General features: G+C 71.3%; 103 protein-coding genes, 9 pseudogenes and 1 riboswitch (1 of these 113 only partly in view). Of the genes and pseudogenes, 69 read left to right on the top strand and 43 right to left on the bottom strand.

What is annotated here, in order from left to right:
• Window positions 1–121: 121 nt before the first annotated feature.
• Window positions 122–544: a secondary thiamine-phosphate synthase enzyme YjbQ gene (locus ABZ079_RS16785; protein WP_356940182.1), complete on the bottom strand. Its 423-nt coding sequence runs from the start codon at window positions 542–544 to the stop codon at window positions 122–124.
• 215 nt (window positions 545–759) lie between these two features.
• On the opposite strand from ABZ079_RS16785, the pseudogene ABZ079_RS16790 reads away from it, so the two are divergent.
• From ABZ079_RS16790 to ABZ079_RS16800, 3 genes and pseudogenes are all read left to right on the top strand, one after another.
• Window positions 760–925: pseudogene (locus ABZ079_RS16790) on the top strand (alkanesulfonate monooxygenase); the annotation flags it as partial.
• A pseudogene (locus tag ABZ079_RS16795) lies at window positions 923–1,108 on the top strand (hypothetical protein); the annotation flags it as partial. The pseudogenes ABZ079_RS16790 and ABZ079_RS16795, both read left to right, overlap by 3 nt.
• Window positions 1,105–2,184 (top strand): NAD(P)-binding domain-containing protein, encoded by a 1,080-nt coding sequence (locus ABZ079_RS16800; RefSeq protein WP_356940183.1) that lies wholly within the window; start codon window positions 1,105–1,107, stop codon window positions 2,182–2,184. The pseudogene ABZ079_RS16795 and the gene ABZ079_RS16800, both read left to right, overlap by 4 nt.
• Before the next feature lie 12 nt (window positions 2,185–2,196).
• Here ABZ079_RS16800 and mltG read toward each other — a convergent pair whose 3' ends face one another.
• Together mltG and ABZ079_RS16810 are read right to left on the bottom strand one after the other, a co-directional pair.
• The gene (mltG, locus tag ABZ079_RS16805) at window positions 2,197–3,117 is read right to left on the bottom strand and encodes an endolytic transglycosylase MltG (RefSeq protein ID WP_356940184.1); all 921 of its coding nucleotides are present in this window, start codon (window positions 3,115–3,117) and stop codon (window positions 2,197–2,199) included.
• Window positions 3,118–3,180: 63 nt separating this feature from the next.
• Complete coding sequence (locus ABZ079_RS16810; RefSeq protein ID WP_356940185.1) at window positions 3,181–4,992, bottom strand: ABC transporter ATP-binding protein; 1,812 nt, start codon at window positions 4,990–4,992, stop codon at window positions 3,181–3,183.
• Window positions 4,993–5,107: 115 nt separating this feature from the next.
• Between ABZ079_RS16810 and ABZ079_RS16815 the strand changes: the two genes are divergently transcribed.
• Window positions 5,108–5,557, top strand: a complete 450-nt coding sequence (locus ABZ079_RS16815) for a MarR family transcriptional regulator (RefSeq protein ID WP_356940186.1) — start codon at window positions 5,108–5,110, stop codon at window positions 5,555–5,557.
• Window positions 5,558–5,703: 146 nt separating this feature from the next.
• Here the strand turns inward: ABZ079_RS16815 and ABZ079_RS16820 are convergent, their stop codons facing one another.
• On the bottom strand, window positions 5,704–7,314 hold the full coding sequence (locus ABZ079_RS16820) for a peptide-N4-asparagine amidase (protein ID WP_356940187.1): 1,611 nt from the start codon (window positions 7,312–7,314) through the stop codon (window positions 5,704–5,706).
• Window positions 7,315–7,475: 161 nt separating this feature from the next.
• Between ABZ079_RS16820 and ABZ079_RS16825 the strand changes: the two genes are divergently transcribed.
• The 6 genes and pseudogenes from ABZ079_RS16825 to ABZ079_RS16850 all read left to right on the top strand — a co-directional run bounded on the left by ABZ079_RS16825 (window position 7,476) and on the right by ABZ079_RS16850 (window position 16,526).
• Window positions 7,476–9,053 (top strand): M1 family metallopeptidase, encoded by a 1,578-nt coding sequence (locus ABZ079_RS16825; protein ID WP_356940188.1) that lies wholly within the window; start codon window positions 7,476–7,478, stop codon window positions 9,051–9,053.
• Between the two features lie 222 nt (window positions 9,054–9,275).
• Complete coding sequence (locus ABZ079_RS16830; protein ID WP_356940189.1) at window positions 9,276–11,228, top strand: peptidoglycan recognition family protein; 1,953 nt, start codon at window positions 9,276–9,278, stop codon at window positions 11,226–11,228.
• 363 nt (window positions 11,229–11,591) lie between these two features.
• Window positions 11,592–13,412 (top strand): ABC transporter ATP-binding protein, encoded by a 1,821-nt coding sequence (locus tag ABZ079_RS16835; RefSeq protein WP_356940190.1) that lies wholly within the window; start codon window positions 11,592–11,594, stop codon window positions 13,410–13,412.
• Window positions 13,409–15,190: an ABC transporter ATP-binding protein gene (locus ABZ079_RS16840; RefSeq protein WP_356940191.1), complete on the top strand. Its 1,782-nt coding sequence runs from the start codon at window positions 13,409–13,411 to the stop codon at window positions 15,188–15,190. The genes ABZ079_RS16835 and ABZ079_RS16840 overlap by 4 nt, the downstream gene beginning before the upstream one ends.
• 565 nt (window positions 15,191–15,755) lie before the next feature.
• Window positions 15,756–16,226, top strand: a complete 471-nt coding sequence (locus ABZ079_RS16845) for a DUF5709 domain-containing protein (protein WP_356940192.1) — start codon at window positions 15,756–15,758, stop codon at window positions 16,224–16,226.
• Window positions 16,227–16,261: 35 nt separating this feature from the next.
• Window positions 16,262–16,526: pseudogene (locus ABZ079_RS16850) on the top strand (type B 50S ribosomal protein L31).
• Between the two features lie 60 nt (window positions 16,527–16,586).
• Here the strand turns inward: ABZ079_RS16850 and ABZ079_RS16855 are convergent.
• Entirely contained in the window at window positions 16,587–17,381 is a 795-nt protein-coding gene (locus ABZ079_RS16855; RefSeq protein ID WP_356940193.1) for a metal-dependent hydrolase, read from the bottom strand.
• A 145-nt stretch (window positions 17,382–17,526) separates the two neighbouring features.
• On the opposite strand from ABZ079_RS16855, the gene ABZ079_RS16860 reads away from it, so the two are divergent.
• Window positions 17,527–20,040: a DUF3516 domain-containing protein gene (locus tag ABZ079_RS16860; RefSeq protein ID WP_356940194.1), complete on the top strand. Its 2,514-nt coding sequence runs from the start codon at window positions 17,527–17,529 to the stop codon at window positions 20,038–20,040.
• A 19-nt stretch (window positions 20,041–20,059) separates the two neighbouring features.
• Window positions 20,060–20,929 carry an acyl-CoA thioesterase II gene (locus tag ABZ079_RS16865; protein ID WP_356940195.1) on the top strand — a complete coding sequence of 290 codons (870 nt, stop codon included), beginning with the start codon at window positions 20,060–20,062 and terminating at the stop codon, window positions 20,927–20,929.
• 98 nt (window positions 20,930–21,027) lie between these two features.
• Here the strand turns inward: ABZ079_RS16865 and ABZ079_RS16870 are convergent, their stop codons facing one another.
• Together ABZ079_RS16870 and ABZ079_RS16875 are read right to left on the bottom strand one after the other, a co-directional pair.
• Window positions 21,028–22,020, bottom strand: coding sequence for a DUF6397 family protein (locus tag ABZ079_RS16870; protein ID WP_356940196.1), 993 nt, complete (start codon window positions 22,018–22,020; stop codon window positions 21,028–21,030).
• A 125-nt stretch (window positions 22,021–22,145) separates the two neighbouring features.
• Window positions 22,146–22,559, bottom strand: a complete 414-nt coding sequence (locus tag ABZ079_RS16875; protein WP_356940197.1) for a roadblock/LC7 domain-containing protein — start codon at window positions 22,557–22,559, stop codon at window positions 22,146–22,148.
• Between the two features lie 91 nt (window positions 22,560–22,650).
• Between ABZ079_RS16875 and ABZ079_RS16880 the strand changes: the two genes are divergently transcribed.
• Window positions 22,651–23,079, top strand: a complete 429-nt coding sequence (locus ABZ079_RS16880) for a PPOX class F420-dependent oxidoreductase (protein WP_356940198.1) — start codon at window positions 22,651–22,653, stop codon at window positions 23,077–23,079.
• Window positions 23,080–23,087: 8 nt separating this feature from the next.
• Here ABZ079_RS16880 and ABZ079_RS16885 read toward each other — a convergent pair whose 3' ends face one another.
• The 5 genes from ABZ079_RS16885 to ABZ079_RS16905 all read right to left on the bottom strand — a co-directional run bounded on the left by ABZ079_RS16885 (window position 23,088) and on the right by ABZ079_RS16905 (window position 28,257).
• Window positions 23,088–23,690, bottom strand: coding sequence for an ATP/GTP-binding protein (locus ABZ079_RS16885; protein WP_356940199.1), 603 nt, complete (start codon window positions 23,688–23,690; stop codon window positions 23,088–23,090).
• A 197-nt stretch (window positions 23,691–23,887) separates the two neighbouring features.
• Window positions 23,888–24,298: a DUF742 domain-containing protein gene (locus tag ABZ079_RS16890; RefSeq protein WP_356940200.1), complete on the bottom strand. Its 411-nt coding sequence runs from the start codon at window positions 24,296–24,298 to the stop codon at window positions 23,888–23,890.
• Between the two features lie 19 nt (window positions 24,299–24,317).
• Window positions 24,318–24,755, bottom strand: a complete 438-nt coding sequence (locus ABZ079_RS16895) for a roadblock/LC7 domain-containing protein (protein WP_356940201.1) — start codon at window positions 24,753–24,755, stop codon at window positions 24,318–24,320.
• Complete coding sequence (locus ABZ079_RS16900; protein WP_356940202.1) at window positions 24,752–27,436, bottom strand: nitrate- and nitrite sensing domain-containing protein; 2,685 nt, start codon at window positions 27,434–27,436, stop codon at window positions 24,752–24,754. Before ABZ079_RS16900 ends, ABZ079_RS16895 begins: the two co-directional genes overlap by 4 nt.
• A 47-nt stretch (window positions 27,437–27,483) precedes the next feature.
• A complete protein-coding gene (locus ABZ079_RS16905) occupies window positions 27,484–28,257 on the bottom strand; it encodes an MHYT domain-containing protein (protein WP_356940203.1) in 774 nt (257 codons plus the stop codon).
• Between the two features lie 151 nt (window positions 28,258–28,408).
• Between ABZ079_RS16905 and ABZ079_RS16910 the strand changes: the two are divergent.
• A pseudogene (locus tag ABZ079_RS16910) lies at window positions 28,409–29,004 on the top strand (class I SAM-dependent methyltransferase).
• Window positions 29,005–29,016: 12 nt separating this feature from the next.
• On the opposite strand, the gene ABZ079_RS16915 reads toward ABZ079_RS16910, so the two are convergent.
• A complete protein-coding gene (locus ABZ079_RS16915) occupies window positions 29,017–29,772 on the bottom strand; it encodes an alpha/beta hydrolase (protein ID WP_356940204.1) in 756 nt (251 codons plus the stop codon).
• Window positions 29,773–29,882: 110 nt separating this feature from the next.
• Between ABZ079_RS16915 and ABZ079_RS16920 the strand changes: the two genes are divergently transcribed.
• A complete protein-coding gene (locus ABZ079_RS16920) occupies window positions 29,883–30,416 on the top strand; it encodes a PadR family transcriptional regulator (RefSeq protein WP_356940205.1) in 534 nt (177 codons plus the stop codon).
• On the opposite strand, the gene ABZ079_RS16925 is transcribed toward ABZ079_RS16920, so the two are convergent.
• A complete protein-coding gene (locus ABZ079_RS16925; protein ID WP_356940206.1) occupies window positions 30,393–31,298 on the bottom strand; it encodes an oxygenase MpaB family protein in 906 nt (301 codons plus the stop codon). The genes ABZ079_RS16920 and ABZ079_RS16925 overlap by 24 nt on opposite strands.
• A 98-nt stretch (window positions 31,299–31,396) precedes the next feature.
• On the opposite strand from ABZ079_RS16925, the gene ABZ079_RS16930 reads away from it, so the two are divergent.
• Both ABZ079_RS16930 and ABZ079_RS16935 read left to right on the top strand, forming a co-directional pair.
• A complete protein-coding gene (locus tag ABZ079_RS16930) occupies window positions 31,397–31,693 on the top strand; it encodes a hypothetical protein (RefSeq protein WP_356940207.1) in 297 nt (98 codons plus the stop codon).
• A 141-nt stretch (window positions 31,694–31,834) separates the two neighbouring features.
• Window positions 31,835–32,686, top strand: a complete 852-nt coding sequence (locus tag ABZ079_RS16935; protein WP_356940208.1) for a hypothetical protein — start codon at window positions 31,835–31,837, stop codon at window positions 32,684–32,686.
• A 135-nt stretch (window positions 32,687–32,821) separates the two neighbouring features.
• Here ABZ079_RS16935 and ABZ079_RS16940 read toward each other — a convergent pair whose 3' ends face one another.
• Window positions 32,822–33,004 (bottom strand): hypothetical protein, encoded by a 183-nt coding sequence (locus ABZ079_RS16940; RefSeq protein ID WP_356940209.1) that lies wholly within the window; start codon window positions 33,002–33,004, stop codon window positions 32,822–32,824.
• 240 nt (window positions 33,005–33,244) lie between these two features.
• Here ABZ079_RS16940 and ABZ079_RS16945 point away from each other — a divergent pair, with 240 nt between their 5' ends.
• From ABZ079_RS16945 to ABZ079_RS16955, 3 genes are all read left to right on the top strand, one after another.
• A complete protein-coding gene (locus ABZ079_RS16945) occupies window positions 33,245–36,130 on the top strand; it encodes a DEAD/DEAH box helicase (protein ID WP_356940210.1) in 2,886 nt (961 codons plus the stop codon).
• Window positions 36,127–37,485 carry an SWF or SNF family helicase gene (locus tag ABZ079_RS16950; RefSeq protein ID WP_356940211.1) on the top strand — a complete coding sequence of 453 codons (1,359 nt, stop codon included), beginning with the start codon at window positions 36,127–36,129 and terminating at the stop codon, window positions 37,483–37,485. The genes ABZ079_RS16945 and ABZ079_RS16950 overlap by 4 nt, the downstream gene beginning before the upstream one ends.
• A 290-nt stretch (window positions 37,486–37,775) precedes the next feature.
• The gene (locus ABZ079_RS16955) at window positions 37,776–37,925 is read left to right on the top strand and encodes a hypothetical protein (RefSeq protein ID WP_356940212.1); all 150 of its coding nucleotides are present in this window, start codon (window positions 37,776–37,778) and stop codon (window positions 37,923–37,925) included.
• Between the two features lie 647 nt (window positions 37,926–38,572).
• Here the strand turns inward: ABZ079_RS16955 and xylA are convergent.
• A complete protein-coding gene (gene xylA, locus ABZ079_RS16960) occupies window positions 38,573–39,739 on the bottom strand; it encodes a xylose isomerase (RefSeq protein WP_356940213.1) in 1,167 nt (388 codons plus the stop codon).
• Window positions 39,740–39,894: 155 nt separating this feature from the next.
• Here xylA and xylB point away from each other — a divergent pair, with 155 nt between their 5' ends.
• The 8 genes and pseudogenes from xylB to ABZ079_RS17000 all read left to right on the top strand — a co-directional run.
• Entirely contained in the window at window positions 39,895–41,355 is a 1,461-nt protein-coding gene (gene xylB / locus ABZ079_RS16965) for a xylulokinase (protein ID WP_356940214.1), read from the top strand.
• A gap of 28 nt (window positions 41,356–41,383) precedes the next feature.
• Window positions 41,384–42,592 carry an ROK family transcriptional regulator gene (locus tag ABZ079_RS16970; protein WP_356940215.1) on the top strand — a complete coding sequence of 403 codons (1,209 nt, stop codon included), beginning with the start codon at window positions 41,384–41,386 and terminating at the stop codon, window positions 42,590–42,592.
• Between the two features lie 689 nt (window positions 42,593–43,281).
• Window positions 43,282–43,494: a hypothetical protein gene (locus ABZ079_RS16975; RefSeq protein WP_356940216.1), complete on the top strand. Its 213-nt coding sequence runs from the start codon at window positions 43,282–43,284 to the stop codon at window positions 43,492–43,494.
• Between the two features lie 84 nt (window positions 43,495–43,578).
• Window positions 43,579–43,927: pseudogene (locus tag ABZ079_RS16980) on the top strand (hypothetical protein); the annotation flags it as partial.
• A gap of 101 nt (window positions 43,928–44,028) precedes the next feature.
• Window positions 44,029–44,634, top strand: coding sequence for an N-acetylmuramoyl-L-alanine amidase (locus ABZ079_RS16985; protein WP_356940217.1), 606 nt, complete (start codon window positions 44,029–44,031; stop codon window positions 44,632–44,634).
• 157 nt (window positions 44,635–44,791) lie between these two features.
• Window positions 44,792–46,099 carry a GAF domain-containing protein gene (locus ABZ079_RS16990; protein ID WP_356940218.1) on the top strand — a complete coding sequence of 436 codons (1,308 nt, stop codon included), beginning with the start codon at window positions 44,792–44,794 and terminating at the stop codon, window positions 46,097–46,099.
• A gap of 56 nt (window positions 46,100–46,155) precedes the next feature.
• Window positions 46,156–47,679, top strand: a complete 1,524-nt coding sequence (locus ABZ079_RS16995) for an aldehyde dehydrogenase family protein (protein ID WP_356940219.1) — start codon at window positions 46,156–46,158, stop codon at window positions 47,677–47,679.
• 144 nt (window positions 47,680–47,823) lie between these two features.
• Window positions 47,824–48,099 (top strand): annotated as a pseudogene (locus tag ABZ079_RS17000) (transcriptional regulator); the annotation flags it as partial.
• A 169-nt stretch (window positions 48,100–48,268) separates the two neighbouring features.
• Here ABZ079_RS17000 and ABZ079_RS17005 read toward each other — a convergent pair.
• On the bottom strand, window positions 48,269–48,601 hold the full coding sequence (locus ABZ079_RS17005) for a hypothetical protein (RefSeq protein WP_356940220.1): 333 nt from the start codon (window positions 48,599–48,601) through the stop codon (window positions 48,269–48,271).
• Window positions 48,602–49,116: 515 nt separating this feature from the next.
• Between ABZ079_RS17005 and ABZ079_RS17010 the strand changes: the two genes are divergently transcribed.
• From ABZ079_RS17010 to ABZ079_RS17035, 6 genes are all read left to right on the top strand, one after another.
• Window positions 49,117–51,711: a Pls/PosA family non-ribosomal peptide synthetase gene (locus tag ABZ079_RS17010; protein WP_356940221.1), complete on the top strand. Its 2,595-nt coding sequence runs from the start codon at window positions 49,117–49,119 to the stop codon at window positions 51,709–51,711.
• A 13-nt stretch (window positions 51,712–51,724) separates the two neighbouring features.
• Window positions 51,725–54,985 carry an amino acid adenylation domain-containing protein gene (locus tag ABZ079_RS17015; protein WP_356940222.1) on the top strand — a complete coding sequence of 1,087 codons (3,261 nt, stop codon included), beginning with the start codon at window positions 51,725–51,727 and terminating at the stop codon, window positions 54,983–54,985.
• A gap of 42 nt (window positions 54,986–55,027) precedes the next feature.
• Window positions 55,028–56,032: a TauD/TfdA family dioxygenase gene (locus tag ABZ079_RS17020; protein WP_356940223.1), complete on the top strand. Its 1,005-nt coding sequence runs from the start codon at window positions 55,028–55,030 to the stop codon at window positions 56,030–56,032.
• Window positions 56,029–57,099, top strand: a complete 1,071-nt coding sequence (gene sbnB, locus ABZ079_RS17025) for a 2,3-diaminopropionate biosynthesis protein SbnB (protein ID WP_356940224.1) — start codon at window positions 56,029–56,031, stop codon at window positions 57,097–57,099. Before ABZ079_RS17020 ends, sbnB begins: the two co-directional genes overlap by 4 nt.
• A gap of 36 nt (window positions 57,100–57,135) precedes the next feature.
• Window positions 57,136–58,161, top strand: coding sequence for a 2,3-diaminopropionate biosynthesis protein SbnA (sbnA, locus tag ABZ079_RS17030; RefSeq protein ID WP_356940225.1), 1,026 nt, complete (start codon window positions 57,136–57,138; stop codon window positions 58,159–58,161).
• A 90-nt stretch (window positions 58,162–58,251) separates the two neighbouring features.
• Entirely contained in the window at window positions 58,252–58,890 is a 639-nt protein-coding gene (locus ABZ079_RS17035) for a DedA family protein (protein WP_356940226.1), read from the top strand.
• A gap of 44 nt (window positions 58,891–58,934) precedes the next feature.
• Here the strand turns inward: ABZ079_RS17035 and ABZ079_RS17040 are convergent, their stop codons facing one another.
• Window positions 58,935–59,429, bottom strand: coding sequence for a hypothetical protein (locus ABZ079_RS17040; RefSeq protein ID WP_356940227.1), 495 nt, complete (start codon window positions 59,427–59,429; stop codon window positions 58,935–58,937).
• Between the two features lie 264 nt (window positions 59,430–59,693).
• On the opposite strand from ABZ079_RS17040, the gene ABZ079_RS17045 reads away from it, so the two are divergent.
• Window positions 59,694–60,053 (top strand): DUF779 domain-containing protein, encoded by a 360-nt coding sequence (locus ABZ079_RS17045; RefSeq protein WP_356940228.1) that lies wholly within the window; start codon window positions 59,694–59,696, stop codon window positions 60,051–60,053.
• A gap of 141 nt (window positions 60,054–60,194) precedes the next feature.
• Window positions 60,195–61,367 carry a phosphodiester glycosidase family protein gene (locus ABZ079_RS17050; RefSeq protein WP_356940229.1) on the top strand — a complete coding sequence of 391 codons (1,173 nt, stop codon included), beginning with the start codon at window positions 60,195–60,197 and terminating at the stop codon, window positions 61,365–61,367.
• A 15-nt stretch (window positions 61,368–61,382) separates the two neighbouring features.
• Here ABZ079_RS17050 and ABZ079_RS17055 read toward each other — a convergent pair whose 3' ends face one another.
• The 6 genes from ABZ079_RS17055 to ABZ079_RS17080 all read right to left on the bottom strand — a co-directional run bounded on the left by ABZ079_RS17055 (window position 61,383) and on the right by ABZ079_RS17080 (window position 66,673).
• Window positions 61,383–61,577, bottom strand: coding sequence for a hypothetical protein (locus tag ABZ079_RS17055; protein ID WP_356940230.1), 195 nt, complete (start codon window positions 61,575–61,577; stop codon window positions 61,383–61,385).
• Window positions 61,578–61,678: 101 nt separating this feature from the next.
• Entirely contained in the window at window positions 61,679–62,542 is an 864-nt protein-coding gene (locus tag ABZ079_RS17060) for a phosphatidylinositol-specific phospholipase C/glycerophosphodiester phosphodiesterase family protein (protein ID WP_356940231.1), read from the bottom strand.
• A 171-nt stretch (window positions 62,543–62,713) separates the two neighbouring features.
• Window positions 62,714–63,796, bottom strand: a complete 1,083-nt coding sequence (locus tag ABZ079_RS17065) for an acyl-CoA dehydrogenase family protein (RefSeq protein ID WP_356940232.1) — start codon at window positions 63,794–63,796, stop codon at window positions 62,714–62,716.
• Entirely contained in the window at window positions 63,793–64,974 is a 1,182-nt protein-coding gene (locus ABZ079_RS17070; protein WP_356940233.1) for an acyl-CoA dehydrogenase family protein, read from the bottom strand. Before ABZ079_RS17070 ends, ABZ079_RS17065 begins: the two co-directional genes overlap by 4 nt.
• Complete coding sequence (locus ABZ079_RS17075; protein ID WP_356940234.1) at window positions 64,971–65,942, bottom strand: NADPH:quinone oxidoreductase family protein; 972 nt, start codon at window positions 65,940–65,942, stop codon at window positions 64,971–64,973. The genes ABZ079_RS17070 and ABZ079_RS17075 overlap by 4 nt, the downstream gene beginning before the upstream one ends.
• Before the next feature lie 146 nt (window positions 65,943–66,088).
• The gene (locus ABZ079_RS17080; protein WP_356940235.1) at window positions 66,089–66,673 is read right to left on the bottom strand and encodes an XRE family transcriptional regulator; all 585 of its coding nucleotides are present in this window, start codon (window positions 66,671–66,673) and stop codon (window positions 66,089–66,091) included.
• Window positions 66,674–66,751: 78 nt separating this feature from the next.
• Here ABZ079_RS17080 and ABZ079_RS17085 point away from each other — a divergent pair.
• From ABZ079_RS17085 to ABZ079_RS17120, 8 genes and pseudogenes are all read left to right on the top strand, one after another.
• A pseudogene (locus ABZ079_RS17085) lies at window positions 66,752–67,682 on the top strand (NAD(P)/FAD-dependent oxidoreductase).
• A gap of 29 nt (window positions 67,683–67,711) precedes the next feature.
• Window positions 67,712–69,250, top strand: a complete 1,539-nt coding sequence (locus ABZ079_RS17090; RefSeq protein ID WP_356940236.1) for an ATP-dependent DNA ligase — start codon at window positions 67,712–67,714, stop codon at window positions 69,248–69,250.
• A complete protein-coding gene (locus ABZ079_RS17095; RefSeq protein WP_356940237.1) occupies window positions 69,247–69,720 on the top strand; it encodes an NUDIX domain-containing protein in 474 nt (157 codons plus the stop codon). The genes ABZ079_RS17090 and ABZ079_RS17095 overlap by 4 nt, the downstream gene beginning before the upstream one ends.
• Window positions 69,721–69,795: 75 nt before the next feature.
• The gene (locus tag ABZ079_RS17100) at window positions 69,796–71,181 is read left to right on the top strand and encodes an NADP-dependent succinic semialdehyde dehydrogenase (RefSeq protein ID WP_356940238.1); all 1,386 of its coding nucleotides are present in this window, start codon (window positions 69,796–69,798) and stop codon (window positions 71,179–71,181) included.
• 26 nt (window positions 71,182–71,207) lie between these two features.
• Window positions 71,208–71,441: a DUF6213 family protein gene (locus ABZ079_RS17105; protein WP_039653834.1), complete on the top strand. Its 234-nt coding sequence runs from the start codon at window positions 71,208–71,210 to the stop codon at window positions 71,439–71,441.
• 324 nt (window positions 71,442–71,765) lie between these two features.
• Window positions 71,766–72,830, top strand: coding sequence for a type III polyketide synthase (locus tag ABZ079_RS17110; RefSeq protein ID WP_356940239.1), 1,065 nt, complete (start codon window positions 71,766–71,768; stop codon window positions 72,828–72,830).
• On the top strand, window positions 72,827–74,041 hold the full coding sequence (locus tag ABZ079_RS17115) for a cytochrome P450 (protein WP_356940240.1): 1,215 nt from the start codon (window positions 72,827–72,829) through the stop codon (window positions 74,039–74,041). Before ABZ079_RS17110 ends, ABZ079_RS17115 begins: the two co-directional genes overlap by 4 nt.
• Window positions 74,042–74,048: 7 nt before the next feature.
• Window positions 74,049–74,657 carry a cupin domain-containing protein gene (locus ABZ079_RS17120; protein ID WP_356940241.1) on the top strand — a complete coding sequence of 203 codons (609 nt, stop codon included), beginning with the start codon at window positions 74,049–74,051 and terminating at the stop codon, window positions 74,655–74,657.
• A 125-nt stretch (window positions 74,658–74,782) separates the two neighbouring features.
• Here ABZ079_RS17120 and ABZ079_RS17125 read toward each other — a convergent pair whose 3' ends face one another.
• A complete protein-coding gene (locus ABZ079_RS17125) occupies window positions 74,783–76,039 on the bottom strand; it encodes an acyl-CoA dehydrogenase family protein (RefSeq protein ID WP_356940242.1) in 1,257 nt (418 codons plus the stop codon).
• 168 nt (window positions 76,040–76,207) lie between these two features.
• On the opposite strand from ABZ079_RS17125, the gene ABZ079_RS17130 reads away from it, so the two are divergent.
• Complete coding sequence (locus ABZ079_RS17130; protein WP_356940243.1) at window positions 76,208–76,852, top strand: TetR family transcriptional regulator; 645 nt, start codon at window positions 76,208–76,210, stop codon at window positions 76,850–76,852.
• Between the two features lie 56 nt (window positions 76,853–76,908).
• Here the strand turns inward: ABZ079_RS17130 and def are convergent, their stop codons facing one another.
• Complete coding sequence (def, locus tag ABZ079_RS17135; RefSeq protein ID WP_356940244.1) at window positions 76,909–77,463, bottom strand: peptide deformylase; 555 nt, start codon at window positions 77,461–77,463, stop codon at window positions 76,909–76,911.
• Window positions 77,464–77,614: 151 nt separating this feature from the next.
• Between def and ABZ079_RS17140 the strand changes: the two genes are divergently transcribed.
• From ABZ079_RS17140 to rocD, 8 genes are all read left to right on the top strand, one after another.
• Window positions 77,615–78,853, top strand: a complete 1,239-nt coding sequence (locus ABZ079_RS17140; protein WP_356940245.1) for a MurT ligase domain-containing protein — start codon at window positions 77,615–77,617, stop codon at window positions 78,851–78,853.
• 20 nt (window positions 78,854–78,873) lie between these two features.
• Window positions 78,874–79,602: a glutamine amidotransferase gene (locus tag ABZ079_RS17145; protein ID WP_356940246.1), complete on the top strand. Its 729-nt coding sequence runs from the start codon at window positions 78,874–78,876 to the stop codon at window positions 79,600–79,602.
• Window positions 79,603–79,840: 238 nt separating this feature from the next.
• On the top strand, window positions 79,841–80,866 hold the full coding sequence (locus ABZ079_RS17150) for a 6-phosphofructokinase (RefSeq protein WP_356940247.1): 1,026 nt from the start codon (window positions 79,841–79,843) through the stop codon (window positions 80,864–80,866).
• A 174-nt stretch (window positions 80,867–81,040) separates the two neighbouring features.
• Entirely contained in the window at window positions 81,041–81,991 is a 951-nt protein-coding gene (locus ABZ079_RS17155; protein WP_356940248.1) for a cytochrome c oxidase assembly protein, read from the top strand.
• Between the two features lie 70 nt (window positions 81,992–82,061).
• Window positions 82,062–82,241, top strand: a complete 180-nt coding sequence (locus ABZ079_RS17160; RefSeq protein ID WP_356940249.1) for a hypothetical protein — start codon at window positions 82,062–82,064, stop codon at window positions 82,239–82,241.
• Window positions 82,242–82,276: 35 nt separating this feature from the next.
• A complete protein-coding gene (locus ABZ079_RS17165) occupies window positions 82,277–82,762 on the top strand; it encodes an Lrp/AsnC family transcriptional regulator (protein ID WP_356940250.1) in 486 nt (161 codons plus the stop codon).
• A gap of 153 nt (window positions 82,763–82,915) precedes the next feature.
• Entirely contained in the window at window positions 82,916–83,725 is an 810-nt protein-coding gene (gene ddaH / locus ABZ079_RS17170) for a dimethylargininase (RefSeq protein WP_356940251.1), read from the top strand.
• A complete protein-coding gene (gene rocD, locus ABZ079_RS17175; RefSeq protein ID WP_356940252.1) occupies window positions 83,725–84,942 on the top strand; it encodes an ornithine--oxo-acid transaminase in 1,218 nt (405 codons plus the stop codon). Before ddaH ends, rocD begins: the two co-directional genes overlap by 1 nt.
• A gap of 51 nt (window positions 84,943–84,993) precedes the next feature.
• Here the strand turns inward: rocD and ABZ079_RS17180 are convergent, their stop codons facing one another.
• The 3 genes and pseudogenes from ABZ079_RS17180 to ABZ079_RS17190 form a co-directional block, all read right to left on the bottom strand.
• Window positions 84,994–85,602, bottom strand: a complete 609-nt coding sequence (locus ABZ079_RS17180) for a DUF305 domain-containing protein (protein WP_356940253.1) — start codon at window positions 85,600–85,602, stop codon at window positions 84,994–84,996.
• A gap of 92 nt (window positions 85,603–85,694) precedes the next feature.
• Window positions 85,695–86,105, bottom strand: coding sequence for a DUF6153 family protein (locus ABZ079_RS17185; protein WP_356940254.1), 411 nt, complete (start codon window positions 86,103–86,105; stop codon window positions 85,695–85,697).
• Window positions 86,106–86,998: 893 nt separating this feature from the next.
• A pseudogene (locus ABZ079_RS17190) lies at window positions 86,999–87,146 on the bottom strand (IS5/IS1182 family transposase); the annotation flags it as partial.
• Between the two features lie 482 nt (window positions 87,147–87,628).
• Here ABZ079_RS17190 and ABZ079_RS17195 point away from each other — a divergent pair.
• Window positions 87,629–88,135, top strand: a complete 507-nt coding sequence (locus ABZ079_RS17195; RefSeq protein WP_356940255.1) for a polysaccharide biosynthesis/export family protein — start codon at window positions 87,629–87,631, stop codon at window positions 88,133–88,135.
• Between the two features lie 33 nt (window positions 88,136–88,168).
• Window positions 88,169–88,516, top strand: a complete 348-nt coding sequence (locus tag ABZ079_RS17200; RefSeq protein WP_356940256.1) for a UDP binding domain-containing protein — start codon at window positions 88,169–88,171, stop codon at window positions 88,514–88,516.
• A 184-nt stretch (window positions 88,517–88,700) separates the two neighbouring features.
• Here ABZ079_RS17200 and ABZ079_RS17205 read toward each other — a convergent pair.
• A pseudogene (locus ABZ079_RS17205) lies at window positions 88,701–88,898 on the bottom strand (transposase); the annotation flags it as partial.
• A gap of 458 nt (window positions 88,899–89,356) precedes the next feature.
• On the opposite strand from ABZ079_RS17205, the gene ABZ079_RS17210 reads away from it, so the two are divergent.
• From ABZ079_RS17210 to ABZ079_RS17225, 4 genes are all read left to right on the top strand, one after another.
• On the top strand, window positions 89,357–89,992 hold the full coding sequence (locus ABZ079_RS17210; protein WP_356940257.1) for a restriction endonuclease fold toxin-2 domain-containing protein: 636 nt from the start codon (window positions 89,357–89,359) through the stop codon (window positions 89,990–89,992).
• A gap of 32 nt (window positions 89,993–90,024) precedes the next feature.
• Window positions 90,025–90,510 carry a hypothetical protein gene (locus ABZ079_RS17215; protein ID WP_356940258.1) on the top strand — a complete coding sequence of 162 codons (486 nt, stop codon included), beginning with the start codon at window positions 90,025–90,027 and terminating at the stop codon, window positions 90,508–90,510.
• Window positions 90,511–90,931: 421 nt separating this feature from the next.
• Window positions 90,932–91,657, top strand: coding sequence for a lysophospholipid acyltransferase family protein (locus ABZ079_RS17220; RefSeq protein WP_356940259.1), 726 nt, complete (start codon window positions 90,932–90,934; stop codon window positions 91,655–91,657).
• Between the two features lie 61 nt (window positions 91,658–91,718).
• Window positions 91,719–92,744, top strand: a complete 1,026-nt coding sequence (locus tag ABZ079_RS17225) for an NAD(P)-dependent oxidoreductase (protein ID WP_356940260.1) — start codon at window positions 91,719–91,721, stop codon at window positions 92,742–92,744.
• Between the two features lie 52 nt (window positions 92,745–92,796).
• On the opposite strand, the gene ABZ079_RS17230 is transcribed toward ABZ079_RS17225, so the two are convergent.
• The 10 genes from ABZ079_RS17230 to ABZ079_RS17275 form a co-directional block, all read right to left on the bottom strand.
• On the bottom strand, window positions 92,797–94,392 hold the full coding sequence (locus ABZ079_RS17230; RefSeq protein ID WP_356940261.1) for an alpha/beta hydrolase: 1,596 nt from the start codon (window positions 94,390–94,392) through the stop codon (window positions 92,797–92,799).
• A gap of 164 nt (window positions 94,393–94,556) precedes the next feature.
• On the bottom strand, window positions 94,557–94,823 hold the full coding sequence (locus ABZ079_RS17235) for a hypothetical protein (RefSeq protein ID WP_356940262.1): 267 nt from the start codon (window positions 94,821–94,823) through the stop codon (window positions 94,557–94,559).
• Between the two features lie 53 nt (window positions 94,824–94,876).
• Complete coding sequence (locus ABZ079_RS17240) at window positions 94,877–95,260, bottom strand: hypothetical protein (protein ID WP_356940263.1); 384 nt, start codon at window positions 95,258–95,260, stop codon at window positions 94,877–94,879.
• A gap of 99 nt (window positions 95,261–95,359) precedes the next feature.
• Window positions 95,360–96,118, bottom strand: a complete 759-nt coding sequence (locus tag ABZ079_RS17245; RefSeq protein WP_356940264.1) for an urease accessory protein UreD — start codon at window positions 96,116–96,118, stop codon at window positions 95,360–95,362.
• Window positions 96,115–96,792 (bottom strand): urease accessory protein UreG, encoded by a 678-nt coding sequence (ureG, locus tag ABZ079_RS17250; RefSeq protein WP_356940265.1) that lies wholly within the window; start codon window positions 96,790–96,792, stop codon window positions 96,115–96,117. Before ureG ends, ABZ079_RS17245 begins: the two co-directional genes overlap by 4 nt.
• A gap of 79 nt (window positions 96,793–96,871) precedes the next feature.
• Complete coding sequence (locus ABZ079_RS17255; RefSeq protein ID WP_356940266.1) at window positions 96,872–97,546, bottom strand: urease accessory UreF family protein; 675 nt, start codon at window positions 97,544–97,546, stop codon at window positions 96,872–96,874.
• Complete coding sequence (locus ABZ079_RS17260) at window positions 97,546–99,267, bottom strand: urease subunit alpha (RefSeq protein ID WP_356940267.1); 1,722 nt, start codon at window positions 99,265–99,267, stop codon at window positions 97,546–97,548. The genes ABZ079_RS17255 and ABZ079_RS17260 overlap by 1 nt, the downstream gene beginning before the upstream one ends.
• Window positions 99,260–99,571 (bottom strand): urease subunit beta, encoded by a 312-nt coding sequence (locus ABZ079_RS17265; protein ID WP_356940268.1) that lies wholly within the window; start codon window positions 99,569–99,571, stop codon window positions 99,260–99,262. The genes ABZ079_RS17260 and ABZ079_RS17265 overlap by 8 nt, the downstream gene beginning before the upstream one ends.
• 10 nt (window positions 99,572–99,581) lie before the next feature.
• The gene (locus tag ABZ079_RS17270) at window positions 99,582–99,884 is read right to left on the bottom strand and encodes an urease subunit gamma (RefSeq protein ID WP_356940269.1); all 303 of its coding nucleotides are present in this window, start codon (window positions 99,882–99,884) and stop codon (window positions 99,582–99,584) included.
• 226 nt (window positions 99,885–100,110) lie between these two features.
• Entirely contained in the window at window positions 100,111–100,389 is a 279-nt protein-coding gene (locus ABZ079_RS17275; protein ID WP_356940270.1) for a type II toxin-antitoxin system Phd/YefM family antitoxin, read from the bottom strand.
• A gap of 87 nt (window positions 100,390–100,476) precedes the next feature.
• Between ABZ079_RS17275 and ABZ079_RS17280 the strand changes: the two genes are divergently transcribed.
• From ABZ079_RS17280 to ABZ079_RS17290, 3 genes are all read left to right on the top strand, one after another.
• Complete coding sequence (locus tag ABZ079_RS17280; RefSeq protein WP_356940271.1) at window positions 100,477–101,112, top strand: ATP-dependent Clp protease proteolytic subunit; 636 nt, start codon at window positions 100,477–100,479, stop codon at window positions 101,110–101,112.
• 6 nt (window positions 101,113–101,118) lie between these two features.
• Complete coding sequence (locus ABZ079_RS17285; RefSeq protein ID WP_356940272.1) at window positions 101,119–101,424, top strand: hypothetical protein; 306 nt, start codon at window positions 101,119–101,121, stop codon at window positions 101,422–101,424.
• Between the two features lie 339 nt (window positions 101,425–101,763).
• Window positions 101,764–101,995, top strand: a riboswitch (cyclic di-AMP (ydaO/yuaA leader).
• 3 nt (window positions 101,996–101,998) lie between these two features.
• A complete protein-coding gene (locus tag ABZ079_RS17290; protein ID WP_356940273.1) occupies window positions 101,999–102,472 on the top strand; it encodes a C40 family peptidase in 474 nt (157 codons plus the stop codon).
• A gap of 7 nt (window positions 102,473–102,479) precedes the next feature.
• Here ABZ079_RS17290 and ABZ079_RS17295 read toward each other — a convergent pair whose 3' ends face one another.
• Window positions 102,480–103,097 carry a LysE family translocator gene (locus ABZ079_RS17295; protein WP_356940274.1) on the bottom strand — a complete coding sequence of 206 codons (618 nt, stop codon included), beginning with the start codon at window positions 103,095–103,097 and terminating at the stop codon, window positions 102,480–102,482.
• 83 nt (window positions 103,098–103,180) lie between these two features.
• On the opposite strand from ABZ079_RS17295, the gene ABZ079_RS17300 reads away from it, so the two are divergent.
• Window positions 103,181–104,104, top strand: a complete 924-nt coding sequence (locus ABZ079_RS17300; RefSeq protein WP_356940275.1) for a LysR family transcriptional regulator — start codon at window positions 103,181–103,183, stop codon at window positions 104,102–104,104.
• 29 nt (window positions 104,105–104,133) lie between these two features.
• On the opposite strand, the gene ABZ079_RS17305 is transcribed toward ABZ079_RS17300, so the two are convergent.
• Window positions 104,134–104,592 carry an ATP-binding protein gene (locus tag ABZ079_RS17305; RefSeq protein WP_356940276.1) on the bottom strand — a complete coding sequence of 153 codons (459 nt, stop codon included), beginning with the start codon at window positions 104,590–104,592 and terminating at the stop codon, window positions 104,134–104,136.
• A 212-nt stretch (window positions 104,593–104,804) separates the two neighbouring features.
• Here ABZ079_RS17305 and ABZ079_RS17310 point away from each other — a divergent pair, with 212 nt between their 5' ends.
• Window positions 104,805–105,665: a helix-turn-helix transcriptional regulator gene (locus ABZ079_RS17310; RefSeq protein WP_356940277.1), complete on the top strand. Its 861-nt coding sequence runs from the start codon at window positions 104,805–104,807 to the stop codon at window positions 105,663–105,665.
• 9 nt (window positions 105,666–105,674) lie between these two features.
• Complete coding sequence (locus ABZ079_RS17315; protein ID WP_356940278.1) at window positions 105,675–105,899, top strand: DUF397 domain-containing protein; 225 nt, start codon at window positions 105,675–105,677, stop codon at window positions 105,897–105,899.
• Between the two features lie 138 nt (window positions 105,900–106,037).
• Here ABZ079_RS17315 and ABZ079_RS17320 read toward each other — a convergent pair whose 3' ends face one another.
• Window positions 106,038–107,165, bottom strand: coding sequence for an 8-amino-7-oxononanoate synthase (locus tag ABZ079_RS17320; RefSeq protein ID WP_356940279.1), 1,128 nt, complete (start codon window positions 107,163–107,165; stop codon window positions 106,038–106,040).
• Window positions 107,166–107,312: 147 nt separating this feature from the next.
• Here ABZ079_RS17320 and bioB point away from each other — a divergent pair, with 147 nt between their 5' ends.
• From bioB to ABZ079_RS17340, 4 genes are all read left to right on the top strand, one after another.
• Window positions 107,313–108,527 carry a biotin synthase BioB gene (gene bioB, locus ABZ079_RS17325; protein WP_356940280.1) on the top strand — a complete coding sequence of 405 codons (1,215 nt, stop codon included), beginning with the start codon at window positions 107,313–107,315 and terminating at the stop codon, window positions 108,525–108,527.
• Window positions 108,520–109,809: an adenosylmethionine--8-amino-7-oxononanoate transaminase gene (locus tag ABZ079_RS17330; protein WP_356940281.1), complete on the top strand. Its 1,290-nt coding sequence runs from the start codon at window positions 108,520–108,522 to the stop codon at window positions 109,807–109,809. The genes bioB and ABZ079_RS17330 overlap by 8 nt, the downstream gene beginning before the upstream one ends.
• Window position 109,810: 1 nt before the next feature.
• On the top strand, window positions 109,811–110,527 hold the full coding sequence (bioD, locus tag ABZ079_RS17335; RefSeq protein WP_356940282.1) for a dethiobiotin synthase: 717 nt from the start codon (window positions 109,811–109,813) through the stop codon (window positions 110,525–110,527).
• Window positions 110,528–110,758: 231 nt separating this feature from the next.
• A protein-coding gene (locus ABZ079_RS17340; RefSeq protein ID WP_356940283.1) for a class I SAM-dependent methyltransferase crosses the window boundary here: on the top strand, window positions 110,759–111,239 show its 5' portion. The gene runs 212 nt beyond the window's last position; the window shows 481 of its 693 coding nt (coding positions 1–481); its start codon is at window positions 110,759–110,761; its stop codon lies beyond the right edge, outside the window.

A 111,239-nucleotide genomic window follows, 5' to 3' on the forward strand; every position in this document is an offset into this window, starting at 1 on the left:
GATAATGGATCTACCCCCGAAGCCAGAGCCGGATCGCTACGACAGTCACGGTGCCCTGGAAGACATAGGCACACTTGTCGAACGGGCCCGGACGCGCGCGGCCGCACGAACGGCTGTCCAGTCAGCCCAGGAAGCTCAGCCGCACCCGGCGGTCGGGGTTGTCCTTGTTGGTGTCCACCAGGCACACGGACTGCCAGGTTCCCAGCTCCAGGTGGCCGGCGATCACCGGAAGGGTCGCGTGCGGGGGGACGAAGGCCGGCAGGACGTGGTCGCGGCCGTGGCCGGGGCTGCCGTGCCGGTGCTGCCAGCGGTCGTCGGCGGGGAGGAGGGTGTGCAGGGCGGCGAGGAGGTCGTCGTCGCTGCCGGCGCCCGTCTCGATGACGGCGATCCCGGCGGTGGCGTGCGGGACGAAGATGTTGAGGAGGCCGTCGCGGCCGCCTGCCGCGTCCCGCAGGAATTCCTCGCATTCCCCGGTGAGGTCGACGACGCGTTCCCGGGAGCCGGTGGAGACGTTCAGCGTTCGGGTGGTGAAGGCATCTGACATGCCCCCATCCTGACCCATACGCGGGGTTTCACACCCCCTGGCACGATCGCTCACTGATACCAGGGGTCCACAAGACGAGACGCCCGTTGACCCGCCTGCTGCTGCAGTGGCGACCGACGTTCACCGGCCGGTGAGGCCCACGGTGACCCAGGCCGTTCACGTCAAGTGGCTGACCCGCGCCTTCGACGGCCGTGCCGGAGGAAGGAGACTCCGGCATGAGCGTACGACTGCACTGGTTCCTGCCGACGGGCGGAGACGGCCGCACCCCTGGTGGACCGGCACGCCTACGGCCCGAACGACGGGCGCAGGGCCGACGGAGTCCGTGCTCCGGACATCGAATACCTGGCGCAGATCGCCAAGGCGGCCGAGCAGGCTGGCTTCGTGTGCTCCGGCTATCCGCACCTGCAGGAGGCGTACTGGTTCGGGGAGGGCGCGATCCCCGGGCTGGCCGCGCGCGGGCTGCTGGAGCATACGGTCGCCTCCGGTGAGCGCCGCTGCTCGTGGCGGGCGGGCGCTGAGCAGCCGGGAAGATCCACGCGCGGCTCCCTGTTGGGAGAGGCGTGAACGGAACACGCGAGGTCGAGGTAGTCGTCATAGGCGCTGGTCAGGCCGGACTGGCCGGCGCCTATCACCTGCGGCGCGCCGGCTTCGAGCCGGACCGTGACTTCGTGGTGCTGGACCACTCCCCCGGGCCGGGGGGCGCCTGGCAGTTCCGCTGGCCGTCGCTGACGTACGGCAAGGTGCACGGGATGCACTCGCTGCCCGGCATGGAGCTGACGGACGCCGACCCGGCGCGGCCCTCGGCCGAGGTCGTCCGGGAGTACTTCGACCGGTACGAACGCACCTTCGATCTGCGGGTACGGCGGCCCGTGGATGTGCGGGCGGTGGGCGGGGGTGAACGCGGGCGGCTGCTGGTGGAGGCCTCGGACGGCGTCTGGTCGACGCGGGCGCTGATCAACGCGACGGGTACCTGGGACCGGCCGTTCTGGCCGCGCTATCCGGGCCAGGAGACCTTCCGCGGGCGGCAGTTGCACACCGCGCAGTACGCCGGCCCCGAGGATTTCGCCGGGCTGCGGGTCGTGGTCGTCGGCGGCGGCGCCTCGGGCACCCAGCATCTGCTGGAGTTGGCCCCGTACGCGGCCGCGACCACCTGGGTGACCCGGCGGCCTCCGGTGTTCCGCGAAGGGCCGTTCGACCAGGAGGCGGGCCGGGCCGCGGTCGCGCTGGTGGAGGAGCGGGTGCGGCAGGGTCTGCCGCCGCGCAGTGTGGTCTCGGTCACCGGGCTGCCCCTCAACGACGCCATCCGGAAGGGGCTGGCGGACGGCGTCCTGGACCGGCAGCCGATGTTCGACCGGATCACTCCGGACGGAGTGGCGTGGAACGACGGCCGGCACGTGGCTGCCGATGTCATCCTGTGGGCGACCGGCTTCCGGGCCGCGCTCGACCATCTCAGTCCGCTGCGGCTGCGTGAGCCGGGCGGCGGCATCCGGGTCGAGGGCACCCGCGCGGTGGCCGATCCGCGCGTCCACCTCGTGGGTTACGGACCCTCGGCCAGCACCATCGGCGCGAACCGGGCCGGTCGTGCGGCCGTCCGGGACATCAGGCGCTTGCTGGCCGAGGGACAGCCGGTCGCCGCGTGACGCCCCGGCGGCTCAGCGGACCGCAGGCGCCGAGGAGGCCGGGGACTGCGGCGGGCTCTGGCTCGGGGAGTGCGGCGGGCTCTGGCTCGGGGTCTGCGCCTGTCCCGTGCCCTGGTGCAGCGCGTTGAATTCCGCCACATTGCGCATATGCGTCGCGTAGTCGTCGGTGAAACGGGTGTCCCCGGGCTTGACCGTGACGAAGTACAGCCAGTTGCCCGGCGGCGGGTTGAGCGCGGCGTGCATCGCCTCCTCGCCGGGGTTGTCGATCGGTGTCGGCGGCAGGCCCATGCGCTGGTAGGAGTTGTACGGGTTCTCGATGCGGGTGTCGTCCTGGCTGGTGCGGACGGTGCTGCGGTTCAGTGCGTAGTTGATGGTCGAGTCCATCTGCAGCGGCATCCCGCGCTCCAGCCGGTTGAAGACGACCCGGGCGACCTTGCCCATGTCCGCCTTCGTCGCGGCCTCGGCCTGGATGATGCTGGCGATGGTGACGGCCTGGTAGATGTTCATCGCGTTCCGCTGTGCTCCGGCCGCGATCGGCGCCGCGTTGAACTTCTTGTCGGCGGTGTCGACCATGACACGCAGCAGGGACTCGGGCGTCGCCCCCTTCTCCACCGGATACGTCGCCGGGAAGAGATAGCCCTCGGGGTTGCCCTCGGCGTCGCCCGGCAGTTTCAGACCGGCTCTGCCGATGGATCTGCGGGTGCTGCCCGGGGGCAGTCTCAGGGCCTTGTCGATCGCGTCGTACACCTGGCTCGCGCGCCAGCCCTCCGGGATGACCAGGGTGGACGGCTTCGCCTCCTCGTGACCTCTCTCCAGCGTCAGCATCGGCACCGCCACGGCGGCGCCGGCCACGACGGCGCCGGCCACGACGAGGGCGAAGCGGCCTCGGCGCGTCAGTCGGATCGTGCTCCGTGGCGGAATCTTCATCTGCATGCGGGCACGGTAGTACGCATATCGTCATAAACCCGGCATATGTTCAGTTTGTCGATCGCTGCGTCAGCTTGTCGGTTCCAGTTGGGCGTCCCGGCGCACCAGGGCCGCGTAGCGCCCGTCCAGCTCCAGCAGTTCCTCGTGTGTGCCGCGTTCGGCGACCCGCCCCGAGTCCAGCACCATGATCTGGTCGGCATCGCGGACCGTGGACAGGCGGTGGGCGATGGTGACCGTCGTACGGTCGGCCGACAGGGCGTCGATGGCTTCCTGGACGGCGGCTTCCGTGCGGGTGTCGAGCGCGCTGGTCGCCTCGTCGAGGATGAGGACCGGCGGGTCGCGCAGGATGGTACGGGCTATGGCGAGGCGTTGCTTCTCGCCTCCGGAGAAGCGGTGGCCGCGTTCGCCGACGATCGTGTCGTAGCCGTCGGGCAGTGCCGCTATGTGGTCGTGGATCTGCGCCGCCTTGGCCGCCGCGTGCAGCTCCTCGTCGGTGGCGTCCGGCTTGGCGAAGCGCAGGTTGTCGGCGACCGAGGCGTGGAAGAGGTACGTCTCCTGCGAGACGACGCCGACCGCGCGGGCCAGGGTGTCGAAGTCGAGATCGCGGACGTCGATGCCGTCCAGGGTGACGCGGCCGCCGGTGACGTCGTAGAGGCGGGGCACCAGATAGCCGAGTGTGGACTTGCCGGCGCCGGTAGGGCCGACGACGGCGAGACTGCCCCCCGCGGGCACGGTGACGTCGATGCCGTCGAGGACCGGGCCGACCGCGTCGTTGTCGGCGTCGTAGCGGAACTGGACGTCCTCGAAGCGGACTTCGCCCTTGATCCGGTCGAGACGGACGGGCCGGTCGCGCTCGGTGATGTCGACGGGCAGGTCCAGGTACTCGAAGATGCGCTGGAAGAGCGCGAGCGAGGTCTGGATCTGGACGCCGGTCGCGAGCAGGCTGACGGCCGGGCGGAAGAGGCCCTGCTGGAGCGAGACGAAGGCGACGATGGTGCCGAGGGAGACCTCGGGTCCGCCGAACCGGAGGGCCAGGCCGGCGGTCCAGTAGATGACGGCGGGCATCGCGGCCATGACGATCGTGATCACGGCCATGCGCCAGCGCCCGGCCATGTTCGACTTCACTTCCAGGTCGACCAGGCGCTCGGACTCCTCGGCGAAGGACGCGGTGAGCGAGTCGGAGCGGCCCATCGTGCGGCCGAGCAGGATGCCGCTGACGGAGAGCGACTCGGTGACCGTGGCGGCCATCGTGGCCATCTGCTTCTGCCGCTGGGTGGTGATCTTCTTGCGTTCGTTGCCCACGCGGCGGCTGATCCACACGAACACCGGCAGCAGGAGCAGCGAGACGATCGTGAGCCGCCAGTCGAGGGCGACCATGGCGATGATCGTGGCGATCACGCTGGTGGCGTTGGAGACGAGGGAGGTGGCCGTGGAGGTGACGGTGGCCTGCATGCCGCCGATGTCGTTGGCGATGCGGGACTGCACCTCGCCGGTGCGGGTGCGGGTGAAGAAGGCGAGCGACATGCGCTGCAGCCGGCCGTAGACGGCGGTGCGCAGGTCGTGCATGACGCGCTGGCCGACGGTGGTCGAGATCAGCGTCTGGAGGACGCCGAAGACACTGGAGAGGACGGCGCTGAGGATCATGCCGAGCGCGAGCAGGCTCAGCAGGCCGGTGCGGCCCTGGGGGATGGCGACGTCCAGGGTCTCCTTCAGCAGGAACGGTGTGGCCACCGAGACCAGCGAGGAGGCGCCGACCAGCAGGCCGACGATCGCGAGCCGGCCGCGGTAGGGGTGGAAGAGCTTCAGGATGCGGCGCACCTGCCGGGGCTGTTCTCCGGCGTCGGCAGGCGGGGTCCAGGAGGGTTCACGGTCGGGATGCATGGGCTCCTACGGAGGGGAAGGGCGCCGGCCGGGGACGGGCCGCGCGAGGACGGAACGGATCGTAGCTCATTGTTACCTATACTCACAATGAACGGCGTCCTGATATTGTTCCCGCATGACCACCCCCGATCCCGACGGCCTGCTCGCCGAGCAGCTGCTGCGGCTGACCCGCCGGGTGCACCGCATCCAGAAGCGCCATCTGGAACAGCGTGGCCTGGGCGTCACCCCGGCCCAGTCCCGGCTGCTGCGCACCCTCGCACACTACGGCTCGCCCCCGCGCATGGCCGACCTCGCGGAGCGCCTGGAGGTGGTGCCCCGCGCGGTGACGACTCTGGTCGACGGGCTGGAGGCGAGCGGCAAGGTGCGGCGGGCGCCTGATCCGGTGAACCGGCGCGTGACCCGGATCGAGCTGACGGACGAGGGCCGCTCGACCCTGCGCGAGCTGCGCGGCGCCCGCCGCTCGGCGGCCGAGGAGATACTCGCTCCGCTGACGGGGAAGGAGCGCCAGGTGCTCGGCGTGCTGCTGGACACGCTCATCGACGGAGACGCGGCCAAGCAGTGCTGAACGGCCGCGCCTCCCGCTCCGGACGGCCAGAGCGGGAGGCGCGGGCGCCCCTGGAGGCGTCGTCGTCTCTCCGAGACCCGCGTGCCGCTGCCGCGTACCTCATCGTGCGAGGGGCGCGCCCCACACGGGTGGCCGCATCGCCGGGGTCAGCAACGGCTGCGGTCCTCTGTCAGCACTCCCTGAACCGTGGTCAGCGAGCGGTCGTAGCAGCCGTCGGAGCCGTACAGCCGATACCGCTCGGCCGACGTGCCCACCGCGTGCCGCTGGTCGCGCGGGACGTTGACCGTGTACGTGGCATCGCCCGTGTAGGTGTCGTCGAGCCGGGACCACACCGCGCGCCGGCCGTCCCGCCGCTCCACGACCGAGGCGCGGTCGCCGAGAGTCAGCGCGGTGCGCAGCCGGTTGTCCGAGCCGACGTTCGTGGCGCCGTTCATCGTGTACGTCCGGTGCGTGTGCGTCGTCCGCGTGGGGCCGTGTCCGCCGACGGTGACGGTCTCGTCGTCGGTCCAGGTCGCGTCGAGTCCGTCCGTGCTCTCGTCGTCGGTCCAGCGGTGGACGGAGGTGTGGGCGAGCGTCCGGCTGACGGTGGTGGTCACCCGGCCGTGCGAGGTGTCGAGGTACCCGGAGACGGTGAGCCGGTGCCCGGCGTCGGTGTCCACACGGTTCTCCGAGCCGGGCGTGTGGACGGATGAGTTGGTGAGGTCCGTCGCCCTGTAGCCGGTGAGCGCGCCGGTGATGTGCGCGCGGTGCGCATCCCGCCAGACCAGTACGTTCACCGGGGTGCTCCAGCCGGACCGTCCCGCGGGCACGCCGACGACGGAGACCTCGACGCGGTGCGGACGGCCGTCGTTGAGCAGGCCGGCGAACGGCGTCAGGTCGTATTCGACGGGCCGGACGTCGAAGGCGCGGGGGGCCGGGAGGACGTACCAGAGGAAGGGGTTGGACCAGCCGCCGGTCCATACGTTCGGGAACGGCGCGGCGATGCCGGCGAGTCGGCCGTCGACCTTGATCTGCACCTCGCGGTAGGGCCCGTGGTCGGCCTTGCAGGAGTAGGACGCCGGGTCGGCCACGGTCAGGTACCAGAACTCCTCGCAGCCGCCCCCCGATCCGGTCGCGTAGACCTCGGCGACGATCCGCTCGCTGTTGCGCGGGGTGGTGAGGGTCGTGCCGTCGGACGTGCCGGCGAGGGTGAGGACGCGGTCGGGCGCGGGGGTCCGGGGGCGGCCCGCGTAGAAGGTCAGGGTGACGTGCACATCGATGACCCCGGTGTATGTGTCGTCCACGACGTTGCCGATGAGCATCTCGACGTCCTGCGCGCCGCGGAAGGTGTCGCTGTAGCGGGTGACGTCCTTCTCGACATGCCACTCGATGCCGTCCGGCGAGGGCTCCGGTGTGGAGGTGCGCAGGATCTCGACCCCGCCGACGCTCAGATGGCCGAGCCGGTCGTACTGACGGCCCCTCACCTTGCCGTCGAGGCGCAGGACGATCTCGCTCCAGCTGTCGCCGCAGCCCTTGGGCGGGGTGTACGCGCCCCGGTAGGGGGTGAAGTCACGGAACTGGGCGTCGGCGAGCATGACCTGGCACGACCTGGTGTGCGGCCGGTCGAGCGGCGGTGACGCGGTCATCGGGTCGTGCCAGTCGGTGCCGAACTCCGCGGGTACGTCCACCCCTTGGGCGGCGGCGGTTCCGGTGCCGAAGAACGTGCTCACCAGGAGGGTCGCTCCGGCGAGCATGGACATGACTATCCGTCTTCTCATGGCCGTGTTCTACGGGGAGTTGACCGCCGACCGCAACGGGCAGACCGGACGAAGGCCACCGCGACCACCGCCGCGGGGCCGGCCGGTCACATGACCCCTCACGGGCGCGCACCGGGGGGACATTCAGTACTATAAGCACATCTTGCTGACATAGTGCGGTCATGGAGATCACCAAGGGGTCACTCCCGGGATCCGCGCACCAGGAGCCCCGGCAGGGGCGCCCCCGTCCTGTCCTCCGCAGCCGTCGCGCGGCCCTCGTCCTCGCCCTCGCCGGTACCGGCGCGTTCACGGGTGCCGCCGTTCTCGCCGGCATGCTCCCGCAGGGAACCGACGGCTCGCCCGCCCCCGGTCCGGCCGCCTCGTCGGGGCCGGCCCCCGCCCCTGGTGCACCGGGCATCGGCGACCCGCTGATGCCACTCGCCGGCAACGGCGGCTACACGGTCCGCCGCTACACCCTCGACTTCGACTGGCGGGCACCCCGGACACCCTTCGCCGCCGGCGCCGCCATCCGCGCCACCGCCACACAGTCCCTGTCCCGCTTCGACCTCGACTTCGCGGGCAACACCCTGCGCAAGGTCACGGTCGACGGCGCGCCGGCCGCCGCCGTACGCGACGGCGACGAACTCGTCGTCACCCCCGCGAAGCCGATCCCTCGTGGGAGTACGTTCACCGTCCGGGTGGCCTACACCGCCGACCCGACGCAGCGCCGGCACCGCGACGACGCCATCCAGGACTACGGCTGGGTCCCCACGTCCGACGGCACCGTGGTCTGCGCACAGCCCGACGGCGCGAAGATGATCTTCCCGGCGAACGACCACCCGAGCCTCCGGGCGCCCGTCACCTTCCGCATCAGCACCCCGCCGGGGCTCGACGCGGTGGCCAACGGCCGGCTCGTCGAGAGCGTCCGGCGCCCCGACGGGCGCGTCAGGTGGACATACGACTCCGAACAGCCGATCGCCCCGCAGCTCGTCCAGATGGCGATCGGGAAGTTCACGTTCGTCCACAGCACGGGCCCGCGCGGGCTGCCCCTGCGGGACGTGGTCCCGGACGGCCTGGTCGGCGACACCGAGACCTACCGCTCGCTCACCACGGAACACCTTGCCTGGCTGGAACGCCGGCTCGGCCCGTACCCGTTCCGCCGCTACGGCGTGCTGGTCGGGGACACCGACCTGCCCGTGGCGCTCGAGACGCAGTCGCTGTCCGTCGTGCCGAAGGACGATCTGCTGGGCGAGCGGGTCGACGCCGAACGCAATCTCGTTCACGAGCTGACCCACCACTGGATGGGTGACAGCGTCGCCATCCGGCGCTGGTCCGACCTGTGGCTGAGCGAGGGCCATGCCCGGTTCTACGAACGTCTGTACTCCGGCGAGCACGGCGGTGCCGGCTTGGAGGACGCGATGCGGGCGGCGTACGAGCAGCACGACCAGTGGCGGCGCGACGAGGGGGCACCTGCCGCGCCCACGGAGCCGACGCTGTTCAAGGTGATGCGCTACGACGGCTCGGCGCTGGTGCTGTTCGCCCTGCGGGAGAAGGTCGGCGCGGAGACCTTCGACAGGATCGAGCGGTCCTGGGTGACGAAGTACCGGGGCCGGGCGGCCGGGACCCGGGAGTTCATCGCACTCGCGTCCCAGGTCGCGGGCGAGGATCTGAACACCTTCCTGAACCCGTGGCTGTACGGTCCGCACACCCCGCCCATGCCGGGCCACCCCGACTGGCAGGTGGACCCGGTCGAGGACTGAGCCGCACGCCGCCGACCGAGTGGCCTCTGCCCGGCCGCTCGGCCACCCCGGTGACGCTTGGCGCGACGTGGCGGGCCAAGCACGGAAACGTACCAGGGGTGGCGTTCAGGACAACTCCCTTTGTCCTGATGGTGACGAGCATGTCTGGAGAACCGTGCAATGAGAAGACCGGCCACCCCACGTGTTCCCGACGCCCTCCGCGGGTACCGCCGAACAGCTTGCGTGATCGCGTCGGCGGCGGTGCTCGCGCCGCTGCTGCTCCTCCCCGTGTCCGGCGACGACGGGTCACCGGACCGGCGGCTGCAGGACGCCTTCGAGGATGCCGCGCGCGAGTACCACGTGCCGCGCAGCGTGCTCATGAGCGTGTCCTACGCGCAGTCGCGATGGGACTCCCATCCGGGCGCCCCCAGCGTCGCCGGCGGCTACGGACCGATGCACCTGCTCGACACCGGCCGGCTCCAGGACCCGGCAGGGGCGGCGGGCCCGCAGACGCCGCACGACACCGTCACCCGGCCGCGCCCGGGAAAGGCCGGGACGACCGCAGCACCTGAGGCCGACACCTCGGGCGGCCACGTCGTGCAGCCGGCGGACCTGGAGCGCGCCGCACGCCTGATCGAGGTCCCGGCCGAGCGCCTGCGGACGGACGCCGTCGCCAACGTACGCGGCGGCGCGGCCCTTCTGGCCGCCACGCAACGCCTGCTCGGCAAGCCCCTCAGCGACGATCCGGCGGACTGGTGGGAGGCGGTGGAGCACTACCCGGGCACCCGTGACATCACGTCAGCGGCGAACTACGCCAACGACGTCTTCGAGGTGATCCGCAAGGGAGCGCACCGCACCACCGCCGAGGGACAGGAGGTCACCCTCGCCGCCAGCCCCGGCGTACGCCCCCGCATCGCCCGCCCCCAGAGTCCACGGCCCAAGGAGGTCGAGTGCCCCGCGGAGCTGTCCTGCGACTGGCTCAGCGCACCGTACGAGCAGATCGACGACGACGGCACATACGGCAACCACGACCTCGCCGACCGCCCCAGGGACCAGAAGATCGAGTACATCGTCATCCATGACACCGAGGCGAAGCTGCCCAGGATGTTCGAGACGGTGCAGGATCCGACGGAGTCGTCGTGGCACTACTCGATCCGCTCCAGCGACGGCCACATCACCCAGCACGTCAAGACCAAGGACGAGGCCTGGCACTCCGGCAGCCAGTTCGTGAACGCCCGCTCGATCGGCATCGAGCACGAGGGTTTCCTCACCCAGCCCGGCACCTGGTACACGGAACGGATGTACCAGGCCTCGGCGCGCCTGGCACGTTACCTGGCGAAACGTTACGGCATTCCGCTCGACCGGCAGCACATCATCGGCCATGACAACGTGCCGTCGCCGACCGCCGACACCATCCCCGACATGCACGACGACCCCGGCCCCTTCTGGGACTGGCGGCACTACTTCGACCTGCTGGGAGCGCCGCTCCGGGCCACGGCCGGACCGAACAGCGACATGGTGACGATCCTGCCCGACTTCGCCACCCACAAGCCGCCGTTCACGGGGTGCGCCGGCAGCGGTGAGCCGTGTCCGGCGCACGGTTCCAGCGCCGTCCGCCTCCACACCGAACCGAACGAGAACGCTCCGCTGATCCAGGACCCCGGCCGCAAGCCGGACGGCGACGCTTCCACGGAGGACGTCAACGATCTGGGGTCGCGCGTCTCCGCCGGCCAGACCTTCGCCGTCGCCGGGCGCAGCGGCGAGTGGACGGCGATCTGGTTCCAGGGCCGCAGGGCGTGGTTCAAGAACCCGAGGAAGCACCCGACGGCCGTCGGCGCGACCGGCCGGATGGTGACGCCGAAGGAAGGTCTGGACGAGATCCCGGTGTACGGGCGTGCCCTCCCGGAGGCGGACGCCTACCCCGAGGGAGTGGAAGAGCAGCCCCAGTCGCCGCTGCCCTATCACTTCGCGGCGGGCCAGCGGTACGTGACGCAGGCCCGCGTCGGAAGTTCGTACGTCGACAGGTCGTCCTTCGCCGACACACCCGAGCCGGTGGTGAAGGGCCAGGAGGGCTACTACCAGATCCAGCTCGGCCACCGGCTCGCCTACGTCCGGGTGAGCGACGTGGACGTACTGGCCACACCCGCCACGGCAGGACCGCCGTCGGCGCACAAGGACCGCCCGGCCGGGCGCTAGGCGGCCGGGAACCGCCCAGTGCCGCTCCGGTGGTCCCCGCGAACCGGACACCACCGCCCTCGTTCGCCCCAGGGGCAGGCGGCCTCGTACGGCGGGGTGCCCGGGAGACGGGCTGAGTCGACGGCGATGACGTAGCCGAGGTCCTACCGGTGCGCCCCGTCCCCGCGGCACCCACCGTGCCGGATGATCGGTCGCCCGGACTGCCGACGTGTCGGGCGGCGGATCCCTTGGCCGGAAGTGGGCCGTCAGCACGGCCGTCCAGGAAAACCGTTTGAACTTCACCACTCTGCGACGCGAACCTTTCACGGCTTGTTGCCGCGCATTGCCGCTGCCCCCTCCCCTGACACGAGCCACTGGGACGCCATGCAGATTCAAGACCTTCCGTATTCCGATCCGGGCGTCCCCGACGCTCGCTCGGGTCCTCGCTTCCTGTGGTGGCTCTGGCGCAACCAGACGGGCGGGCAGCTGAAGTCACTCGGCTGGGGCCTGCTGCACTTCGTCTCCGTCTCCGCCCTGCCCTTCTGCGTCGGCCTCGCCGTCCAGGCGGTCGTCGACCGCTCCGGCACCGGGCTCGCGCTGACGGGTGGTCTGATGCTGCTGTGCGGCGCGGGCATCGCCGTCGGCGACACCTTCCTGCACCGGGCCGCCGTCACCAACTGGATCACCGCCGCCGCCCGCGTCCAGCAACTGCTCGCGCGCAAGGCCGCCCAGTTGGGCTCCGCACTGACCCGGCGGGTCGCGGCCGGTGAGGTGGTGGCCGTCTCCACCGGTGACGTGGAGAAGATCGGCTGGTTCGTCGAAGCGGTCTCACGGTTCACCGCGGCCGCGCTGACGGTCGTCGTGAGCTGTGTCGGCCTCCTCGTCTACCAGCCCGCCCTGGGCGTGGTGGTCGCCGTCGGCCTGCCCGTCGTGGCGCTCGCCGTGCTGCCGCTGCTGCCCCGCGCGACCCGCCGCGCCGATGTGCAGCGCGAGAAGGCGGGCCGGGCCACCGAACTGGCGTCGGACACGGTCGCCGGCCTGCGCGTGCTGCGCGGCATCGGCGGCGAGGAGCTGTTCCTCGACCGCTACCGCCGGGCCTCGCAGGAGGTACGGCACGCCGCGGTGCGCAGCGCCCGGATGTGGTCGCTGATCTCCGCCATCCAGGTGCTGCTCCCCGGGGTACTGCTGATCGCGGTCGTCTGGCACGGCGTCCACCTGGCCCGACAGGGCCGGATCACGGTCGGCGAACTCGTCACCGTGTACAGCGCGGTGATGATCCTGAACTATCCCTTGCGCCACTTCGAAGAGATCGCGATGGCCTACTCCTTCTCCCGCCCCTCGGCCAAACGGGCCGCGCGCGTGCTGTCGCTGGAACGGGCCACCGCCACCGACGGCATCCGCGCTGCCGAGGTGCCGGGCGGTGACCTGTACGACCCCGACACCGGTCTGCTCGCTCCCGCCGGCCGGCTCACCGCCGTGGTCTGCGGCGACCCGGACGCGGCGGGCAGGCTCGCGGAGCGGCTGGGCGGCCACTCCGCCGAGCCGGGCCGCTCGGTGCTGCTCGGCGGGGTGCCCCTGGACGAGCTCCCCCTGGACAGCGCCCGTACCGCTGTCCTCGTCCAGGACAAGGACCCGGTCCTGCTCTCCGGCACCCTGCGCGAACTGCTCGACGTGCCCGCCTCCGGTGCCGTGCGGGCCGCGGACGCGCTGGCGGCGGCACAGTGCGAGGACGTCCTGGACGCGCTCGTCCAGGGTTCGGTGGACGCCGCCGACCCGATGGACGCCCGCATCACCGAGCGCGGCCGCTCCCTCTCCGGTGGCCAGCGCCAGCGGCTCGCCCTGGCCCGGTCACTGATCACCGACCCGGAGGTGCTGGTACTGGACGAGCCGACCTCCGCGGTCGACTCACACACCGAGGCACGGGTCGCGGACGGACTGCGCCGGCTGCGCTCGGGGCGGACGACGGTGGTGTTCACCTCCTCGCCGCTGCTGCTCGACCGCGCGGACCGGGTCGCCCTGGTCCACGAGGGCGAGGTCGTGGTGACCGGCGTCCACCGTGAACTGGTCGACGGGGAGTCCCGCTACCGGGCCGTGGTGACGCGCGAGACGGAGCCGGCCGCGGCCGGCACGGACGTGGACCCGTCCGACGGGGAGGTCCTGCTGGGCGCTCTGGCGGAGCTGGAAGAGATCGAGGAGAGCGCATGATCGGCGTTGCGCCACCGGCGTACGACCCGGCGGCCCCGACGACCGCCACCACCCTGCCCGTCGGCGCGGCCGGGACCGTACGCGCCTACGTCGCCGAGCTGTTCCGCCGGCACCGTCGCGCCTTCCTGATGCTCATCGCCGTCAACACGGTGGCCGTGGTCGCCTCCATGGTGGGCCCCTACCTGCTCGGCGGCCTGGTCGAGCGCGTGTCGGACGGCGCCCGGGAGCTTCATCTGGGTCTGACCGCGGGGGTGTTCGTGCTTGCGCTGGCCGTGCAGGCCGTGTTCGTCCGGCAGGTGCGGCTGCGGGGCGCGATGCTCGGCGAGCGGATGCTGGCCGACCTGCGCGAGGACTTCCTCGTCCGGTCGGTCGGGCTGCCGCCGGGCGTGCTGGAGCGGGCGGGCACCGGCGACCTGCTCTCCCGCATCACCACCGACATCGACCGCCTGGCCAACGCCATGCGCGAGGCCGTGCCGCAGCTGGCGATCGGTGTCGTGTGGGCCGTGCTGCTGCTCGGCGGGCTCGTCGTGACGGCCCCGCCGCTGGCGGCCGCCGTCCTGCTGGCCGTGCCGGTGCTCGTGGCCGGATGCCGCTGGTACTTCAAGCGGGCGCCTTCCGGCTACCGCTCCGAGGCCGCCGGGTACGCCGCCGTGGCAGCCGCGCTCGCCGAGACCGTGGACGCGGGGCACACCGTCGAGGCGCAGCGCCTCGGCGCACGCCGCGTCGCGCTGTCGGAGCGGCGGATCAAGGAGTGGACGGCCTGGGAGCGCTACACCCTCTGGCTGCGGTCCGTGCTCTTCCCGGTGATCAACGCCGTGCACGTCCTCGTGCTCGGTTCGGTCCTGATGGCCGGTGGTGTGTTCGTCCTGCGGGGCTGGATCGGGGTGGGCCAGCTGACCACGGGCGCCCTCATCGCGCAGATGCTCGTCGACCCGGTGAACCTGATCCTGCGCTGGTACGACGAGGTGCAGGTGGCCCAGGTGTCGCTGGCCCGCCTGGTCGGGGTGCGGGACGTCGAGCCGGACGCCGGGGACGGCTCGCTGGCCCCCGCCGGGCGGGAGGTGCGCGCCGACCGGGTGCACTTCGGCTACCGCGAGGGCGTCGACGTGCTGCGCAAGGTCTCCCTGGACGTCGCGCCGGGCACCCGGCTGGCTCTGGTCGGCCCCTCGGGCGCGGGCAAGTCCACCCTGGGACGGCTGCTTGCCGGGATCTACGCACCCCGGGACGGCCGTGTCACCCTGGGCGGGGCGGAGCTGTCCCGGATGCCTGCCGAACGTGTCCGCTCGCACGTCGCCCTGGTCAACCAGGAACACCATGTGTTCGTGGGTTCCCTGCGCGACAACCTCCTGCTGGCCCGCACCGGCGCCACGGACGCGGAGCTGTGGGCGGCCCTGGGCGCGGTCGACGCGGACGCGTGGGCGCGGGCGCTGGACGACGGCCTGGGCACCGAGGTCGGCTCCGGCGGCCTCGCGCTGACCCCGGCGCAGGCCCAGCAGATCGCGCTGGCCCGGCTGGTGCTGGCCGATCCGCACACCCTGGTCCTCGACGAGGCGACCTCGCTGCTCGATCCGCGCGCGGCACGGCATCTGGAACGCTCCCTGGCCCGGGTGCTGGACGGCCGCACCGTGGTCGCCATCGCCCACCGCCTGCACACCGCCCACGACGCCGACGTGATCGCCGTGGTGGAGAACGGCCGCATCAGCGAGCTGGGCAGCCATGATGAGCTGGTGGCGGCGAACGGGGCGTACGCGGCGCTGTGGCGGTCCTGGCACGGGTGAGGATCCGCCGAGGGCACGGGCGCCGGTGCGCGGACGACGCGGAGTGCACCCGTGGCAGGTGAGGGTGCGAGGTGCACCGGCGCCCGTGCCGTCGGCGCGCAGAGGGCACCACAGGTGAAGGTGCACCGCGTGCACCGGCGCCCGTGCCGTCGGCGTGGAGAGCGGCCCCGGCACCCGGCCGGCTGCAGGGTGCGGCTCCCATGACGCCGGTGCCTGCGCCGATGAGTCCGCGGATGGTGCCCGCGCCACTCGTACGGGCCGCCCAAGGTGCCGGAGCCGCCCCGACGGCTGCGGTGCCCCGGTGAGCGGATGGTGAGAGGACCCGCCCACGACGTACCACCGGCGCCCCGTCGGTCCCGCCGGGCCCCGGCAGCGGGCGCGGGGGCCCGGCCCGGGACTCGTGCCGTTGCGCGGTCCCGAGCCGGGGTGGAAGTCTGGAGAACGGCACCGGTGCGGAAAACGCCCGGGAACCACTCGGTTCGCGTCGCGTACCCGTGCCGGGCGTGCCGACGGCCCGCAGCCCGTTTCGGCGGCACGCGGCCGTCTTCACCACCTGGAGGTACTCGTGGACAGCGCCGACGGTTGGGGGGATGACGTCTACCAGCCCGATCCCTCGGAGATCCGGGAGGACTCGGGAGTGCTCGACGTCGAGGACACACTGGACTTCGACGGCGTCACCGACCCCCTCGACCGCGGCTGGTCCCCTCCCGAACGGCCGTGGGCGGTGGACCACGTCGGTGTGACGGCGGCCGAACGACAGGCGGGCGAAACCCTCGACCAGCGGCTCGCCGAGGAGCTGCCGGACCCCGCTCCGCCCGACGGCGACGGCATCGGCGACTGCGACGGCACCGACGGCGAACTCCTCGACAACGAGGTCGGCAACCTCCGCTCCGGCCGGCTGGTGGCCCCCGACGAAGGAGCGCACGAGGACGAGGAGGCCGCCCTCGTCGCCACCGACGTCGGTATCGACGGTGCCGCCGCCTCCGCGGAGGAGGCCGCGATGCACGTCGTCGACGAGGACTCCCTCCCGGGCTGACCCGCCCGCCCGGCCGCACCGCACGAGGAGCCGCCCTGCAGCAGGACGAGCACCCCGGCTACCACCCCGTGGTCTTCCCGGGACCGCGCCGCGGGCTACGCCTTCCTGACCCGGTCCACCGCGCGAAGCGAGCAGACCGTCGAGTGGGACGACGGCCGGAGTTACCCGGTGGCCGACGTGGAGATCTCCTCCGAGATCCACCCCTTCTACACCGGCAAGGCCCGCACAGTGGACACCGAGGGCCGCATCGCCCGCTTCGAGCGCCGCTACGGCGGGGCGGAGCCGGGCGATGCGACCTGACGCAGCACGTCGGCCCCGGACGCGAGCGACGTGTCAGGCACCCCGAGCGGGTCGGGCGGCTCAGATCATGTTGAGGGCCGCCGCGCCGCCCACGCCCCCGAGCAGCATGAACGCCGGCATCAGGACCTTCAGCTCCACCCAGCTGCCGGCCCGGAACCGCATCGGCTTCGGCGGCCCCACCGGGTACCAGCGCTTGCGGCCCACCGGGATCGGCCACAGGATCGGGCACCCGGACACGGTCAGCGCGTCCCCGATGTCGTGCACCAGCGCGCCGAGCACGATCGGCAGTCCCAGCCACAGGTACTCCTGCCCGGGCGCCGTGAACAGCCAGTCCGAGCCGTTGCCGGGCTTGTCCAGCACCCCCGCGAGGATCCACGCGCTGGTCGCCGCCAGCAACCAGACCAGCACATCGCTGCTGGAGCCGCGCGCCGCCCGCCACAGCAGGCCCTCGATGGCCAGCACCATGTGCACGAACAGGATCGCCAGTACCGCCCAGCGACCGCCCGTGATCGCCGCCCCGGAACAGGCGGCGCCGGTCAGGACCGCCCACAGCCAGGTGTGCGTCAGCGTGCGGTGGCCTCCGGAGCGGCGGGGATCCCCCTGCTTCCTGGTCGCCTTGTAGACGGCGTACGACAGCTTGTCGACGATCTCGCAGATCCAGCGGGAGATCGGCCCGAAGGCGCGGGAGATGGTGGCTGCCTTGTGATCGAGGTCCGGAGCGAGTGCGGCGCCGGCACAGATCAGTGCGCCGACGAGAAGAACCGGCCAGGGCATCGGGTGACCGGCCGCGGCGGCGGCCGCTCCGACTCCGAGCCAGGCGGCGGCCCCCGACAGTGAGTGTGCTGGTCCCATCATGGCCGCTTCCCGCCCCATTCCTCGTGTACCGCTGTCCAGTTGACCTGGTGCGCTGACGCTGCGCCGGCGACACAGCGTAGCGGCCATGATCTTCGTACCCGCAGCCGATTCCCCTCTCGGCGACGAGGCCAGGCAAGATGGGTGCGTGACCCTCATCGATCAGCTGCCGCCGACCGCCGACCCCGACGCCCTGTACGAAGCCTTCGAGTCGTGGGCGCAGGAACGCGGCCTCACCCTCTATCCCCACCAGGAGGAGGCGCTGATCGAGGTGGTCTCCGGGGCGAACGTGATCGTCTCGACGCCCACCGGGTCCGGCAAGAGCATGATCGCCGCCGGCGCGCACTTCGCCGCGCTGGCCCGGGACGAGGTCACCTTCTACACGGCGCCGATCAAGGCGCTGGTGTCCGAGAAGTTCTTCGAACTCTGCAAGATCTTCGGCACGGAGAACGTCGGCATGCTCACCGGCGACGCCTCCGTGAACGCCGACGCACCCGTGATCTGCTGCACCGCCGAGGTGTTGGCGTCGATCGCGCTGCGCGACGGCAGGGGCGCGGACGTCGGCCAGGTCGTCATGGACGAGTTCCACTTCTACGCGGAAGGTGACCGCGGCTGGGCCTGGCAGATCCCGCTGCTGGAACTTCCCCAGGCGCAGTTCATTCTGATGTCGGCCACGTTGGGTGATATGTCCTTCTTCGAGAAGGACCTCACCCGCCGCACCGGCCGCCCCACCTCGGTGGTCCGGTCCGCGACCCGCCCGGTTCCCCTCTCCTACGAGTACAAGCTCACCCCGCTCACCGAGACGCTCACCGAGCTGCTGGAAACCAAGCAGGCGCCCGTCTACATCGTGCACTTCACGCAGGCGCAGGCCGTGGAGCGGGCGCAGGCGCTGATGAGTATCAACATGTGCTCGCGCGAGGAGAAGGACCAGATCGCCGAGCTGATCGGCAACTTCCGCTTCACCACCAAGTTCGGCCGCAATCTCTCCCGTTACGTACGGCACGGCATCGGCGTCCACCACGCCGGCATGCTGCCCAAGTACCGGCGCCTGGTGGAAAAGCTCGCCCAGGCCGGCCTGCTGAAGGTCATCTGCGGCACGGACACCCTCGGCGTGGGCGTCAACGTGCCCATCCGCACGGTGCTGTTCACCGCGCTGACCAAGTACGACGGCAGCCGCGTGCGTACGCTGCGGGCCCGCGAGTTCCACCAGATCGCGGGCCGGGCCGGCCGGGCGGGCTTCGACACGGCCGGACTCGTCGTGGCGCAGGCGCCCGAGCACGTCGTCGAGAACGAGAAGGCTCTGGCGAAGGCGGGCGACGACCCGAAGAAGCGCCGCAAGGTGGTGCGCAAGAAGGCGCCGGAGGGCTTCGTCGGCTGGACGGAGAACACCTTCCAGAAGCTGATCGACTCGGAGCCGGAGCCGCTCACGTCCCGCTTCCGGGTCACGCACACGATGCTGCTGTCGGTGATCGCCCGTCCCGGCAACGCCTTCGAGGCGATGCGCCACCTCCTGGAGGACAACCACGAGCCGCGCAAGCAGCAGTTGCGGCACATCCGCCGGGCCATCGCGATCTACCGCTCGCTGCTCGACGGCGGGATCGTGGAGAAGCTGGACAAGCCGGACGCCGAGGGCCGCATCGTCCGGCTCACGGTCGACCTCCAGCAGGACTTCGCGCTCAACCAGCCGCTGTCCACGTTCGCGCTCGCCGCGTTCGAACTCCTCGACCCCGAGTCGCCGTCCTACGCCCTCGACATGGTGTCCGTGGTGGAGTCCACGCTGGACGACCCGCGGCAGATCCTCGTCGCCCAGCAGAACAAGGCGCGCGGCGAGGCCGTCGCCGCGATGAAGGCGGACGGTGTCGAGTACGAGGAGCGCATGGAGCGCCTCCAGGACATCACGTACCCGAAGCCGCTGGAAGAGCTGCTCTTCCACGCGTACGACACCTACCGCAAGAGCCACCCCTGGGTCGGCGACCACCCGCTGTCGCCGAAGTCGGTCGTCCGGGACATGTACGAACGGGCGCTGTCCTTCACGGAGCTGGTGTCCCTCTACGAGCTGGCCCGCACCGAGGGCATCGTGCTGCGCTACCTCGCCAGCGCCTACAAGACCCTTGACCACACCATCCCGGACGACCTGAAGTCCGAGGACCTGCAGGACCTGATCGAGTGGCTGGGCGAGATGGTCCGCCAGGTGGACTCCAGCCTGCTCGACGAGTGGGAGCAGTTGGCCAACCCGGAGGAGATGACCGCCGAGGAGGCCCAGGAGAAGGCCGACGAGGTCAAGCCGGTCACCACCAACGCGCGCGCCTTCCGGGTCCTGGTCCGCAACGCGCTGTTCCGCCGCGTGGAGCTGGCCGCCCTGGACCAGGTCGAGGAACTGGGCGAGATGGACGCCGAGTCCGGCTGGGACGCCGAGGCGTGGGGCGAGGCGATGGACGAGTACTGGGACGAGTACGACGACCTCGGCACCGGTCCCGACGCCCGTGGGCCCAAGCTGCTGGTGATCAAGGAGGAGCCGGAGAACGGCCTTTGGCGCGTCCGCCAGATCTTCGACGACCCCAACGGCGACCACGACTGGGGCATCAGCGCGGAGATCGACCTGGCGGCGTCCGACGCCGAGGGCCGTGCGATCGTCCGCGTCACCGATGTCGGCCAGCTGTGAGCACAGGAGAATCCCACCGATGACCACGAACCCGGCCGAGAGACTGGTCGACCTGCTCGACCTGGAGCAGATCGAGGTCAACATCTTCCGTGGCCGAAGCCCGCAGGAGTCCCTGCAGCGGGTCTTCGGCGGCCAGGTCGCGGGCCAGGCGCTGGTCGCCGCCGGGCGTACCACGGAGGGCGACCGCCCGGTGCACTCCCTGCACGCGTACTTCCTGCGCCCGGGCCGTCCCGGCGTGCCGATCGTGTACCAGGTCGAGCGGGTCCGCGACGGCCGGTCGTTCACGACCCGCCGGGTCACGGCCGTGCAGCAGGGCCGCACGATCTTCAATCTGACCGCCTCCTTTCACAAGCCCGAGGAAGGACCGTTCGAGCACCAGCTGCCGCCGGCCCGTGACGTGCCGGACCCTGAATCGCTGCCGACGGTGACCGACGAGATCCGCAAGCATCTGGGCGCACTGCCGGAGCAGTTGGAGCGGATGGCGCGCCGCCAGCCCTTCGACATCCGCTACGTGGACCGGCTGCGCTGGAACGCTCAGGAGATCGAGGGAGCCGAGTCGCGCAGCGCCGTATGGATGCGCGCGGTAGGACCGCTCGGTGACGACCCGCTGGTCCACACCTGCGCGCTGACCTACGCCAGTGACATGACCCTCCTGGACGCGGTCCGCATTCCGGTCGAACCCCTGTGGGGCCCGCGGAACTTCGACATGGCCTCGCTGGACCACGCCATGTGGTTTCACCGGCCGTTCCGCGCGGACGAGTGGTTCCTGTACGACCAGGAATCGCCGATCGCCACCGGCGGGCGCGGTCTGGCCCGCGGGCGCATCTACGACCTGCGGGGGCGCCTGCTCGTCTCGGTCGTCCAGGAGGGGCTCTTCAGGGCCCTGTAGAGGGCTGCCGGGCGGGGCCCGTGGTCGCTGTCCAGAACCGCACGGGGTTCAGGGGCGCAAGTGGTTCAGAACCGCACGGGTCCAGAACCGCACGGGGTTCACACCCGCACGGGCCGCGGGCCTCTCCGCCGCAGCCAGGCCCGCAGGCCGCGGGCCGGCCGCGGCGGGTCCTGTCCGGGGTCGTCGTGCCGGGGCACGGAGGGCGGGCTCGGCGGTGCCGCCGGCCCTGCCGGGCGGGTGACCGTTCGCGCCATCGGCGCGATCGGCCGCGCCGCCGCCCGCGTCACCGACGCCACGCGGCGGGCAGCCGGGCGCGGGGCGGGCGAGAGGGCACGGGCCTCCCCGATCGCACGGGTCAGCTCGCTGCGCAGCCACTCGATCTCGTCCGTGTCGTGCGCGGTCATGATCCGCTCGGTGAGGTGTGCGGAGGGCGACCCGGGAGCCCCTTGTCCGGGTGGTGCTGCCCGGAACCGGTTGACGTGGGCGCGCTCGTACGGATCCTTGACGACGTCGGCGACCTCGACGGGCGCGAGCAAGGCGGCCAGGGCTCCGGCGCGGGCCCAGGAGTCCTCGGCCTGCCGCAGCAGGAATCCGAGGTGTCGACCGCGCCAGTTGCGGGCGCGCAGATCCACTCCCGCCTCCAGCTGACCCCGCAGCGTCTCGGGCGTACGCCCTTTGAGCAGGTGCGCGTTCTCTGCGCCCGCCGTGAAGTTCCGCAGCTCCTCCGCCAGATAGAGCCAGACCACGGCTCGATAGCGGTTCAGGTAGAAGTTCAAGGGCACCAGCAGGCCCAGACGCGCGAGCCGGGTGAACCGGCCTGCCGGAATCTCCATCAACGCGGCGCCCTCCGCGGTCCCCACGACTCGTACCCGGTCACGGAGACCTTCGGGGAAGCCTTCCTGGGCGCGAAGGCGGTCGATCTCCGCGCGCTCCACCCGCCGCCCTCCTCCCCCGCCGTCGTCCGGCACGGTCCGGATATGGCCGAGCTGGACGGCGAGGCCGAACTCGCTTCGCTTGAGCCCCAGTTCACGAGCGGCACGGGCCGGAGTGCAGCTGATGGGACGGGGTGGGCGGAAGGTGCTTGCCGACATGGTCGTACTCCCCCGTGGAGTCGATGGCCGACGCTCTGTGCGTGAGCCGTGCACACACCGTAGCCAAGATGTCGCAACTGGTGGCGAGCCTGTGGAAAACTCCGCGGGGAATGAAAAACCGCGGGTCAGCGGTCTGCGATGGGAGCCTGCTCGGGTTGTCTGGTATCGACTCCGAGGTGTTCACCGACGCGATTGACCAGCAGGGTCATCTCGTAGGCGATCTGTCCGATGTCGGCCTCGGCTCCGCTGAGCAGGCACAGACAGCTACCGGTGCCGGCCGCGGTCACGAACAGCATGGCATCGTCGTACTCGATCATGGTCTGGCGTACCGTGCCCGCACCGAAGTGGCGTCCCGACCCCTTGGCCAGGCTGTGCAGTCCGGATGCCACGGCGGCCAGATGCTCGGCGTCCTCGCGGCGTAGACCCGTACTCGCTTCCGTGACCAACCCGTCGTTCGACAGGACCAGCGCGTGCCGCACATGGTCCACCCGCTCGGTCAGATCGTCCAGGAGCCACCCGAGTCCCTGGTTCTGCGCCATGTCCGTCTCCCCGTGTGACGTCTCCCCCTGACAGGAGGAACCCTCCGCCAGCCTTCCCCACGACCGGCGTCCGGGCAAGCAGGATGGGGGCATGGCAGGCAAGATGACCGACGAGGAATGGCGGGCGTTCGTCTCGGAGGGCACCCGCACCGGCAAGCTGTCCACCGTTCGCGCCGATGGGAGCCCCCATGTGGCGCCGATCTGGTTCCTGCTGGACGGAGGCGAACTGGTCTTCAACACCGGCAAGGACACCGTGAAGGGGCGCAATCTGTCGCGTGACGGACGGGTGGCGCTGTGCGTGGACGACGACCGGCCGCCGTTCCACTTCGTGGTGCTCAACGGTCGCGCACGACTGTCGGAGGACCTGGATGAGGTACGCCTGTGGGCCACCCGGATCGCCGCCCGGTACATGGGCGAGGACCGCGCCGAGGAGTACGGCGCCCGCAACGGCGTTCCGGGTGAGCTGCTGGTCCGCGTCACCATCGACAAGGTGGTCGCCGTGAAGAATCTGGCGGCCTGAGCGGCGGGTCAGCCGACCGAGTCCAGGAGCCGGGCGGTGTGCATCCGCCCGGCGTACTCGACGAGCCGGATCAGCACCTCCTTGCCGGAGTCCCGGTCGCGCGCGTCGCACAGGACCACTGGTGTGCCGGGGTCCAGGTCGAGGGCCCTCGAGACGTCGTGGGCACCGTAGCTGCGGGCTCCCGCGAAGCAGTTGACGGCCACGACGAACGGGATGCGCCGGTGCTCGAAGTAGTCGACGGCGGGAAAGCAGTCCTCCAGGCGCCGGGTGTCCGCGAGGACCACGGCACCGAGCGCGCCCTGGGACAGCTCGTCCCACAGGAACCAGAAGCGGTCCTGTCCGGGGGTGCCGAAGAGGTACAGGGACAGGCCGGAGCGGATGGTGATGCGCCCGAAGTCCATAGCGACGGTCGTGGTGACCTTCCGGTCCACGCCGTCGGTGTCATCCACCAGCTGACCGGCTTCGCTGAGCAGTTCCTCGGTGCGTAGCGGCCGGATCTCGCTGACGGCCCCGACCAGGGTGGTCTTGCCGACCCCGAATCCGCCGGCGACCAGTATCTTCAGCGCCAGGGCGGAGGTGTCGCCGGCGGCGTCGGAGTGCTCGGAGACCATGATCACTTCTCTCGGGAGGGCCGGCTGCGGTCGGGGTCTGGGTGCTCCGGGGGTGAAGCCTGCAGCATGACAACCGGGGCACCCGTCTGGGCGGTTGGGCCGAAAGGCACCTGATGTGACCGATTCGCACTCGGTCGGTTGCACCACCCGTGCGGTTCGGGAGGCGGCGAGGTGCATGGCGGTTTCCGAACGTTCATCTACAGCGCTCGCAATCCGTCGATGACCTCTCGCAGGATCCGTTCGTCGGGCAGGTGTGCCGGCGGCACGGGGCGGCTGATGGTCACACAGCCGAGTTCCAGGAGGTCCCCGAGGAGCACCCTGACCACGCCGACGGGCAGGTCGGCGTCCGCGGCGAGTTCAGCGACGGACTGTGTCTCCGTGCGGCACAGCTCGATCAGGGTCCGGTGTTCGGGGCCGAGCCCTGTGTCGTCGGGCTCCGGTCCGGCGGGGTCGAGGGTGACGAGCGCGATCAGGTCGAAGCGCACACCGGTCGGCCCGGGCTGGGTGCGGCCACCCGTCATGGCGTATGGGCGGACCAGGGGCCCGGCCTCGCCGTCGTACCACTGGCTGCCCGGCTCCCATGGGCCGCCGGTCGGGTTCTCGGTCATCGGTGCCGCCTTCTCCGGCTCATCCGACGGCGGGCGGCTGTGCCGCGACGCGCGGCGGTGTGTAGAGGTGCTCGCCGACCCGCTTGACCAGGCGCGCCATCTCATAGGCGACCAGGCCGATGTCGGCGGTGACGGCGGTGAGCACGGCGAGGCAGGAACCATCGCCGGCGGCGGCCACGAAGAGGAACGCGTCGTCCATCTCGACCATGGTCTGGCGTACACCACCCGCCCCGAAGTGCCGCCCCGCCCCCTTGGCCAGGCTGTTGAAGCCGGAGGCGACGGCGGCCAGGTGCTCGGCGTCCTCCCGCGCCAGACCGGTGGAGGCGCCGATGGCCAGGCCGTCGTTGGACAGTACGACGGCGTGCCGTACCTCGCTGACCCGCATGACCAAGTCGTCGAGCAGCCAGTCCAGTTCGCCGGATCGCTGGCCGGCCCTCGGGTTCGGGTCCTGGATCATGCCGGGTCTCCTTCGCTGCTGTGACTGCCCGATTCGGTTTCCGGGGCGGCGCCGCGGCCGGGCCGGCGACCGCCGCCGCGCGCCCAGCCGTCGCGGTAGGCCGCCATGCGGTCCCGTACGAGTTCGGGGGTGCGCCGGTCGTCGCCGCGCCGTACCGGAGTCGACGCGGGCTCTTCGGTCCGCTGATGGCGGAGTTGGGGGGCGAGACTCGCCTGGCGTACACGGCGCGGGAGGTCGTCGGAGGACTCTGAGTCGCTCGGGGGGCGGTGCAGCCTCAAGGCCGTGACTCCGGGGGGCGGGGGGTCGTTCGGAGTGCCATGCGGGCCGGTCGCGGTGCGGTGGGGGTCGGGCTCGGTGGGGATGCGGTGGGGGTCGGGCTCGGTGGGGATGCGGTAGGGGCCGGATTCGGCAGCGGTGCCGTGTGGGCGGGGAGTGGTCGCGGTGCTGTGCGGGCCGGGCTCGGGAGCGGTGCTGTGCGGGCCGGGCGTGGTCGCGGTGCTGTGCGGGCCGGGCGTGGTGCCCGCCAGGGCGGGCCGGTCCGACGGTGCGGCGAAGGCGTCCGGGGGCGGGGCCTCGCCGGGCACGCGCGCGTAGGCGGGTGCCTCCTCGCGACCGGCTTGCTCGCCCCGCCGGGAAGAACGTTCCGCCGAGCCGCTGTGCAGCAGGGCGGTCGGCAACAGAACGACGGCGGTGGTCCCTCCGTAGGGAGAGGTCCGCAGACGCACCTTGATGTCGTGCCGGGAGGCGAGCCTGCTGACCACGAACAGTCCGAGCCGGTCGCTGTCGAACAGGTCGAGGGTCTCGGACTGTTCGACGCGCCGGTTGGCCTCGGCGAGGGTGTCGGCGCCCATGCCGAGTCCCCGGTCCTCGATCTCCAGGGCGTAGCCGTTGCCCACGGGTTCCCCGGTGACGTGCACGCGCGTGTGCGGCGGTGAGAACTGGGCTGCGTTCTCGACCAGTTCGGCGAGCAAATGGGTGAGGTCGGCGACCGCCGCTCCGATGACGTACGCCTCGGGGAGCCGGCGTACCTCCACGCGCGCGTAGTCCTCGATTTCCGACACGGCGGCGCGAACGACGTTCGTCAGGGACACCGGCATGCGCCAGGCCCGGCCGGGGGCGGAGCCGGAGAGGATGATCAGGCTCTCGGCGTGGCGGCGCATCCGGGTGGTGAGATGGTCCAGGCGGAACAGGTCGCTCAGTTCGTCGGGGTCGTCGGAGCGGCGCTCCATGCTGTCCAGGAGGCTGAGCTGGCGGTGGACCAGTACCTGGCTGCGGCGGGCCAGGTTGACGAAGACTCCGGAGATGCCGCTGGCCAGTTCGGCGCGCTCCACGGCGGCGCGCAGCGCGGCCCGGTGCACGGTGGTCAGGGCTTCCGCGACCTGGCCGGTCTCGTCTTCGGCAGGTGGTCCGGCGGGCGCCTCGGCCTGGACGTCGATCTCCTCGCCCGCGCGCAGTTTCCGCATCGCGTCCGGGAGTTTGCGTCGGGCGATCTCCAGGGCGTCATTGCGCAAACTCACGAGTTCGACCACGAGCGCACGGCCGATCCGGACGGAGATGACGAGCGAGGCGGCGACTGCGGCGAGGCCGAGGAGCACGGCGGCTCCGGCCGGGCTGAGCAGACCGCGGGCGACCGGGTCGGCACGGCCGGCGACGGCCCTGCCCGTGTCCGCCTCGATGGTCCGCATTCCGTCCCGCACGCGCGCGTAGGGGGCGCTCCAGGCGGCTCGCGGTGCCGCGTCGGACGGTTCGGCGGTGAGGATCTTGTCCTCGGCTGCGTCGAGGACGGTGTAGGAGTGGCCGGTGGCCAGCTCGCGCCAGGCGGCGCGCTGGGCGGCGGGCAGATCGGTGACGGCCGCCTCGATGAGGGCACGGCGTGTGGCGACGGCGGAGCCGAACCGTCGCAGCCGCTCGCCCTCCAGGCCACCGCCGGTCCGCGCGCTGCCGAGGACGGCGTCCTCCTGGGCCAGGGACTCGCCGGCCCGGGAGAACTCGAGCAGTACGCGCGCGTCGGAGCCGACATCGGCCTGCTGGACGCCGGTGAGGGCGCCGTCCACGGCGAAGGCCGCCCCGATGGTCCTCGTGTACTGGTCGTAGGTCTCGTCCCAGCCGGCCTTGTGGTCCAGTACGGCCGTCCGCACGGTGCGGAGGTGCTCGGCGCCGGCGACGAAGGCGTCGAGGCGCCCGGAGACACCGGCGGGCAGTTCCTGGCTGTCGGCGACCGTGCTGTCGTCGCCGAGCCGCAGCTTGGCCACGGCCCGGTCGGTGCGGGTCGCCAGTCTTGCGAGGTCGCCGCGGTCTCCGGTGCCCGGGGCACCGGCGTAGCGCACGGCTGTGCTGCGCTCGGCCTGCAGCGCGGCGACGGCCGCGGCCACCGGGGTGCGCAGCTCCGCGTCGACCCGCTGGGACTGGCGCAGCCGGGCGACGTCCTGGGCGGTGCTGACGGTGGCGTAGGCCCAGAGGGCGAGCAGGGAGACGACGGGCACCATCAGGAGGCTGACCACCTTGGCACGCACGGTCCGTGGGCGCAGGTGCCGGCGGCTCCCCCGCACGCGTGCCGTGGCCGGCGGTATGCCGACGGGGCGGTCCATGCCCTCCTGCGCCGGCGGGCCGGCGTGTGCACGGCGGCCGCGCGGGGGGTTCGCCGGGGAGCCGGCTTTCTCGGGTGTACGGGGTGGGCGCATGGCCTCCTCGCTCGGGACGTGGGTCGGGGCGCTCGGGCCGGCTCCCGCTAGCGGGCGACGCTCTCGAGGGGCCGCTGGGCGGAGGCGGACGCCTCGCGCTCGTCGGCCGTGGGCGAAAGGGCGACGAAGGCCGAGGTGATGAACAGGTAGGACCCGAGGCCGACGGCGAGGGGGAAGATGAACTGCATCGCCGTGGCCCCGGAGAGGGCTTCACCGGAGGGGTTCACACGCACGCTCACCGCGAACATCCCGGTGTAGTGCATGCTGCTGACGGCCGCGCCCATGATCAGGGAGGCGACGGTGACCGCGAGAGGTGACTTGATGTTGAGTCCGGCCCACAGGGCGGCCGTCGCCGCCACCACCGCGATCAGCACCGACAGTCCGACGAGGACGGGGTCGTACCGGACGTGGCCGTGCAACCGGACCGCCGCCATGCCCAGGTAGTGCATGCTGGCGACGCCCAGCCCGGTGGTGAGTCCGCCGAGCAGGAGAGCCCGGTTGCGGTCGCGGCTGTAGCCGACGGCGAAGACGCCGGCGCAGACGACGACCATGGCGACGAGGAGGCTGAGGATGGTCAGTGGCACGTCGTAGCGGATGTCGGTGCCGCTGACGCGGAATCCGAGCATGGCCACGAAGTGCATCGTCCAGATGCCCGTCCCCATCGCGGAGGCCGCGGTGACGAGCCAGTTGCGGCGCGCGCGGCCGGTGGCGGTGAGCGCGCGGACGGTGCAGCGCAGCCCCAGTGCGGCCGCTATGCAGGCCATCAGGTACGACAGCACGGGGGTCAGCCAGCCGAAGGCGGCGTGGTCCAGGTGTCCCATGGCCCCGGGACGCTAGCCGGGGCAGGGGCGCACAAAGGGGCGCATTTCGAAAGCTGTTGGAATATGACACAGAGATGCGACGGAATGATCGCGTCCCGCTCGAACATGCGCACCCAGACATCCCTCGTGACGGTGAGGGATCATGCCGAACATGAGCGATGTCCATACACATGTCCAGGAGTTCTTCACCGTCCGGGCGGCCGACTGGGACAGCAGGTTCCCCGATGACGGTCCCGCCTACGCGGCCGCCGTCGCCGGCCTCGGGCTGCGGGCCGGCGACCGCGTGCTGGACGCGGGCTGTGGCACGGGGCGCGCCCTGCCGCCCCTGCGTGCCGCCGTGGGCCCGTCCGGGGTGGTGCTGGGTGCCGATCTGACGCCGGCGATGCTGGATGCCGCCGTGCGGGCCGGGCCCGGGACGGGCGGCTGCTGCTCGCGGACGTGGCCGCGCTGCCGCTGCGGTCGGGGTCCCTGGACGCCGTCTTCGCGGCCGGCCTGATCGCACACCTGCCACGCCCGGTGGACAACCTGCGGGAACTGGCCCGCGTGGTGCGGCCGGACGGCACGCTCGCGCTGTTCCATCCCATCGGCCGCGCTGCCCTGGCGGCACGTCAGGGCCGGCAGATCACGCCGGACGACCTGCGCGCCGAGGCCAACCTCGGCCCCCTCCTGGCCCGAGCGGGATGGCGCATGACGTCGTACACCGACGAGGACACCCGTTTCCTCGCGGTCGCGGTGCGCGAGAACTGACGGCTGGGCGGGTCAGCCCGTTCCGGTGACGGCCGCCACGAAGGCGTCGGGGTTGTCGAACATCACGTTGTGCCCGGCGCCGGGCACCGTCACCACCCGCACCCCGGCGGCTTCCAGGCTCTCCCTGCCCTCCAGTTCCCCGCTGCGCTCCCCCTGGAGGTAGACGCGCTCCACGGCGAGCTCCTCCAGGATCGAGCGCATCACGGGGCTCGTGCCCCGGCGCAGGCCGACGGCGCTGCGGTGCAGGGCGCGCGGGTCGGCCAGTCGCATGGTGGCCGCCCACAGCGGGCCGACGGCCTCCAGCACGCGCGCGTGCTCTTTCTCGACGAACTCGTCCTCTCCGTAGGAGGCGATTCCACTGCTGGCGGCGGTGAGCGGCGGGAAGGCGTCGAGGTTGGCCTCCGTGAGGACCAACCTGGAGACGAGGTCGGGCCGCCGGTACGCCAGCACGATGGCGACGGCACCACCCATGCTGTGCGCGATCAGCTCGGCGCCGGCGACTCCCGCTCCGTCCAGGGCGACGGCGACCGCGTCGGCGTGCTCCTCCAGCGTGTAGCCGAAGTCCCGGGGCCGGTCGCTGATGCCGTGTCCGGGCAGATCCGCGAAGAGGCTGCGTCTGCCGGCGAGTTCGGGGCGGGCCGCGATGTGCGCGTGGTACACGGCGGACATCGATCCGAGCCCGTGCAGATACACACGCGCGGACTCAGCACCGGGCACCTCGGTCCAACGGATACGGCTTCCCTCGCTGTCGAATACGGCCTGCTTCACCGCGCCCCCCTGATGTCGTGTGGCGCCACAGACTATACCTCGGTCACGAGGTATAGCGAAAATGAGGTACCGAAGCATCGGGGTACCTCTCCCTGGGAGAGAATGAGGCCATGCTCGAGCTCGCCATCCTCGGTTTCCTGTACGACGCCCCGCTGCACGGCTACGTCCTGCGCCGTCACATCGCGGCGCTCACCGGCCACGTACGGCCCGTCGCCGAGAGCACGCTGTACCCGGCGATCAAACGCCTGGAGAAGGCCGGCCTGCTGGTACGGACACCCGAGCCCGGTGCCGTGGCCGCGCCGCGCCATGTGCTGAGGCTGACCGAGGAGGGCGGCCACGAGCTCAAGCGCCGGCTCACCGAACCCGCGCAGCGCGAGATCACCGACGAGAACCAGTGGTTCACCCTGCTCGCGTTCCTGCGGCACCTGGACGACACCGCCGCTCAGGCGGCCGTACTGCGACGCCGGCTGGCCTTCCTGGAGGAACCGGCGAGCTTCTTCTACGACGGCGACCGGCCGCTGCGCGCGGAGGAGCTGGACGACCCGTTCCGGCGTGGTGCCCTCACCATCGCGCGGGCCACGAGCCGGGCCGAACTCGCCTGGTTGCGCGACACCCTCGCGTCACTCGAAGGGGTCGGCCGCTGAGGCGTCCCGGTGCCGCACCGGGCAGGCCCGCAGCCCGGGGACCGGGTGGGTGCCCAGGTCGGCCACACGGTAGCCGTTCGGGTAGCCCTTGATCTCCCAGTTCTGCCGTGCGAAGTGCGGCGTGCGGCGCGGCGGCAGAAGCCGGACGAGCCGGCCGCGCGTCCGTACGGCGCGGCGCACGAACGCGGAGGTGGACGCGCCGGGCGACGGGTAGCGGAAGGCGCGCAGCAACGGCTCGTCGAGCAGGGCGAGCGTCGCCGTGCGCAGCAGCGGCGCCAAGGGGCGTGGATACCAGGAGACCATCAGGCCGAGGGTGGCGTCGGAGACGTGCCGGGCCTGCTCGTCCCAGCCGAAGTGGGCCTGCTCGTAGGCGTCGAGAAGTGCTTCGAACTCCTCGTAGGTGCTGGGGAGAGCGGGAATGCCCATGTGCCGGCCGAGGGTGCGGTAGTACTCGGTGGAGGCGACGATCTCGTGCCGGGACAGCCGCCGCCAGCCGTAGGTGTCGATCCAGCGTCGGGGTATCACCACGAAGGTGCTGAGTACGTACCGCATGTCGTCGTCGCTGATGTCGTAACTGCGGTGCATCTGGTTGATGCGACGGATCGCGGTACGGCCCTCCTCGGCGGTGAAGCCGTGTTCCATGACGGTGTCGAGGAGTAGCGCGGTGTCGTCGTACCGCTTCTGCGTGCGCTCGGTCAGCTCCGCCGTCTGCGCGAGCAGCCGCCCGACGCTCGGCACGGCGTACGTGCGGTAGAGGGCCAGCTCCAGGGCGCGTGCGTAGTCCCAGGGGAATTCGAACGCCACACTGAGCCGGTAGATCTCCAGCGCGTCCGCCACCGGGTCCAGCCGGCGGATGTGCCCCAGCCGCTCGAAGCGCTTCACCGCGTCCTCCCCCTACTGCCGTCGAAGCTGCAACTCTACGTTGGAGAGCGGTGGATGAGCGATCGCACTGACCTCCTTCAGGAGAAAGGGTGGTACCCGTGTTCGACATGATCCGTAAGTTCGCCGCCGCACTCCGCGTTTCCAAGGGCGCGCAGCCGGCGGGCGCTCGGGAGAGGCGCGCACACAACTTGTTCGATGCGGCGGCCGTCTATGTGGTAGCCCGTGCGGAGGACGACGAGGACCGGGGCGAGGAGGCGGCGGCCTGGGTGTCGCCGGAGGCACTGGCCTTCGGAGTGAGCGAACTGGCCTGCCGGGCGGTCGTCGCGTTGGCACGGGAGCGCGGCGAGTCGCCCGCGGCTGTGGCCCGAGACCTTCTCGGGCTGCCCGCGGCCTGAGGGACACCGCTCGCCCGCTGTGGTCGTTTCGCCCCCGTCCAGGCGGAAACCTGCAGCTCCGCGCGGTGCGCGGAGTCGTGACAAGGACCTCCTCCTCGCACTAGGGTGCGCGCCGATGGACGAACCACTGGGGAGGCAGGGATGGCTGGGACGGACGATGAGGCCGTCGCCGCCGCGGACGATGCGCTGTACGTGCTGACGGCGGTGCTGCTGACGCCGGCGCAGTTCCCGAGCGTGCTGGGCGACGACTACCCGGAGGCATGCGCGGCGCTCGGACTGGCGCCCCGCGCCGACGGGTACGGCCTGGTGCTGGGCCAGGACGGCGAAGGCGCTCGCTGGACGGTCGTCATCGACGACGTCTCGCTGGTGGCCGTGGCGATCGCATCCTGGGACTGCGGCATGGAGTACGACCTGTCGCCGGACGAGCGCGCGGTCGTGACCGCTCTGCCCGGTTGGCCCCTGTCGGTCGCGGTAGCGGCACCCGGTGTCCCCGCGCCGCACGATCCCCCGCCCGAGGCGGCGGACCAGCCCCCGCTCAGCCCGCCGGACACCGGCTCCTGGGGGCCCGCCCAGCGGCGGCTCGGCGCCGACGAGATCGCGTTGCAGTGGGCCGCGTGGCGGGAGCAGATCGACGACGCCGATTTCTCCGTGCCGGGTGAGCGGGCGCAGTCCTCGGAACCGGCGGAGCCCGCATCGGAGGACGAGGGGAACGCGCCGAATGGCGGCCATCGGGGTGTCCGGCGGGTACTCGCGGAGGCGCGCGCCTACCTCGACGCGCCGCCGCCGCTCGGCCGGGTGCGCTCGTCCTTCGCCCCGGGCGACGCCCGTACGCTGCGCGCCGACGGCCCGGGCTGGTCGATCGTGGCCCGCACCGACGACATCGCGTTCGTCCTGCTCGACGAGGAGCCCGGTGAGGTTCTGCCGATCGGCCGGGGCGCCGAGCTGCCGAGCCTGCTGGAGGCTCTCGACAAGCTGGCCGTACGGCCCCTCTGAGTAAAGCCCGCGTGAACGGAGGAGGGCGCGGCCCACGCGAGCCCCCGGGAGCCGCATTCCCCAAGCCGCGGTCTCCGAAGGCTCGGCGGGCCGCTCAGGCGCCTCGGCGAGCGTTCCCGGCCGTACGTCGTCGCGTCAGCGGCCCAATTCCTTGCGGCCGATCCTGCGCAGCCGGCGCCGCTGTCCGGGTTCCAGCGCCAGGTAAGCAGCGATCGGAACCCCCACCACGATCAAGAACGCCACCCACCAGGGCAGCCAAATCAGCAGGATGAGCCCGACCGCCACGCCGCCCACGGCGATCTTCGCGTTCTTGGACATGAGCGTCCCTCCTTCACGGCCACTGCCGCTCTCTGCTCTGAGAACGGTCCCCCGCTCCCGGCGGTTCCGGACGCCGCCCCTGAGACGCCCCTGAGGCACGGCCCCTAAGGGTGCCGCCGACCACCGGAGCAGCGGGGGCTGTGGTCCGGATCACGGGCTCGGCCCGAGGTTTCCGTCTCACCGTGCTGTACCCTCGACAACCCCGAACAGGTAGTCAAATTTGAGGAGTGCGGCGGAACTGTGCAGAGGAACCCCACGGCACCACCCTCCGAGCTGTCCGAACTGGCCCGCTGTCGCGCCGTGTTCCTGCCCGCCGACCCCGCGCGTACGGGCCGGCTGGCGTTCTGGCGACCGGGCGGCGAGGCTCCTCCCGTCGTCGCGAACGGCTCCATGACAGACCTGGACGTCGTCGTCCCCACGGCTGACGGCGAAGTCGAGCGGTTCCGTACGCCGGCTCTCCTGTTGCCCGTGCACAACGCGCTTCCGTTGCTCACGCACGCGCGTGAGCTGCCGCAGGGACACCGGTCCACCGTCTTCTGGGGTACGGCCCGGCTGCTGGCCCTGCACTTCCTGGCGCGCGGCCTGCTCCTGCCCGGCCTCTCCCCCGGCGACAACGACGCCTGGCGGGTCGGGCCCCTGTCGGCGCGCGACGCTGAGCTGGTCCGCGGTCTCGCCGCCGCCATGCCCCCTGAGGCGCATGCCGTGCCGCTCACGGCCGACGGTCCGCACCTGCTGCCCGATCCGGAGCGACTGCTGCGCGCCTTCCTGGACGCGGTCGCCGACGTACTTCCGCGGTCCCCCGCCGCCGCCATGGTGACCGGCGGCCCCGCGTACGCGGCGCCCGAGCCGCAGCGGCTGCCCGCCTTGCGGGCGTGGGCCGACGACATCGCCGCCGGCCACGACGCGGGCGTGCGGCTGTCACTGCGGGTGGAGGCATCCGGTCTCGACGACGGGGCCCAGCAGGACGACACTCCGGTCCGGTTCCGTGCGGTGCTCCAGGCGCACGGACTGAGCGGGGCCATGGACGTGAGGGATGCGGCCGCCCTGTGGACCGGTGCGGCCTCGCACGACGCGTCCGGTCCCCGTGACGCGTTCGGTCCGCGCGCGCGTGCGGACGCCCTGCTGGCGCTGCGCCGCGCGGCCCGGGCCTGGCCACCGCTGACGCCTCTGCTCTCGGCCGCCGTCCCCGACACGGTGGACCTCGCCGACGACGAGATCGCCGAACTCCTGGGCGATGGTGCGCGGGCGCTGGCCTCTGCGGGCGTCGAGGTGCACTGGCCGAAGGAGCTGGCGCGTGACCTCACCGTCCACGCGACGGTCGGCCCGCCGGACGACGGCACGGCCGCGCCAGGGGACACCTCGGCACCGTCGTCGTTCCTGTCGGCGGGGGCCAGGGTCACGCTCGGCTGGTGGTTCGCGCTGGGCGGGCGGGAGCTGTCCCGGGAGGAGCTGGACCGGCTCGCTGAGGCCAAGCGTCCCCTGGTGCGGCTGCGGGACGGATGGGTACTGGTCGACCCGCGCGAGGCGCATCGCGCCCGGACCCGGCGGGACCGCTCACTCGCTCCCGTAGAGGCGCTGGCCGCCGCTCTGACGGGCTCGGCACAGGTCGACGGCCAAGAGGTCGAGGTGCGGCCCACGGGATGGCTGGACGGGCTCCGGGAGCGCCTCACGGATGCCCAGACGGCGCGGGCCGTCGAACAACCGGCGGGCCTGGCCGCCGTGCTGCGGGACTACCAGCTGCGCGGCCTCGACTGGCTGGCCCGCACGACCTCTCTCGGTCTGGGCTGCTGCCTCGCCGACGACATGGGTCTCGGCAAGACGATCACTCTCATCGCGCTGCATCTGCAGCGGCAGACGGATGCCTCGGCGGCCGGTCCCACGCTCGTGGTCTGCCCGGCCTCCCTGCTCGGCAACTGGCAGCGCGAGATCGAGCGCTTCGCTCCCGGCGTGCCGGTGCGCAGGTTCCACGGCCCCGGCCGTGACCTCGGCTCCGTGACGGCCGGGGAGTTCGTCCTGACCACATACGGCACGATGCGCCTGGACGCCGGGCGGCTCACCGAGGTGCCCTGGGGCATGGTGGTGGCCGATGAGGCACAGCACGTGAAGAACCCTTACTCGGCGACCGCGCGGGCCCTGCGTTCCATCGACGCACGCGGGCGCGTGGCGCTCACCGGCACTCCCGTGGAGAACAACCTCACGGAACTGTGGGCCATCCTCGACTGGACGACCCCCGGTCTGCTCGGCCGCCTCGGTACCTTCCGCGCGCGGTACGCGCAGCCGGTCGAGGGCGGCCGGGACCCCGCCGCCGCCGAACGGCTCGCGCGGCTCGTCCGGCCGTTCCTGCTGCGGCGGCGCAAGTCGGACCCCGGCATCGCCCCCGAGCTGCCCCCGAAGACCGAGACCGATCATCCGGTTGCCCTGACCCCTGAACAGGCGGCTCTCTACGAGGCGTTGGTCCGCGAGACGCTGGACCGGATCGCGGCCGCCGACGACATGGCCCGGCGGGGGCTGATCGTGGGGCTGCTGACCGGCCTCAAGCAGATCTGCAATCACCCGGCGCAGTTCCTCAAGGAGGACGGCCCGCGGCTCACCGGGCGCTCGGGGAAGCTGGAGCTGCTGGACGAACTGCTCGACACCATCCTCGCGGAGGGTTCGGGTGTGCTGGTCTTCACGCAGTACGTGCGCATGGCCCGCCTGCTCGAACGGCACCTGGTGGCCCGTGGGGTGCCTTCGCTGCTCCTGCACGGCGGGACCCCCGTCGCCGCGCGCGAGGAGATGGTACGGCGCTTCCAGGACGGTGAGGTCCCCGTGTTCCTGCTGTCGCTCAAGGCCGCCGGGACCGGTCTGAACCTCACCCGCGCCGAGCATGTCGTGCACTACGACCGCTGGTGGAATCCGGCGGTCGAGGCGCAGGCCACCGACCGGGCATACCGCATCGGGCAGACCCGCCCGGTGCAGGTGCACCGGCTGATCGCCGAGGGGACCCTGGAGGACCGCATCGCGCAGATGCTCGGCCGCAAGCGGGAATTGGCCGAGACGGTGCTCGGCACCGGCGAGGCCGCACTGACGGAGCTGACGGACGCGGAACTGGCAGCACTGGTGGAACTGCGCGGGGAGGCGCGATGAGCCGCTACGGAGACGAACACGACCGCGAGGCGGGGCTCACGTTCGCCGCGCTGCCACCCGTGCACGGACGTGGCTTCGCGCAGAGCTGGTGGGGTCGCGCATGGCTGCGGGCCCTGGAGGACGCGGCTCTGGACGCGGCGGCGGTCAAGGCGGGACGCAGGCTCGCACGCGCGGGCGGCGTGGGCGCGGTGACTGTGCGGCCGGGCCGGGTCACCGCCGTCGTACGCGACCGGGGAGGTGCGGCGCACCGGGCCGACGTGCTGGTGCCGGAGCTGTCCGCGGAGGAGTGGGGGCGGTTCCTGGATCTGGCCGTGGAGCAGGCCGGGCACATGGCCGCACTCCTGGACCGGGAGCTGCCGCCCCATCTGATCGAGGACGCGGCGGTGAGCGGGATCGAACTCCTGCCGGGCCTCGGCGAGCTGGACCCCGAGTGTGACTGCGGCACATGGGACCACTGCGGACACACCGCCGCGCTGTGTCACCAGGTGGCGCGGCTGCTGGACGAGGATCCGTTTCTGCTCCTGCTGGTGCGCGGTCGGGCGAAGGACGCGTTCCTGGCGGAGCTCCACGTGCGCGGTACCGCGCCGAGGCCGGTCCCCGGCGCGCCCGAAGCGGAGGGTGTGGACGCGGCCGAGGCATGGGCGGCCACCGACCTCCTCCCTCCGCTACCCGAGCTGCCCGGACTCCCGCCAGCGCCTGGCACACCGCCGTCCCTCGACACCGACACGCCACCGGCGCCCGGGATCGATCCCGCGGCTCTGGAACATCTGGCGGGCCGCACCGCCGCGGAGGCATACCGGCTACTGACGCAGGCGCTGTCTTCCGATGCGCGGGACGGCACCGGCGTGACGACCGCCCAGGACGCCGTACGGCTGGCCTGCGGTACGCCGCCCGACGCCGTGACCGAGCGGCTCGCCGCTGGATCGGGGCGCGGTCGCGAGGGGCTGGCGACGGCTGTCCGCGCCTGGCGGGCCGGTGGCGGGCCCGCCCTGGCCGTACTCGACGAGGAGTGGCAGGTGGAGGACGTGGTACTGGCACGCGCGCGTGCGGCCGTGGAAGCGGCCTGGGAGGCTGACGAGCGGCCGTCGTTCCGCAGGAGCGGCAATCGGTGGACCCTCCTGGACGAAGGGGTTCAGCTGCGGCTCGGCAGGGACGGCCGCTGGTGGCCGTACCGCGACGAGGGTGGCCGCTGGGTCCCCGCGGCCGGACCGGGCGGCGATCCCGCGACGGCCGTGGCATCGGCGCGGCTCGACGAGGACGTTCTCGACACGGATGAGGCCGACCCGGATGCGGTCGGCCCGGATGCGGTCGGCCCCGATGCGGTCGCCGCCGCCGGAGGACTCCGAGGGTGTTGACCGGCCGTGACCGCCGTCCGTACGCCGCCATCGGTCCGCACGGTGTTACCGCGGTCCGCACGCAGTCGCGGACGGCGTTACCGCGGTCTCGCGCAGTCTCGCCACGCACACGCGATGACGCGATGACCGCGGCCTCCGCACGATCCGATGAGCGGCGGACGCGCGCTCTCACCCCGCTGTCGTGCGGCGTCTCTGGGGCCGAAACCTGGCCGCTGCCGATGAGCTCGCCACCAGGAGGCCCGGTGTCCCCGCATGCCGCCGGCCGGCGCCGTGTGCACCGTTCCGTCGCCATGAGTCTGCCCCTGGCCCTGGCCGCCGTCCTCGTGGCCGCCGGGACGGCCACGGCGGCGGCGTCCGGGAATGCCCGCGTGATCCGCACGGCGGCCCTCGGCGAGATCCCGCTCGACGCGTCCAGCGACGCGCTGCTGCCGGCGGCATGACCGACGACCACGGGGTGAAGGCGGGTGGCGTCGGAGTTCGACCGGTGAACGTGTTCGGACCGAGCGAGGACGACACCTGAGAACCGGAGATCTCGTCGGCGGTGGCGGTGGCCGGTGACCGGCTGCTCGTCGAGGAGCGCACGGACAAGGCGGCCCGGCTGCCCTGGTCGGGCTCGAGTGCAAGGCGGACATCCTCGGCGGCCCGTGAGACGACGACACGGCGTCTCCGTAGCCGGAGCAGCTGGACGAGCTCGCGGCACAGGGCGGGCCGGTGCCGGCCGAGCGGCTGGTGGTCGGGCGAGGCCGACGGGGTGCCGGGGAAGACCGAGGGCATCGCGCGCGTGGACCGCGACACGCTCCCCCTCGTCGACGACGACTCCGGTACGAGCGACGGCGCGGGCGCGTGCGACGCCCAGGGCCGCCTGGTCGTCAGCGGCATCAAGACGGCCGTGACGTGCATCCGGCTGCCCAAGGGGGCTGTGACGGAGACCCGACGGCCGGGCTTTCGGCCGGTCGGGCGCAGGAGGGCCGGGTCGGCTGGATGGAGGAGCGGGTCGCAGGAGGGCCGGGGAGCGGCAGGTGATCGTGCCACTCCCGGCCCTTACACACCTGGTGTGCGCGAACGGCTGCCCCCGCGCGTGTGGCGGTCAGTCCCGCGCCCCCAGCAGGTGGTCCATCGCCAGCTGGTCGAGCCGTTCGAAGGCCATGCCGCGTGCGGCGGCCGCCTCCACGTCGAAGTCCTCGAAGGCGGCACGGTCGGCGAGGAGGGCCTGCAGACCGTCGGCCGCGGTCGGCTGGGCCAGCTGGTCCAGGCGCGCGGCGCGCAGTGCCTCCCGCACCTCCGGGTCGGCGCGGAAGGCAGCCGAACGCTCCTTCAGGACGAGGTAGTTGCGCATGCACCCCGCCGCCGAAGCCCACACGCCGTCGAGGTCCTCGGTCCGCGGCGGCTTGAAGTCGAAGTGACGAGGCCCTTCGTACCCCGCGCTCTCCAGGAGGTCGACGAGCCAGAAGGCTGCCCTCAGGTCGCCGGCGCCGAACCGCAGGTCCTGGTCGTACTTGATGCCGGACTGGCCGTTGAGATCGATGTGGAAGAGCTTGCCCGCCCACAGGGCCTGCGCGATGCCGTGCGGGAAGTTGAGCCCGGCCATCTGCTCGTGACCGACCTCCGGGTTGACGCCGTACAGCTCGGGGCGTTCCAGGCGCTCGATGAAGGCCAGCGCGTGACCGACGGTGGGCAGCAGGATGTCGCCGCGGGGCTCGTTCGGCTTGGGCTCGATGGCGAAGCGGATGTCGTAGCCCTGCGCGGTGACGTACTCGCCGAGCAGGTCGAAGGCTTCCTTCATGCGGTCCAGGGCCGCGCGTACGTCCTTGGCAGCACCGGACTCGGCGCCCTCGCGACCGCCCCAGGCGACATACGTCTTCGCGCCCAGCTCGACGGCGAGGTCGATGTTCCGGATCGTCTTGCGCAGCGCGTAGCGGCGCACGTCACGGTCGTTGGCGGTGAACGCGCCGTCCTTGAAGACGGGGTGCGTGAAGAGGTTCGTGGTGGCCATCGGGACGGTCATGCCGGTCGCGTCCAGGACCTGGCGGAACCGCTTGATGTGCGACTCGCGCTCGGTGTCCGAGGAGCCGAAGGGGATCAGGTCGTCGTCGTGGAAGGTCACTCCGCAGGCGCCCAGTCCGGCCAGGCGCTGCACCGTCTCGACGGGGTCGAGGGCGCGGCGGGTGGCGTCGCCGAACGGGTCCCTTCCCTGCCAGCCGACGGTCCACAGGCCGAAGGTGAACCTGTCCTCGGGGGTGGGCTGGTAGCTCATACCGCGGCTCCTCGCTGCGAAACGACCATTTCGTCATGGCCGTTTACAAATTAGTATGCGGACGCACCGCTGGGAAGAGACAAGATGTCTTCGACAACAAGGTGTCTTCGACAGCCCACCGCACATCCCGCAGAGCCGCGGAGGAGGAGAGCCCGATGTCAGCAGCCGAGGGTCCGCTCGTCGTCGGCGTGGACACTTCCACCCAGTCCACGAAGGCGCTGGTCGTCGACGCGGCCACCGGGCAGGTGGTGGCGAGCGGCCAGGCGCCGCACACGGTGTCCTCCGGCTCGGGCCGGGAGAGCGATCCGCGTCAGTGGTGGGACGCCCTGTGCGAGGCGCTGCGCCAGTGCGGTGACGCGGCGCACGAGGCGGCGGCGGTGTCGATCGGCGGCCAGCAGCACGGCCTGGTCACCCTGGACGAGCACGGCGAGCCGGTGCGTCCCGCACTGCTGTGGAACGACGTCCGGTCGGCCCCGCAGGCCCGCCGTCTGGTGGAGGAGCTGGGCGGCCCCAGGGCCTGGGCGGAGCGCACCGGCAGCGTGCCGGGGGCCTCGTTCACGGTCACGAAGTGGGCCTGGCTGGCCGAGCACGAGCCGGAGGCGGTCCGTGCGACCCGGGCGGTCCGGCTCCCCCACGACTACCTCACCGAGCGCCTGACCGGGCAGGGCACCACCGACCGCGGCGACGCCTCCGGCACCGGCTGGTGGGCGTCGGGCAGGGAAGCGTACGACGAGGAGACCCTCGCGCACATCGGACTGAACCCGGCGGCGCTGCCCCGGGTGGTGCGCCCGGGCGAGGTGGCCGGTACCGTCCGTGACAACCATGACCTGCCGTTCTCCAAGGGCACGCTGGTGGCGCCCGGTACCGGCGACAACGCGGCGGCGGCGCTGGGGCTCGGGCTGCGGCCCGGCACCCCGGTGCTCAGTCTCGGTACGTCCGGCACGGTGTACACGGTCTCCAAGCGCCGTCCGGCCGATCCGACCGGCACGGTGGCGGGGTTCGCCGACGCGCGCGGTGACTGGTTGCCCCTGGCCTGCACGCTGAACTGCACCCTCGCCGTGGACCGCGTCGCGACCCTGCTGGGCCTGGACCGTGAGGCCGTGGAGCCGGGCGGCTCGGTGACGCTGCTGCCGTACCTGGACGGCGAACGCACCCCGGACCTGCCCAGCGCCTCCGGCCTGCTGCACGGGCTGCGCCACGACACGACCGCGGGCCAGTTGCTGCAGGCCGCGTACGACGGCGCGGTGCACGCGCTGCTCGGGGCCCTCGACCTGGTCCTCGACGGGGACGCCGACCGCAGCACCCCGCTGCTGCTGATCGGTGGCGGGGCCCGGGGCACGGCCTGGCAGCAGACCGTGCGCCGCCTGTCGGGGCGGCCCGTGCAGGTGCCGGAGGCCGGGGAACTGGTCGCCCTGGGGGCGGCGGCGCAGGCGGCCGGACTGCTGACCGGGGAGGACCCGGCGGCCGTGGCCCGCCGCTGGAACACGGCCGCGGGCCCGGTGCTGGAGGCCGTGGAGCGGGACGGGGAGACGCTGGACCGGATCACCGGGGTACTCTCCGACGCGGCCCCGCTGCTGGAGCGGGGGACCGAAGCCCGGCCGCACACACAGAGCTGAGCGGCAGACATCGAAGGTTGACGGAGGCATGACCGCACCGCTGCACGAGGCCCGCCGGGCAGGCACCGGCCGCGCCCTGCCGGACACCCAGCAGGCCATGCGCCGGCGCAACCTCGCCCGGGTGATGCACGCCGTCAGCGCCGAGGGTTCGCTGTCGCGGGCCGCGGTCGCCTCACGCATCGGTCTGACGCGGGCGGCGGTGTCGACGCTGGTCGACGAGCTGATCCGCTGGGGGCTGCTGGAGGAACTGGGCCCGGAGCGGCCGGGCCGGGTGGGGCGGCCCGGGTCGGCCCTCGCGGTGAGCGGCCGCGGTCCGGCCGGGATCGGGGCGGAGATCGGTGTCGATCACCTCGCGGCGTGCGTGGTCGACCTGCGTGGCGCGGTCCGCGCCCGGGCCGTGCGGCACGGCGCCAACCGGGGCCGGGCGCCCGGGCCGGTGATCGGGGAACTGACGGCGCTGATCCGCCGGGTCGTCGCGCGGGCCGAGCGGGAGGACCTCTGGCCCGCCGGGCTCGCGGTCGCCGTTCCCGGGCTGGTGGCCCGGGACGGACGGACGGTCGTCCGTGCCCCGAACCTCGACTGGCGCGACACGGACCTCGGCGGCCTGCTGCCCGGTGGATGGCCGCTGACCGTGGACAACGAGGCCAACTTCGGTGCGCTGGCCGAGCTGTGGCTCGGTGACGGCGTTCCGCGGGACTTCCTGCACGTGTCGGCCGAGATCGGCATCGGGGCCGCGGTCGTCGTGGACGGCGCGCTGCTACGCGGCACCCGGGGGTTCGCGGGCGAGCTGGGGCACGTGCCCGTGCGGCCGGACGGGCTCGCCTGCCCCTGCGGCGGCCGCGGGTGTCTCGAGCAGTACGCCGGCGAGGAGGCGGTGTCACGCGCCGCGGGACTTGAGCCGCGCGAGGACCTGGTGCGGCAGCTGGCGGAGCGGGCCGAGGAGGGCGACGAGAGAGTACGGGCGGCCCTGCGGGACGCCGGTACGGCACTCGGCATAGCCCTGACCGGGGCGGTGAACCTGCTCGACCCCGAGACGGTGGTCCTGGGCGGGGCCCTGGCCGGGCTCTCACCCTGGCTGCTGCCGTCGCTGGATGCGGAGTTGACCGGCCGCACCGCCGGCCCGGCCTGCCCGGTGGCGGTGTCCCGGCTGGGCCCGGAGGGACCGCTGCTGGGCGCGGCGCACTCGGTGGTGCGATCCGTACTGGACGACCCGGCGGTCGTGGTGGAACGATCCTGACCGCTCCGCCCGACACCCCGCGTACGGCTGAGCCCGGAGCACGGCACCCCGCGCACGGCTGAGCCCGGAGCACGGCCGGCGCGGCTTCTCGGCGATCGACGAGTCGCGCGGGCCACGACGAGTTGGGCGGGCCGCAGCTCGCCTTGGGGCGTTCCGCGCCGGCCGACTGCGCGACGCGGCGCGAGCGAGGAGCGCGGTGTACCTGCGGCTGGGCATGATACTGCGCCGGGATCCGGGCTGAGGCCCCCCGGCACCCCGCCTGACGCCACGTCAGCACGCGGGATGACGGACCCGGAACCACCGGAACGGGTGGCCCAGTTGTCCACAGGTGGCGGGCTGTCCACGGAACCGCGATGTGCTCTTCTGCCCAATCCACCCGAGTCGTACCGTGTTTGCACGAGGCGCGACCGCCGGGCCGTCACGGTCGGCGGGTGCCCGCGGAACGAGGGGTATCCGCACACGACGGGTGACGGCCGGCTGACACGGATCGGGGGACAGATGCACGGGGAGACGACGACCGGGGCACCGCGGCGCGACACCATCGGGTTACGCGAGGTCCTCTTCCAGCGCATCACGGCGATGGCGCCGGCCGCCGCGGTGGCAGCGTCGATTCCGTCCGGTGCCGCCTTCTCCGCCCGCAGCCTGCCGGCGGTGCTGGTCTCCCTGGCCGCCTGCCTGTTCACCGCCTCATGCGTGGCCGAGCCGGCGCGGGAGCTGCCCGCGGCCGGCTCGGTCGCCACGTACGTGGCGCGGGCCTGCATCCGGCCGTCGGCTCCCCCGTCGGCCGGGCTCGGGTCTTCGTGGAGATGCTCGTCCCACCGCTGCTGCTCCTGCAGCCGGGCTTCACCACCGCGGGCATGCCGCACGAGGAGTGGTCCCCGTCTCCGGCGGACCTGTGGTGACCGTGCTCCCTGGCGGGTGCCCTCATGACCGCCGTGAGCGGCTGCCTCGGCGTCCGCACCTCGGCCCGCTTCGGCACCGTCCCCACGACGGTCCCCCTCCTCGGTGCCCTCACCTCCCCACACGCCACGGCCTCCCTGCAACCACCGCTGCCAGAGCGGGTCTGGTCCTGGCAGGGACCGCGCGCGGCGCACCGCCCTGTTCCAGGCGCAGGACAGTGACATCGAGGTGCGGTGGCTGGTGCGCGACTACGGGTTCAGTGAGCTGAACGCGTACCAATGCGCGACCCAGGCCGTCGGATCACCGTCGGCCAGCGTGTGCGATCCCGACTACACGTGCGTGGCCAGGCTCCGCAAGGAGTGGCTGCCCGCACGGGAGACCTGCCGGAATGTTCCCGCGCGGGTGCGGGAAACCGCCCGAGCGCTGCGCGGTTGACGTCTCCCCCGTACCCGCCCGAAGCGCTCCCTCCCCACAGCCCCGACAGTCCCGCAGCCTGTCGACGGTCCCGCCCCCTGACTCCCGAAAGGACCCCCACGATGGACACGGACCGCCCGACGCCGCGCTTCAGCAGACGCCGGCTCCTGAAGGGCGCGGCACTGGCCGCCGTTCCCTACGCGCTGCTCCCCGACCCACGCGCCGATGCGCAGACCGCGGCCGTCGACTACCCACCCGCCGAGTGGCAGCCGGCGAGCACCGCCAACTACACGACGTCCGACCGCCCGTACAGCCATGTCATCGACCGGGTGATCATCCACGTCTCGCAGGAGACGTACACCGGCACGCTGGCGATCTTCAAGAACCCGCAGAAGAAAGTGTCCGCGCACTACCTGGTCCGCTCCGCGGACGGACACGTCGCGCAGTGCGTGCACGAGAAAGACATCGCCTGGCACGCGGGCAACTGGGAGTACAACACCCGCGGCATCGGTATCGAGCACGAGGGGTGGGTGGCCCAGCCGGCCTCCTTCACCAACGCCCTCTACGAGCAGTCGGCGAGGCTCACGGCGGCGATCTGCGCCAAGTACGGTATCCCCAAGGACCGGGAGCACATCATCGGCCATTACCAGGTGCCGGGCACCGATCACACCGACCCGGGGCCGAACTGGGACTGGGTCCGTTACATCCGGCTCGTCAATTTCGCCTAGCCCACCGCCGGTCCGACCGCCGAGCCGACATGGCAACGAAGTCGGGGACGCCGCCGAGCCCAGGGCGAACCGACGTCGAACGGGTTGTCCGCACGAACACTGCCAGTGACGATGGTCCCCTCCGCAGCACCGCCCTCTCACCGTCCAGGAGTCCGAGTTGACCGATCCGTGGGTGGCCCTGGAGCCGGGGGCCGACACCGCCGAGCGCGTCCGCGTGCTGCGCCGGGCGCACGAGACGTTCACCACGGTGGGCACGGTGCCGCGCCCGGTGCGGTCGGTGGTCGCGGACTCCTGGCGGCGCAGTGCACGGGCCGGCGTCGGGCCGGACGGCACCGCCAGCGTGGAGCTGACCGACGGCGACCTCGGCGCCTACCGCGCGGAGCATCCGCTGGCCCGGGTGATGCCTCTGGTCCGGGAGCTGCTGGGCACCTTCGCCGCCGACGGCGAGCATCTGCTGGCGGTGTGCGACGCGCACGGCAGGCTGCTGTGGGTGGAGGGGCACGCGGCGACCCGGCGCCGGGCGGACGGGATGAACTTCGTGCCGGGGGCGCGCTGGTCGGAGACCGCGGTCGGCACCAACGCGCCGGGCACCGCGGTCGCCGTGGACCGGCCGGTGCAGGTGTTCGCCGCGGAGCACTTCATACGGCGGGTGCAGCCGTGGACGTGTGCGGCCGCGCCCGTGCACGATCCGCGGACGGGCCGGGTGCTGGGCGCCGTGGACATCACCGGTGGGGACGGGCTGGCGCATCCGCACAGCCTCGGCTTCGTGCAGGCGGTGGCGCGAGCCGCCGAGGCACAACTCGCCCTGCTCGCCCCACCGCGCCTCGCCGCGGACACGCCGCTGCTGAGCGCGCTGGGCCGGGACGAGGCGGAACTGGTCCTGGCCGGGCGGCGGATGAGACTCAGCCGCCGGCACAGCGAGATCATCGTGACGCTGTCCCGGCATCCCGAGGGGCTGACCGGCGATGAGTTGCTGTGCGCGCTGTACGCGGACGAGTCGGTGACCCCGGTGACCCTGCGTGCCGAACTCGCCCGATTGCGCAGGTCGCTGGGCCCGGGCTTGCTCGCCTCACGGCCGTACCGGCTCACGGCGGCGGTCGACTCGGACTCCACCATGGTGGAGCGGCGGCTGGAGGCGGGTGCGCTCACGGCGGCGGCGGAGGCGTACACGGGCCCACTGCTGCCCGGTTCGCAGGCACCGGCGATCGTACGGCTGCGGGATCGTCTCGCCGACGGACTGCGGACGGCTCTGATCGCGCACCGCGACCCGGACCTGCTGGCGGACTGGGCGCACGCGGCGTGGGGCGAGGACGACGTCGAGGTGTGGCGGGCGCTGGCGGCGGTGCGCCCCACGGCACCGGTGCGGGCCCGGCTCGCAGCGCTGGAGGCGGAGCTGAGAGTACCGGCCGGCCGGACAGCGGCGCGGACCTGCGGCGCAACGTACCCGCAACGTCCGTCTGCCTAGCCTCGGGCCGAGAGCTGTCCTACGGCGGGCAGCCCCGCACCGGGAGGCAGACCAGCATGACTCGTTACGCGGCGCCGGGCACCGAAGGCGCGATCGTCTCCTACCGGGCGCGCTACGACCACTACATCGGCGGCGAGTACGTGCCACCGCTGCGCGGGCGGTACTTCGAGAATCCGTCGCCGGTCAACGGGCAGCCGTTCACCGAGATCGCGCGCGGCACCGCGGAGGACGTCGAGCGGGCGCTGGACGCGGCGCACGAGGCAGCGCCGGGGTGGGGCCGTACGTCGGTGGCGGAGCGTTCCGACATCCTGCTGAAGATCGCCGACCGCATGGCGGCGCAGCTGGAGCCCCTGGCGGTCGCCGAGAGCTGGGAGAACGGAAAGCCGGTGCGGGAGACACTGGCGGCCGACATCCCGCTCGCGATCGACCACTTCCGTTACTACGCGGGGGCGATCCGGTCGCAGGAGGGATCGCTGGGCGAGATCGACGACGACACGGTGGCGTACCACTTCCACGAGCCCCTCGGTGTCGTCGCGCAGATCATCCCCTGGAACTTCCCGATCCTGATGGCGGCGTGGAAGCTCGCGCCGGCGCTCGCCGCGGGCAACGCGGTCGTGCTCAAGCCCGCCGAGCAGACGCCGGCCTCCATCCACCACTGGGTGAGCCTGATCGGGGACCTGCTGCCGCCGGGCGTGCTGAACGTCGTCAACGGCTTCGGTGTGGAGGCGGGCAAACCGCTGGCGTCGAGTCCGCGGGTGGCGAAGGTCGCGTTCACCGGGGAGACCACGACGGGGCGGCTGATCATGCAGTACGCCTCGGAGAACATCAAACCGGTCACCCTCGAACTCGGCGGCAAGTCGCCGAACATCTTCTTCGACGACGTGTGGGCGCACGACGACGACTTCCGCGACAAGGCGCTCGAGGGCTTCACGATGTTCGCGCTCAACCAGGGCGAGGTCTGCACCTGCCCGTCGCGGGCACTGATCCAGCGCGGCCATTACGCGGAGTTCCTCGAGGCGGCGGTCGAACGCACCCGGCTGATCAAGCCGGGGCACCCCCTCGACACCGACACGATGATCGGTGCCCAGGCCTCCAACGACCAGCTGGAGAAGATCCTTTCCTACCTGGACATCGGCCGGCAGGAAGGCGCGAGGGTCCTCACGGGCGGGGAACGCGTCGAGTACGACGGCGAGTTGAAGGGCGGCTACTACGTCCAGCCGACCATCTTCGAGGGCGACAACCGCATGCGCATCTTCCAGGAGGAGATCTTCGGCCCGGTCGTCTCGGTGGCCTCCTTCGACGACTTCGACGACGCCGTCACAACAGCCAACGACACGCTGTACGGCCTCGGCGCGGGCGTGTGGACCCGGGACATGAACACCGCCTACCGCGCAGGCCGCGCGATCCAGGCGGGCCGCGTGTGGACCAACTGCTACCACGCCTACCCCGCACACGCGGCGTTCGGCGGTTACAAGCAGTCCGGAATCGGCCGCGAGACGCACAAGATGATGCTGGAGCACTACCAGCAGACGAAGAATCTCCTGGTGTCGTACTCACCGAAGAAGCTCGGCTTCTTCTGAGCACACGAAAAGGGGCGCCTGGACCGGACCTTCGCCCGTGAGGCGCCCCTCACCCGGCCAGACAGCGAAGCCACGACGGCGTCGGCCGCCGATGACCGTCACACCGCGGGGCGACGGCCCGATCGCCGCCCGGATCGTCACCGACTGCCTGCGTACTTCAGAGTCTCCGCCATCGAGGCGGACGCACAGCGCGCAAGCCGTACCTCGGCACACATCGCACGCTCCACCGAGGACTTCGTGGCCGTAAGCGTCCAGATGCAAGGCACAGCGACCCTAATCCAGGATGGCCGCCACGTCCCCGTCGGCGAGAGGGACATCGTGGTGTACGACACGACCCGGCCGTACTCCCTGAACTACCCGGAACGGTTTTCCGCCCGCGTCCTCCACCTGCCCCGCCGGGTAGTGGGCCTGCCGGACGAACAGATTCGCCGGATCACCGGCACCGTCATCGACACGGCAGAAAGGGATCGGCTCGGTGCTGATGCCCTTCCTGGCGGCGCTGGTCACCTCCACCCACAGCGACGCCGGCTGGAGGAAAGCGCAGCTTCTACGGCCACTCTCCTCTCGAGTGGCGCAATCTCCGCACCTCTCAGGGCGTCAACGGCTTGCGGCTCAGCTGATCCAAGAGGCCAGCGCTCGCACGACACGGCCCCTCGCGCGGGTGTGCGCGTCCCGTGTCAGGCGGAGCCGTCCCGGCCGCCGGGCAGGCCTTCGTGGTGACGAAGTAGTAGACGGGGAGCATGACGAACACCGCAACCTCCAGCAGCGGCGCGATCAACACCCCCAGGAGCCCGGCGACGGTGTAGGCGAGGGCTCCGGCCCAGGAGCGAAGCCGTCCGTGCCGTACGTACGTGTCCTGCACGTCCGGGTCCAGCAACTCGGGTCGGCGGGCGATCTGTTGGCAGAAGGCCACCCGGCTCATGCCCGTCCGTGCCCTGGCCCCGTCCTGCCCGTGCCGACGTGCGGGCGCGAGGAACGCCGGTTGAGCCGCGTGCCACCGCCGTGCCCCGCCGTCCTCGGATTCCGGTACGGCGGTGCCATCGGGTGAGCCGCCAGCCGCGGGCCGGCACGGTCCGCAGGCGGGCGGTGCAGTCGCCGGAGGAGGTCAGGCCGGCGCAGCAGGGGTGACGACCTGCGGCCTCGACGACGAAATGAAAACGGTCTCCGGAACGCTCGGGAAAGCACCCTGGAAGCGCACGGTGACCGCGGGGTCGCCGTACGCCCGCACCGCCCAAACCGCCGTTCGGGTGAACACTGCCGCAGCCCCCGTCGGCCGCGAAAGGCCGGGAATACGGACCCCCCGGGCATTTTCTCGCGCTCCTGGGCGCCGATCCGAAGTGGCAACCTGACGTTGGCCTGGCCAGACTGAAGCAGGCGGTTCGTGATCAGGAAAGAACACTTTCGGAACTTCCGATCCACACGTCCCCAGGAGATCGAATGGTGGAGCAGTCCTCCGAGGTCCATATATCCGGGCCGGACGAACCTGCCGTCACCATGAGCGGCGCCGGCCCGACCGAGACGGAGACCGAGACCGAGCGGAAACTCGCGGATGCGCTGGCTGACATCGTGAGCGCCGAGCACGTCCCGGCCGACAGTCACTTCTTCGACGACCTCGGCGCCAATTCCCTGGTCATGGCCCAGTTCTGCGCGCGGGTAAGGAAGATGCCGGATCTGCCGTCCCCCTCCATGAGGGACATCTACCGGCACCCCACCATCCGAAGCCTGGCAGCAGCTCTGGCGCAGGCCGCTCCCCCGCCTGCCGATACCGCGCTCGCCACGTCGGCGTCCGCGCCCCCGCCCCCGCCGCCTCAGGTGTCACGCACCGGCCGGTTCAGCCACGTCCTCTGCGGAACGATCCAGTTGCTGGTCTTCCTGACATATTCTCTCGTCTCCGGGTTCGTCACCGCCGGAGGATACGAGTGGATCGCCACCGCTTCCGGGGCGGCCGGCATCTACCTGCGGTCGCTTCTGTTCGGAGGCATCGGGTTCATCGCTCTGTGCGTGTTCCCGGTCATCGCGAAATGGCTTCTCGTCGGCCGCTGGAAACCGGGTGAGTTCCCCGTCTGGGGCCTGACATATCTGCGCTTCTGGTTCGTCAAGGTACTGCTCCACGCGAATCCGATGGTGTTCCTCGTCGGAAGTCCGCTGTACGTGCTGTATCTCCGGGCCCTCGGCGCGCGGATCGGCAAGGGGGTCACGATCCTCTCCCACACCGTCCCGGTCTGTACCGACCTGCTGACGATCGGCGCCGGTACGGTGATCCGCAAGGATTCGTTCTTCCTCGGCTACCGGGCCTACGCGGGCCGCATCCAGACCGGCCGGATCACGCTCGGCCGCGACGTGTTCATCGGCGAGAAGACCGTCCTGGACATCGGCACCTCGATGGGCGACGGCGCACAGCTCGGCCATTCCTCCGCTCTCCACAGCGGCCAGGCGGTCCCGGACGGTGAGCACTGGCACGGATCACCTGCGGAGCCCACGCACATCGACTACGTACGGATCGCGCCGGCCGGCTGCGGCACCGCGCGCCGGGCCTGGTTCGGCCTCGTCACGCTGCTGCAGTTGGTCTTCCTCTACGTCCCGCTCGCCATCGGCGGGGTGTACATGCTGTTCACCGAGGTACCGGCGATCGGCAAGCGACTCGATCCCCAGACGGCCGCGTTGTCACGGCCGGAACTGATCTCCGACGCACTGGCCGTCTCCCTCGTCCTGTTCCTCGGCGTCGTCGTCGGGGGTCTTATCGCCCTGTACACCGTTCCGCGTCTGCTGAGTCTGGCCGTCAGGCCCGACCGGGTCTATCCGCTCTACGGATTTCACTACGCGGTACACCGGGCGACGGCTCGCATGACCAACATCAGGTTCTTCGCCTGGCTCTTCGGTGACAGTTCCTACATCGTGCATTATCTCCGCGGACTCGGCTACGACTTGTCACATGTCGAGCAGACCGGGTCCAACTTCGGCACCGAACTGCAGCACGAGACGCCGTTTCTGGTCTCCGTGGGCAGCGGAACGATGGTGGCCGACGGACTCTCCGTGATCAATGCGGACTACTCCAGTACGTCTTTCCGGCTGTCCCGGGTGTCGATCGGGCCGCGTAACTTCCTGGGCAACAACATCGCCTTTCCCGCGGGCGGCAGAACCGGTGACAACTGCCTCCTCGCGACCAAGGTGATGATTCCCCTGGACGGTGAGGTCCGTGAAGGCGTGGGGCTCCTCGGTTCTCCGTGCTTCGAGATTCCGCGCTCGGTGGACCGTGACGCACGGTTCGACCATCTCCGGACAGGTGACGCGCTCCGCCGTCATCTCGCCGCGAAGAATCGTTACAACCTGCGCTCGATGGCATGGATGCTGTTCGTGCGCTGGCTGCACGTATTCCTGCTCACACTGCTCGCTCTCGCCTCCGTGGACCTGTACGGCGTGGTCGGCCACGTGGTGATCGCCGCGTATCTGGCACTGACGCTCGCGTTCACCACTGCGTACTACATCCTGGTGGAACGCTGCTTGACGTCATTCCGCGGACTGCGACCCCAGCTGTGCTCCATCTACGACCGGACCTTCTGGTTGCAGGAGCGCCTGTGGAAGGTTCCGGACCATCACCTCAACATCTTCAACGGAACCCCCTTCAAGAGCCTCGTCTGGCGGATGCTGGGTGTTCGCATAGGCAGCAGGGTGTTCGACGACGGCTGCTACCTGACCGAACGGACCCTCGCCGCCATCGGCGACGAGTGCACCCTGAACGCCGGTAGCAAGATCCAGTGCCACTCCCAGGAGGACGGCACCTTCAAGTCCGACAACATCACGCTCGGCGCGGGCTGCACGCTGGGCGTCGGCGCGCACGTGCACTACGGCGTGACGATGGGCGACGGCTCGGTGCTGGCACCCGATTCCTTCCTCATGAAGGGCGAGGAAGTCCCCGCCAACGCACGGTGGGGCGGCAATCCCGCCGTGGACATGCCGGAAGCGGGCAGCCCCTCCGGCGGCACCGGCCGGGCTGCCCCGGCAGCCGGAATCTCTGCGGCGAACGTGAGTTGAGGAAGGCCATTCGATGGGAACGCGCGTGGAAACGGACCGGGAGTACTGGAGCCGCATGCTGACCGCCGGTGGTGTCACCGCTGTGCCACGGTGGGCTCGGAAGCCGGTTCCGGGAGCGGCTGAGCACGAGACGTCGGTCCCGGACGACGTGACGGACGCGGTGCGCGCACTGGTCCGGCGGTGGGGAGTGCCGGTCAGTGCGCTGCTGCTGGCCACGCACGCCAAGGTGCTGGCCGCACTGTCCGGCGAGCAGGACGTGGTGACGGGTTACACCACCGGCGTGCGAGGCGAGCCGTTGCCGTGCCGTCTGGCCGTCCCCCCGGGATCCTGGCACGCACTGGTGTCGGCCGCTGAGCGCGCCGAGGCGGAGGTGCTGGCGCACCGGGAGTTCCCGGTGGAGGAACTACGGCGGGAGCTGGGGGTGACGGAGCCGCCGTACGAGGTCGTGTTCGGCCCCATGGGAGCCGACGAGACGCACGTCGACGACGGCGTACTGCAGGTGCGCTGGTCCGATCGGGGCGGACGGCTGATGCTGCGGCTGCGGTACCGCACCGACGCGCTGGACGCCGCGGCCGCGGCCCGGATCGGCGGCTATCACCTGACGGCGCTGCGGCTGATGGCGGCCGACGCGGACGCCGACCACGCGCGGCAGAGTCTGCTGTCGGCCGACGAGGTGCGTGAGCAGTTGGAAGGGCTGGCCGGGCCCCGCCGGCCACTGCCGGACGCCCGGGTGCACGAGCTGTTCGAACAGCGGGTACGGATGCATCCGGAAGCGGTGGCGGCCGTGCACGGCGAGCGGCAGTGGACGTACCGGGAGCTGAATCGCCACGCGAACCGCTTGGCGCGGGCGCTGCTGGACCGGGGGCTGGGCCGGGAAGACGTGATCGCCGTCGTCACCGAACGCAACCTCGACTGGCTCGCGGCGACGCTGGCCGTGTTCAAGGCGGGCGGCGCGTACCTGCCGATCGAGCCGCACTTCCCGGCCGGCCGTATCGCGGCAACGCTGTCGCGCGCGGGGTGCCGTCTGGTCCTGACCGAACGGGGCAGCACCGGCACCCTCGACCAGGCGCTGGCCGCGGTACCGGGAGTCGAGAAGCTGCCGGTCGACGTGGCGTACGCGGAACAGCACGCCGACGGTGATCCCGGCGTGAAGGTGGACGCCGACCAGCTGGCCTACATCTACTTCACGTCCGGCTCCACCGGCGAGCCGAAGGGGGCGATGTGTGAACACGCGGGCATGCTCAACCATCTCCACGCCAAGATCGACGACCTGGGTATCGGCGAGGGGTGCGTGGTGGCGCAGACGGCCCCCCAGTGTTTCGACATCTCGCTGTGGCAGCTGATCTCCGCACTGCTGGCCGGCGGGCGGACCTTGCTGGTCGAGCAGGACGTGATCGTGGACGTGGAGCGGTTCCTCGACACGCTGGTGCGCGGCCGGGTCGGCGTGGCGCAGGTCGTGCCCTCCTATCTGGAGGTCGTGGTCTCGTATCTGGAACAGCAGCCCCGCAGCCTGCCGGACCTGCGCTGTGTGTCGGTGACCGGTGAGGCGTTGAAGCGGGAACTGGTCCAGCGCTGGTTCGCGATCCAGCCGGGCATCAAGCTGGTGAACGCCTATGGGCTGACGGAGACTTCGGACGACACCAACCACGAGGTCATGGACGGGGTGCCCGACCGCGTGCTGCTGGGGCGTGCGGTCAACAACGTGCGCGTCTACGTCGTGGACGAGCATCTGGCGCTGGTGCCGCTGGGCGCCCCGGGGCTGATCGCGTTCTCGGGTGTCTGCGTGGGACGGGGGTACGTCAACGATCCCGAGCGCACTCGTGAGGCCTACCGGACTGACCCGTACCGCCCTGGTGAGCGGCTCTACCTGGGCGGTGACTGGGGGCGCTGGCACCCGGGCGGCAAGCTGGAGTTCCTCGGCCGCCGGGACAGCCAGGTCAAGATCCGCGGCTTCCGGATCGAGATCGGCGAGATCGAGAACGCCCTGCTGCGGGTGGACGGCGTGCGCGACGGTGCGGTGGTCGTCGCCGAGCTGACCGGTGGGAGCAAGCATCTGATCGCTTTCCACACCGGCAGGCGGCACCGGCCGGAGGTACTGCGCGAGGCGCTCGGCGCGGTGCTGCCCGCCTACATGGTCCCCTCGGCCTTTCACTGGCAGGACGGCCTGCCGCTGACCGCCAACGGCAAGACCGACAGAAAGGCCCTGACCGCGCTCGCCGAACAGACCCCGCCGGCCACCGGAAGGGGCGTGGCGGGCAAGGAAGGTCCCGGCCCACTCAGCCCGGCCGAACGGAGGCTGGCGGCGGCCTGGGCCGAGGTGCTGGCCGTGCCCGAGCACCAGGTCCGCCGGACGGACCACTTCTTCGACTCCGGGGGCACCTCCCTGACGGCGGTCAGACTCAGCCTCGCGCTCGGCCGCGCGGTCTCCCTCAAGGACATCACCCGGCACCCGGTGCTCGCCGATCTGGCGGCCCTGCTCGACGGCACGGCCCGGCAGCACGGTGAGCTGCTCCAGCCTCTGTCGGAAGCGGGCGGTGCGCCGGAGTGGGCGTTGGTGTGCTTCCCCTACGCGGGCGGCAACGCGGTCAACTACCAGCCGATGGCGAGCGCGCTGGCGGGCAGCGGCCCGGCGGTGCTCGCGGTGGACCTGCCCGGCCATGACCTGGCCGCGCACCACGAGCCGCTGGCTTCGATCGCGGAGGTGGCCGAGCAGGTCGCCGCCGAGATCACCGCGCGTGGCCTGACCCGGGTCATGCTGTGGGGCCACTCATCAGGTGCCGCCCCGGCCCTGGCGACGGCCAGGAAGCTCCAGGAGCGAGGCGTGTGCCCGACGCGGGTGTTCCTCGGTGCGCAACTGCTCGGCACGGCCACCGACCGGCGCGCGGCCATCAGTGAGCTGACGAGCCGAAGCGATGCCGAGATCGCGGCGCGGCTGACCGCGGACAGCGGCTACGCGGAACTCGCCGAACTGAACGCGCGGCACGCCGAGCACATCGGTGCCGCCTACCGGCACGACTGTGTGTCCGCGCACCGCTACTTCTGCGCCGCCCTGGATGCCCCGCCGCCGGTGAAGCTGTCCGCACCGGTCACGGTGGTCGTCGCGGCCGACGACCCGCACACGGCCGGCTACGCCCACCACCACAGGGACTGGCTGCTCATGGCCGAGCACGTCGATCTGCACGAGCTCGTCGACGGGGGCCACTACTTTCCCCGCACCCGTCCGGCCGAGGCAGCGCAGGCCGTCCTGAGTACCGCCCCGCTGGCGTCCTCCTGAGCCCCGTAGACCCTCCAGACGGGCCACCGAAAGGAAACCGAGATGCCTTTCTCATCCCTGGCACCATCGCTCGATGTGGAGCTGCGGCCGGACAGACCCGCGCTGCTGCGCGTCGATCCCCCGGGGGATGCCCCGAGCTGGGCAGCGCAGTACCGCGAGGCGCTGCGTGCGCAGGTCACCGAGCACGGGGCACTGGTCGTCCGCGGCCTCGGACTGCGGGACGCGGACCAGGTCGGCGCCGTCTTCACGCGGCTGGCCGGTCCCCTCATGACGGAGCGGGAGGCCTTCGCCCCCCGCCAGGCTCATGGCCCGGGTCTGTACTCCTCCACGGCCTGGCCGGCCAACCAGCCGATGTGCATGCACCACGAGCTGAGTTATCTGCTGGAGGTGCCCGGCCTGATGCTGTTCGCGTGTCTGACCGCGCCCGGGCAGGGCGGGGCGACGGCGGTGGCCGACGCCGAACAGATCCTCCGGGCACTTCCCAGCGGGCTGACGCAGCGGTTCGAGCGCGAGGGCTGGCTGCTGACCCGTACGTACAACGACGAGATCGGGGCCTCCCTGACGGAGTCGTTCGGCACGGACGACCGCGCCGAGATCGAGCGCTACTGCCGAGCCCACGCCATCGATTTCGCTTGGCAGGCCGACGGGTCCCTGCACACCGAGCAGCGCCGCAGCGCCGTCGTGCGGCACCCGCTGACGGGCAGGCGCTGCTGGTTCAACCAGATCGCCTTCCTCAACGAGTGGACCCTGGCCCCGGACGTGCGCGAGTACCTGGTGGACGAGTACGGCGAGGACGGTCTGCCGTTCAACACCCGTCACGGGGACGGAACCCCGATCGGTGAGGACGTCGTCCAGCTGCTCAACACCACCTACGAGGCGCACACCCGGCGGGAGCCCTGGCAGGACGGTGATCTGCTGCTCGTGGACAACATCCGCACCGCGCACAGCAGGGAACCCTTCACCGGAGAGCGGCGGGTACTGGTCGGCATGGGTGAGCCCCGACGGCTGGCCGACCACTGCCCCACCCCGGAGGCGAGCGAGCGATGACCGATGTGCTGTCCACCACCTCCCACGCGGCCGCGCCCGGCCCGGCGTCGCCGCCGACGTTCGCGGTGATCTCCGGTGAGCAGGTGCAGAGAGCGCTGGCGGGGTCCGAGAAACAGCTCGTGGAGCTGGTCGAGGCCACCTACCGGCTGCACGGCGCCGGAGACTCGGTGAACCCGCCGTCGTACTTCCTGCGGTTCCCCGACCGCCCGACGGCGCGGATCATCGCGCTGCCGGCCTCCATCGGCGGGTCCGTCCACGTGGACGGCCTGAAGTGGATCTCCAGCTTTCCGGAGAACGTCAGCGCCGGGCTGCCGCGGGCCTCCGCGGTGCTCATCCTCAACGACCACGACACGGGCTACCCGTTCGCCTGTCTGGAGAGTTCCGTCATCAGCGCGACCAGGACCGCGGCGTCCGCCGCGCTGGCAGCCGACTGGCTCAGCCGCAACCGGCCCCGCCCCCGCCGCGTCGGATTCTGCGGTACGGGCTTGATCGCCCGATACATCCACACCTTCCTGGCCCGTACGGGCTGGGCCTTCGAAGCGATCGGCGTGCACGACGTGGCCGCCGACAGCGCCGAAGGCTTCTGCGGCTACTTGCGGCAGGCCGGCGCCACCGAACCGGTCACCCTCCACGACAGCGCCGAGGGCCTCATCCGCTCCAGCGACCTCGTGGTCTTCGCCACCGTCGCCGGCCGCCCCCATGTCACCACCCCGGCCTGGTTCACCCACAACCCCCTGGTCCTGCACGTGTCGCTGCGGGACCTCGCCCCCGAGATCCTCCTCGGCTCGGCCAACTTCGTCGACGACGTCGAGCACTGCCTGAAAGCCGACACCTCCCCCCATCTGGCCGAACAGCACGTTGGCAACCGTGACTTCCTGAACGGCACCCTGAACGACGTGATGCTCGGGCGGGCCGCACCGCCGACCGACCGGCCGGTGATCTTCTCACCCTTCGGACTCGGTGTCCTCGATCTCGCCGTCGGCAAGTACGTCTACGACGAAGTAGCCCGGGCGGGGGAACTCCGCCTCATCGACGACTTCTTCCACGACCTGCGCCGGTACGGCTGAAGCCGTTGTCCTCGGCCTGGCACCAGGAGGCCCGCCGTGCCTGTCATATCGGCTCCCTACGCCTTCAACGAAGGCCATCTCTTCGTCGACCTCGAGTCGATCTGCGGTTATCCGCTCTACCTGAAGTGCGAAGGCTTCAACTTCGCGGGCTCCATCAAGCTGAAGGCCGCGAACGAGATGGTGGAGACGGCCGAGCGTGAGGGAGTCCTGAAGCCGGATTCCATCCTCGTCGAGTCCTCGTCCGGGAATCTGGGCGTCGCGCTCAGCATGATCGCCGCGAGCAAGGGCTACCGGTTCCTGTGTGTGACGGACTCCCGTTGCAACCTGTCGACCAGACTGCTCATGGAGGCGCTCGGCAGCGAGGTGCACGTCGTGGCCGACCAGGATTCCAACGGCGGATTCCTGGGCATGCGGATCGACTACGTCCGTGCGCTGTGCGCGTCCGACGACCGGTACGTCTGGCTCAGTCAGTACACCAATCCGGGCAACTGGCGGGCGCATTACCGCACGACGGCCCCCGAGATCGCCGGCAGGTTCCCGGATCTGGACGTCCTCTTCATCGGGGCGGGCACCACCGGGACGCTGATGGGTTGCGCACGCTACTTCCGGCGGTGGCACCGGCCGGTGCGGATCGTCGCGGTGGACAGCGTGGGCTCGGTGGCCTTCGGCGGCGAGCCCGGCCGGCGGATGATCCCCGGCCTGGGTATGAGCATGCGCCCGCCGCTCCTCGACGAGTCCTATGTGGACGAGGTGATCCGGGTCGAGGAGGCGGACACCATCCGCACCTGCCACCTCATGGCCCGACGCGGCTTCCTGTTCGGCGGCTCCACCGGGACGGTGGTCAGTGGTGCCACGGACTGGCTGGCACGGCATGACACACGTGGCCTCACCGCGGTGGCCATCGCGCCGGATCTCGGCGAGCGCTACCTCGACACCGTCTACCAGACCAACTGGCTGCAGGACCTGTACGGCGATCACGTGCTCGACTCCGAACAGACGAGCACCACATCCCAGGAGGTCAAGCCGACATCGCGCGCGCCGGACCGCCGACGGAGACCGTAGTGGCGCATCCGCCCGGGGTGGTCTTGAGCGCCGTGCGGAGAACGGATACATACTGGTAGCCCAGCGAGGAGGCCCCAGGAGGCTTGGCCGGTGATCGCCGTCAATCCGATGGACAGCGCCTCGGTGCTGGCTGCCTTCGGCGCGCTGGGCGTCCTGGCGGTGATCTTCGCGGAGTCGGGTCTGCTGGTCGTCGGCTTCTTCCTGCCCGGTGACACGCTGCTGTTCCCGGCCGGTGTGCTGTGCGCGGGGAGTGCTCACCAGGCGCCGCGACTGTCGCTGTGGCAGGTGCTGGTGTGCGCGGCCGTCGGGGCGGTGGCCGGCGGCCAGGTGGGGTACCTGCTCGGGCGGCACGGCGGGCGGCCCCTGCTGGCGCGCACGTCCCGCCGGCGGGCGAAGGACGCGGCGGCGCGGGCGGAGAATCTGCTGGCCCGGTACGGCTATGGCAAGGCGCTGGTGATCGGCAGGTTCGTGCCGGTGCTGCGGACGGTCCTGCACCCGGTGGCCGGTGTGCTCGGGGTACCCGTGCGGACCTTCACGCTCTGGCAGGCCGTGGGCGGTGTGCTGTGGTCGCAGACGCTGGTCCTCGCCGGATACACCCTCGGTGCCTCCGTCCCGCACGTCGATGACTATCTGCTGCCGCTGGTCGCCGTGGTCGTCGTCCTCTCGCTGCTGCCCCTGCTGGTCGAGGCCCGGCGCGCGCGCCGCGAACGCCGCCGGTCCGCGCACTGAGCCGCCTGAGTGACCGCAGCCGCACCCGGCGCCGCCCCGGGCGGTCAGCGCGGCTTGCGGTCCTTGCGGCGCTTGCGGTTCGGGCGTCGGGGGCGGTGGATCGTGTCCAGCTCGCCTATGGCCGCGCGGACATGCCCCGGGTCGCTCGGACGGGACGTTCCGGCACACCGCCAGGAGGCACGTCCGGCGTCCTCGGCCATATGCATCCCGAGCCCGTGCAGGGTGCACACCGGCCACGCCTGCCACAGGCACTCCGTGATGGTGTCCTGCGCGGCCTCGGCGACGGCCAGGAGGGCTTGGGCGGCGGACGTCCCCGGCCCCAGGGAGTTGCCGTGCGAGTCCCCGTTCGCAAGGGCCACGTAGATCCGCTCGGCCTCGTCCTGTTCCCAGCCCGGGTAGGCGATGAGGCACAGCGGACGCTGCTCGGGCAGGGTCGCTGCCACGTCCCGGTTGACGACGGCCAGCGCCTCGTCCCAGAGCGGGTGCTCGCCCTCGGGGACGAAGCGCGGCTCGGGCGGACTGAGAAACGAAGGGTGCATCCCCCCATCTTCCCAACCGGCCACCGGGACCACTCGGGCCGCTCGTCCGCCACAGCCGACCGTGCAGGGGAGCCGCGTCCGCCCGTACGCCGTGTCGTGCCCGGCGTCCGGTCGTCCGCGCCGCCGGACCCGGGCGGCCGGGTGGTCAGCGTGCCCGGCCGTCACTGAGCACCGTTCGAGCGGACAACCGCGGGTTCTGGACGGGTTCGTGACCATCCGTGAGACTGGACCGGGTCCGGCGCCCCCGCTCTCCAGGACGGTGACATGGAAGAGGAAGTGCCCCGCGTCGAACTCACCCCTCGGGCCGCGGAGCTGGTGCGCCGGCTGCGCGCCGAGCACGGTCCGCTGATGTTCCACCAGTCCGGCGGCTGCTGCGACGGCAGCGCGCCCATGTGCTATCCGGACGGCGAGTTCCGCACCGGCGGCTCGGACGTGCGGCTGGCGGAGCTGTCGGTGGAGGGCGTCGAGGAGCCCGTCACCTTCTGGATGTCGCGGAGCCAGTACCAGGCGTGGAGCCACACCCGGCTGATCGTCGACGTCGTACCGGGACGAGGCAGCGGTTTCTCGCTGGAGGCACCCGAGGGGGTGCGTTTTCTCACCCGTTCTCGCGTAGCCGACGTCTAATCGGCCCGAACGCCTCCGACGTCTGGTGCACTGCCCGTCGTAGCAGGGACAGTTGACGCAGCATCAGGGGGCACGGTGACCATATGTCGCAGGCGTTCGGCAGCGGGCAGAGCTGTTCTCACGGTTGTCACGGCGTTCGGTGTGCTGGCCGGTGCGGCGCCGGCGGGTGCGGCACCGGCCGGTGCGGCACCGGTGGGCCGGCGGATCGCACCGGGTGTCACCTACCGGCAGTTCGACGTCGACGCGGCCGCGGGTACCGCCCACGCGCATCTGCTCACGGTCGATCTGGGCAATCCGCATGTCCGGGTCGGCCTGCTCCACCCGGGGGCGGTGGCGGCCCGGGCGACCGTCTCCCGGCTGGCGGACTCGGCCGGGGCGGTCGCGGGGGTCAACGGTGACTTCTTCCACATCACCGAGACCCAGCACCCGGGCGTGGAGGCCACCGGCGCGCCCGTCGGACCGGCCGTCGCGGACGGGCAGGTGCTCAAGGCGGCGGTACCCAAAGGCCAGCGGTTCGGGCCCGCACTCCCCTCCGGCACGAACACACAGGACGTCTTCGGCGTGGGCACCGACCGGCGGGCCCGTCTGGACCGCCTCTCCCTCGTCGGCTCCGTCGGCACACCGGAGGGCCGGCTGCCCCTCAAGGGCCTCAACCAGTACGCGCTCCCGCTGAACTCCGTCGGCGCCTTCACCGCGAAGTGGGGCAGCGCCTCCCGGGTGCGCGCCGTCTGCGGCACCGACACCCAGCGGGCGGCCCCGTGCAGCACCGACACCTACGAGGTGAAGCTGGAGGGCGGCCGGGTGGCCTCCGTGTCCGACGCCCCGGGCAGCGGCTCGATCCCCGCGGACACCACGGTCCTGGTGGGCCGCGAGAAGGGCGCGCAGCAGCTGCGGGAGCTCTCGGTCGGTGACCCGGTGACCGTCACGCACACCCTGGCGGCGGCGACGTCCGGGGTGCCGTACGCGTTCGCGGTCGGCGGCTTCCCCGTCCTGCGCGACGGCGAGCCGTTGTCCGGCCTGGACGACGTCACCTCGGCGGTGCGCACGGCCGTGGGCTTCAGGGGCGGCGGACAGCAGCTGCTGATCCTGGCGCTGGACGGGGCCGCGGATTACCGGACCGGCATGACGGTCGCGGAGGAGGCGGACACCATGCGGACGCTGGGGGCGTCCGACGCGTTCAACCTCGACGGCGGCGGCTCCACGGAGCTGGTCACCCGCGACGAGGACGCCGGCGCGGTGACGGTCCGCAACCACCCGAGCGGCGGCGCCGAGCGCCCGGTACCGAACGGCATCGGGGTGTTCTCGACCGCCTGAGCCGACCCTGCGGCCTCAGGGCCGCAGGCTGCTCACCAGGTCCGCGGTCGCGGTGAGCCCGCTGTGGATGGTGGGCGCCATGCTCGTGCTGGCCAGATAGAAGCCGAGCAGCGTGCAGACCAGGGCGTGCGAGACCTTCAGCGCGCCGTTGCGCATGAAGACCACGGCCAGGATCAGGAGCAGCAGCACCACAGAGATGGAAATGGCCATCGGAACCTCCTCCGCCACGCCCCATGAGCGGCGTTCGGCCGCAAGTGTGGCGTAGCGGAGGGTTCCGCCGGGCGGCTGACGTGTCCTCCGATCGTGTGGTGTTACGCGGAGGGGTGGGCGTCGAGGAAGGCCTCGAGGCCGGCGAGGTCGTCGGTGTTGAGGTAGTCGACGCCCCCGGCAAGCAGTTCCGTCCACAGGGCGTCCCGGGCCGGTCCGGCCGTGTCCGGGGTCGCCCAGAAGCGGATCCGCTGCCCGCGGGCGTGGGCGGCGGCGGTCAGGTCGCGCAGTCTCCGCCGCTCCGCGTCCGGGAAGGGCCCGTCACCCAGCCAGGTGAAGTTCAGCGTCCAGTTGTCGCTGATCAGCGGGGCGAAGGAGGCGGGGGCGCTGCTGCCGAGGTCGGTGAGCCGGCCGTCGTAGAAGGCGCGACGCCCGGTCTGCGCCTCCATGGGGATGCGGGCGGCGCGGTCGCCGGAGATGACGGCGGTGACCGGACCGGGGTGGACACGGCCGTGCGCGTACCGGGTGAACAGGTGCGGGTAGCGCCTGAGGTGCCGGTCGAGTTCGAGGTACGTCGACGCACCCTCGGTCTTGATGTCGATGAGGAGTTGCAGCGGTCGGTGCCGGCCCCGGTACACCGAGCCGTGATGGGCCTTCGCCCGGGCCGCGAGCGGGTCGAGGTAGAGGGATTCCAGGGTGCGGGACGGGTCCAGCTCGGTGGCGTCATGGCCGATGAGGAGCTGGTCGCCGGCGAGGAAGATGTCGGCCTCGACACTGCCGAAGCGGTGGTCGAGCGCGTCGGACAGGGGGTGCGGGTGCTCGTAGTCGTTGTGGGCGTGGGCGTGCCACAGCGGGTGCCTACTGTGGTGGCCACCGGCGGCCCGGGCCTGCGCGGTGGGCAGGACGACCGCGCCGGCGAGGGCGGCGCCGAGGGTGGTGAGAACTCTGCGGCGGGTCGTGAGGGCCATGCGCTGCCTCCCTTGAGGTGCCGGATGGGACCGGGGAGAGTATGCGTGTCCTTCCCCGCCAACGAGACCGGCCGGTAGTGGAGTTGGCCGGTATGCCGCCCTCTGTTCACTTCACCGCAGCAGGCACACGAAGAAGCCCGCCCCGGATGGGGCGGGCTTCACCGTGGTGTGTCAGGGTGCCTGGAGATCGACCAGTCGGGCCAGCGCCTCGCGGTGGGCGCCCGCGGTGCCGTAGGCGATCGAGTCGGCCTTGGCCCGCTTCAGATACAGGTGGGCCGGGTGTTCCCAGGTCATGCCGATGCCGCCGTGCAGTTGCACAGCCTCCTCGGCGGCATGGACGGCGACGGGCGCCGCATAGGCCTGCGCGACGGCGACCGAAACGTCGGGGTCCGCACCGGAGGCCAGCGCGTCGGCGGCGGCGCGGGCGGCGGCCCGGAGGTTGACGACCTCCAGCCACAGCTGGGCGAGCCGGTGCTTGAGCGCCTGGAACCCGCCGACCGGCCGGTTGAACTGCTTGCGGTCCTTCAGATACCGGACTGTCTCGGTCAACGCCCAGTCAGCCACGCCCAGTTGCTCGGAGGCGAGCTGTCCGGCGGCGGCGCGCAGGGCCCGGCGTACGGCGGGTTCGGCGTCGCCGATGCGACGGCCGGCGGCACCGTCGAGGGTGACGGTGGCGAGCGGACGGGTCAGGTCCAGGGAGACCTGCGGGGTGACCGTCACGGCGTCGGCGGTCACGGCGTACAGGCCGCCGTCGTCGGCGGGGACGAGCAGGACGTGGGCGACGGCAGCGTCCGCGATCCCTGGCAATTCGCCGTGCAGGGAGCCGTTTTCGGCGCGTACGGCCGTGAAGGCGGCGTCCGGAGCGGAGTGCAGCCCGACCGCCAGGACGCCGATGGTCCGCCCGGACGCCAGCTGGCCCAGCAGCTCTTCGTCGCCACAGGCGAGCAAGGCCTCGGTGGCCACGACCGCGCTAGTGAGATACGGCACGGGGGCGACCGCCCGGCCCAGCTCCTCCAGCACCACGGCGACTTCGCGGTGGGAAGCGCCCTGGCCGCCCTGTGCCTCGGGCACCAGGAGGCCGGCGAGACCCATGCCGTCGGCGAGGGACTTCCACAGGGCGAGGTCGTGCGGGGCGTCCGACTCGCTGCGGGCGATGACGTCCGCGGCGGCGCAGTGGTCCGTGAGCAGGTCGCGGACGGCGGCGCGCAGCGCCTCTTCCTCCTCGGAGTAGAGAAGATCCGGCTGTGTGCTCATCGGGCCAGGTCCTTCCAGGCGACGTCCTTGTCGGTGCGCGGCTCGGCGGGCAGGCCCAGGACGCGCTCGGCGACGATGTTCAGCAGGACCTCGCTGGTCCCGCCCTCGATGCTGTTGCCCTTGGAACGCAGGTAGCGGTAACCGGCGTCCCGGCCGGTGAAGTCGACCAGCTCCGGTCGGCGCATGGTCCAGTCGTCGTACAGCAGGCCCTCCCCGCCGCGCAGTTCGACCTCCAGGCCACTGATCTCCTGGTTGAGGCGGGCGAAGGCGAGCTTCATGCCGGAGCCCTCGTAGCCGGGCTGGCCGGCGACGAGCTGCTGGCGCAGGCGTTCGGCGGTGAGGCGGGAGACCTCGGCCTCCACCCACAGCTTCAGCAGACGCTGATGCAGGTCGTGGGTGCGCAGTTCGGGGCGTTCCCGCCAGGTCTTCGCGATGGGGCCGATCATGCCGCCCTCGCGGGGCAGCCGCATGCCGCCGATGGAGACGCGCTCGTTCATCAGCGTGGTCTGGGCCACCCGCCAGCCGTCGCCGACCTCGCCGAGGCGGCGGGAGTCGGGGATGCGGACACCGGTGAGGAAGACCTCGTTGAACTCGGCCTCGCCGGTGATCTGCCGCAGCGGCCGGACCTCGACACCGGGGTCGGTCATGTCGCAGATGAAGTAGGTGATGCCGGCGTGCTTGGGCACGTCCGGGTCGGTGCGGGCGATGAGGATGGCCCAGCGGGCGACGTGGGCGCTGGACGTCCACACCTTCTGCCCGTTCACGACCCAGTCGTCCCCTTCCCGGACGGCCCGGGTACCGAGGGCGGCCAGGTCGGAACCGGCGCCGGGCTCACTGAAGAGCTGGCACCAGACCTCCTCCCCCGTCCACAGCGGACGCAGATAGCGGCGCTTCTGCTCCTGCGTGCCGTACTTCAGGATCGTCGGCGCGGCCATGCCGAGGCCGATGCCGATGCGCCGGGGGTCGTTGTCGGGCGCGCCCGCGGCCTCCAGCTCGGCGTCCACGACGGTCTGGAGGGAGCGCGGGGCCCCCAGGCCACCGAGCCCCTCCGGGTAGTGGACCCAGGCCAGGCCCGCGTCGAAGCGGGCCTGGAGGAACGCCAGGCGGTCCGTCTCGGCGGGCGGGTGGGCTGCGAGCAACTCCCGTGTGAGGCTGCGCAGTTCCTCGATGTCGGTCATGCGGTCACTCCCTTCTCCGGGACGACGGCCACTCGGCCGGTGGTCACGCCGTCGGCGACCCGCTGCACGGCCGCGGCGGCGCCGGCCAGCGGCACCCGCTCGCTCACCAGCGGCTTGATCGCACCCCGCGCGGCCAACTCGGTGAGCTGCTCGTGGCACCGGAGGACCAGCTTCGGGTTCTTGGTGTTGTACAGGCCCCAGTGGAGGCCCGCGATCGAGTAGTTCTTCACCAGTGCGTGGTTCAGCGCCGGGCTCGGGATGGTGCCGCTGGCGAAGCCGACGACGACGATCCGGCCCTCGAAGGCGACCAGCTTGGCGGACTGGGCGTAGGCCTCGCCGCCGACGGGGTCGTAGATCACGTCGGCGCCCCGGCCGCCGGTGGCCTCCTTCACGGCCGCGACCACGTTCTCGGTGCGGCGGTCGACGACCACGTCACAGCCCAGCTCCCGGGCGATGGCGGCCTTCTCCGGGCCGCCGACCACGCCGATCACGGTGGCTCCGGCCGCCTTGCCGAGTTGCACTGCCGCGCTGCCGACACCACCGGCGGCGGCGTGCACGAGCAGGGTCTCCCCCGCTTCCAGGTGGGCCCGGCGGTGCAGGCCGAACCAGCCTGTCTGGTAGCCGATGTGCAGCGCCGCGGCCTCCGCGTCGTCCAGCGACTCGGGGGCGGGCAGCAGGGCGCGGGAGTCGGCGAGCGCGTACTCGGCGAAACCGCCGTGCGGCAGCGTGGGGTTGGCGATCACCCGGCGGCCGTCCTCGGTCTCTCCGCAGATCTCCACGCCCGGCGTGAAGGGCAGCGGCGGGCGTACCTGGTACTGCCCCCGGCACATCAGTGCGTCCGGGAAGTTGATGTTGGCGGCCCGTACCCGTAGCAGCACCTGGCCGTCACCGGGCGTGGGCCGCTCCACCTCCGCGAGGCGCATCACCTCGCTCGGCTCGCCGATCTCGTGCACTTGCCATGCCTGCATGCGGGGCCTCCACGGGACTGCTTCGTCTGACCGGGTCCAACGACATACTAAGCGGTCGCTTGCCGATCAGGGAACAGGAGCCGTCGGCCGATCCACCGGAGTCGACCGGAGGAAGGGCGACCCGGTCGGCGCGGGCGACGGAAAAGTCAGTCCTCCCGTCCCCGCCGCGCCGGCCGCGCCCGTACGTGCATCCGCTCCCCCTGCGGCCCGAACAGGCTCAGGAACTCCACCGGCCCCTCCCCCGCCGACCCGAACCAGTGCGGCACCCGCGTGTCGAACTCGGCCGCTTCGCCGGCCGACAGCACGACGTCGTGCTCGCCGAGGACGAGCCTCAGCCGCCCCGAGAGCACATAGAGCCACTCGTAGCCCTCGTGGCTCCGCGGCTCGGGCTCCTCCCTGCGCTGGGGTTCGAGCACCTTGAAGGCCTGCAGGCCACCGGGCTGGCGGGTCAGCGGCCAGAAGGTGCGGCCGTGCCGCTGCACGGGCTTGCTCCGCACCCGGGGGTCACCGACCGGCGGGGCGCCGACCAGCTCGTCGAGCGGGACCTGGTGGGCCTGGGCGATGGGCAGCAGCAGCTCCAGGCTGGGCCTGCGCAGACCGGACTCCAGCCGGGACAGCGTGCTGACGGAGATGCCGGTGGCCTCGGACAGGGCCGCCAGGGTGACCTCCCGCTCCTTCCGGATCCGCCGGAGCCGCGGACCCACCTCTGCGAGAACGTCGTCGGTACTCATGCCGCTATTGCAGATTCGGCAAAGACGTTTGTCAATGCGGCAGGGGTTGGGCGACCGTCGGGAGCGGAGGTGGTCACCATGACCGACAGCCACGAAGCGGCCGTCGTCGGGGGCGGTGCGGCCGGCCTGTCCGCCGCTCTGGCGCTGGGCCGGGCCCGCGCCGCACGCTGGTAGTCGACGCGGGCGAGCCGCGCAACACGCCGTCCGCGCATATGCAGGGCTATCTGACCCGGGACGGTATGTCCCCGGCCGGGTTCCTGGCCGCCGGGCGGGAGGAGATCGCCCGGTACGGGGTGGAGCTGGTCCGGGACCGGGCCGTGGACGCGGGCAGGGACGGCGAGGGCTTCACGGTGGAGCTGGCGGGCGGCCGGACCGTACGGGCCCGGCAGCTGGTGATCGCCACCGGACTGAGGGACGAGCTGCACCGGTCCCGGGGCTGGGCGAGCGGTTCGGCCGGGACGTGGTCCACTGCCCGTACTGCCACGGCTGGGAGGCGCGCGACCTGCCGACCGGGGTGCTCGCGACCTCACCGCTGAGCGCGCACCAGGCGCTGATGGCCACCCAGTGGTCGAAGGACGTGCGGTTCTTCCTGCACGAGGTGAGCGAGTCGGAGCTGACGGACGACGACCTGCGCCGGCTGGCCGCCGCCGGGGTCCCGGTCGTGCCCGGCCGGGTCGCGGAGCCCGTCGTCACCGACGACCGGCTCACCGCGGTCCGGCTCGCGGACGGCACGGTCCACGACCGCGAGGTGCTGTACGCCGCCCCGCGCGCCCTACCCGACAACGACCTGCTCGTCCGGCTCGGCGCGGAGCTGGCCGAGACGCCCTTCGGTGCCTACCCGGTGATCGACGAGCGGGGTCTGACGAGCGTGCCCGGGCTGTGGGCCGCGGGCGACGCGAGCGGGTTCGCCGAGCAGGTGGTGAACGCGGTCAGCCGGGGCTACCGAGCGGGCGCCGCGATCAACGGGGAGCTGCTCCTCGCCGACCTCGACGCCGCCGTGCGGGTGTAGACCCCGCGCCCCCGGTGCACCATGACTGCATGCTGTTGACCCGGCTCGCCCAGGTGTCCCGGGAGGTGGCCGCCACGGCGGCCCGGTCCCGCAAGACCGCGCTGCTCGCGGAGTTGTTCCGGGAGGCGCAGGCGGACGACGTGCCGATCGTCATCCCCTATCTGGCCGGACGGCTGCCGCAGGGCCGGCTCGGCGTGGGCTGGAAGGTGCTCGGCCGCCGCGTGCCGCCCGCCACCGAGCCGGCCCTCACCGTCCGGGAGGTCGACGCCCGGCTCTCCGAACTGGGCAAGGTGGCCGGGCCCGGCTCCCAGGCGGAGCGGGCCCGGATCGTCGGCGAGCTGATGGGCGCGGCCACCGAGGAGGAACAGCGCTTCCTGCTCGGCCTGCTCACCGGCGAGGTCCGGCAGGGCGCGCTGGACGCGGTCGCCGTGGAGGGGCTCGCCCAGGCGACCGGCGCGGATCCGGCGGAGGTACGGCGGGCGGTGATGCTCGCCGGGTCGCTGCAGACGGTGGCTCAGGCCCTGCTGGGCGAGGGGCCCGGGTCGCTGGACCGGTTCCGGCTCACCGTGGGCCGCCCGGTGCTGCCGATGCTGGCGCACAGCGCCTCCTCGGTCGCCGAGGCGGTGGAGAAGCTGGGCGCCTGCGCGGTGGAGGAGAAGCTGGACGGCATCCGGGTCCAGGTCCACCGGGACGGCGACACGGTCCGGATCCACACCCGCACACTGGACGACATCACCGACCGGCTGCCCGAAGTGACCGCCGCGGCCCTGGAGTTGCGGGGCGAGCGCTTCATTCTGGACGGCGAGGTGATCTCCTTCGACGCCGGTGGCCGTCCACGCTCCTTCCAGGAGACGGCGGGCCGGGTCGGTTCCCGGACGGACGTGGCGAAGGCCGCCGAGGAGGTCCCGGTCTCCCCCGTCTTCTTCGACGCCCTCTCCGTCGACGGCCGCGACCTCCTCGACCTGCCCTTCGCCGAACGGCACGCGGAGCTGGCCCGACTGGTGCCCGAGCCGATGCGGGTCCGGCGCACGGTGACCTCCGGGCCGCGGGACATCCCGGAAGCGGAACGGTTCCTCACCGACACCCTGGCCCGCGGCCACGAGGGCGTGGTGGTCAAGGCGCTGGACGCGCCGTACAGCGCGGGCCGGCGCGGCGCCTCCTGGCTGAAGGTCAAGCCCGTCCACACCCTCGACCTGGTGGTGCTGGCCGCTGAGTGGGGTCACGGCCGCCGCACCGGCAAGCTCTCCAACCTGCACCTCGGCGCCCGCAACCCCGACGGCACCTTCGCCATGCTCGGCAAGACCTTCAAGGGCATGACCGACGCCATGCTCACCTGGCAGACCGAGAGGCTGCGGGAACTGGCGGTCGACGACGACGGCTGGGTGGTACGGGTCCGCCCCGGACTCGTCGTCGAGATCGCCTACGACGGTCTGCAGCGCTCCTCCCGCTACCCGGCCGGCGTCACCCTGCGCTTCGCCCGCGTGGTCCGCTACCGCGAGGACAAACGACCCGAGGAGGCCGATACCGTGGAGGCCCTGCTGGCGGCCCATCCGGAGGTCACACCGTGACGGTGCGTGCGACGAAGCGCAGCGCGGGTCTGCTGCTGTTCCGGCACACCGACGAGGGGCTGGAGGTGTTGCTCGGCCATATGGGCGGTCCGTTCTTCGCGAGGAAGGACGCGGGCGCGTGGACCGTACCGAAAGGCGAGTACGAGCCGGACGAGCCGGCCTGGGACGCGGCCCGGCGGGAGTTCCAGGAGGAGCTGGGGCTCGCGCCGCCCGACGGGGAGGCCGTACCGCTCGGCGAGGTCGTGCAGAGCAACGGCAAGATCGTCACGGTGTGGGCGATCGAGGCGGACCTCGACCCCGAGTCGATCGACCCCGGGACCTTCACCATGGAGTGGCCGCCGAGATCCGGCCGGCGGCAGGAGTTCCCGGAGCTGGACCGGGTGGCATGGTTCGCCGTCGACCGGGCCCGTGAGGTGATCATCACGGCGCAGGACACGTTTCTCGACCGGCTGGCGGAGCACTCGGGCTGAACCGGGGGCCACACGTTGCGACCGGCCCGGTCGCGCGCGAAGGTCGAAGCAAGCCCGCTCCCAGGGAGGTCAGCCATGCCCATCGCGACGGTGAACCCGGCGAACGGCGAGACGCTCAAGACGTACGACCCGATGGGCGAGGAGGAGCTGGAACGCCGGCTCCAGCTCGCCGAGGCCACGTTCCGCACGTACCGGACGACCACGTTCGCCGAACGCGCCCGGCTGCTGAACAGGGCCGCCGACCTGCTGGACGAGGACCAGCAGGAGATCGGCAGGGTCATGACCACCGAGATGGGCAAGCCGGTCAAGCAGGCGCGGGCGGAGGCCGCGAAGTGCGCCAAGGCGATGCGCTGGTACGCGGAACGCGCCGAGGGGCTGCTGGCCGACGAGGAGCCGGCCGAGCCGGACGTACGGGACTCCGGCGCCTCCCGGGTCCGGGTCCGCTACCGGCCGCTCGGGCCCGTCCTCGCCGTGATGCCCTGGAACTTCCCCCTCTGGCAGGTGATCCGGTTCGCCGCGCCCGCCCTGATGGCGGGCGATGTGGGGCTGCTCAAGCACGCCTCCAACGTCCCCCAGACGGCCCTGTACTTGGAGGACCTGTTCCACCGGGCCGGCTTCCCGGAGGGCTGTTTCCAGACGCTGCTGATCGGCTCGGACGCGGTGGACGACGTCCTGCGCGACGAGCGGGTGAAGGCGGCCACCCTGACGGGCAGCGAGCCCGCGGGCCGGGCGGTCGCCTCCACGGCCGGGGAGATGGTCAAGAAGACGGTGCTCGAGCTGGGCGGGAGCGACCCCTACATCGTGATGCCGTCCGCCGACCTCGACCGCGCTGCCCAGGTCGCGGTGACCGCGCGGGTGCAGAACAACGGGCAGTCCTGCATCGCCGCCAAGCGGTTCATCGTGCACACCGACGTCTACGACGCCTTCGCCGAGAAGTTCGTCGCGGGCATGAAGGCCCTCAAGATCGGCGACCCCCTGGAGGAGGACACCGAGATCGGGCCGCTCGCCAGCGAGCGGGGGCGGGACGACCTGGAGGAGCTGGTCGACGACGCGAAGCGCAGCGGGGCCGAGGTGCTGTGCGGCGGGGAGCGGCCGGAGGGACCTGGCTGGTACTACCCGCCGACCGTGCTGGCCGGCATCACCCGGCAGATGCGCGTCCACCGCGAGGAGGCGTTCGGGCCGGTCGCCACGGTGTACCGGGCCGGTGACCTGGACGAGGCGATCCTGATCGCCAACGACTCGCCGTTCGGACTGAGCTCGAACGTGTGGACGCGGGACGAGAACGAGGTGGAGCGGTTCGCGCGGGACCTGGACGCGGGTGGCGTGTACGTCAACGGGATGACCGCCTCCCATCCGGCGTTCCCGTTCGGCGGCGTGAAGCGGTCGGGGTACGGGCGTGAGCTGTCCGGGCACGGAATCCGCGAGTTCTGCAACATCACCACGGTTTGGCAGGGTGCGTGACCGCTGCGCGGCTACCATCCCCTTTTGTGAACCGCGAAGTGACCCTGCCTCTGATCGTCGACGACCGCGGTACCTTGCAGGTGGCCGCGGCCGACGTGAGTAAGTTGCTGCGTACCGTGGGTGGGCGGTGGCTGCATCTTGTCGAGGCCGGGGAGCAGGGGCTGGACGAGGACACGGTTGCCGCGTTGACCATCGAGCTGGCGAAGCTGGCGGATCGTATCGACGTGGCCTGTATCGCCCACAGCAGCGGGACGCCGTAGGCGATCGGGCGCGTTGTGCCGTGCGGTGCGCTTGGCCTGTCGCGCCCACGCGGCGGGGCCGCGCACCGACAGAGCCCCGCGCTCTGAGCCGGCTGTCCCACCGCCCCTCGTCAGCAGCTCTTCGCCGTAACGGTCGTCATGGCGTTTTCCCTCGTCCGGCCGCAGAAGTCGCCCTGCGAGCCTGATCCGGTGTCCCCGATTCGGAGTAGTCCAACGCGAGATCGTCGCCCTCTCGGGTGACGGTGGGTGGAGCACCCACAGAGGTGAACCACCTACGGACCGGTGGGCGAAGGCCTGCCGGCACGCGGAAAGCAGGGACGGTTCATGGCGACTTTGTGCAGACCCTCGGTGTCGGTCCCGGAGCACGTGATCACGATGGAGGAGACGCTGGAGCTGGCGCGCTCCCGCCACGCGGACCACCCTCAACTGGCTCTCGCCCTGCGGCTGATGGAGAACACGGGCGTGAAGACCCGGCACATCGTGCAGCCCATCGAGGAAACCCTGAAGCACCCGGGCTTCGAGGAGCGCAACAAGCTCTACGAGGCCGAGGCCAAGGCCCGGGTCCCCTCGGTGATCCAGCGCGCGCTCGACGACGCCGAGCTGCTCACCAACGACATCGACGTGATCATCTATGTGTCGTGCACGGGCTTCATGATGCCCTCGCTCACGGCGTGGCTGATCAACGAGATGGACTTCGACAGCACCACCCGCCAGCTCCCGATAGCCCAGCTGGGCTGCGCGGCCGGCGGCGCGGCGATCAACCGGGCCCATGACTTCTGCTCGGCCTACCCGAACGCGAACGCACTGATCGTGGCCTGCGAGTTCTGCTCGCTGTGCTACCAGCCCACCGACCTCGGCGTCGGCTCGCTGCTCTCCAACGGCCTGTTCGGCGACGGCATCGCCGCCGCGGTGGTGCGCGGACGCGGCGGCACGGGCGTCCGGCTGGAGCGCAACGGTTCCTACCTGATCCCGAAGACCGAGGACTGGATCGCCTACGACGTCCGGGCGACCGGCTTCCACTTCCTGCTCGACAAGCGGGTGCCGACGACCATGGAACCCCTCGCGCCGGCGCTGAAGGACCTGGCCGGCACGCACGGCTGGGACGCGTCCGACCTGGACTTCTACATCATCCACGCGGGCGGTCCCCGAATACTCGACGACCTCAGCAAGTTCCTGCACGTCGACCCGCACGCCTTCCGGTTCAGCCGGGCCACGCTCACCGAGTACGGCAACATCGCCAGCGCCGTCGTCCTGGACGCGCTGCGTCGGCTCTTCGACGAGGGCGGTGCCGAGGACCGGGCGCGTGGACTGCTCGCCGGGTTCGGACCCGGCATCACCGCCGAGATGACGGTGGGCCGCTGGGTCTCCTCGGACGGAGACGGGCGATGACCGACGAGACGCTCACCGAGAACCTGCCCCCGGTCCGGCGGTGGCCGGCGCTCGACCTGACCGGGACGGACTTCGACCCAGTGCTGACCGAGCTGATACGCGAGGGCCCGGTCACCCGCATCCAGCTGCCCAACGGCGAGGGCTGGGCCTGGCTGGTCACCCGGTACGACGACGTGCGCATGGTGACCAACGACCCCCGGTTCAGCCGGGAGGCGGTCATGGACAAGCCGGTCACCCGGCTCGCCCCGCACTTCATCCCCGACCGGGGTGCGGTCGGCTTCCTCGACCCGCCCGACCACACCCGGCTGCGCCGCTCGGTCGCCGCCGCCTTCACGGCGAAGGGCGTGGAGCGGGTCCGCGACAAGGCACGCGGCATGCTGGACGAGCTGGTCGACGAACTCCTCCGGAACGGCCCGCCCGCCGATCTCACGGCGTCGGTCCTCGGCCCGTTCCCCATCGCGGTGATCTGCGAGCTGATGGGCGTACCGGCCGGCGACCGGCACGAGATGCACACCTGGACCCAGCTGATCCTGTCCTCCGCGCACGGCAAGGAGGTGAGCGAGAAGGCGAAGCGCGAGATGAGCGCCTACTTCTCCGACCTGATCGGGCTGCGCGAGAACAGCACGGCCGAGGATGTCACCTCGCTGCTCGGCGCCGCCATGGGCCGGGGCGAGGTCACCCTGGAGGAGGCCGTCGGCCTCGCCGTCCTGCTCCAGATCGGCGGCGAGGCGGTCACCAACAACAGCGGGCAGCTGTTCTACCTGCTGCTCACCCGTCCCGACCTGGCGGAACGGCTGCGTGACGAGCCGGCGATCCGCCCCCGGGCCATCGACGAACTCCTGCGCTACATCCCGCACCGCAACGCGGTCGGACTGTCCCGGATCGCCCTGGAGGACGTGGAGCTCAGAGGCGTCCGCATCCGCGCCGGTGACCCGGTCTACGTCTCCTACCTGGCCGCCAACCGGGACCCGGACGTCTTCCCGGACCCGGAGACCATCGACTTCTCCCGCAGCCCGAACCCGCACGTGGCGTTCGGCAACGGCCCCCACTACTGCCCCGGCGGCATGCTGGCCCGGCTGGAGTCGGAACTTTTGGTGGATGCCCTGCTGGACCGGATACCGGGCCTGAAGCTGGCCGTACCGCCGGAGCAGGTGCCGTTCCGGAAGGGCGCGCTGATCCGCGGGCCCGAGGCCCTGCCGGTGACGTGGTGAGCGGCCGATGACGAGGACCGAAGGGCTGGCGGTACCCGAAGGGCCGGCGGCACGAGGGGTGGCGCCGGCTCAGGCGGATCCGCCGGCCGAGGAGTCGACGCCGGTGGAAGGGCTGCTCGTACCGCCGGGCCACGGCCGTGTCGTCGAGACGCCCGCCCAGCGGGTGACGTTCAAGGTCACCGGTACCCACTCTCGGATGGCCTCCACGTTCGAGGTGGAGGTCCCACCGGGCTTCGACGTCGGAGCGCATGTGCACACGCGCAGCGAGGAGTTGTTCTACGTCCTCGAGGGCGAGCTGGACGTACTCGCCTTCGAACCCCGCGTCAGGACCCCCGACAACTGGCAGAAATGGGAGTCGGTTTCCGGCAACCGGGTGGTGCGGGCGACCCCGGGCACGGTGATCGTCGTACCCCCCGGCTGCCCGCACGCCTTCGCCAACCCGACGGACACCCCGGCGAAGATGTTCTTCCAGGCGTCTCCGCCGCCGGACCACGAGCGCTACTTCGAGGAGCTGCTGGAGATTCTCCGCGACGGCGGCCCACCCGACCAGGAGGCCATCGAGGAGCTGCGGGCCAAGTACGACATCCGGCAGCTGACGCCTTTGAGGCACCGGTGAGCGCCATGCGCGACGACGTCGCCGCTGCCTGAAAGGCTGTTGGCCGTTCCGCACCGGCGGCCCTCCGGAGGTATCGGGAGGACCGCTCTCGCGAAGGTGGTCTGCGCGGGCTGCCGTCGGTCCGGCTATCGGATGGCCATCCCGGACAACGTCCGCGCGATGACAAGCCGCTGGATCTCGCTCGTACCCTCGAAGATCGTGTAGATGGCCGCGTCACGGTGCATCCGCTCCACCGGGTACTCGCGGGTGTACCCGTTGCCGCCCAGGATCTGAACGGCCTGCGCGGTCACCTTCTTCGCGGTCTCACTGGCGAAGAGTTTGGACATCGACCCCTCGGCCGCGGTGAACGGCTTGCCGTTGATCGCCATCCACGACGCCCGCCACACCAGCAGACGGGCCGCGTCGATCTGCGTCCTCATGTCCGCGAGCTGGAAAGCGACACCCTGGTTGTCGATGATCGGCCGCCCGAACTGCTCACGCGTCTTGGCGTAGTCGAGGGCGACCTCGTACGCGGCCCGCGCGGTGCCGACCGCCATCGCGCCCACGGCCGGCCGTGAGGCCTCGAACGTCGCCATCGCCGCGTTCTTCACCCTCCCCGCGCCTTCGGCCCGGGGCGCCCCCACACCGCCGGCGGCCTTCGCCTTCTCCCGGGCCCGGGCGAGCCGTTCGTCCAGTTTCTCCTTGCCGCCGAGCAGGCAGGAGCCGGGAACGCGGACGTTGTCGAGGATGACCTCGGCGGTGTGCGAGGCACGGATGCCGTGCTTCTTGAACTTCTGGCCCTGTGCCAGGCCGTGCGTGTCCGGGGGGATGATGAAGGACGCGTGGCCCTTGGAGCCCAGCTCCGGGTCGACCACGGCGACGACGACGTGGACGTTGGCGATGCCGCCGTTGGTCGCCCAGGTCTTCGTGCCGTTGATCACCCACTCGTCCTTGGCCTCGTCGTACACGGCCCGCGTGCGCATGGAGGCCACATCAGACCCGGCGTCGGGCTCGGAGGAGCAGAACGCGGCCACCTTGACGTCGTTCTGGTCGCCGTACATCTGCGGGATCCAGGTGCCGATCTGTTCCTCGGTTCCGTTGGCGAGAACGCCCACGGCGGCGAGGCCCGTGCCCACAATGGAGAGGGCGATGCCCGCGTCGCCCCAGAACAGCTCCTCCATGGCCATCGGGATGCCGAGGCCGGTGGGGTCGAAGTACTGCTGCGCGTAGAAGTCGAGGGAGTAGATGCCGACCTTCGCGGCCTCCTGGATGACCGGCCAGGGAGTCTCCTCGCGCTCGTCCCACTCGGCGGCCGCGGGGCGGATCACATCGGCGGCGAAGCCATGGAGCCAGTCCCGGACTTCCTTCTGTTCGTCGTTCAGCTCCATGGTGAACTCGGCCATGTCCCCTCCAGCGGCGGCAGTGCGATGTTACTAGCGGTAACGCGAGTCTGTTACTGGCGGGTAGGAAAAGTCAACCGCTGATGACGCCGGTATCCCGTTCGATGTCAGGGGCCCGGTCAGTGTTAGTTTGCGCAGGCGTCACCGAATCAGCACGGGTGGGGAGAGCACATGGACACCACACAGCGGACCGATCAGCAGCGGACCGCCGACCGCCGACGGCGCGAGCTGCTGGAGGCCGCCGACCGGGTGGTGCTGCGCGACGGCCCGCAGGCGTCGATGAACGCGATCGCGGCGGAGGCGGGAATCACGAAGCCGATCCTCTACCGCCACTTCGGCGACAAGGGCGGGCTTTACGCGGCCTTGGCCAAGCGGCACACCGACGCTCTGCTGGATTCACTCCGGGCGGCGCTGGACGCTCCCGCCGATCGGCGGGAGCGGGTGGAGTCCACATTGGACACGTATCTCGCGGCGATCGAGGCGCGGCCCCAGGTGTACCGGTTCCTCATGCATCCGGCCGAGGGCAGCACGGGCGGCGACCAGGGGTTCGACGTCGGCAAGCATTCGGCTCCGCTGCTCCGGCGGATGGGCGAGGACCTGGCCCAGGTCATCGAGGAGCGGGTGGATCTCGGGCCCGGCAGTCAGCAGCTGGCCCGGGTGTGGGGGCATGGGATCGTCGGGATGATGCACGCCGCCGGGGACTGGTGGCTCGGGGAACGGCCCTGCTCCCGTGCCGAATTGGTGCGGTCTCTCGCAGATCTTCTGTGGGGGCGGCTTGCCGCTGCCGGGGACAGGGTGGGGGGCCCGGGGTTCTGACCGTCGCGTGACCGGTGCGAGCCCCTGGGGGGCTGCCGCGCAGTCCCCCGCGCCCCTCAGACGAGCCGGCCCGCCCGGTGCCATGAAGCCTTGGTGATCCGCCTCATGAGTGTGCGGCGACGCCATCCCGTCAAGTGATCCGCGTACACCTTGCCCGCCAGGTGGTCGCACTCGTGCTGCAAGCACCTGGCGAAGAACCCGGTGCCGTGCACGGTGATCGGCTCCCCCGTCACCGTGAAGCCCTCGACCACCGCATGGTCGTACCGTTCCGTCCCCGCCTCCAGGCCCGGCAGGGACAGGCAGCCCTCCGGGCCGCGGATCACCACGCCGTCCGTCTCGACCAGGCGTGGGTTCACCACATGGCCCAGGTGACGGACGTCCTCGTCGTCGGGACAGTCGTACACGAACACCCGCAAAGGCACCCCGACCTGATTCGCGGCCAGGCCCACCCCCTGCGCCGCGTACATGGTCGCGAACAAGTCCTCCACGAGGTCGGCCAATTCGGAACCGAAGTCCGTGACGTCCCGGCATGGCTCGCGCAGGACGGAGTCGCCGAGCAGGGAAAGGGGCCGGACGCGCCCGTGGGCGCCCGGGATCGAGCCGTGTCGCATGGCGGCAAGGGTACGGTTCGTTCAGCTCATGCCCGCCGCACAGGCACGGACCGGGATTCGGGTGTGCGAAGGGATCTCGATAGGCTGAGGTCCACACCACGTTGCCGGATGGCCCCAGGCGCGGCGCGTACGCAAGGAGGATCGAGAACTGATGGCAGGCAACTCGGACCCGCTCTCGCCGCGGGCCAAGCTGGCCGTGACCGCGGGAAAGGCGGTCGCTGCGGCATCACGCGCCGCGGGACGCGGCAGCGGGTCGGTGATCGGTGGCCGGGTCGCGCTGAAACTCGACCCCGATCTCCTCGGACGGCTCGCCCAGAACCTGGACGTCGTCCTGGTGTCCGCCACCAATGGCAAGACCACGACCACCCGGCTCATCGCGGAGGCGCTGCGCGCCGCGGGCCCGGTCGTGTCGAACGCGCTCGGCGCCAACATGCCGGCCGGCATCACCTCCGCGCTCGCGGGCGGCTCGGACGCGAAGTTCGGTGTCATCGAGGTCGACGAGAAGTACCTGGCCGGAGTGGCCCGGGACACCAGCCCCAAGTGCATCGCCCTGCTGAACCTCTCCCGCGACCAGCTGGACCGCGCCGCCGAGACCCGCATGCTCGCCGAGAACTGGCGTGAGGGCCTCGCGGGCTCCAAGGCCGTGATCGTCGCCAACTGCGATGACCCGCTGGTGGTGTGGGCCGCGTCCTCCTCCCCGAATGTGATCTGGGTCGCGGCCGGGCAGATGTGGAAGGACGACGCCTGGTCCTGCCCGTCGTGCGGTGGCGTGATGCAGCGCCCGGGCGACGACTGGTTCTGTGGTGAGTGCGGATTCCGGCGGCCCACGCCGACCTGGGCCCTGTCCGGAGATCACGTGCTGGATCCGCACGGGTCCGCCTGGCCCATCCACCTGCAGCTGCCGGGCCGGGCCAACAAGGCGAACGCGGCCAGCTCCGCGGCCGTCGCCGCCGTCTTCGGGGTGCCGCCGCAGGTCGCCCTGGAGCGGATGTACCAGGTGCAGGCCGTGGCCGGACGGTACGACGTCGTCCAGTTCCAGGACCGTGATCTGCGACTGCTGCTGGCGAAGAACCCGGCCGGCTGGCTGGAGACCTTCTCCCTGATCGACCCACCGCCCGCCCCGGTGATCCTCTCCGTGAACGCGCGCGGCGCCGACGGCACCGACACCTCCTGGCTGTGGGACGTCGACTACACCCGGCTGACCGGCCACCCGATCTTCGTCATCGGCGACCGGAAGCTGGACCTCGCCGTCCGTCTGGAGGTCGCGAACCAGCACTTCCAGGTCTGCGAGAACCTCGACCAGGCCGTGCAGATGGCCCCGCCGGGACGCATCGAGGTCATCGCGAACTACACCGCGTTCCAGGACCTGCGCCGCCGCGTCGGCAACTGATCACGAAGGGCGATCACCTCATGAGCGACAACCAACTGCGGCTGGTGTGGATCTACCCGGACCTGCTGAGCACCTACGGTGACCAGGGCAACGCGCTCGTCGTGGAGCGCCGGGCCCGGCAGCGCGGCCTGGACGTGGCCCGGCTCGACGTGCGCAGCGACCAGCCGATCCCGACCTCCGGCGACATCTACCTGATCGGCGGCGGCGAGGACCGTCCGCAGCGGCTCGCGGCCGAGCGGCTGCGCCGTGACGGCCATCTGAACCGGGCGGTGGAGAACGGCGCGATCGTCTTCTCCGTCTGCGCCGGTTATCAGATCCTCGGCCACGAGTTCATCAACGACCTCGGTCAGCGCGAGCCGGGCCTCGGCCTGCTCGACGTGGTGTCGGTGCGCGGCGAGGGTGAGCGGTGCGTCGGCGACGTCCTCGCGGACATCGACCCGCAGCTCGGCCTGCCCCCGCTGACCGGCTTCGAGAACCACCAGGGCGTCACCCACCTCGGTGCCACCGCCCGCCCGCTGGCCCGCGTGCAGATCGGCAAGGGCAACGGCACCGGGGACGGCACGGAGGGCGCGTACAACGGGACCGTCTTCGGTACGTACATGCACGGGCCGGTCCTGGCCCGCAACCCGCTGATCGCCGACCTGCTGCTGAAGCTGGCGCTCGACGTCAACGCGCTGCCGCCGATCGACGACCGCTGGTACGAGGCACTGCGCAACGAGCGCATCGCGGCCGCGCAGCAACCGGCGTGAGCACTGCCGCGCAGCGGCGTGCCCGACTGTTCCTTCAGGGGCGCTGGAGGCATCCTCGAGCGCCTTCCGGCAGATTCGACGGGGGCCCGCCTGACCGGTCGTCCGCTCACATGTGCGGGCGCGTCCAGCAGGCGGACGCCCGCTACGGAGCCACCCGGTCACGCCGGTAGGGTGGCCGGGAATCCGCCGGACAACGTGGTCCGGTTTCCCGGCCCACGTTGAGAAGGTAAATCGGGCTATGCGCATTGGTGTCCTCACGTCCGGCGGCGACTGCCCCGGCCTGAACGCCGTCATCCGGTCCGTCGTGCACCGTGCCGTCGCCGACCACGGCGACGAGGTCATCGGCTTCCGGGACGGCTGGAAGGGCCTTCTGGAGTGCGACTATCTGAAGCTCGACCTCGACGCCGTGGGCGGCATCCTGGCTCGCGGCGGCACCATCCTCGGCTCCTCCCGGGTCCGGCCGGAGCATCTGCGGGACGGTGTGGAGCGGGCCAGGGGTCATGTCGCCGAACTCGGTCTTGACGCGATCATCCCGATCGGCGGCGAGGGCACGCTGAAGGCGGCCCGGCTGCTGTCGGACAACGGGCTGCCCATCGTGGGCGTGCCCAAGACCATCGACAACGACATCGCCGTCACGGACGTCACCTTCGGCTTCGACACGGCGGTGGGCGTCGCGACCGAGGCGCTGGACCGGCTGAAGACCACCGCCGAGTCCCACCAGCGGGTGCTGATCGTGGAGGTCATGGGCCGCCACACCGGCTGGATCGCCCTGCACTCCGGCATGGCGGCCGGTGCCCACGCCATCGTCGTGCCGGAGCGGCCCTTCGACATCGACGAGTTGACGAGGAAGGTCGGCGAGCGGTTCGAGGCGGGCAAGCGGTTCGCGATCGTGGTCGCCGCGGAGGGGGCCAAACCCCGGCCGGGCGGCATGGAGTTCGACGAGGGCGGCAAGGACATCTACGGCCACGAGCGCTTCGCGGGGATCGCGCGGCAGCTGTCGGTCGAGCTGGAGCAGCGGCTGGGCAAGGAGGCCCGGCCGGTGATCCTCGGGCATGTCCAGCGGGGTGGCACGCCGACTGCGTACGACCGGGTGCTGGCGACGCGGTTCGGCTGGCACGCGGTGGAGGCCGTGCACCGGGGTGAGTTCGGGAAGATGACCGCTCTGCGGGGGACCGACATCGTGATGGTGCCGTTGGCCGAAGCCGTGGAGACCCTGAAGACGGTGCCCTCCGCGCGGTACGAAGAGGCGGAGTGCGTGCTGTAGGGGGCTCGCCGCAGGAGTTCCTGTCTCGTCGCTGGGTGCGGGCATGTTGTGGCTTGCCGCGCAGTTCCCCGCGCCCCTGAGGAGTTGTCCGCCCCCGGTCGCATGAGTGACCGGGGGCGGTTCTACTCTTGGGGCGGACAAGTCGCACAACCCCCACGAATCAGGAGCCGTCGGATGGATCACAGCGGGCACGGCATGCACATGGATCTGCCGCCGTTCACGCTGGCGCGGGGGCTCGAGTGGTCCGCTGACCCGTTCTTTCTCGCCGGCTGCCTGGTGGGGCTCGGTCTGTACGGGTGGGGGGTCGTACGGCTGCGGCGGCGCGGGGACGCCTGGCCGGTGAGCCGAACCGTCTCGTACGTGGTCGGCGTGCTCACCATCGCGCTGGTGATGTGCACCAGGCTGAACGACTACGGCATGGTCATGTTCAGCGTGCACATGGTGCAGCACATGGTGATCAGCATGCTGTCGCCGATCCTGATCCTGCTCGGCGCCCCGGTCACCCTGGCGCTGCGCGCGCTGCCGACCGCCGGGAGGGGCCGCAAGGGGCCGCGCGAGCTGCTGCTGGCACTGCTGCACAGCCGGTACATGCGGGTCGTCACGCACCCGGCGTTCACGATCCCGCTGTTCATCGCGAGCCTGTACGCGTTGTACTTCACCCCGATCTTCGACTTCCTGATGGGGTCGAAGACCGGGCACGTCGCGATGATGGTGCACTTCCTCGCGGTCGGTGTCGTGTTCTTCTGGCCGATCATCGGCGTGGATCCGGGTCCGCACCGGCCGGGGCACCTGATGCGGATGCTGGAGCTGTTCGCGGGCATGCCGTTCCACGCGTTCTTCGGTATCGCCCTGATGATGGCGTCGACGCCGATGGTGGAGACGTTCGAGAACCCGCCCGCCTCGCTCGGCATCGACGCACTGTCCGACCAGAACGCGGCCGGCGGTATCGCCTGGGCTTTCAGCGAGATCCCGTCCGTGCTGGTGCTGATCGCGCTGCTGTTCCAGTGGTACGGCTCCGAGCAGCGGCAGGCCAAGCGCACGGACCGGGCCGCCGACCGGGACGGCGACAAGGAGCTTGAGGCGTACAACGCCTATCTGGCCTCGCTGAACACACGCGAGGGCTGACCGGACGTATCCCGTCCGGGCGGGAACCGGGGCACCATGGTGGAGGACGGACCATGAGGAGGGTGTCGCGATGCCCGGTTCCACGAACGGTTCCACGAACGGTTCCACCAAGGCGATGGGGGCACTCACGGTCGGCGGGCTCGTCGTCGTGACCGCCTACACCGTCGCGCTCGGCAGCAACGGCTGGCTGTGGTTCGGATGGGTGGTGCTGGGCCTGCTGACACTCGCGATGGTCGCCACCCGGCCGTGAGGGCGCCCGCGGGCGCTGCTGACTACAGTGCCCGCATGAACAGCAGGACGCCCTCGTTCGACGACCTCGACCGCAAGATCATCACCGCGCTGATGGCGAACGCCCGGACCAGCTTCGCCGAGATCGGTGCGGCGATCGGGCTGTCGGCGACCGCGGTCAAGCGCCGGGCGGACCGGCTGCGGGAGACCGGGGTGATCACCGGGTTCACGGCGACGGTGAAGCCCTCCGCGCTCGGCTGGCGCACCGAGGCGTACGTGGAGGTGTACTGCGAGGGTGCTGCTCCGCCCCGGCGCCTGGCGGAGGTCGTCCGCAACCATCCGGAGATCACGGCTGCCATGACGGTGACCGGCGGCGCCGACGCGCTGCTGCATGTGCGGGCGCGGGACGTGGAGCACTTCGAGGAGGTGCTGGAGCGCATCCGCGCCGAGCCCTTCATCCGGAAGACGATCAGTGTGATGGTGCTGTCCCACCTTCTCCCGGAAAGCCCGGAAGCCGGCGCCACCCATGCCGCACCGGATTGACGTCCGACATGCGCATCACTCGTGCGTCTCCCGCCATGAGAACGCAGCGATGCTGCGCACACACGCAGCCTTTCTTTCTTGTCGTCCGTCTCCCTCCCTTCCTACCGTGGTGTCACCCCTCAGTGACACACAGGAAACCGGAGGAAACCCTCTGTGTCCGAAAGCCGTGTGCCGCGCCCTCGGCGCTTTCTCGTCTGCGAACCCACACATTTCGCGGTGCAGTACGCGATCAACCCCTGGATGCATCCCGACCGGCCCGTCGACGTGGATCTCGCCCAGGAACAGTGGCAGGCACTGATCCGTGCCTACCGCGCCCACGGTCACGCCGTCGAGTCGGTCGAGCCGGTCCCCGGCCTGCCGGACATGGTCTTCTCCGCGAACGCGGCGTTCGTGGTCGGCGGCCGGGTCTTCGGCTCCCTCTTCCACGCGCCGGAGCGGCGCCCGGAGTCGGTGCACTACGACACCTGGTTCAAGGCGGCGGGCTACGACGTGTACCGCCCCGAGTCGGTGTCCGAGGGCGAGGGCGACCTGGTGTGGACGGGCCGGTACGTGCTCGCCGGCACCGGGTTCCGCACCACCCGCGAGGCGCACCGGGAGGCGCAGGAGTTCCTCGGCCACCCGGTGATCGGCCTCAGCCTGGTGGACCCGTACTTCTACCACCTGGACACGGCGCTGTTCGTGCTGGACGACGACAACGTCTGCTACTACCCGGAGGCGTTCTCGGCGGGCAGCCGGGAGGTGCTGCGGCGGCTGTACCCGGACGCGGTGCTCGCCACCCGGGAGGACGCGATGGCGTTCGGCCTGAACTCCGTGTCCGACGGCCGGAACGTCTTCATCGCGCCCCGCGCCGAGGCTCTCGCCGAACGCCTCGCCGACCACGGTTATGTCCCCGTCCCCGTCGACCTGTCGGAGTTCCACAAGGCCGGCGGTGGCATCAAGTGCTGCACCCAGGAGATCCGCTGATGACCGCACCCGCGCGCACGCGTACGTCCGCCGACCTGATCCGTGCGGAGGAGCCCGTTCTGGCGCACAACTACCACCCGCTGCCGGTGGTGGTGGCCCGGGCCGAGGGCACGTGGGTGGAGGACGTCGAGGGCAACCGCTACCTCGACATGCTCGCCGGATACTCGGCGCTCAACTTCGGCCATCGGCACCCGGCGCTGATCGAGGCCGCGCACCGTCAGCTGGACCTGCTGACGCTCACCTCCCGCGCCTTCCACAACGACCGGCTCGCGGAGTTCGCGGAGCGGCTCGCGGAGCTGACCGGGCTGGACATGGTGCTGCCGATGAACACCGGCGCCGAGGCGGTGGAGAGCGGCATCAAGGTGGCCCGCAAGTGGGCGTACGACGTGAAGGGCGTCCCGGCCGACCGGGCGACGATCGTGGTCGCGGCGGAGAACTTCCACGGCCGGACGACGACGATCGTCAGCTTCTCCACGGACGAGACGGCCCGGGCGGGCTTCGGTCCGTTCACGCCCGGCTTCAAGATCGTGCCGTACAACGACCTGGCCGCGCTGGAGGCCGCGGTCGACGACACGACGGCCGCGGTGCTGATCGAGCCCATCCAGGGCGAGGCGGGCGTGCTCATCCCGGACGACGGCTACCTCACCGGGGTGCGCGAGCTGACCCGACGCAAGGGCTGCCTGTTCATCGCCGACGAGATCCAGTCGGGCCTCGGCCGCACCGGCCGTACCCTCGCCGTCGAGCACGAGGACGTCGTCCCGGACGTACTGCTGCTCGGCAAGGCGCTCGGCGGCGGCATCGTGCCGGTGTCGGCGGTGGTGGCCCGGCGTGAGGTGCTCGGCGTGCTGGGCCCGGGCGAGCACGGCTCGACGTTCGGCGGGAACCCGCTCGCCGCGGCGGTGGGCACGGCCGTGGTGGAGCTGCTGGAGACCGGTGAGTTCCAGCGCCGGGCCGCCGAGCTGGGCGTGGTCCTGCGGGACGGGCTGACCGAGCTGGTCGGCAAGGGTGTGCTCGGCTTCCGCTCCCGTGGGCTGTGGGCGGGTGTCGACGTCGACCCGGCGATCGGCACCGGCCGCGAGGTCAGCGAGCGCCTCATGCGGGAGGGCGTCCTGGTGAAGGACACCCATGGCTCCACGATCCGGCTGGCGCCACCGCTGACCATCACGGCGGAGGAACTGCGCTCCGCGCTGGCGACGCTGGAGAAGGTGCTGGCCTGAGGGTCCGTGGGCGGGGGCCGGTGCCGTGGGCACCGGCCCCCAGGCGCGTCGTCAGCTCCTGCCGAGGAGCCGCTTCATCTCCTTGATCTCGGCGTTCTGCGCGGTGACGATGTCGCCCGCCATGCGCTTGGCGGGCCCGTACGCGCCCTTGTCCCGCTCCGTACCGGCCATCTCGACGGCGCCCTGGTGATGTTCGACCATCAGGGACAGGAAGCCTGTGTCGAATTCCTTGCCGGTGGCCTTCTTCAGGGCCGCCATGTCGCCGTCACTCATCATCCCGGGCATGCCGGCGTGGCCCGAGTGGTCCATGCCGGCCATGGGGAGCTGCTCGCCCCAGGCCTTGAGCCAGCCGCTCATGGTGCGGATCTCGGGGCCCTGCGCCTTCTCGATGCGGGCGGCCAGATCCTTCACCCGGTCCGAGGAGGCCCGGTCGGCGGCGAGTCGCGCCATCTCCAGGGCCTGCTGGTGGTGCGGGACCATGCCCTGCGCGAAGGCGGTGTCCTGGGCGTTGTGGGCGGTGGCGGTGGTGGACGCGCTCGGTGCCGCCGGCGCGTGACTGCCGTGACTGTCCGTGTCGCCCCCGCAGGCGGAGAGGAGGAGGGCGGCGGACGCGGTGACCGCGACGAGGACGGCACGGCGCGTCAGGGTACGGGTGGTCATGCTGGAACTCCTGTGTTCAAGGGGATTGGGGCACGCGTGGGCACGGCCACGGACGCTGCGCCGAAAGGGGGCGTCCGGGGCCGTGGCGGCCTCTAGATCCGCAGGAGTTGGAGTTCGGCCAGGGAGGGCGGGGCGCGGGCGCCTTCGGGTGCCATGGCCGTACGGGAACGTGAGAGATGCGCCGGTACGGCGACGGGGTCCGGGAGCAGGGCGGGCGGCTGCGGGCCGCCGTCCAGCGCGCCCGACGCGCAGGTGGGGTCGGCGTGGCGCGGGTGGTGGCCGCCGCGGTGACCGTCGCCACCGGGGCAGTCGTCGGGCCCGCCGACGGCGACGGCCATGTGCGCGGAGCGGGTGTGCGCGGAGCGGGTGTGCTCCGGATGTCCCATGCCCCCGCCGGGTGCCAGGGCGTGCATGCCCAGCAGCCCGGCCAGCACCGTCAGCACGAGCAGCGCGCGGCGCCGCCGCTGGGGCGGGCGCGAGGCGTGCGGTCGGGTGCTGTGCATCGGGCCATCGTACGAGGCGGCTGTCACCGACGGTCCGGGGCGCGCCGTTCGGGCGCACCGGGGGCCGGCCCGACCGGTGGGGTCTTCGTCCTCGACCAGCGTGAGGTGGGGGCAAGGCGGTTACAGATGACTACAGGCGCACGTGGGCCGCCTCCGCGATCCTGGCGTGCACACAGCGGCGCCGACGCCGGATCCGCTTCCGCAACGCAGCTGGCCGGCAGACGGAAGAGGTCAGTGGTGATCCCGAGCCATGACGCGATCCAGCTCATCGAGGACCAATCCCCCCCGATCCGAGATTCAGGCTGGTTGCCGATCAATGTCAGGCATGGGACTGCGGAATGGGGAGGCACTCGCGGTCAACGTGAACAACCTGGTAGCTGACGGCGTCCATCGGATGAGCGAGCAAGTCAGTGAGAAGACCGGCCAACTGACGCGACTGAAACACAGGAAGGTTGGCGAGTTCCGAGAAGTCCCCCATGCCGCAAAAGACTCTGGGCGACTCCGTTGCCGGCCTGACGCTCCCCGGCACCCTGGCCGGTTGGCTCACCGCCACAAACCTGTATGCGTCCGTGTCCGACAACACCACGGTCCTGGGCCCGGCAGATCTGCCTCCCCTGTTGAGCCTGATCCCCACGAGCGACGTCGACATCGTGCTCTTCGTCAACGCGAACGCGATCTACGACCTGGCGACCGCGCCGGGCCGCCCGTCGTGCCGTTCGCCGCGATCGCGGTGCCCGACCACTACGTGCTCATCACGGGCCCCTTCGTCCAAGCGGACGGTACGAACTGGATCGACATCGACGTGTGGACGTGGGGGGAGCATCAAGACCGGGTGGCAGAAGATCCCCCGCTTCCTCAACAACTCCTTCGGATGGATGGTCGCCCGATCCTGAAAGAACGCGGTCCTCCAAATAGAGACTCCACGACCGGCCGGCAAACCCCGCCCACACCCGCGCGCCGCCCTTTGACCAGCTTGCCGAAGCTGCGGGGTCGCAGACCGGAGAACGCAACAATCCAGGACGACTCTGACGCCGTAATCACACAGTCAACAGAAGATCAACAGAAGCTTCCGCAGACCCGTTCGCCCCCGCCCAACCGAATCTGGGTTTACTCGACCGCCAGATGAGCGGGCCGGAGTTGTCCCAGGGTACAGTCCCGGAGCCACCGACCTGTTCATGAAAAGGCGCCCAACGCTGGCGCGGGGGTGGGGAAGTACTGGCTGCGATCTGTTCGTGGCCGCCTCGGGCTGCCCGCGTCAGCAACTGCCGTCCCCGTCTTTCGGGCCGTCCGGAGCAACGGCTCACCGCAATTTCGCCAAGTCGTCAAAGGCGCCAACCCATATGCCGCTTCTCCTGCAGCATTTCCGTCCATCCCTTGTCAGCTGTGGGCCGATTCCCTTGGGTGCACCCCCGCAAGACGATTGAAAAGGACATTGTTGTATCGCGTACCACTGGTTGGGTTGCGGCACTGCACCAGCTGCGAGATTCTTAGCGAAAAGCTCGGCAACACAACGTGGAGCTATCATGTCCGCCAGTTCACTGGAGTTGGGCGAGGTCGTCAATGTGGAGATCCGCGAGGCCTCAGGTGCAGTGACGTCCTTTACACACGAGTACCCGGTCGACGCATCTCGCCTTCTGCGCATTCCGTCACTGAGCACGATCATTGCGGAAGGCAAGCCGCTGACACCAGATCTACGCGATGAGATTCACGACCGGTTCGTCGCAGACGGGATCCTGTCCCCTGTAACGGTCAATCTCACCCTGAGCAGCACTCGTGTGGACCTCGAGAACACCATCCAGCCGGGGGAGAAGATCTTCGTCAGACTCCTCAACACGGACGGCAGCATCGACCCCAGTTCGGGATCGTTCGTGGTCGACGGTTCGGGGAGCGTCAACATTCCCTTCCTGGGCGGGGTCCTTGTCCGGGATAATCGCTTCTTCGAAGCGGAGCATCAGATCGAACAGGGTCTCATCGACGGGGGTTTCTTCTCCCAGCCGCTCGTCAACGTGACACGCGTGCAGCTTGCATAGAGCGGCTGCCTCCCCGCGGACCTCCGCGGATTCATGGCCCGCGTCGGCGAACTCGGCGTCGACCAAGCCCTGACGATCCTCCGCGAGGTCGACGCGATCGACAACCGCCGCCGCGAGCGCACGGTCGACCTTGCCCGCGAACAGCTCGATGGCAACCTGGGCGGGAAGCGGATCACGGCTTGGGGCGCCGCTTCCAAGCCGAACACCGACGACATCCGGGACTCGACTGCCCCGGCGGTCGCACAGAAGCTCCACGAACTTGGTGCCACGGTCACTGTCACCGACCCGCAGGCCGTCGACAACGCCGCAAGCAGAACCCCGAACTCGACTACATCGACGACCCGATCGCCGCGGTCCAGGACGCCGATCTGCTGCGCCTGACCGAGTGGCCGCAGTTCTCCCACGTCGACCCGCACCGGCTCGCATCCCGCACCGCGAGCGACGTACGGTGACGGATGCCGGCCGGCTCTGCCTTTCCGAAGCAGCTGGGCCATGCCACGCGCCCAGGCCTGCAGATCACTCAATTCCAGCATGAGCTGCGCGAGCCCTGCTCTAAGGCCGTGTCCTACGTGGTGAGGCGGACGAGTCGCTTGTAGCAGCACAGGGCGGCGGCGAGTCCGAGAAAGGCCAGGTAGTTCCGTGGATTGCGTTCGTAGCGGGGACTGAGCCGGCGGTAGCCGGACAGCCAGGAGATGGTCCGCTCGATGACCCACCGGCGGCGGCCCAATCGTTCGCCGGACTCGATGCCTTTCCGGGCGATCCGCACGCCGATCCGCTTGCCGCGTAACCATGTACGCAGGTGAGGTCGTGTGCCTATCCTCGAAGACGCGTACTGAGACTCCCGCGACGCATGGAACACGGCCAACCTCGATCAGGCCGGTGAGACCGCTGACGCAGTCGAGGGCTTCTTCGAGAAATTCGTCGGCAAGACCCCACCACCAGGCGAGGTGGGCGAGCACGACACTCTCATGGCGAACCTCCCCACCGCCTGCAAGATGCTCGCAAACGCCTGCGACGCCTACGCCGACCACGTCGAAACCGCCAAACAACGCCTCCCCATGGAGAACAACTCCCTCACAGGCGCCTTCCTGTGGCCGTGGGAACAACCGCGCTTCGGCGGCGACGGCCATGACGGCGGCCTGCACGACCTCATAGCCGACGACGCGCGCATCACCTCGCTCGGCAAGATTCCTGCCGCCCTGGACAGCTCCAAGTCCCGCGATGCCGCAACCGGAGCACGGCGGCCTCCTGCCCGGCCTCCCCCCACTTCTCGGCCCCCTGATTCGCGTCCCGACCCTGGTTCCGGCCGCCTACCGCCCCCTTCCGGGCAACACTCATCATGTTCGACCGATCCCTCCGGAGAACCCGCCCGACCCCCGCTTCCCACCGCTCACACCTGGAGAGGGAAAGGACTTTCAGACCTGGATCGACTCGCTACGCAAGGGAGACATCTCCGGCGGTAAGACTGCCGAGCAGGCCTGCCAGAGGCGCGTAGCCGGCTTCCCGGAGTTCGAGGTCCCCATCCCGCAGGGCATCAGCCCGTCAAACACGCTGATAGTGGACAGATTCCGCAACCTCGACGGGATGGCTGTCGAGGCAAAGTACGTCAACAAGCCGAACCAGCGGTGCTACCGGCCCCTGGAAGACCTCCGCAAGAACCATGCGACCGGGGACAGGGACTTCCTGTACGCAAAGGACCGTGAGGAGATTACGAAGTATGCCGCCGTGCTGAACGACCCGGGCAACAAGGAGATGCGTGGTGTCGAGACGGTCACCGACAACCAGGACGCCGTCCAGTACTGGCGCATCATGATGGCCGCCTACGGCCTCAGAGGCCACGCCCGCTACGTTCCCTGACCACTGTCACCCCAAGCCCAGAAAGCACCACCATGGAACCGGAAGAGATCGCGGAACTGCGCATCATGTTCGTCTTCACCCCTCCCCGCGGGCAGAGCTGGGAGCTGACCTTCGAGGGGCTGGAAGCGCGGCTGCGCGAGCGCAATCCGGAGACCTTCACCCGTGTCGATGATGGGGGTATCGGACCGGTGTGCGGGGCGTCGATGGTCTTCGGGATCACCTTCGACGACGAGGACCTGGAAGGTTTGGCCAGCCTGGAACCCGAGGGCGTCTCCGTCCTGGACTGCAACGCTCACCTGGCTGCCCGGTTCGCACTGTGGCTCAGGAACAACGGGGCACCGACCCATAGCCGAAACCGCCTCGTCCAAACGCCGGAATACGTTCACGGGGAGAGCGAGCCGTCTGATGCCTCGCTCAAGCGGCTCCCGCATGTGTCGCTCGCAGCACAAGCCGGCCAAAGGGGGCGAGTAGTGCAACCGAGCCAGCAAGCTAGTGCTTTCAAACGGTGGGTCCGCTAGAGGGTATCGAGCCTCTTTGCCATCCGAACGGGTCAGAACCACTGAGGACGTCTCGCGGTCGATGGTCATCGACGAGAAAGGGGTCACTCTTCTGGTGCACCACACCATCGTGTCGGCAAAACACCCCGACCGAGCGCATACCGGACTCGACCTACTCGACCGCCCATGTATGCCGGGCTCACCTCGTTGACTTCGATGCTGTGCTTCGACCCGGTGAAGCACCGTGCCACGGCACGGACAGCGGAACCGCTTGACCCAAGTCCTGACTGACCATCAGCTGACTCGGCAAAGGGTCAGCATGAGACCGCCCGAACATGGCTACAGATGACGACAGGTGCGCATCAGCCCGCATCCATGATTCTTGCGGTGACCTGGGAAAAGACCGGTTCCAAGCGGAGCTGGTCAGAGTGAGGAGCGAGCCGTGTTCTACCACCTGCTCAAGTACGTGCTACTGGGCCCCCTGCTCAGACTGGTCTTCCGGCCCCGGATCGAAGGCCTGGAGAACGTCCCCGCCGACGGCCCCGCGATCGTCGCCGGCAACCACCTGTCCTTCTCCGACCACTTCCTGATGCCGGCGATGCTGAAGCGTCGCATCACCTTCCTCGCCAAGGCGGAGTACTTCACCGGACCGGGCGTCAAGGGCCGGCTCACCGCGTTCTTCTTCCGCAGTGCCGGGCAGATCCCGGTGGACCGCTCCGGCAAGGAAGCGGGGCAGGCCGCGATCCGCGAGGGCCTCGGGGTGCTGGCCAAGGGCGAGCTGCTCGGCATCTACCCGGAGGGCACCCGCTCGCACGACGGCCGGCTGTACAAGGGCAAGGTGGGCGTCGCCGTGATGGCGCTGAAGGCCGGGGTACCGGTCGTGCCCTGCGCGATGATCGGCACGTTCGAGGCACAGCCGCCCGGCAGGAAGATCCCGCGGGTCCACCCGGTCACCATCCGCTTCGGCAAGGCACTCGACTTCTCCCGCTACGCCGGGATGGAGAACGAGAAGGCGGTCCTACGGGCCGTCACCGACGAGATCATGTACGCGATCCTGACCCTGTCCGAGCAGGAGTACGTCGACGAGTACGCGGCAGTCGTCAAGGAGCGGCAGGCGGCGGAGAAGGGCGGGAAGGGGCGCCGGTTCCCGCGGACGCCGCTCGGTTGACCACCTCTGCCATGGGCAGAACACCGCGGCGGGAGCGTGCTGGTGGCCGTACGGTCGTGGCATGAGGCGTGCTGTGGTGATCGGAGCGACCGGGCAGATCGGGCGTCCGGCGGTGAACGCGCTGGCGCGGGACGGCTGGGAGGTGACGGCCGCCTCGTACGGCGGAGGCCGGGACGAGACCTGGCCCGCGGGGGTACGGGCGGTACGGCTCGACCGGGAGGACGGGCGGGCCCTGGCGGAGGTGGTCGGCGACGGATGTGACGTGCTGGTCGACATCATCGCCTACGGGACCGCTCACGCCCGGCAGTTGACGTCTCTCGCCGACCGGGTCGGATCGGCCGTGGTGGTCTCCAGCGTGTCGGTGTACGTGGACGGCAAGGGCCGGGGCTTCGACACCCAGGACCAGCCGGACGGCTTCCCCCAGTACCCGGCGCCCATGCCGGAGACCCAGCCGACGGTGGCTCCCGGCGAGGCCACGTACAGCACCCGGAAGGTCGCGCTGGAGCGTGAACTCCTCGCGGCGGGCGACCGGTTGCCGTCCACCCTGCTGCGGGCGGGCGCGGTCCACGGGCCGTACTGCCGCAGCCCTCGCGAGCTGTACTTCGTCAAGCGGAACCTGGACGGGCGGGGCAGGCGCGTGCTCGCGTACGGCGGGGAGAGCCGTTTCCATCCGTCGAGTGTGCACAACATCGCGGAAATGGTCCGCCTGTCGGCGGCGCGGCCCGGCTCGCGGGTCCTGAACGCCTGCGACGCCGAGGCGCCCACGGTCGCGGAGATCGCCGAGGCGATCGACGCCGTGATGGGTGTGGAGAACGAGACGGTCCTCGTCGACGGCCCTCCCCCGGCGCCCCGGGTGGGCGAGACCCCGTGGTCGGTGCCGCACTCGGTCATCGTGGACATGTCGGCGGCGGAACGGGAACTGGGGTACCGCCCGGTGGTCGGGTACGCCGACTCGCTGCCGGAGACCGTCGCATGGATCGAACGGCGGCTCGCCCGGCGGGACTGGCGCGAGGTGTACCCGAAGATGGTCCAGGCCTACGGCGGTCTCTTCGACTACGCGGCGGAGGACGCCTGGTTCGGGGGATGAGCGAGGGGCGGCCGGGAGGTCCGGCCGCCCCTCGTCGCCGTACCGGGAGGGGTTACGGCTGAGGCGTGGCGTGCGGCGCGCAGGTCACGTCCTTGCCGTCCAGCTTGCCGCCGAGCAGGTAGGCGTCGACGCGCTGGTTGATGCAGGAGTTGACCAGGCTGGTCACGCCGTGGGAGCCCGCGTCCTTCTCGGTGATCAGGCGGGAGCCCTTGAAGCGCTGGTGCAGTTCGACGGCGCCGCCGTAGGGGGTGGCGGCGTCCCGGGTGGACTGCACGATCAGCACCTTCGGCAGGCCCTTGTGGGTCTTGACCTCGACCGGGGTCCGCTGCTTGGCCGGCCAGGTGGCGCACGGCAGGTTCATCCAGGCGTTGGCCCAGGTCATGAACGGGTGGTCCGTGTGGAGCCGGGTGTTGTCCCGGTCCCACTTCTTCCAGCTGGTGGGCCACTTGGCGTCGGTGCACTCGACGGCCGTGTAGACGGCGTTGGAGTTCTCCGAGGCGATGTTGCCCGCGGTGTCCGACAGGTCCGGGGCGGCCGCGTCGACGAGCGCCTGGGTGTCACCGGCGTAGTACTTGCTGAAGACGGTCGCGACCGGCACCCACGAGGAGTCGTAGTACGGCGCGCTCTGGAAGAAGGAGATCAGCTCGGCCGGGCCGACGACCCCGCCGACGGGGTTCTTCTTGGCGGTGGCGCGCAGCTGGAGCCACTTGTCCTGGACGGCGGCACGGGTGGTGCCGAGGTGGAAGGCGGCGTCGTTCGCGGCGACCCAGTCCTCCCAGTCCTTCCAGCGGCCCTCGAAGGCGACGTCCTGGTCCAGGTTGGCCTGGTACCAGATCTTCTCCCGCGAGGGGTCGACCACGCTGTCGACGACCATGCGGCGCAGGTGGCCCGGGAAGAGGGTGCCGTAGACGGCGCCGAGGTAGGTGCCGTAGGAGACGCCGAGGTAGTTGAGCTTCTTCTCGCCCAGCGCGGCGCGGATGACGTCGAGGTCGCGGGCGGTGTTCGGCGTGGTCATGTGCGGCAGCATCGCGCCGCTGCGCTCGGCACATCCTTCGGCGTACTCGCGGGCCAGCTTGCGCTGCGCGGTCTTGTCGGCCTCGGTGTCGGGCACCGGGTCGGCCTTGGGCGCCTTGACGAACTCCTGGGCATCGACGCAGGAGATGGGCGCCGAGTGGCCGACGCCGCGCGGGTCGAAGCCGACGAAGTCGTAGGCCTTGGCGACGTTCGCCCAGATGGCGTTCTTGGTGGTGACCCGGCGCGGGAAGCGCAGGCCGGAGCCGCCGGGGCCGCCCGGGTTGTAGATGAGCGCGCCCTGGCGCTCCTTCTTGGTGCCGGTGTTGCCGATGCGGTCCACGGCGAGCTTGATCTGCTTGCCGTAGGGGTGGGCGTAGTCGAGCGGCACACTGACCCAGCCGCACTGGATCGGCTTCTCCAGCCCCCAGCCGTCGGGGCAGTCCTGCCAGTGGATGCCCGCCTTGGCGGCCCGGGCGGCGGCTGTCTCGGCGCCCTTGGCCTCCCGGTCCTGTCCGTGCCGGCTGTCGGCGCTGGCCGCGGGAGCCGACACGGCGCCGGCGATCAGGGCGGCGGTGACGAGCGCTCCGGCCGAACCGAGCGCCAGCAGGCGGCTCTTCGGTCTGTTCTCCCTCAAGTGGGCCCTCCCCGTACGTCGCTGCGAGTGGTCAGGCGGGGATCCTCTCGGCTGTGGGCCACCCGAGAACAGGGGTTGCCCCCCTTCTTTACCAATCCGATAACCGGACGATCATGTCTCGCTGAGCGGAAGGTCACTTCGGCAGACGGCATTCATGAGGGCCGTCACAGCTCCATGGCGATCCCCCACACCAGCGCGGCGACGCTCGCGAACGGGGCCAGCAGCAGCACGAAGAAGGCGGGGCCGGTGAGCTGCGCGGGGTCCCGTTGCCCGGCTTCCCGCCACTGCCCGTAGCTCCAGGCCACGGCCACGAAGAGGACGATCAGCAGCCAGTACGGGCCACTGTGCCGGTACAGCTGCACCGCGCCGACCGCCAGACACAGGTACGAGAAGAGCGCGATGTGGGCGGGCTTCATGCCGTAGAGCGTCAACGGTCGTACTCCTTCTGTCGTTCAGGGCGTGTGTTCCGTTGCGATGGGAGCGCTCAGGGTCCGCCGTAGCCGCCGGACTCGTCCTCGGGATCCTCGGTCACGTACAGGGAGGGCCCCAGGCGCGCCGCCAGTTCGTCCCCGAAGAGGCGCGAGCGTGCCACGCTGCCGTCGTCCGCCGCCCTCAGCGCCGCGTAGAAGGCCATGGTGATCCAGTCGCCGGGGTGGTGGTGGAAGACCTCGACGGTGTCGCCCGGATACTCGGCGCGCAGTCGGGCGACCGCATCCGCGTCCGTCCAGGCGCCGAGGCCGCTGATCACCGCGGTGAGCCGGCCGGGCTGATGCCGCCACACCCGGAGGTGCGCGCCGTTCACCACGCCGAGCCCCGGCCACGGGGACTCGTCGCGTATCAGATCCGGGAAACCGCCGTCGCCGGTCACGTCCGAACCCCCGTTTCCCCTTTTCGCGGTCGGCGTGCCGCTCCACCATGCCAGGCCGACGGCGCCGAAGGCGACCGTGCGGTCGACCTGGACACGCCGCTAACCGAGCAGCGCCCGCGCCTCGTCCAGCAGCCGCCGCAGCAGCAGCGCGTCGGGGGCCACCGCACTGACGAGGGCGGCCGGGCCGGCGAGCGGCACCAACGCGGCGCACTCCCCCAGCATCCGGGCGGCGACCGGCTGCTCGGCGAACTCCGGTCCGACGACCACCACCTGGCCCACGGCGCGGTGTCCGGCGAGCACGGCCGGCCCATCCCAGCCACCCGGCGCGCCGGGCCCGCAGGCCAGTTCCTGGTCCAGCACGGTCCGCCCGGCGATCCGTACGGTCAACCGGCTGGTGAGCCGCCCGGGTTCCTCCCCCGTCCGCCCGAGCACCTGCTCCTCGCGCAGTACGAGCCGCGCCCCGGCGCCGAGTTCGGCTCGAGTGGTCACGTACAGGTCGCTGCCACCGGCCGAGATCAGCTGCTCCGGCAGCCAGTGCAGTTCGGCGCCGCGGGCCACGTCGAGCCGTACGTCGTACCGGGCCTCGCCCTTGGCCTGGCCCGGCAGCGCGATGGTGGCGGCGGCCGAGCCCACGTGCAGCCGGGCTCCTTCCTCCACACGCGCGTGCAGCGTGAAGCGGTCGCCGCCGAGCGGGCCGCTCATCGCGCCGACGACCATGACCTTCGCCTCGGCGCCGCTCGCCCGGGTGCGGCGCAGCGCCAGCGGCCCCTCGCCGTCCAGCACGGGCAGCGCCGTACCGCCGCGGCCGTCGGCGCGGGCGACGATCCGCGCGCCCGCCCGGACCCCGGTGGCCGTCATGCCGTCCACGCGGCAAGCCGCCGCCGGACCCACGCGGCCACCTCGGCGACCCCGGCGCCGCTGCGCAACGACTGGAAGACGACGGGGAGTCCGGCCCGCTGTGCCGTGGCGTCGGCGGCCATCCGGGCGAGGTCGGAGCCGACGTACGGGGCGAGGTCCGTCTTGTTGACGACGAGCAGGTCGGCGGTGGTGACGCCGGGGCCGCCCTTGCGCGGGATGTCGTCGCCGCCGGCCACGTCGATCACGAAGATCTGTGCGTCCACGAGCCCCTTGGAGAAGGTCGCGGTCAGGTTGTCGCCGCCGGACTCGACGAGGATCAGGTCCAGTGGACCGACCGCGTCCTCCAGATCCTCGACGGCTTCGAGGTTGGCGGAGATGTCGTCGCGGATCGCGGTGTGCGGGCAGGCGCCGGTCTCCACGGCGGTGATCCGCTCGGGCGGCAGCACGGCCTCCCGGAGCAGGAACTCGGCGTCCTCACGGGTGTAGATGTCGTTGGTGACGACCGCGAGGGAGAGCTGCTCGCGCAGCGCCCGGCAGAGCGCGGCGACGGTGGCGGTCTTGCCCGATCCGACGGGCCCGCCGAGCCCGATGCGCAGGGCACGCCGGCTTCCGTCCGGGCGGTGGGCGTCCGCGCCGAGTGCGGGGGGGCCGGGGTGGGTGTGGTCGAGGTGCATGTACGGCTCCTTGTGCGAGAGGCCTTGTGCCGGCGAGGGCCCTCTTCGTCCGGGCGGGTCGGTGGGCGGGCGGGCGATGTCAGGATGCGAACAGCCGCACCGGCCAGCCGGCGTGCCACTCCGCGCCCACCTCCAGCAAGGGCCCGGAAGCGGCGGACAGTGCGTCGACACCCTCGGCGGCCACTCTCCGCGCCGCCACCACCGCCGCGTCCGCGACACCATCCAGCTCCGGCGCCAATCGCGCCAGCACGCCGGTCGCGTCGAACGGGTCGAGGCTCAGCAGCCGCACCGTGGCCGTGGCCGGCCCGCTCACACTCTCGTACGCCGCGCAGTACGCCGCGTCGTCGGGCCCCAGCCCGGCTGCCCGGGCTACGAGGCCGAGGACGACCGGCTGGTGCGCCCCCTTGGGGAAGTCCCGTGCCAGGGCGTCGAGTTCTGGCGAGGGCCAACTCGCCCGTGCCGCCCGCATCAGCTGCCGTCCGAGGCGGCGCGCGGCGGCCCGCAGCGCGGGCGAGGGCGTCCGGGCGTCCGCGGCGGCGTCCAGCTCCCGCGGTGGGGACCCCAGTGCGGCGGCAGCCGCCAGCGCACCCGCCACGAGGCCGGCGGTGTGCATCCGGCCCCGGCAGAAGTCCTCCAGACTCGCGGCGGACGTGATGCGGCCCGCCTTGACGGCGGCCTCCGCCCCGCCGGAGTGCGCGTGCCCTCCGGCGGGGAAGCGGCCGTCGGCCAGGACGAGCAGTGCTGCCCTGGACATCAGAAGAGGAAGTAGCGCTGGGCCATGGGCAGTGTGGCCGCCGGGGTCGCCTCCACCAGCTCACCGTCGATGTGCACGGCGAAGCTGTCGGGGTCGATCCGGACGTCCGGCCGGGCGTCGTTCTCGCGCATGTCGGCCTTGGTGACCTGGCGCGTCGACTCGATCGCCACGAACCGCTTGCCGAGCCGCAGTCGCTCCGGCAGCCCGTCCTCGATCGCCGAGGGGGCGGCGAAGTTGACGGAGTTGGCGGCCGGGGCCCGGCCGATCGCGCCGTACATCGGGCGGGGCAGGATCGGCTGCGGGGTGGGGATGGAGGCGTTGGCGTCGCCCATCTGCGCGTACGCGATCTGCCCGCCCTTGATGACGAGGAGCGGCTTGACCCCGAAGAACGCGGGCTCCCACAGCACCAGGTCGGCCAGCTTGCCGGTCTCGACGGAGCCGATCTCGGCGGCGAGGCCCTGGGCGAGCGCCGGGTTGATCGTGTACTTGGCGACATACCGCCGCACCCGGTGGTTGTCCGCCCGCCCGTCACCCGGCAGCGCTCCCCGCCGGCCCTTCATCACATGGGCCGTCTGCCAGGTACGCAGGATGACCTCGCCGACGCGGCCCATGGCCTGGGAGTCGGAGGAGATGATCGAGATCGCGCCGAGGTCGTGGAGGATGTCCTCCGCGCCGATGGTGGACGGCCGGATGCGGGATTCGGCGAACGCCAGGTCCTCCGGGACCGCCGGGTTGAGGTGGTGGCAGACCATCAGCATGTCGAGGTGTTCCTCGGCGGTGTTGACGGTGAACGGCCGGGTCGGATTGGTGGAGCTGGGCAGCACGTTCGGCTGGGAGACCACGGTCATGATGTCCGGCGCGTGCCCGCCGCCCGCACCCTCGGTGTGGTACGAGTGGATGCCCCGGCCCGCGATCGCGGCGAGGGTGTCCCCGACGAAGCCGGCCTCGTTCAGCGTGTCGGTGTGGATGGCGACCTGGACGCCGGTGCGGTCGGCGACGGTGAGGGCGGCGTCGATGACGGCCGGGGTGGAGCCCCAGTCCTCGTGCAGCTTGAGGCCGACGGCGCCGCCGCGGATCTGGGAGAGCATCGCCTCGTGCGAGACGGTGTTGCCCTTGCCGAGGAGGCCGACGTTGACCGGGTGGGCCTCCATGGCCTCCAGCATCCGGGCCAGGTGCCAGGGGCCGGGCGTCACGGTGGTCGCCTTGGACCCTTCGGCGGGGCCGGTGCCGCCGCCGACCAGGGTGGTGATCCCGGAGGCCAGCGCCTCGTCGGCGACCTGGGGGCAGATGAAGTGGACGTGCGCGTCGATGGCGCCGGCCGTGAGGATCCGCCCGTTGCCCGCGATGATCTCGGTCTCGGGACCGATGACCAGGTCGGGGTGGACGCCGTCCATGGTGTCGGGGTTGCCGGCCTTGCCGATGGCGGTGATCCGGCCGTCGCGGATGCCGACGTCGGCCTTGACGATGCCCCAGTGGTCGACGATGACCACACCGGTGATCACGGTGTCGGGGGTGCCCTCGGCGCGGGTGGCCCGGGACTGGCCCATGGACTCGCGGATGACCTTGCCGCCGCCGAAGACCGCCTCGTCCCCGCAGGCCCCGGGGCCTCCGGAGCGGTCCTCCTCGATCTCGATCAGCAGGTCGGTGTCGGCGAGCCGGACGCGGTCGCCGGTGGTGGGGCCGAACAGATCGGCGTAGGCGGCGCGGGAGATCTCAGGCATCGAGAGCGCCCCCGGTCTCCCCGCGCAGGCCCGGCACGATCCGGGCACCGGCCAGGGGTACGAGTTCGACGTCGGCGGGGATGCCGGGCTCGAAGCGGACGGCGGTACCGGCGGCGACGTTCAGCCGCTTGCCGCGGGCGGCGGCGCGGTCGAACCGGAGGCCGGGGTTGGCCTCGGCGAAATGGTAGTGGGAGCCGACCTGGACGGGCCGGTCGGCGGCGTTGAGGACGGTCAGGCGGGTGACCTCGCGGTCCTCGTTGCAGATGACGGGGTCGTCGGCGAGCAGGATCTCTCCGGGAATCATCGGTGGCTCCTCAGATGATCGGCTCGTGGACGGTGACGAGCTTGGTGCCGTCCGGGAAGGTGGCCTCCACCTGGACGTCGTGGATCATCTCCGGGACCCCGTCCATGACGTCGCCTCTGGTGAGGAGCTTGCGGCCGGAGGACATCAGCTCGGCGACGGTGCGGCCGTCCCGCGCGCCCTCGAGGATGTGCGACGTGATGAGGGCGACCGCTTCCGGGTGGTTGAGCTTGAGCCCGCGGGCCCGGCGCTTCTCGGCCACGTCGGCCGCCACATGGATCAGCAGCCTCTCTTGCTCGTGCGGGGTCAGTTGCACGTCCCACCTCACAGTCCTTGCTCCGGACCGTGCGGGGTCCGGTTGCCGCAGCCACCGCGACGGGGAGAGGTGTAGCACGCAGACAAATCCCCGGATCGACGTCAATCCGGACAGAAAAGCCCCTGGTGGCGTGGATCGGCAGGCTAGAGCGCCGGAGTTTCAGCGACGTTAACCAGACCTTGATCCACTCATGACCGCGCGATGGCCTCCCGCATACCGGCGCGGCTCAGGACGCGCCGGGCCTGCCATGCTCTGCCGCGATCCCGAACCGCCGCTGTCCACGCGGGGTGGAACCGACGTCGCGGACCCCCGACACCGTGCTGACGATCTGCTCCTCGGCCGGCTCCTCGAGCGCGTCGAGCCGCTCCAGATCGGCGGCCGAGACCAGGGCGACCAGCGGCTTGCCGTGTCGCGTCACGACGACGCGCTCGCCGCCGTACACCACCCGGTTGATCAGGTCGGCGAGTTCAGCCCTGGCTTGCGTCACCGGAATCTCGTAGGCCATGCCCCCATCATAACGTCACGTACGTCCTGTACATTTTTTACAGAAGCTGAGCCCATGAGGGGCCGCGCCATGAGGAGGGGTATGCCCATGTCCCGACCGTCCGCCCGTTATGTCCTGCCCGAGTTCACCGAGCGCGGCGGGTCGGGGGCGCGCACGCTCGATCCGTACGGGAGGCTCTTCGAGGACCGGGTCGTCTTCCTCGGGACCCCGGTCGACGACACGGCCGCGAACGACGTGATGGCGCAGTTCATGTACCTCGAACACGCCGCCCCGGACCGGGACATCACGCTGTACATCAACTCGCCGGGCGGTTCCTTCAGCGCGCTGACAGCGATCTACGACACGATGCGGTACGTGGGTTGCGACGTGGCGACCTACTGCCTGGGGCAGGCCGTGTCCGTCGCCGCGGTGCTGCTCGCGGCCGGCACCCCGGGCAAGCGGTTCACGCTGCCCGGCGCCCGCGTGGTGCTCGAACAGCCCGCGCTGCCGGAGCCGGTGCGCGGCCAGCCCAGCGATCTGCTGATCCAGGCCGGGGAGTTGACCCGGACCCGCGCGCTGACGGAGCAGATGCTCGCACGGCACACGGGGCGCACAGCGGAGCAGGTGCACCTGGACCTGGAACGGGACTTGGTCCTGGACGCGCCCGCAGCGCTGGCGTACGGCCTGGTGGACGGCGTCGTGCCCAACCGCCGGCCCTTGCCCGGCGCATCGGACGCGAGGTGAGCCCGGATGCAGCCGCAACTGCCGCCGCTGCCCCCGCTGACGCGCGCGGAGGGCGATCTGATCGACGGTTACCTGGCGGCGGTCGACCTGCTGGGCCGGATCAACCCGGCTCGGCACGGGGACACCTACCGCGGTCTGCGTGCGGCACAGGCCCTGGTGCGCAAGGCGGCGGAGTTGCGTGACGCGCTCGCGCTGATGCACCAGCGGGGCGAGACGGAGCTACACGGGGGCACGCTGGCACGGGCCTTGCGCGTGCTGGACGGAGAGCGCCGTACCGCGCGCGTCGCGCTCCCGCCCGACTGCGTCGGCTGACCCGGACACACGTCCGGCCCGGCGGGGCCCTCATGTCGACGTGTCGTTCGGGCCGCGGTTGAAACGGCCCGAACGACGTACGCCCGACCGGTGTATATCCGGATCGTTTTCCGGGCGTCCCGACTTGCGCGCGAAGCCGGTCCGAGGCTCACCAAGAAGCGCTCCGCCCCAGGTCCGGGGCTACGACGGGGAGCTGACGGTGTCTCGAACACAGCGCGGTCCACCCGAACGGGTGAGTGGTGAGTAACGCCACAAATCCCCGATTCCATTGGGATTTTCGGACAGCCGTGAGTGAAGATCCGTGACTGACGACAAGCCCCCGCCACAGCGGCGGGGCGGTCCGGGCGGACGCCGAGTCCTGCCGCCGCCCGGATGACCGGTCGACAGGAGTGGATCGGCAGGAGTGGAGGACCCAAGCAAGGCGGGTCGCCGGGACGGATGTTCGTCTGCTCGTCGCAGACGGCCGGATGTTCCGAGCAGCCCTTGGGGTGAAGCCGCGGCAACGCGGCCGGGCAACTTCGCCAGCCCGAATCCGACAGGTCATCCTTCACAGGCGGCTGACGAAGGGTTGCGCATGACTGCGCTCAATCGTGTCCCGTCGCTGATGGCCCGGGCCGGCACGGCCTCGGCCCTCACCCTCGCCGCCGTGGGCGGCTCGATCGCGGTACCGGGCCTCGCCACCGACGCCTCGGCCGCGACCACGGCGACGAAAGCACTACAGGTCGCGGCTTCCAAGAAGGGTGCCCCGTACAGCTACGGAGCCACCGGGCCGCGCCGGTTCGACTGCTCGGGGCTCACGCTGTACTCGTTCAAGAAGGCGGGCAAGAAACTGCCGCGTACCGCCGCCCAGCAGTACAACAAGACGCATCACATCTCCGCCAGGAGCCGTAAGGCGGGCGACCTGGTCTTCTTCCACTCGGGCTCCAGCGTCTACCACGTCGGCATCTACGCGGGCCACGGCAGGATATGGCACGCCCCCAGGACCGGCGACGTGGTGAGGCTGCAGAAGATCTGGACCAGAAGCGTCTGGTACGGCCGCGTCAGCTGACCCGCCGTCAGGGCAGGAGCGGCTCCAGCAGCAGGGCCGCTCCCAGTACCGTCAGCGCCACCCCGGTGCCCGCCTGAAGCCCACGGGCGGCCCGGGGCCGGCGCAGCCATCGGCCGAGCCGGTCCACCAGCAGGACGACCACCTGGAACCACAGGAGGGCCAGCGCGCACACGATCAGCGCGAGCAGCAGCGTCCTGGGCAGGGCGGTGCTCCCCGAGGGCACGAACTGCGGCAGCAGGCTGAGGAACGTCAGCGAGGCCTTCGGGTTGAGCACGTTGGTGACGAAGCCCTGCCGCAGCGGGTGCGCCGCCTCGGCCGCGGCCTCCTGTGAGGTCCGGTCGGGCCGGCGCAGCGCCCCCAGGGTGCGCGCACCGAGGTGCAGCACATAGGCGCCGCCCAGCAGCTGGAGCGCCCGGAACAGCGCCGGTACGGCGACCAGCACGGCCGCGACCCCGGCCACCGCCAGGGTGGTGTGCACCAGCAGTCCGCCCGCGATGCCGAGCCCGCAGACCGCGCCCGCGCGGCGGGAGACGAGCGCGTTGCGGACGACCACGGTGAAGTCGGCGCCGGGCATGGCGACCAGTCCGGCGGCGATCCCGGTGAAGGCGATGAGCTGTCCGTCCATGCCGCCAGCCTGCCTCGGCAGGGCCTTCAGCAGGTATTTCGGTTCCGGATGGTTGGCCTTAAGCAATGCTTTAGCCTTACTTCATGTACGACCCCACTCGGCTGGCCGCGCTCGTGGCGGTCGCGGAGGCCGGCTCGATCACCCGGGCCGCCGACCGGCTCGGCTACACACCGCCCGCCCTCTCCCAGCAGCTGGCCAAACTGGAGCGGGAGGCGGGCGCGGCCCTGCTGGTGCGCCACCACCGCGGGGCCCGGCTGACGGAGGCCGGCGAGGTGCTGGTGGCTCGGGCCCGCCGGGTGCTCGACGAACTGGAGCAAGCCCGGCACGAACTCGCGCGGCTGACCGGTCTCACCGGCGGCGCGCTGCGGCTCGGCACCTTCCCGACGGCGGGAGTGCACCTGCTGCCACCGGCGCTGAGCGCCTTCCGCCGGGCGCATCCGGACGTGACGCTGTCGGTCGCGGACTACGATCCGCCGGCCGGGGTGGCAGCGGTGGCGGCCGGCGAGGTGGACTTGGCGCTGACCCACACCTACCACCCGTCCGAACCGGTTCCCGTTCCGTCCGCGGTGCGTCTGGAGCCGGTCCTGGTGGAAGAACTGGTGCTGGTGACCGCGCCGGGGCACGCGCTGAGCAGTGCCTCCTCCCGGCTGCCGCTCGCGGAGCTTGCGGGGCAGCCGCTGATCAGCATGGCGCCGCACCATCCGGCCCGGCGGGAGATCGAGGCCCTGCTTGCCGGGGCCGGGGCCACGCCGGCGCTGCTGGTACCGACGCCCGGGTACGCCGTGGTGTGCGCGCTCGCGAGCGCCGGGCTCGGGGTGGCCGTCGTACCGGAGATGGTGGCGCGCACGGCGACCACGCCGGTCGGCGTGCGCCCCTTGGCGGACGGCCGCCTGCGTCGCACGATCTCGGTGGCCTACCGCTCCGGCGAGACCGCTCCGGCCGCGGATGCCTTCCGGGCCCTGCTGCGGGGGGCCTTCGGCCGGGCGGGCCGGAGTACGGGGACCTGAGGGCCAGGACTCTCAAGGCGTGTCCAGGGTCAGGGGTCCTGCTGCCCCGCCGCCGTGACCCGCTCGGGCGGGATCGCCCAGGGCAGTTCGATGGAGACCGTCTTGCCGCCCTCGCGGGTGGGGCGGATGCGGAGTCTGCCGCCGCACTCCGCGGTGAGGCAGCGGATGATGACCAGGCCGCGCCCGTTGTCCTGCTGGACGGCGGCGGGCAGTCTCTTGGGGAAGCGGGGATGACTGTCCGTGACACCGATGCGCAGGTGTTCGTCACGGTCCAGCGCGATGTCGACCGTGAAGGTGGGTGACTGACCGAAGGTGTGCTGTACGGCGTTGGTGGCGAGTTCGGAGACGATGAGCCGCACGGCGTCGGCCACGTCGGTGTCCGACGGCAGGCCCCACTCCGCGAGGGTCCCCACGACGTAGGTGCGGGCGGCGGAGACCGAGGCGGGATCGCTCGGCAGAGTGACGGATGCTTCCAGATGGTCTGCCATGGCGACGTCGTCCCTTTCCCGCGGGACCGCGGTCCGACGAAGAGCGGATGGTTCGAGTACGGTCCCGGACTGGTGCTTCTTCGCCAGACTGCCACCACCGGACCGGTCAGGGGAGCGATCCACCAGGATATGCATATATCTGTCGCTCGAAGCGGTGAACTCTGCGGCGCGAGGCCGTATCGGGGCGGCCCGGAAGGAGTAAGGAGGAGCCCATGCAGAACGGGCCGGCGGTGCGCCGCCGCAAATTGGGCGCCGAACTGCGCACGCTGCGTACCGGAGCCGGGCTCACGAGCGGCGAGGCGGCCCAGCTGGTCGGCTGGCACCAGTCGAAGGTGAGCCGCATCGAGACCGGCGCCAGCCGGGTGAAACCGGCCGATCTGCGGTTACTGCTGGACGCCTACGGGGTGCGGGACCGGCAGCTGCGCGAGTTGCTGCTGATGCTGGCGGGGTCCGAGGACGCCGGCGGCCGCAACCGCTGGTGGCACGCCTATCGTGGGGTGCTGCCGCCCACGTACCGGGATTTCATCAGCCTGGAGTCGCAGGCGAGCGCGATGCGCACCCTGGAGACCACCGTCGTGCCCGGCCTGCTGCAGACGGCCGAGTACGCCCGCGCGGTGACCCGGGCGGTCGTGAGGGATCTGGACGAGGAACGCCTGGACGCGCTGGTGGAGGTGCGGCTGGCCAGGCAGGACGTGCTGCGTTCGGATCCGCCGCTGGAGCTGTGCGCCGTGCTCGACGAGGCGGTGCTGCGGCGCGAGGTCGGCGGTCCGGAGGTGATGGCCCGGCAGCTCGAGCGGCTGCTGGAGGCCGCCCGGCTTCCCCACGTACGGCTCCAGGTGCTGCCGTTGGCGGCCGGAGCACATGTCGGCCTCACCGGGCCTTTCGTTATCTTCTCATTTCCGAGCACTTCTGATCTGGACGTGGTTGTTCTCGACCAGTTGACGAGTAGCCTCTACCTGGAACGGAAAGAAGACCTGTTGGCCTACTCCAAGGCCTTCAACACCGTTCAGCTGCACGCCCTTTCACCCGAGGACTCGTTGGACTACATCGCCGGGATAGGTGACGGCGCGTAAGGAGGCACCATGTCAGTACTGCCTCGGAACGTCCCTGCCAGTACCGACCTGCACGACGTGCACTGGCTGCGTAGCAGCTACAGCACGGGAGCCAACAACTGCGTGGAGACGGCCCGGCCGGGCTCCGGCCCGTCGGCCGGACTGCTAGCCGTGCGCGACTCGAAGAACCCGGCCGGACCCGCGCTGCTCTTCTCCCCGGAGAGCTGGGCGGGGTTCACGACCGCGCTGCGGTGACCACGCCCCTCCCCCACCCGACCGATCACTGATCACATTCGATCGATCTCATCACTTCTCGGCGCTTGCGCGTCGCTCACCGTCGCTTCTCACCGTTTCTCACCGCTTTCGTGCAATACACGGCCGTGTCACGCCGACTCATGGTCGCGTCTCGCCGATGACACGTACAGCGCGTTCGATCTCGGCACCGGACAGGTCCGCACGGGCGGTCAGCCTCAGCCGCGAGATGCCGTCGGGCACGGAAGGAGGACGGAAGCAGCCCACGGCCAGCCCTGCCGTACGGCAGTCGGCCGCCCAGCGCACCGCCTGCTCCGGGGAGGGAGCCCGCACGGAGACCACCGCGGCGTCCGGACGCACCGCTTCCAGACCCGCGGCGGTCAGCCGTGCGTGCAGCTCCGCGGCCACCTCCCGGGCTCGCGCCGCCCGCCGCGGTTCACGGACCAGCAGCCGCAGCGCTGCGAGGGCGGCCCCGGCCGCCGCCGGCGCCAGGCCGGTGTCGAAGATGAACGTCCGGGCCGCGTTCACCAGATGGTCGATCACCCGGGCCGGTCCGAGCACCACCCCGCCCTGACTGCCCAGCGACTTGGACAGGGTGGCCGTGACGACCACGTCGTCGGCACCCGCGAGCCCGGCCGCGTACGGCGCGCCCCGGCCGCCGTCGCCCAGTACGCCGAGACCGTGGGCGTCGTCCACGACCAGTCCCGCGCCGTGCTCCCGGCACGCCTCGGCCAAGGCGGCCAGCGGCGCCTGGTCCCCGTCGACCGAGAAGACCGTGTCGGAGACGACGATCGCCGCACCCGCGTGCGTGGCCAGGGCCTTGCGCACGGCCTCGGGATCGGCGTGCCCCACGACCTGCCGATCGCCCCGGGCGAGCCGGCAGCCGTCGATGAGTGAGGCGTGGTTGCCCGCGTCGGAGACGATCAGGGAGCCGTGCGGGCCGAGCGCGGTGACCGCGGCCAGGTTGGCGGCGTAACCGGAGGAGAAGACCAGGGCGGACTCGAAGCCGCAGAAGGCGGCCAGCTCGCGCTCCAGCTCGGTGTGCAGTTCGGTGGTACCGGTGACCAGCCGGGAGCCGGTGGAGCCGCCGCCCCAGGTCCGGGCGGCCAGCGCCGCCCCCTCGGTGACCTCGGGGTGGTGGGCCAGGCCCAGGTAGTCGTTGCTCGCCAGGTCCAGCAACGGCGAGTCGGCGGGGCGCGGGCGCAGGGTCCGCACGAGTCCGGCGCGGCGGCGCGCCTCGGCCTGCTCGTCGATCCAGCCGAACACCATGGGTCCTCCGGTGCTTTTGTAGGTAGCGGACAGACCCTAGCGGCACGCCCAGCCACCCAGGGTGTGGCAATACCCACACGGTGAACCGTCTCCGTTGTGCAAACTCTCCTTGGCCCGGAGCGGTCCCGTAGGACAGGATCGGACCTCATGGACCTGCTGAACACGCTGGTGGACAAGGGGCTTCGGCGCGAGCTGCCGACCCGCGAGGAAGCGCTCGCCGTTCTGGCCAGCTCCGACGACGACCTGCTCGATGTGGTGGCCGCGGCCGGAAAGGTACGCCGGCACTGGTTCGGGCGACGGGTGAAACTCAACTATCTGGTGAACCTGAAGTCGGGCCTGTGCCCGGAGGACTGCTCCTACTGCTCCCAGCGGCTCGGCTCCACGGCCGGCATCCTCAAGTACACCTGGCTCAAGCCCGACGAGGCGTCCGAGGCGGCCGCCGCCGGTCTGGCGGGAGGCGCCAAGCGCGTCTGTCTGGTCGCCAGCGGGCGCGGTCCGACGGACCGGGACGTGGACCGGGTCTCACAGACCATCAAGGCGATCAAGGAGCAGAACGAGGGCGTCGAGGTGTGCGCCTGCCTGGGTCTGCTCTCCGACGGCCAGGCCGAACGGCTGCGCGAGGCGGGCGCGGACGCCTACAACCACAACCTGAACACCTCCGAGTCCACGTACGGCGAGATCACCACCACCCACACGTACGCCGACCGGGTGGACACGGTGCACAAGGCGCACGCGGCCGGCCTGTCCGCCTGCTCCGGTCTGATCGCGGGCATGGGCGAGAGCGACGAGGACCTCGTCGACGTCGTCTTCTCGCTGCGTGAACTGGACCCGGACTCCGTCCCGGTGAACTTCCTGATCCCGTTCGAGGGCACCCCGCTGGCCAAGGAGTGGAACCTCACCCCGCAGCGCTGCCTGCGCATCCTCGCGATGGTCCGCTTCGTCTGCCCGGACGTGGAGGTCCGCATCGCGGGCGGCCGCGAGGTCCATCTGCGCACGATGCAGCCGCTCGCGCTGCACCTGGCCAACTCCATCTTCCTCGGCGACTACCTGACCAGCGAGGGCCAGGCCGGCAAGGCCGACCTGGAGATGATCGCGGACGCCGGGTTCGAGGTGGAGGGCGCCGGCCAGGTGACGTTGCCGGAGCACCGGGTGGAGGCCGGGGGCGCGTGCGGATCGCACGAGAGCGCCGGCTGCGGGTCGCACGCCGACGCGGGCTGCGGCTCCCACGAGAGCGCGGGCTGCGGTTCGCACAAGGGCGGCGTCTGCGGTACGGCGACCGTCCCTGCGGCCGGCGAGCCGCGCACGGACCTCGTCGCCGTCCGGCGCCGGGGCACCGGAACGGACCTCGCCCCCAATGCCTGAGCCGCTCCGCCTGAGCGTGCCCGAACTGCTGGAGCTGGACCGGCGACACGTCTGGCATCCCTACGGGCCGATGCCCGGACGCGCCGAACCGCTCGTCGTGGAGTCGGCGAGCGGGGTCCGGCTGCGGCTCGCGGACGGCTCGGGCGAGCTGGTCGACGGGATGTCGTCGTGGTGGTCGGCCATCCACGGCTACAACCACCCGATCCTCAACGAGGCGGCGCAGGGGCAACTGGGCCGGATGAGCCATGTCATGTTCGGCGGGCTCACGCACGAGCCCGCCGTACGGCTCGCGAAGCGCCTTGTCGATATGTCGCCCGAGGGCCTGGAACACGTCTTCCTGGCCGACTCGGGGTCGGTGTCGGTCGAGGTCGCCGTGAAGATGTGCCTCCAGTACTGGCGCTCGCTCGGCCGGCCGGGCAAACAGCGGCTCCTGACCTGGCGCGGCGGCTACCACGGCGACACCTGGAACCCGATGTCGGTGTGCGACCCCGAGGGCGGGATGCACGAGCTGTGGACCGGTGTGCTCCCGCGTCAGCTCTTCGCGGACATGCCGCCGGCGGAGTACGAGGAGTCGTACGCGGAGCATCTGCGCGAGCTGGTCGCGGAGCACGCGGACGAGCTGGCCGCGGTGATCGTGGAGCCGGTGGTGCAGGGTGCGGGCGGCATGCGCTTCCACTCCCCCGCCTATCTGCGCGTGCTGCGCGAGGCGTGCGACGCGCATGACGTGCTGTTGGTGTTCGACGAGATCGCCACCGGCTTCGGCCGTACCGGCGCGCTGTTCGCGGCGGACCACGCGGCCGTCTCACCTGACGTGATGTGCGTGGGCAAGGCGCTGACCGGCGGCTATCTGACGCTGGCGGCCACCTTGTGCACCGCGCGGATCGCCGACGGGATCTCGCAGGGCGCCGTGCCGGTGCTCGCGCACGGCCCGACGTTCATGGGCAACCCGCTGGCGGCCGCCGTGGCCTGCGCCTCCCTCGACCTGCTGCTGGGCCAGGACTGGCGGTCGGAGGTCAAGCGGATCGAGGCGGGCCTGCGCGAGGGGCTGGCGCCGGCCGCGGAGCTTCCCGGGGTACGCGACGTCCGCGTGCTGGGCGCCATCGGGGTCGTCCAGCTCGACCACGAGGTCGACACGGCCGCCGCGACCCGGGCGGCCGTGCGGGCGGGCGTGTGGCTGCGCCCCTTCCGCGACCTGATCTACACGATGCCGCCGTACGTCACCCCGGACGAGGACGTGACACGGATCGCGCGCGCGGTGTGCGCCGCGGCGCGGGAGGGATGAGATGCCGGTACTGGTGATCACGGGGACGGGCACGGAGGTCGGCAAGACCGTCACCACCGCCGCCGTCGCCGCCGCGGCCCTCGCGGCCGGGCGCTCGGTGGCGGTACTGAAGGCCGCCCAGACAGGTGTACGGCCGGACGAGCGCGGCGACGCCGACGAGGTCGCACGGCTCGCGGGGCCGGTCACGGCCACCGAACTGGCCCGCTATCCGGAGCCGTTGGCGCCGGGTACGGCGGCCCGGCGGGCGGGAATGGCGCCGGTGCACCCGCACGAGGTGGCCGACCGGGCCGCCAAGCTGGCCACCGAGCACGATCTGGTGCTGGTCGAGGGGGCGGGCGGGCTGCTCGTCCGGTTCGACGCGGCGGGCGGCACGCTGGCCGACACGGCCCGGTTGCTGAACGCGCCGGTAGTGGTCGTCACCCCGGCCGGTCTGGGCACCTTGAACGCCACCGAACTGACCGCCCGCGAACTACGGCGGCGGGACCTGGAGTTGGCCGGTGTGGTGATCGGCAGCTGGCCCGGCTCCCCCGACCTCGCCGCCCGCTGCAACGTGGCCGACCTGCCGGAGGTGGCCGGCGCCCCGCTGCTCGGCGCGCTGCCGGCCGGAGCGGGCTCCCTCTCCCCGGCCGACTTCCGTACGGCGGCGCCGGGCTGGCTCGCGCCCCGGCTGGACGGGACGTGGGACGCGGCTGCTTTCCACATCAGGGCGACGCCTTAGCACCCGGTCAGGGCGCCGGGGCACCGGTGGATCGACACCCCGGTGCCCCGGCGCCCGCTTCTGCTCATGCGCCGATGCGCGACTGCCCGCGCGCGTCGACCGGAGTACGGTCGGCCGCCGGTCGCCCCCGGAAGGGCTGGGCGCAGCCGTCACCCGAACCGTTCGGGGGGGTGCGCCGGTGTTTCTCGGGGGACACTCTCCCTAGGCCCGTCCTTGCTCCGGGAGGTTGCCATGCGGCTGTTGTCCACCGGCTCCGGCAAGGTGGCACGGGGTCCCGTCCACCACCCGCTGTTCGCCCGTTACTACGCCCGGCTCAGCGTGGGCGCCGAAACCCGGCTGGGCATGGCCGGGGTGCGTGAGCGGCTGCTCGCCGGGCTGTCCGGGCGGGTGATCGAGATCGGCGCGGGCAACGGGCTGAACTTCGCGCACTATCCCGGCACGGTCGCGGAGGTGGTCGCGATCGAACCGGAACCGCGCTTGCGGCAGTTGGCGCTGGAGTCCGCGCTGCGGGCCCAGATGCCGGTGGACGTGGTGCCGGGCGCGGCGGAGGCGCTGCCCGTGAAGAGCGAGGCCTTCGACGCTGCCGTGCTGTCGCTGGTGCTGTGCAGCGTGCGGGATGTGGCGCGGGCACTGGGCGAGGTACGGCGGGTGCTCCGGCCGGGTGGCGAGGTGCGGTTCTTCGAGCACGGGCAAGGCGGCGGCCGGGTGATGA

It is taken from the genome of Streptomyces sp. NPDC006314, from assembly GCF_040613075.1.
In the GTDB taxonomy this organism is placed as follows: domain Bacteria; phylum Actinomycetota; class Actinomycetes; order Streptomycetales; family Streptomycetaceae; genus Streptomyces.

What these genes read in the sequence shown, in the direction of transcription:
- ABZ079_RS17185 (WP_356940254.1), bottom strand. Translation starts at nt 86,105, where the DNA reads ATGCACAGCACCCGACCGCACGCCTCGCGCCCGCCCCAGCGGCGGCGC.
- ureG (WP_356940265.1), bottom strand. Translation starts at nt 96,792, where the DNA reads ATGCACCTCGACCACACCCACCCCGGCCCCCCCGCACTCGGCGCGGAC.
- ABZ079_RS17120 (WP_356940241.1), top strand. Translation starts at nt 74,049, where the DNA reads ATGACGAGGACCGAAGGGCTGGCGGTACCCGAAGGGCCGGCGGCACGA.
- ABZ079_RS16950 (WP_356940211.1), top strand. Translation starts at nt 36,127, where the DNA reads ATGAGCCGCTACGGAGACGAACACGACCGCGAGGCGGGGCTCACGTTC.
- ABZ079_RS17020 (WP_356940223.1), top strand. Translation starts at nt 55,028, where the DNA reads ATGCCTTTCTCATCCCTGGCACCATCGCTCGATGTGGAGCTGCGGCCG.
- ABZ079_RS16975 (WP_356940216.1), top strand. Translation starts at nt 43,282, where the DNA reads ATGCGTGGCCGAGCCGGCGCGGGAGCTGCCCGCGGCCGGCTCGGTCGC.
- ABZ079_RS17040 (WP_356940227.1), bottom strand. Translation starts at nt 59,429, where the DNA reads ATGCACCCTTCGTTTCTCAGTCCGCCCGAGCCGCGCTTCGTCCCCGAG.
- ABZ079_RS16900 (WP_356940202.1), bottom strand. Translation starts at nt 27,436, where the DNA reads ATGCGCCCACCCCGTACACCCGAGAAAGCCGGCTCCCCGGCGAACCCC.
- ABZ079_RS17110 (WP_356940239.1), top strand. Translation starts at nt 71,766, where the DNA reads ATGGCGACTTTGTGCAGACCCTCGGTGTCGGTCCCGGAGCACGTGATC.
- bioD (WP_356940282.1), top strand. Translation starts at nt 109,811, where the DNA reads ATGCCGGTACTGGTGATCACGGGGACGGGCACGGAGGTCGGCAAGACC.
- ABZ079_RS17080 (WP_356940235.1), bottom strand. Translation starts at nt 66,673, where the DNA reads ATGAGTACCGACGACGTTCTCGCAGAGGTGGGTCCGCGGCTCCGGCGG.
- ABZ079_RS17130 (WP_356940243.1), top strand. Translation starts at nt 76,208, where the DNA reads ATGGACACCACACAGCGGACCGATCAGCAGCGGACCGCCGACCGCCGA.
- ABZ079_RS17060 (WP_356940231.1), bottom strand. Translation starts at nt 62,542, where the DNA reads ATGGCCCTCACGACCCGCCGCAGAGTTCTCACCACCCTCGGCGCCGCC.
- ABZ079_RS17285 (WP_356940272.1), top strand. Translation starts at nt 101,119, where the DNA reads ATGCAGCCGCAACTGCCGCCGCTGCCCCCGCTGACGCGCGCGGAGGGC.
- ABZ079_RS17075 (WP_356940234.1), bottom strand. Translation starts at nt 65,942, where the DNA reads ATGCAGGCATGGCAAGTGCACGAGATCGGCGAGCCGAGCGAGGTGATG.
- ABZ079_RS17295 (WP_356940274.1), bottom strand. Translation starts at nt 103,097, where the DNA reads ATGGACGGACAGCTCATCGCCTTCACCGGGATCGCCGCCGGACTGGTC.
- ABZ079_RS16825 (WP_356940188.1), top strand. Translation starts at nt 7,476, where the DNA reads ATGGAGATCACCAAGGGGTCACTCCCGGGATCCGCGCACCAGGAGCCC.
- ABZ079_RS16855 (WP_356940193.1), bottom strand. Translation starts at nt 17,381, where the DNA reads ATGATGGGACCAGCACACTCACTGTCGGGGGCCGCCGCCTGGCTCGGA.
- ABZ079_RS17265 (WP_356940268.1), bottom strand. Translation starts at nt 99,571, where the DNA reads ATGATTCCCGGAGAGATCCTGCTCGCCGACGACCCCGTCATCTGCAAC.
- ABZ079_RS17330 (WP_356940281.1), top strand. Translation starts at nt 108,520, where the DNA reads ATGCCTGAGCCGCTCCGCCTGAGCGTGCCCGAACTGCTGGAGCTGGAC.
- ABZ079_RS16985 (WP_356940217.1), top strand. Translation starts at nt 44,029, where the DNA reads ATGGACACGGACCGCCCGACGCCGCGCTTCAGCAGACGCCGGCTCCTG.
- ABZ079_RS17155 (WP_356940248.1), top strand. Translation starts at nt 81,041, where the DNA reads ATGGATCACAGCGGGCACGGCATGCACATGGATCTGCCGCCGTTCACG.
- ABZ079_RS16905 (WP_356940203.1), bottom strand. Translation starts at nt 28,257, where the DNA reads ATGGGACACCTGGACCACGCCGCCTTCGGCTGGCTGACCCCCGTGCTG.
- sbnB (WP_356940224.1), top strand. Translation starts at nt 56,029, where the DNA reads ATGACCGATGTGCTGTCCACCACCTCCCACGCGGCCGCGCCCGGCCCG.
- ABZ079_RS17245 (WP_356940264.1), bottom strand. Translation starts at nt 96,118, where the DNA reads ATGACGGCCACCGGGGTCCGGGCGGGCGCGCGGATCGTCGCCCGCGCC.
- ABZ079_RS17165 (WP_356940250.1), top strand. Translation starts at nt 82,277, where the DNA reads ATGAACAGCAGGACGCCCTCGTTCGACGACCTCGACCGCAAGATCATC.
- ABZ079_RS17010 (WP_356940221.1), top strand. Translation starts at nt 49,117, where the DNA reads ATGGTGGAGCAGTCCTCCGAGGTCCATATATCCGGGCCGGACGAACCT.
- ABZ079_RS17200 (WP_356940256.1), top strand. Translation starts at nt 88,169, where the DNA reads ATGGCCCGCGTCGGCGAACTCGGCGTCGACCAAGCCCTGACGATCCTC.
- ABZ079_RS17065 (WP_356940232.1), bottom strand. Translation starts at nt 63,796, where the DNA reads ATGAGCACACAGCCGGATCTTCTCTACTCCGAGGAGGAAGAGGCGCTG.
- ABZ079_RS16815 (WP_356940186.1), top strand. Translation starts at nt 5,108, where the DNA reads ATGACCACCCCCGATCCCGACGGCCTGCTCGCCGAGCAGCTGCTGCGG.
- ABZ079_RS17140 (WP_356940245.1), top strand. Translation starts at nt 77,615, where the DNA reads ATGGCAGGCAACTCGGACCCGCTCTCGCCGCGGGCCAAGCTGGCCGTG.
- ABZ079_RS17310 (WP_356940277.1), top strand. Translation starts at nt 104,805, where the DNA reads ATGCAGAACGGGCCGGCGGTGCGCCGCCGCAAATTGGGCGCCGAACTG.
- def (WP_356940244.1), bottom strand. Translation starts at nt 77,463, where the DNA reads ATGCGACACGGCTCGATCCCGGGCGCCCACGGGCGCGTCCGGCCCCTT.
- xylB (WP_356940214.1), top strand. Translation starts at nt 39,895, where the DNA reads ATGTCAGCAGCCGAGGGTCCGCTCGTCGTCGGCGTGGACACTTCCACC.
- ABZ079_RS17210 (WP_356940257.1), top strand. Translation starts at nt 89,357, where the DNA reads ATGCCGCAACCGGAGCACGGCGGCCTCCTGCCCGGCCTCCCCCCACTT.
- ABZ079_RS16955 (WP_356940212.1), top strand. Translation starts at nt 37,776, where the DNA reads ATGAGTCTGCCCCTGGCCCTGGCCGCCGTCCTCGTGGCCGCCGGGACG.
- ABZ079_RS17225 (WP_356940260.1), top strand. Translation starts at nt 91,719, where the DNA reads ATGAGGCGTGCTGTGGTGATCGGAGCGACCGGGCAGATCGGGCGTCCG.
- ABZ079_RS16940 (WP_356940209.1), bottom strand. Translation starts at nt 33,004, where the DNA reads ATGTCCAAGAACGCGAAGATCGCCGTGGGCGGCGTGGCGGTCGGGCTC.
- ABZ079_RS17055 (WP_356940230.1), bottom strand. Translation starts at nt 61,577, where the DNA reads ATGGCCATTTCCATCTCTGTGGTGCTGCTGCTCCTGATCCTGGCCGTG.
- ABZ079_RS17195 (WP_356940255.1), top strand. Translation starts at nt 87,629, where the DNA reads ATGTCCGCCAGTTCACTGGAGTTGGGCGAGGTCGTCAATGTGGAGATC.
- bioB (WP_356940280.1), top strand. Translation starts at nt 107,313, where the DNA reads ATGGACCTGCTGAACACGCTGGTGGACAAGGGGCTTCGGCGCGAGCTG.
- ABZ079_RS17160 (WP_356940249.1), top strand. Translation starts at nt 82,062, where the DNA reads ATGCCCGGTTCCACGAACGGTTCCACGAACGGTTCCACCAAGGCGATG.
- ABZ079_RS16820 (WP_356940187.1), bottom strand. Translation starts at nt 7,314, where the DNA reads ATGAGAAGACGGATAGTCATGTCCATGCTCGCCGGAGCGACCCTCCTG.
- ABZ079_RS16835 (WP_356940190.1), top strand. Translation starts at nt 11,592, where the DNA reads ATGCAGATTCAAGACCTTCCGTATTCCGATCCGGGCGTCCCCGACGCT.
- ABZ079_RS17005 (WP_356940220.1), bottom strand. Translation starts at nt 48,601, where the DNA reads ATGAGCCGGGTGGCCTTCTGCCAACAGATCGCCCGCCGACCCGAGTTG.
- ABZ079_RS16880 (WP_356940198.1), top strand. Translation starts at nt 22,651, where the DNA reads ATGGCAGGCAAGATGACCGACGAGGAATGGCGGGCGTTCGTCTCGGAG.
- ABZ079_RS17145 (WP_356940246.1), top strand. Translation starts at nt 78,874, where the DNA reads ATGAGCGACAACCAACTGCGGCTGGTGTGGATCTACCCGGACCTGCTG.
- rocD (WP_356940252.1), top strand. Translation starts at nt 83,725, where the DNA reads ATGACCGCACCCGCGCGCACGCGTACGTCCGCCGACCTGATCCGTGCG.
- ABZ079_RS16935 (WP_356940208.1), top strand. Translation starts at nt 31,835, where the DNA reads ATGGCTGGGACGGACGATGAGGCCGTCGCCGCCGCGGACGATGCGCTG.
- ABZ079_RS17045 (WP_356940228.1), top strand. Translation starts at nt 59,694, where the DNA reads ATGGAAGAGGAAGTGCCCCGCGTCGAACTCACCCCTCGGGCCGCGGAG.
- xylA (WP_356940213.1), bottom strand. Translation starts at nt 39,739, where the DNA reads ATGAGCTACCAGCCCACCCCCGAGGACAGGTTCACCTTCGGCCTGTGG.
- ABZ079_RS16995 (WP_356940219.1), top strand. Translation starts at nt 46,156, where the DNA reads ATGACTCGTTACGCGGCGCCGGGCACCGAAGGCGCGATCGTCTCCTAC.
- ABZ079_RS16895 (WP_356940201.1), bottom strand. Translation starts at nt 24,755, where the DNA reads ATGATCCAGGACCCGAACCCGAGGGCCGGCCAGCGATCCGGCGAACTG.
- ABZ079_RS16890 (WP_356940200.1), bottom strand. Translation starts at nt 24,298, where the DNA reads ATGACCGAGAACCCGACCGGCGGCCCATGGGAGCCGGGCAGCCAGTGG.
- ABZ079_RS17125 (WP_356940242.1), bottom strand. Translation starts at nt 76,039, where the DNA reads ATGGCCGAGTTCACCATGGAGCTGAACGACGAACAGAAGGAAGTCCGG.
- ABZ079_RS16875 (WP_356940197.1), bottom strand. Translation starts at nt 22,559, where the DNA reads ATGGCGCAGAACCAGGGACTCGGGTGGCTCCTGGACGATCTGACCGAG.
- ABZ079_RS17015 (WP_356940222.1), top strand. Translation starts at nt 51,725, where the DNA reads ATGGGAACGCGCGTGGAAACGGACCGGGAGTACTGGAGCCGCATGCTG.
- ABZ079_RS17300 (WP_356940275.1), top strand. Translation starts at nt 103,181, where the DNA reads ATGTACGACCCCACTCGGCTGGCCGCGCTCGTGGCGGTCGCGGAGGCC.
- ABZ079_RS17255 (WP_356940266.1), bottom strand. Translation starts at nt 97,546, where the DNA reads ATGTCCAGGGCAGCACTGCTCGTCCTGGCCGACGGCCGCTTCCCCGCC.
- ABZ079_RS16885 (WP_356940199.1), bottom strand. Translation starts at nt 23,690, where the DNA reads ATGGTCTCCGAGCACTCCGACGCCGCCGGCGACACCTCCGCCCTGGCG.
- ABZ079_RS17100 (WP_356940238.1), top strand. Translation starts at nt 69,796, where the DNA reads ATGCCCATCGCGACGGTGAACCCGGCGAACGGCGAGACGCTCAAGACG.
- mltG (WP_356940184.1), bottom strand. Translation starts at nt 3,117, where the DNA reads ATGCAGATGAAGATTCCGCCACGGAGCACGATCCGACTGACGCGCCGA.
- ABZ079_RS17150 (WP_356940247.1), top strand. Translation starts at nt 79,841, where the DNA reads ATGCGCATTGGTGTCCTCACGTCCGGCGGCGACTGCCCCGGCCTGAAC.
- ABZ079_RS17180 (WP_356940253.1), bottom strand. Translation starts at nt 85,602, where the DNA reads ATGACCACCCGTACCCTGACGCGCCGTGCCGTCCTCGTCGCGGTCACC.
- ABZ079_RS17280 (WP_356940271.1), top strand. Translation starts at nt 100,477, where the DNA reads ATGTCCCGACCGTCCGCCCGTTATGTCCTGCCCGAGTTCACCGAGCGC.
- ABZ079_RS16840 (WP_356940191.1), top strand. Translation starts at nt 13,409, where the DNA reads ATGATCGGCGTTGCGCCACCGGCGTACGACCCGGCGGCCCCGACGACC.
- ABZ079_RS16810 (WP_356940185.1), bottom strand. Translation starts at nt 4,992, where the DNA reads ATGCATCCCGACCGTGAACCCTCCTGGACCCCGCCTGCCGACGCCGGA.
- ABZ079_RS17320 (WP_356940279.1), bottom strand. Translation starts at nt 107,165, where the DNA reads ATGGTGTTCGGCTGGATCGACGAGCAGGCCGAGGCGCGCCGCCGCGCC.
- ABZ079_RS17260 (WP_356940267.1), bottom strand. Translation starts at nt 99,267, where the DNA reads ATGCCTGAGATCTCCCGCGCCGCCTACGCCGATCTGTTCGGCCCCACC.
- ABZ079_RS16785 (WP_356940182.1), bottom strand. Translation starts at nt 544, where the DNA reads ATGTCAGATGCCTTCACCACCCGAACGCTGAACGTCTCCACCGGCTCC.
- ABZ079_RS16870 (WP_356940196.1), bottom strand. Translation starts at nt 22,020, where the DNA reads ATGTCGGCAAGCACCTTCCGCCCACCCCGTCCCATCAGCTGCACTCCG.
- ABZ079_RS17275 (WP_356940270.1), bottom strand. Translation starts at nt 100,389, where the DNA reads ATGGCCTACGAGATTCCGGTGACGCAAGCCAGGGCTGAACTCGCCGAC.
- ABZ079_RS17090 (WP_356940236.1), top strand. Translation starts at nt 67,712, where the DNA reads ATGCTGTTGACCCGGCTCGCCCAGGTGTCCCGGGAGGTGGCCGCCACG.
- ABZ079_RS17115 (WP_356940240.1), top strand. Translation starts at nt 72,827, where the DNA reads ATGACCGACGAGACGCTCACCGAGAACCTGCCCCCGGTCCGGCGGTGG.
- ABZ079_RS16970 (WP_356940215.1), top strand. Translation starts at nt 41,384, where the DNA reads ATGACCGCACCGCTGCACGAGGCCCGCCGGGCAGGCACCGGCCGCGCC.
- ABZ079_RS17315 (WP_356940278.1), top strand. Translation starts at nt 105,675, where the DNA reads ATGTCAGTACTGCCTCGGAACGTCCCTGCCAGTACCGACCTGCACGAC.
- ABZ079_RS16865 (WP_356940195.1), top strand. Translation starts at nt 20,060, where the DNA reads ATGACCACGAACCCGGCCGAGAGACTGGTCGACCTGCTCGACCTGGAG.
- ABZ079_RS17290 (WP_356940273.1), top strand. Translation starts at nt 101,999, where the DNA reads ATGACTGCGCTCAATCGTGTCCCGTCGCTGATGGCCCGGGCCGGCACG.
- ABZ079_RS16920 (WP_356940205.1), top strand. Translation starts at nt 29,883, where the DNA reads ATGCTCGAGCTCGCCATCCTCGGTTTCCTGTACGACGCCCCGCTGCAC.
- ABZ079_RS17305 (WP_356940276.1), bottom strand. Translation starts at nt 104,592, where the DNA reads ATGGCAGACCATCTGGAAGCATCCGTCACTCTGCCGAGCGATCCCGCC.
- ABZ079_RS17070 (WP_356940233.1), bottom strand. Translation starts at nt 64,974, where the DNA reads ATGACCGACATCGAGGAACTGCGCAGCCTCACACGGGAGTTGCTCGCA.
- ABZ079_RS17215 (WP_356940258.1), top strand. Translation starts at nt 90,025, where the DNA reads ATGGAACCGGAAGAGATCGCGGAACTGCGCATCATGTTCGTCTTCACC.